This is a genomic window from Caldalkalibacillus mannanilyticus JCM 10596, assembly GCF_000615945.1.
Taxonomy (GTDB): Bacteria; Bacillota; Bacilli; order Caldalkalibacillales; family JCM-10596; genus Bacillus_AT; species Bacillus_AT mannanilyticus.
The window spans coordinates 1-85,336 of sequence record NZ_BAMO01000018.1; the positions used below are offsets into that span (position 1 = coordinate 1).

The window sequence follows — 85,336 nt, forward strand, 5'->3', positions numbered from 1 at the left end:
CTTCTTTTTTAGGTTCTTCCTTCTTAGGTTCCTCTTTCTTAGGCGTTTCTTCTTTAGATGTAGAAGAAAGGTTAATAGAATACTTCGCAAAGCCACTTTCTTGTACTTCGACAAAAGCAATATGATCTAGTTCTTTGGCATAGGATTCAGCCGCAGGTCCAGTTTCAAAAGTAACATTTACGTTTGCATTAATAGGGGCAAACGACCAGTTTCCATCTGCTGTAGGGTTGATCGTACCTAGCTCCTCGATATAGGAGATAATAGCTTGTCGGTTCTCATCTGGAGCTTCTAAAATTGTATTTTTTCCATTTGGATTAACAATTTGACTTGTAGAAGCACGGTAGTTATTTGTTGCAACAACAAATTTCATATCAGATGTAACAGGTTTTCCGTTGAATTTTAAATCTTTAATTCTTTTTGCCTTTTCATTAATGACTTTTCCACCACGATCATACTTCGCCGGCTGAGTTACGTCAATTTGGTAAGTAACGCCATCAATCACATCAAAGTTATACGTTGGGAAGTCATTATTGATTAATGGTTGCTCTGTTGTAACTTTTGGATCGATTTGATTAAATTGTCCCGCAGACCATTCTAACCATTCTCTCACTTCATCTCCGTTAATTAATAGAGCATAGACCGTGTTAGGATAGAGGTAAAGATCTGCTACGTTTTTAATAGCAATGGTACCAGCTTTAATATCAGTATAGTAGCTAGGGCCTCCACGTCCACCTGCTTTAAAAGGTGCACCAGCAGATAGAACTGGAATTCCTTCATATTCAGTTCCTTTAAGAGATTTTTCTACATACCATTTTTGAGCGTTGGTAACAATTTGAATCGAAGGATCATCTTGTACTAGAGCAAAGTAACTATTGATCGGAGCCGTTGTTTTTCCAACAGGTCCGCGAACATACTCCAAAGTACCCTCATGCTCTGCTTTTACCGCATCAACTATAGCTTGTTCTGTAGCAACTGTTGGCTTTTTATCGCTATCAACAATAGGGCGTAGAACGGATTGACTATCGACCACTTTCCACTTTCCATCTTTTTTCTCTAGCTTAAGGTCGATGTAGCCGATGTTATCTCCCCAAGAACCTGGCATTAAGGCAGCAACACCATTGATAGTTCCTTTTTTAAGATCGACTCCTTTAATTCCTTCATAATCTTTTCCTGGGAAAACTTTATGTTGGTGTCCAGTTAAGAGGGCATCAATTCCTTCTACTTCACTCAGATAGTAAGAAGCATTTTCCATTCCTTTTACTTTACCAGAAGCATCAATACCAGAGTGAGCAAGAGCTACGACAATATCTGCTCCTTCTTGTTTCATTTTAGGTACATACTTTTCAGCAGATTCAACGATATCTTTCGTAATAACCTTACCTACAAGATGCGCACGATCCCATTGCATGATTTGTGGGTTAACAAATCCAATGACTCCAACTTTTACAGGATGCTCACGACCATTTTCATCCTTAAATGTACGATCTAGGATAATATAAGGCTTGAAGTAATTGACATCATTGGTTGGATCATCGTCTTTATCGTCTATGTATACGTTTGCAGTAACGTACGGAAAGTTAGCTCCTTTTAGGGCAAGCTGAAGGAAATCTAAGCCATAGTTAAATTCATGGTTCCCTACTGTTGCTGCATCGTAATTTAATAGATTCATAGCTTTGTAGACAGGATGAATCTCACCTTCTTTAAGAGGTTTGATTTTCGCTACATAATCCCCCATAGGTTCCCTTGAATTAAGTCACCGTTGTCAAAAAGAAGACTGTTTTTAACTTCAGCGCGTGCTTGTTTAATAAGCCCAGCGGCTCTCGCCAATCCAAATGCATCTGTTGCTGAATCCTTATAATAATCATAATTCATAATGTGTGCGTGAATGTCCGTGGTCTCAAGGATACGCACAGTCATGGCTGAACCGGCTTCAGCTGAGATAGCTGGGGCAAAGAGTGAGAACATAAGTGAAACGGCAAGAAGTAAGGCAGTAATCTTTTGAATAGCTTGTCTTTTGTTCATACATGTTCCTCCTAAGTTATGTTATGGTAATTCATACTACATATTGATCATACAACAAATTCGGGTTTAGAACTACCCCTACACAAAATCTTAAAAATTGACGTTGACAATGGAAATTCAAGGGCACATCATGAAAGTATGTTAAAAGTATGATAAAGGAAAGGGAGTAAGGATTATGAAGGTGATTATATTAGATGATTGGGAGAAGCATGTGTGTAATCAGACGAGTATTTCTAGATTAAGAGAACATTTTGAAGTGGAAATCTACCATGATAAGCCAACTAAAGAAATCCTTCTTGAACGACTTCAAAAAGCAGATATCGTTATTCCTATTAGAGAGAGAACAAGATTTTCTAAGGAGCTTTTACAAGAGATGAGGAATGTGAAATATATTGCCCAGACTGGATCGGGTCTTGCGCATATAGATATGGATGAAGTGAATCGTTTGCAGATGATTGTATCAACCACTCCGGGTGGTTCTAACGCTGTAGTGGAACTTGTCGTTGCTTTTATGTTAGCTTATTCTAGAAAGATCATTCCTCTCCATCACAAAATGAAAGAAGGGATATGGCAGGAAACGATCGGTTTCAGTCTAGAGGATAAAACGATTGGAATTATTGGACTCGGAAAAATAGGAGCGGGTGTAGCTAGAATAGCTCAAGCATTTAATATGAAGGTTGTAGCTTGGGGACCCCGTTTGACAGAAGAAAGGGCAAAGGAACACGGAGTAGAATATTGTTCACTTGAACAGCTATTGAAGAGATCTGATTATCTTTCGTTACATGTTCGGCTTGTTCCTGAAACAACTCACTTATTGAAAGCAGACCATTTTGATATGATGAAAAAAGAAGCATGTCTAATCAACACATCTCGAGGCGAAGTGATTGATGAAGAAGCTCTGATTCAGGCTCTAAGGGAGAATAAAATAGGTGGGGCAGGGCTAGATGTGTTCACACAAGAGCCTATTTCTTCAGATCATCCTTCCTGCAATTAGACAATGTGATCCTATCGCCTCATATAGGGTGGAAAACAGATCGAATGCTGAACCGATTCATAGATACAGCAGTCGAGAATATTCTCTCTTATTACATTGAGCAACAACCGACTAGGATCGTAAATCCAATCGAAAAGTAGAAGAGATCAATTATTTTATAGAAAAGAGGAGGAATACATGCGAGTCCAGATATTAATTGCAGATGATGATCCACATATTCGTGAACTCCTTCGTTTGAACCTCATTACGGAAGGCTATCTGCCATTTGAAGCGGAAGATGGGGAGCAGGCATTACACATTTTAGAAAAGGAAGCTATCCACTTAGCCATTGTGGATGTGATGATGCCAGAGAAAAATGGCTGGGAGCTATGTCAGGAAATACGCAGCTATTATGATATTCCCGTGATTTTACTCACTGCCAAAGGAGCATTGGAAGATAAGGCGAAAGGGTTTAGTTCAGGTACGGATGATTATATTGTTAAACCATTTGAACCAGAGGAACTACTATTTAGAATAAAGGCTCTATTACGCAGGTATAGAATGGTGTCTGCTGAATTAATTCGCTTGCATCAGACACAGATTGATCGACGTAGCTATGAAGTGAAAATCAATCAAGAATCCATTTCCATTCCTTTGAAAGAATTTGAGCTACTCGCTCAATTGGCAAGTTATCCAGGGCGCATCTTTACAAGAGAGGAGCTAGTACAACTAGTGTGGGGTACAGATTATAAAGGGGATAATCGAACGGTGGATGTCCATATTAAGCGTGTAAGAGAACGATTTAAGCCCCTTACAGATGATTTTACCATCACAACAGTACGTGGACTTGGCTATAAGCTAGAGGTGACGGAGAAGTGAGAACACTCTACGTTCATATCGTTGCTACCTTTATCGTCATTACCCTTGTCAGCGGACTATGCGCCCTGATGCTGACAAATGTATATTACCTGAGTAAAATGAGAGATTACAATGAGCAGAAAACGTTAAGAATAGCGCAAGAGATCCGTGATTTGTATGAATCTTCCTCTGATTTTGATTTTGAAAATTATCTGTCGAGCATTGCCAACATGGGCTTTCAATTATATGCCATAGATGAGCACGGAGAAGGAAGCTATTACGGAGCCGCTTTTAAGCATACGGAATTGGAAGCAAAGCACATTGCTGAGGTATTAAAAGGGCAAACCTATCAAGGAATGCAAGGGGAGGATCGCTTCCTGAATGTGGCTGGTTTCTTTGAAAATAGTTTACGCAATAGTGTAGGGCTCCCCGTTGAGGTACTGGGGCAAAACTATGCCTTATTCATTCGCCCTAATTTAGAGCAGCAAATAGGGGAAGTGCGTATGATTCTTGCTATTCTGTTGGTCTGTTCTTTTTTATTCAGTGTCGTGCTTATTATTTTCCTTACTCGTTTTCTGGTCAGCCCGCTAAAGAAATTAACAGAGGCTACGAACAGAATCGTCGCTGGAGACTACAACAATATTCAACTTGAAGTGAAAAGAAAAGATGAAATCGGAAATTTAGCTCGACATTTTGATCAAATGGCGCAGAGCTTGAAAAGATTGGACCAAATGAGGCAGGAATTCGTCGCCAATGTTTCACACGAAATTCAATCTCCTTTAACCTCTATTCAAGGATTTGCTTATTCAATGCTGAAGAAAAAAGCAACACCAGAAGAGGAAACAAAATATTTGCAAACGATCTATGAAGAAAGCAAAAGATTATCTTCCTTAAGCAATCAGCTTCTTACTCTTGCTTCACTAGATAAAGAAACCAATGTATTGAAAAAGTCTGCTTTTCGCTTAGATGAACAAATTAGACAAGTCCTAATTACCCTCGAATGGCAATGGACTCAAAAAAATTTGACGGTGGAAGCAGATTTATCTGAAATTGTGGCGACTGCTGATCCCGAGCTCCTTTATCAGGTCTGGCTAAATCTTATGACAAATAGCATTAAGTTCTCCCAACCAGGAGCCACTTTACACATTGAATTAAAAGTGGAACAGGAAATTAAGGTCGTCATTAGAGATGAAGGAATAGGGATATCACAGGAGGAGATTCCTTTCATTTTCGATCGTTTCTACAAGGCTGATAAAGCGAGAAATCGTACCACAGCAGGAAGTGGTTTAGGCTTGGCTATTGTCAAAAAAATTATGGATCTTCATGAAGGGAGTATTGATGTTACAAGTGAGCTAGGGAAGGGAACGACCTTTACGCTTCGTTTCCCTTATTTGTAACCTGCTGTTCATATTGCGTTCATAATCCTGTCCTACAATCTTATTAGAGAGATTAAACAGGAGGTGAATGGCAAGAATGAATCGTCTATTGCATCAACTAGCAGGATTCGTTAGTAGCCAAACAGGGAGTAGAATGATTGTCATCACATGGATTTTAATGATTGTAATTGGGACCATGATATCGCCTGGAGCCAAGGAATTTACCATCACAAGTCAGGAATCGAGTATTCATGAAGATACCCTTTCTGCCCAGGCACAAGCATTGTTAGATGAACATTTTCCAGCAGAGGGCGGATTAGTTGCCTTACTTGTCTTTCACGGACAACAACCCATAACCACTGAGGAACGAGCCAAGATTGAAGCCATTAGCGAATGGCTTTTCTCAGAAGAAAAACCTGCACATGTTGAGCGTTCTATGCCTTTTCATTTGTTTCCGACAGAAGTGCAGGAGCAACTGTTTTCAGAGGATCGAACGACGACGTTATTAAATGTGGTATTAGAAAAAGGGCTAGAATCAAATGAAGTTCAGCAAACGCTAGAGCAAATAAGAGAGTACGCTTTAAGCATGGAGCTAGACGGAATGCAATTTGAAATAACTGGACCTGCTGGAATTGTGGCAGATACTCTTAATATCTTTTCCAATGCAGATTTGGTGCTCTTGTTCTCTACCATTGGTCTGATTCTTGTTCTATTAATGGTCATTTATCGCTCACCATTGCTTGCCATTATTCCATTGGTCATTGCCGGAATGGTCTATCAAGCAGTTGATCGTTTAATAGGATTAGCGGCTCAAAACGGTTGGATCATTGTGGATAAGCAAGCCCTTTCGATTATGATGATTCTGCTTTTTGCCGTTTTAACGGATTATTGTTTATTCGTTTTATCTCGTTATCGTGAAGAATTGAAGAGAATGGGTTCAAAATATGACGCGATGAGAGTGGCTATGTCCCAAGTGGCAGAACCCATCTTGTATAGCGGAGGAACGGTATTGGTGGCGGTGATGGTCTTGTTTTTTGCTGTCTTCCAGCCGTATCATTATTTCGCTCCAGCCTTTTCCATCGCCATGGTTATTATTCTTTTGGGTGGATTGACCTTGATTCCAGCCGTGTTTACACTAGCGGGGCGCAAGGCATTCTGGCCTTTTATTCCGAAGCTAGGAGATGTGGAAAAACAAAGCAATCGCATCTGGACAAGAATCGCAACGCTCGTGACGAAAAAGCCTGCCCTTCTATCAGGGCTCCTTATTGTGATGCTAAGTATAGCTTCATGGAATATGTTGAATGTACAGTATTCATTCAATCTGATGAAATCATTTCCAGAAGAACTTTCATCTCGTCAAGGCTTTTCGATCCTAGAGGAGCATTTTCCCAAAGGAAGGCTGGCTCCAGTGACGGTGCTTCTTACCTCCGAAGAGAGAATGGAACTGACACCGACCATGGTTGAAGGTCTAGAAAACTTAGTCACAGCTATCTCGAATAGAGAAGGAATTCAGGCAGTTACTCCAACGATTACATCAGATTTCAGCAAGGCAGATGTTCCGTTACCTAGAGACTTTTTAGCGCAGGAACTTCAGGCAATCAAGCTGCAAATTACGCTGGAAGAGCATCCATATGATCAATCCGCTTTAGAAGTAGTGGAAAGACTTAGAAACGAGAGCGACAGGCTGCTAGAAGAAAGTGGGCTTGATCCTAAGCAATTTTCACTACACTATGCAGGTCAAACGGCACAACAGCTAGATGTGCGAGAACTAAATCAACGGGATCTATGGATCGTCTTTCCCCTTGTCAGCCTTCTAATTTTTATTATGCTTACCTTTCAGGCTCGCTCGATACGCATCTCTTTCATGATGATGATGACCATGCTTCTTTCGTATACGGCTGCACTCGGACTAAGCTGGTTTATATTCCATACATTTTTGGGCTTGGAGGCAATGAGTTATCGCTTACCTTTGTACACGTTTGTTTTCCTTGTTGCCTTGGGTGTGGACTATAATATTATGCTGGTCTCTAGAATAATGGAGGAAGCTAGACGTGTTTCTTGGGTCGAGGCAATCCATCGAGGTGTTTCCAAAACAGGCGGGGTGATTACCTCCGCAGGGATCATATTAGCTGCCACATTTTCTGTCTTAATTACTCAACCGTTACAGGAGCTCTTCCTCTTCGGTTTTGTGATGGCTATAGGAATCATGATGGATGTGTTTTTGATTCGTGGGATGCTGCTGCCTGCCATTCTCATGTTCTACAAGAAAAGAGTCGTCTTTCAAAAGAAGAGTCAACATTTCTAATTCTATAACTCTACTCAACCTATATTGATAATTGAAGCCATTTCATCTTTCTTATTAGAAGGGAAATGGCTTTTTTACTGAATAAGAAAGTTTAAATTTTTGTATAATCTATAACAAAAATTTAAACTTTCTGGCAGCATGAAAAGGAGGATAGGTATTCCCCTGTCCCTCAGTTGGAAGGATAAAACCCGAAGAAAAAGCTGGAAAAAAAATTATATTTTTTTGACATTTTATGATTGTAATTTTCATTTAGTAGTTTTATAATAGAAAAAAGTAAAGCGCTTTATATTCTGAATGCTCTGTTATGAATACGCTTTATTTTATTCAACCATAAAATTAAGTAGGTTTAATTTGACGATGAAAGGTTGATTTTTAATGTCCAAAAAAATACGATTTGCAGTCCTTGGTTTAGGGAGATTGGGGTATTGGCATGCTGAGAACCTCTCCCAGAGAGTAAAAGATGCTGAGTTGGTAGCGGTAGTTGATCCAATGGAGGGAAGAGCCGAACAAGTGGCACGCGAGCTAGGGGTGGCTAAATGGTCCAAAAACCCTGTAGAAATCATGGAAGATCCCAATATTGATGCTATAGCGATTGTTACACCAACCTCCACACATGCAGAGATGATTACATTAGCCGCCAATCATCAGAAACATATCTTTACAGAAAAGCCGATTACACAGACTTTGCAAGAGGCAGATAAGGTGATTGAGGCAATTCGACAGAACAAGGTTTTATGTCAAGTGGGCTTTATGAGAAGATTTGATCCATCTTATGTAGAGGCAAAAAGAAGGATAGAGGCTGGGGATATTGGTCAACCGCTATACTTCAAAGGAATGACACGAGATGGGGGAACGCCTCCACCGGAGTTTATTAAGCATAGCGGAGGGTTATACCTAGATTTCTCCATTCACGATTATGATACAGCCCGCTTTTTCATGGGTGCCGAAGTTACATCCGTTACAGCGCTTGGCAGTGTGGTTCATAATCAGTATGTTGCTGAGTTTAACGATGTGGATCAGGCTTTAACCTACCTAACCTTTGACTCTGGAGCTGCCGCAGATATAGAGGCAAGCAGAAATGCCTATTATGGGTATGATATCAGAGCAGAAATCATTGGAACAGAAGGTGCCATTCATGTTGGGGGTTCCATGCAGCATCATGATGTGAAGATTCTTAAAAATAACGGGGCTACATATAATATCATCCCTGACTTCCCCACCAGTTTTAAATGCCTATCTCTATGAAATGGTGTCTTTTGTTGAGAGTCTACGAAATAATGAAAGACCAAAAGTAGATGAAGTGGATGGCAAGCTAGCTCTTGAGATTGCAGTGGCAGCCACTCAATCCTATCAGACAGGTAAGACCATTCGTTTAGACGGTCATACAAGCAATAGTAAACTAGCGTAATAGGTAGTATTATTTTTTGAATATAGTACTTTCTCTTTAAAAAAAACCTTTTTTCTGCTAAAATTATTAAGCGCTTAATATTCTGAAAATGAAGCGGAGCGTTTTGGGAAAAATTATGGTATTCTTTATATGTACGTCATTGTATCTATAAAGAAAGAGAGAAAGAAGGCGAGAAGTATGAAACCAACTATCTATGACGTAGCCAATAAAGCAGGTGTTTCAATCGCTACTGTTTCAAAAGTCATGAATAATTTGCAAGTTGGCAAGAAAAGCAAAGAAAAAGTGTTAAAAGTGATGCAAGAATTAAATTACAAGCCAAGTGTCCTTGCCTCCGCATTAACAGGAAAAAGGACTTCAACCATAGGATTTTTGTTACCTGACCTTGCCAATCCGTTTGTTGCAGGAATGGCACGTAGAGTAGAGGATCGTGCGCATGAATTAGGATATAATATCGTGATTTGCAGCACCGATCTAGATAAGGAAAAAGAAGCATTTTACGTGTCTCTCTTAAATCAAAAAAGTGTCGATGGCTTTGTATTGGCAGGGGCTTTCAAAAATACCGATGTGATTGCTGAACTGCTTGAAGATCAAATTCCAGTTGTTCTGCTAACAGAATCTTACCCCTTTCTTTCAGTAAACAGTGTGAAAGTAGATGATTTTTTAGGGGGATATGAGGTAGCAGCTTATCTAGCTTCTCTTGGTCATCAAAAAATCGCAGTCATTGCAGAAGATGTCACAAGTAGCCAAGAACGTATAGAGGGCTATAAGAAGGCACTTCAAGATAAAGGCTTAAGGTGATCGAAGAGCTGATTAAGATTAGTGATTCTAGTTCAGAAGATGTGGAACGAATCACAGCAGAATTACTCGACCTCCCTGAACCGCCGACCGCTATTTTTGCTTTAAATGATCTGATGGCGATTAGTGCGATGCATACCGCACGGGAGAAAGGACGTAGTATCCCTGAAGAACTGTCCATTGTCGGCTTTGACAATACATTACTTTCAAGAAGTACAGATCCTCCTCTTACCACGGTGGAGCAACCTATCCAAGATATGTGTACGAAGGTGGTGGATTTACTCATTGCTGAAATTGAAGGAAAAAGCAAAGATAAGCAGCGAGTTGTCTTTTTGCCTCAGCTTATTGTTCGAAAATCAACCTGTCAGTGTTCCTGATCCCAGTGATCGAAATCGGTAACTGGGTCAGGGGATAAAAAATATTCAAAAAATTAAGCGCTTAAGTAAAGGAGAGGACAAACTATGTCAAAAGTGAAAATTGGGATTTTAGGCGCAGGAGGAATTGCTAGAGTACACACCAATATCTTAAAGAGGGATGAACGGGTAGAGATTATTGGAATAGCAGATATATCGGAAGAAAGAGCCGCTTCATTGGCACAAGAAGCGGGACAGGCAACGGCTGTCAAAACATTGGAGGAATTATTTGACTTAGGAGTGGATGCCGTCTATGTCACGACACCGAATACGTTACATGTAGAGCCCGTCTTAAAATGTTTAGATAACAATGTTCATGTTTTCTCAGAAAAGCCAATGGCAACCTCCTTAGCGGAAGCAGCTCAAATCAGAGAAGCAGCAGCTAGATCATCAGCCATCTACAACTTAGGAATGAACCGACGCTATGCTTTTGTCTATAAAAAAGTAAAAGAAGTTATTGATTCTGGTGAGTTAAGCCCTTTCCTAGCTCATATTAAAATGAATCGTGGTGAGCTATTAAATCCTGCTTGGACCTCTCACCCAGAAATTACGGGTGGTTATCTCTATGAAACTCCTTTTCATTTGATGGATATGTGCAGATATTTATTTGGAGAAGTAGAAACGGTTTATTGCGAAGGAAGACAGAATATTTCAACATCTGAAATTGATACCTTTGCTATTATGCTTACCTTTACTTCTGGGACGATTGCGAACTTTGTTACGTATGCCCATGCTGGTTGGAGCTTTCCTTTTGAAAGCTTAGAGGTGTATGGTAAATACTCTACTATTGCAACACAGGAGTTAGAAAAAGTTATGTATTCACCGGGCTTAAATCAGCCAAGTCAGCTTAGTGATTTCTTCCAGTTATCTACGGAGGACAAATGGGGTTATGTTGAAGAGGACCGCTTGTTTATAGATGCCATCCTAGAAGGCACAAAACCTCCTGTAGATGCGGAAGATGGATTTAGATCTATCCAATTGCTAGAGGCTATTTATGAAAGCGCTAAAACTGGAAAACATATTGATTTTCGCGAGAAAGTATAAAGCGCTTTCTTTCTAAGAATATAAGCGAAAAGGGTGAAAAATATGAAATCCAAAAGACAAATCAGGGTGGGAATGGTGGGCTACAGATTAATGGGTAGAGCTCACTCCCATGCTTATCGTGACGTTCCTTTTTATTTCGATACAGAGTGTACACCCGTGATGCAAGCTATTGCGGGTCGAAATGAGGAAGGAGTGAAGAAAGCCGCTGAAAAACTAGGCTGGGCTTCCTATGAAACTGACTGGCGCCGCCTCATTGAAAGAGAGGATATCGATTTAATTGATATTGTGACCCCTAATGATACTCATGCGGAGATCGCGATTGCAGCGGCTGAAGCTGGAAAGCATGTTTTTTGTGAAAAACCACTTGCTTTAGATCTAGAGCAAGCAAAACGAATGCTAGAAGCTGTCAACAAAGCAGGCGTGACTCATATGATCTGTCATAACTATCGATTTTCCCCTGCTGTGCAATTTGCCAAAAAATTAATAGAGGAAGGGCGCTTGGTAGAATCTATCATATTCGTGCTACCTTCTTGCAGGATTGGTTGATGGACCCTAACTTCCCGCTGATTTGGAGACTTCAGAAGGATATTTCAGGAGGAGGAACCCTAGGGGATCTTGGCGCTCATATTATAGATATAGCACGATTTTTAGTTGGCGAATTTAAAGAAGTAGTAGGAACCATGGAAACCTTTATTAAGAAGCGTCCATTAGGCACGATGAGCGATAACTTGAAAGGGCAGATAGAAAGCACTACATACGGAGAAGTCAATGTCGATGATGCCACCTTATTTATCGCTCGTTTTGAAAATGGTGCTCTAGGAAGCTTTGAATCTTCACGTTTTAGTAAAGGAAACAGAGCAGGGAACCGCTTTGAAATTAATGGAGAGAAAGGCTCAATTCGCTGGGATATGGAGAACTTGAATAATCTACAGGTATATCTTGGGGATGATGAACCAGGTCTTCAGGGATTTAGAACCATTAATTGTACTGAAGAGGAGCATCCATTTGCTCAAGTTTACTGGCCAGCAGGGCATATTCTTGGTTACGAACATACTTTTACCAATATTATTACCGAGTTAATGAACGGCATTGCCAAAGGAACGAGTCCTTACCCTAACTTCGAGGATGGAGTAAGAAATCAGGCTGTCTTAGAAGCTGTGGAGGAATCCGTTCGAAATCGAAAATGGGTGAGCTTAGGAGAAAAAATACTGTGATGCTTGTATATTCTGTGACCTGAAAAGAGAGAAAAGGGTCCGATTCTTGGTTGGCCAGTTCTTCTAAGAACTTTCCAATATATAAACAAGTAATAGGGAGGTTTTAACGATGTTTAGCAAAAAGAAAATGGTTTTCCTACTGTCTTGCCTGCTTGTTATTTCTATGTTTCTTGTAGGTTGTGGTGCTTCTGATAGCACTTCCCAAAGCTCATCCTCGGGTGAGCAAGGAGAAGGGGCAAGTCAATCAGCAGGAGATAAAATCGTCATTGGAGCAGCACTTCCTGATTTTGATGATAAATGGTTGGGTTACTTACAAGATGGAATGAGAGAGTATGAAGCAACACTTGAAGGAGTAGAAGTGATTTATGTTGATGCGATGAATGATGCGAATAAGCAGCTATCGCAAATCGAAAACTTTATTTCGCAAAAAGTGGATGCGATCGTGATGGTTCCTGTTGATACCGTTTCTGCAGAAAATATGGTGGACAAAGCAAACCAAGCAGATATTCCGATCATTGTAGTTAATAGACAATATGAAGGAGTCGATCAAGCAAGTGCCTATGTTGGTTCAGAGTCTATTACTGCGGGGATTATGGAAATGGAAGAAGTAGCTAGAATGCTAGATGGAAAAGGAAATATTGCCATCATGAATGGACAGATGGGACACGAAGCTCAAATTAAAAGAACAGAAGGAAATAAAGAAATCATGGCTAAACATTCTGATATGCACATTGTCCTTGAAGGAACTGGGGAGTGGGATCGTGCCAAAGGGATGACCTTAATGGAAAACTGGTTGCAGTCAGGTAAGGAAATTGATGCTGTTGTTGCCAACAATGACGAGATGGCTATTGGAGCAATTATGGCACTAGAAGCTGCTGGAAAGCTGGATGATGTCATTGTTGCAGGAGTAGATGCTACTCCAGATGCTCTTGAATTTGTGAAGAGCGGTAAATTATCTGTTACGGTTTTCCAAGACGCTGCTGGGCAAGGTAGAGGAGGAATTGAAACCGCTTTAAAAATTGTGAGAGGCGAAAGCGTGGACAAATTCGTCTGGATTCCCTACGAGCTAGTGACCATTGAAAATGTAGAAGAATACATCAAAAAATGGCAATAGTTCAAAGGTTCCGTAAGTTGAGGGACAAGGAACACCTGGAGTACAGGTGTTCCTTGTCAAAATATACCCTATCGAAAAAGAGGTGATAGGCATGAGCAATGACTATATCCTGCAAATGGAGAATATTACAAAAGAATTCCCCGGAGTGAAAGCGCTTGATCAAGTACAGCTACATGTACGGAAAGGAACCGTTCATGCTTTAATGGGAGAAAATGGAGCTGGAAAATCAACCCTAATGAAAATTCTAATCGGGATTTATACACCTGATCAAGGAGTTGTTCGCTTCGATGGTGAGGAGCTGAAGCTGGCAAATATTAAAAATGCTCTTGATAAAGGAATCTCAATGATTCATCAGGAGTTAAGCCCTATCCCTTATATGACGGTGGCAGAAAATATCTTTTTAGGCAGAGAGCCAAGTTATGGCTTTACAGGTTGGGTAAAAAGCAAAGAGTTAGAAGAGAAAACCAAGAAACTTTTTGAAAGGCTTGAAATTAAAATTGATCCAAGAGAGAAAATGTGCAATCTAAGCATTGCCAATACTCAGATGGTAGAAATAGCAAAGGCAATTTCGTACCAATCTAAGCTCATCATTATGGATGAACCCACCTCTGCGATCACAGAAAAAGAAGTGAATCATCTGTTTAAAATCATTCGTGGTCTAAAAAAAGAAGGGGTATCCATTATTTATATTACTCATAAAATGGATGAGCTTGCTCAAATTACAGATGAACTAACCGTTCTACGAGATGGAAAGTATGTAGGCACAAGAGTAAGCGAACAGACGACCAAAGAACAATTAATCGAAATGATGGTAGGAAGAGAATTAACGCAAGTGTTTAATAAAAAAACGGCAGAGATTAAAGAAATCGCACTAACGGTAAACAGTGTAACCAAGAAAGGCTGGTTCGAAGATGTCAGCTTTCATGTACGCAAAGGTGAAATTGTTGGATTTGCGGGTTTGATGGGTTCTGGACGAACAGAAGTAATGGAGAGTATATTTGGAGTTCACTCCTATGAATCTGGAGAAATATATATTCATGGTCAAAAGAAGGTCATTCGTTCACCGCAGGATGCTATCCAAAGCGGGATGGGACTATTGACAGAGGATCGAAAATTAACGGGCTTATTCTTGCCTCTTTCCGTTCAGGACAACATGATACCGGTTAACATAGATCAATATCTGAATAAAGGCTTCCTAAATAGAAAGAAGATTCAAGCAGAATGCGAAAAGCAAAGTGAAAGATTAGCGATCAAAACACCTAGCCTGCAACAAGCCGTCCGTTTGCTAAGCGGAGGAAACCAGCAAAAAGCTTTAATTGCGCGATGGTTACTACGTGACCCGGATATATTGATCTTAGATGAACCTACCAGAGGAATTGATGTGGGAGCGAAATCTGAAATCTATAATTTAATCTTTGATTTAGCTCAAAAAGGCAAAGCATTATAGTCATTTCTTCAGAACTTCCAGAGATTTTAGGATTGAGTGATCGAGTGATCGTGATGCATCAAGGAAGAAAGATGGGAGAGTTAAATAGATCAGAAGCAACACAAGAAAGAATATTACAATTGGCGACAGGCGATGTAGCCGTCCATTAGATGAATGAAAGCTGGGGGGAGTTTACTGATGAATAGCGAAGTAACGGTTGTTAATGAACAAGAGAAAACGGAGAGTTCTAAGCGCGACTATTGGAAAGAAAAAGCAGGACAGATTTTAAGCAAGTATGGAATGTTATTTATTCTCATCGCATTAGTAGCCTAATGGCCGCTTTATCACCTACTTTCTTCACCTCAGGTAATCTACTAAACATCGTAAGACAAATGTCTATTGTAGGAATTGTGGCGATTGGAGTCACGATGATAATTATAACAACGGGCATCGACCTATCCTCTGGTTCTGTTATTGCTCTAACTTCCGTCATTGTAGCCAGTGTGGCTCAGGTAGATAGTTATCCTGTCTTATTTGCCGTTGCGATTGGACTTGGAATTGGACTCTTGTGTGGATTGATTAATGGAAGCATTATTGCCAAAGGAAAAATTGCTCCTTTTATTGTGACACTGGGGATGATGACGGCAGCACGTGGAGCAGCTCTGCTTTATAGCGGAGGAAAACCAATTGGGGGGTTATCCGAATCCTTTAAATTTATTGGTCAAGGCTCCTTATTTGGTATTCCTGTTCCTATTATTATCTTTGCAGCAGTTGCTGTCATTTCTTATATTCTTTTAAATAAAACGAAATTTGGTAAGTACGTCTATGCCATAGGGGGAAATGAGCAGGCGGCGATCATTGCAGGGGTCAATGTAACCAAATATAAAATCTTAATCTATGGATATGCGGGTTTACTTTCCGGTTTAGCAGGAATCATCCTCACTTCTCGCATTGCCTCAGGTCAGCCAACAGCAGGGGTTATGTATGAGCTTGATGCGATTGCAGCAGCGGTTATTGGAGGAACGAGCCTTGCTGGTGGAATCGGGACGATAGGTGGAACAGTGATCGGGGCTCTAATAATCGGAGTCATGAATAATGGTTTAGATTTATTAAATGTTTCCTCTTATTGGCAGCAAATATTGAAGGGGGCGATCATTACTGTAGCTGTATTGATCGATTCTAGGAAAAATAAAAAATCGTAAAAATAAAAAATGATAAAAAGAAAGATGATAGGAGAGTTTCTATGAAAGTGGCATATAATCAAGCAACGACGATGAAATACTCTACGTTAGCGAAAGACCTGGAATATTGTGAAAAACATGGCTATGAGCTTATTGAAATCAGAATAGATAAACTGAAAGAATATTTAGAGGAGCATACTGTGGAGGATCTGAAGAGCTACTTTGAACGGAGCAGAATAAAGCCTTATGCTTTTAATGCTCTTGAATTTATCAGCTTTCGAGCTGAATCTGATTTCAAGCAAATTGTCGAGGACCTTGAGTGGCTATGTAGAATTGGAGAAGAAATCAATTGTAAGAAGATCATTGCCGTTCCTACGTTTGATGTAGGGGAGTATACCCAAGCACAGATTAAGGCAGAAACAGCACGAGCTTTACACGAATTAGCAGAGCTTGCAGAGCCATACGGAGTAAAGCTTGCTCTGGAGTTTGTAGGATATCCTAATTGTTCAGTAAACACTTTGGGTCAAGCCTACGATATTGTTCAAGAAGTAAATAGACCGAGTGTGGGACTGGTCCTAGATTGCTTCCATTTTCATGCGATGAATTCATCTCTAGAAGATTTAAAGAGAATGGACGCCAAGCACATTTTTGTTTTTCATATTGATGATTGTGAAGACCTCCCTGTGGGAGCTCTGCGAGATCATCAGCGAGTATGGCCGGGAGAAGGAGCGATTGATTTAGATAGAATTCTAGCGACCTTAAAAGAGATTGGCTATGGAGAAATGGTTTCCATTGAGCTATTTAGACTGAATACTGGGAATGGGAGATTGAAAAAACGATTAGGATAGGAAAGGAAACAACGGAAAGAGTCATTTCAAAGTACTTTGAGGTTGAATAATTTTTTTTAAGAAGACGTTAAGCGCTTAACGTTATGAAAAAGGTGGGGAGAAAGAATGCAAACCTACAGCTTAACAACGGCACAAGCTTTAGTAAGATTTCTAAATCAGCAATATATTGAATTTGAGGGAAAAGAAGAAAAGTTTGTTCAAGGGATTTTCACCATTTTCGGTCATGGAAATGTGTTGGGATTAGGGCAAGCCTTAGAAGAAGACCCTGGTGATCTTCAAGTCTATCAGGGAAGAAATGAACAGGGAATGGCACAAGCAGCTGTTGCCTTTGCCAAACAGAAGCATCGCAGACAAATCATTGCTTGTACCTCCTCTGTGGGACCAGGCGCAGCTAATATGGTGACAGCCGCAGCGACAGCGACAGCGAATCATATCCCTTTGTTGCTCCTTCCTGGAGATACGTTTTCCTCGAGACAGCCAGATCCGGTTCTTCAGCAAGTGGAACATTTTCATGATTTAACCATGACGACGAATGATGCGTTTCGAGCGGTCAGTAAATACTGGGATCGTGTTTACCGCCCAGAGCAAATCATGAGTGCCCTGATCAATGCCATGAGAGTGTTAACAGATCCCGCAGATACTGGCGCAGTTACCCTTTGTCTTCCTCAGGATGTTCAAGGAGAGAAATATGATTTTCCAGCCTCCTTTTTTAAGAAAAGAGTTCATCGAATAGAGCGTCGGTTGCCGACAAAAGAAGCATTACAGGAAGCGGTAGAATTGATTCAGAGGAAAAAGAAGCCCCTGATCATCTGTGGAGGCGGAGTTCGATATTCGGAAGCAGCTCAGGTACTAGAACACTTTTCTGAGCAATTTGTAATCCCTTTTGGTGAAACGCAAGCAGGAAAAAGCGCCGTTCTTAGTTCTCATCCGCTGAATTTAGGCGGAATTGGAGTGACTGGTAATCTAGCGGCAAACAAACTAGCCAAGGAAGCAGATTTAATTATTGGGATAGGGACGAGATATTCTGATTTTACAACGGCTTCTAAGCAGCTTTTCCAGCATCCTGATGTGGAGTTTTTAACAATAAATGTGTCAGAGTTTCATGCAGGAAAACTAGATGCCGTCAAAGTGGTGGCAGATGCCAAAGCATCTCTGGAGCAATTAACGGTCGAACTCCAGAAAATCAAGTATCGCTCCGCTTATCGTCAAGAAATTGAACAGGCGAAGATGGAATGGAGTCAGGAGCTTAATCGCCTGCATCAGACGAGATATACCTCTGAGGGATTTGTTCCTGAAGTAGCAGGGCATTTGGACGAAGTGATGGCTGAATTCGTCGAAACCTATCAATCCTCCCTGACTCAGACGGAAGTACTGGGTCACCTGAATCACCTCGTTGCCGATGATGCGATTATCGTTGGAGCAGCGGGGAGTTTACCAGGAGATTTACAGCGAGTCTGGCAATCCAGAAAACCGAATACCTATCATATGGAATATGGCTATTCGTGCATGGGCTATGAAATTGCAGGGGCTTTAGGGGTGAAGATCGCTGAACCTGAAAAAGAGGTCTATGCCATGGTGGGGGATGGAAGCTATCTCATGATGCACTCTGAGTTAGTAACAAGTCTACAAGAAGGAAAGAAAATCAACGTCATTCTCTTTGACAATGCTGCTTTTGGCTGTATCAATAACTTGCAAATGGGAAATGGCATGGGAAGCTTTGGGACAGAATTTCGTTATCGGAATCCAGTCAGTGGAAACTTAGATGGTGCTTTAATGAAGATTGATTTTGCGGCAAATGCAGCAGGCTACGGAGTAAAAACATATGCTGTACGTACCATTCAAGAGCTTTATAAAGCAGTAGAAGATGCTAAGCAACAAACGGTTTCTACTTTGCTAGATATTAAGATTCTGCCCAAAACAATGACCAATGGCTATGAAGCATGGTGGCATGTAGGAGTAGCAGCGGTGTCATCTAACCCTAAAGTACAAGAAGCCTATCAAAATAAAGAACATCATTTAAAAACGGCAAGAAAATATTAATGAAACCTTCGAGGTGAAAAGAGATGACAATGAACCTGAATCAAAAGAATCATTTTAGAATTGGTATTGCTCCGATCAGTTGGGTCAATGATGACATTCCTGGCTTAGGAGATCATCATACGCAGGATCAAGTATTATCCGAGATGGCAGAACTAGGTTATATAGCGACTGAAATGGGACGGCTGTTTATGCAGGACCCGCCAGCTTTAAAAAATAAGCTGGGAGAGTATGGGGTCCAGCTTGCCAGTAAATTTGTCAGTACTCTGTTCTCGGATGCTTCTCGTCATGAAGAAGAGCTGTCATCCTTTCTTACATGGATACAGTACTTAAAAGAAATGGGCTGCGAGTATGTGATCGCTTGTGAAATGGGAGGATCTATGCATTGGGACCCGCGAAAGCCTGCAGAGGAGATGAGTATTCAAGCGTTAACAGATGCTGAATGGGAGGCTTTAGTGGAAGGTCTTCATCGCGCAGCAAGATTATGTCAGGAGCATGGGATGGAGCTAGTCTATCATTATCATGCGGGAACAGTAATAGAACAAAGGGCTGAAATTGATCGCTTAATGGAAATGACGGATTCATCGTTGGTCCACCTGCTTTATGATACAGGGCATGCTTTATATGGGAATTATGATCCCTTAGAGCTGTTAAATAAGTATATAGATCGGATCAAATATGTTCATCTTAAAGATGTTCGAGCTGGGGTCTTAGATACGGTGAGGAAAGAAAAGATCGATTTCAGGTCAGCCGTTGTCAGAGGCATGTTTACCGTTCCAGGAGATGGCTGCATTGATTTTGTTCCAATCTTCGAAAAGCTCATTGCTAGTGACTACAATGGCTGGATTATTGTGGAGGCAGAGCAAGACCCCGCAGTAGCCAATCCCTATCAGTACTCAAAGATGGCTAAGGAGTATATTGATTCGACGGTTTCTTCTATTAAAAAACGAAAGAGTGAAACTACGAGTCAATTGATTGTTCCTAGTCAGGAAGCGAATGAAGAAGGGGCAGTCCTTCGTATTACTCCTGAGTCAGCAGGCTGGAAATATGTTGGGTTTGAAGTGTATTCTCTGAAAAAAGGGCAGAGCTTAAGGCAAGAGCTGGGAGATATAGAGGCATGTCTTGTTTTGTTAACAGGAAGGGCTGACATTACGACTAAGGCTGAGAAGTGGCTGGATATTGGTCAGAGAATGAATGTTTTTGAGAAAATTCCTCCCTATTCCGTTTATGTTTCGGCGCATGATGAATATACGGTTGAAGCAACTACGGACCTTGAACTGGCGGTGTGTACAGCTCCAGGAAAGGGAACCTATCCTTCCAGATTAATTTCTCCAGATGAGGTAGGAGTAGAAATCAGAGGAGCTGGCAATATTGAGCGTCAGATTCATAATATTCTTCCAGAACAAAAGAAAGCAGACAGCCTGCTTGTTGTAGAGGTGTTTACACCTGAGGGGAACTGGTCCAGCTATCCTCCTCACAAGCATGATCAACAGAACTTACCTCATGAATCTTATCTAGAAGAAACCTATTTTCATAAGGTGAATCCAGCCCATGGCTTTGCGATTCAAAGAGTCTATACGGATGATCGTTCGCTGGATGAAACACTGATCATTAAGGATGGGGATGCAGCTTTGGTTCCCAAAGGATATCATCCTGTTTCAGCTCCCCCAGCTATGAGGTCTACTATTTGAATGTGATGGCAGGACCTGTACGCACATGGAAGTTTCATAATGATCCAGACCATGAATGGGTGATGGAAAACAAACTGGCACTCAAAAAGGATTAGTGGAAGGATGGATGGAAGGATGAAAAATAATCTAGCAATTGATCATAGCAAGCCAATGGATTTTGTAGCAATGGGCCGGCTATGTATTGATCTAAATGCGAATGAAATCAATCGTCCGATGGAAGAAACGCTGACCTTTACTAAATATGTTGGAGGATCTCCTGCAAATATAGCTATTGGTCTGGCTAGATTGGGCAAAAAAACAGGGTTTATTGGGCGTATTGCCAATGATCAAATGGGGCGTTTTATAGAGAATTATTTGAAGCAAAATGGAATGGATACGGAGCATGTGATGACAGATCGGTCAGGAAGTGTCACGGGTCTTGCCTTTACAGAGATTAAGAGTCCAACAGATTGCAGTATCCTAATGTATCGGGACAATGTTGCAGATCTTAAGCTTGAACCGAGAGACGTAGATGAAGACTATATCAAACAGAGCAAGGTTTTATTGATTTCAGGTACAGCATTAGCTCAAAGCCCTTCAAGAGAAGCTATTTTTATGGCTCTGGATTACGCAAGAAAGCATGGGGTCACGGTCTTTTTTGATATAGATTATCGCCCCTATACATGGAAGAATCCTGAAGAAACCGCGATCTACTATAATCTTGCCGCTGAGAAATGCGATGTGATTATAGGGACACGAGAAGAGTTTAATATGATGGAACAATTTGATCATAACAACAATCATAATGATGAAATAACAGCAAGAAAATGGTTTGATTACCAAGCTAAAATAGTTGTGATTAAACATGGAAAAGACGGATCTATTGCCTATACCAAAGAAGGTGAGAGCTACAAAGGAGTCACATTCCCAGCTAATGTGATCAAAACATTTGGCGCAGGAGATTCTTATGCAGCGGGATTTATCTATGGGCTGATGCAGGGCTGGGACATTCCTCAATCGATGGAATACGGGGCAGCGGCAGCTTCCATTGTCATTTCTAGTCATAGCTGTTCAGATGCGATGCCGACAACAGAGCAAATTGATTCATATATACAGAAATGCAAAGCCGGAAAATTGTAAGGGAAAGAGGGGATTGATGATGTCGACTCAAACAAATCTAGTCACATTAAGAAACTATATTGGTGGCAAGTGGGTAGAATCTACTTCTGGAAAGGTTGAAGCCGTTCCCAACCCTGCAACAGGAGAAATCCTGGCGCAGGTACCACTTTCTAATAAGGAAGATCTGGAACAGGCTGTAGCTGTAGCGAACGAAGCCTTCAAATCATGGAGCAAGGTGGCAGTGCCACGTAGAGCGCGAATTCTCTTTAAATATCAGCAATTACTGATCGAACATTGGGAAGAGCTAGCAAGGCTTGTTACTCAGGAAAATGGAAAAAGCTATACCGAGGCATATGGAGAGGTACAACGAGGAATTGAGTGTGTTGAGTTTGCGGCAGGAGCTCCTAGCCTGATGATGGGACGCCACCTCCCAGATATCGCCACAAATGTAGAGTCTGCGATGTATCGTTATCCCATTGGAGTGGTAGGAGGAATTGCCCCATTTAATTTTCCTATGATGGTGCCATGCTGGATGTTTCCCTTGGCGATTGCTTGCGGAAATACCTTTGTTCTCAAGCCATCAGAGCGTACACCCTTGTTAGCCAATCGTTTGGCAGAATTATTTACAGAAGCTGGTTTACCGGAAGGGGTCTTTAATATTGTGCATGGGGCACATGATGTGGTGAATGGATTACTTGAACATTCTACTGTCAAGGCGATCTCCTTTGTTGGTTCACAACCTGTAGCGGAATATGTGTATAAGACAGGGACAGCGCATGGCAAAAGAGTACAGGCATTGGCTGGGGCAAAAAATCACTCCATTATTATGCCAGATGCTGATTTGGACTTAGCTGTAAAAGAAGTGACCAGTGCGGCTTTTGGTTCCGCAGGAGAAAGGTGTATGGCAGCGGCAGTGGCTGTGGTGGTGGGAGATGTAGCAGAACCATTTTTAGAGAAGCTAGTCGATGTTGCCAATGCCATGAAGATAGGGAATGGCATGGATGAAGGTGTCTTTTTAGGTCCTGTCATTCGTGATTCTCACAAGGAAAGAACATTAAAGTACATTGAGCTCGGAGAACAAGAGGGAGCGAAGCTGCTTCGGGATGGTCGTAAGGATGAAGCAACGGAAGGACAAGGCTATTTTATTGGTCCCACTGTATTCGACCATGTGACCACTGAGATGACGATCTGGAAGGATGAGATTTTTGCACCTGTCCTTTCCGTTGTCCGTGTCAATACGCTAGATGAGGCGATCGAGTTAACCAATGAGTCTCCCTTTGCCAACGGAGCGTGCATCTATACTCAGAATGGGAGCCATGTCCGAAAGTTTCGAGAGGAGATCCATGCTGGAATGCTTGGAGTCAATCTTGGAGTGCCAGCTCCCATGGCTTTCTTCCCATTCTCGGGATGGAAGAATTCATTTTATGGAGACTTACATGCGAATGGACCCGATGGAGTAGAGTTCTACACCAGAAAGAAAATGGTTACGGCGAGATGGTAAGGATATCAAAATAGAAGAGAGAAGCTTGGAGCTATCCCATAAGGATAGCTCCAAGCTATATCGAGAGGAGGAGGAGATGTCATGAATGTAGTTTCAATGAAAGAAATGCTGCAAAAAGCAATGGAAGGTCACTATGCGGTTGGTCACTTTAACTTAAACAATTTAGAGTTTACCCAAGCGATTTTAGAAGCGGCGGAAGAGGAGCGCTCTCCTGTTATATTGGCGGTAAGTCCAGGCTACATCAAGCATTTAGGAGGGTTTGGGCTCGCAGCAGCTATGGTCAAAGCTCTGCTTCTTGAATATAGAATCTCCGTACCTGTAGCTTTGCATTTAGATCACGGTGCCTCGTTTGGGCAGTGTATTCAAGCGATTTCGGCTGGCTTCACCTCAGTGATGATTGATGCTTCTCATGATCTATTAGAGCAAAATATAGCTCAAACCAAGCGTGTTGTCGAGGTGGCGCATGCCTTAGGAGTGTCTGTTGAAGCCGAGCTAGGGCGTATTGGTGGTCAGGAGGATGACTTGGTTGTTGATGAAGCAGATGCTCTATATGCGATTCCAGAAGAATGTGAACGTTTGGTTCAAGAAACGGGAGTCGATTGTTTAGCCCCTGCGTTGGGTTCTGTGCATGGGCCTTATAGAGGAGAGCCTCGCCTTGGTTTTGCCCAAATGGAGCAGATTCATAGAATAACCGGAATTCCGTTGGTATTACACGGTGGAACAGGTATTCCGCTAACAGATATTCAGAAAGCCATTTCGCTTGGAACAGCTAAAATTAATGTCAATACAGAAAATCAACTTGCCTGTACCAAAGCGATTCGTGAAGTACTTAGCACGGATGACCAGCTATATGATCCAAGAAAATATCTAGGAGCAGCCAGAGTAGCCATAAAAGAAACGGTTAAGCAGAAAATGCGTGAATTTGGATCTTCAGGAAAAGGAGAAAACTAGTTTAAGCCTGAAGGGAGCAAAAAAAGATGAAGCCTACTATTTATGATGTGGCGAAAGAGGCTGGGGTCTCTATAGCAACTGTATCTAAGGTTCTTAATAGAGTCGGCAGAATTAGTGATGAAACGATCAAAAGAGTAGAACGGGTGATGAAAGAGCTACAGTATCAACCCAGTGTAGTTGCTTCTGCTTTAACAGGGAAACAAACGTACACAATCGGAATGCTCTTGCCTGATCTGGCAAATCCTTATTTTGCAGAGGTGGCTAGACATGTGGAGGACCGAGCTAATCAACTGGGCTATAGTGTGATTATTTGCAGTACAGACAACAATGTAGAAAAGGAGTCTAACTATATTTCTCTGCTCAATCAGAAAAGTGTGGATGGCTTGATTATTGCCACTGGAATTCAACATGAACAAACCTCCCAACACATTATGAAACAACAAATACCTGTGGCTTTATTTGCTCGAGATTTCCCCTCTCTTGTAGTAGATGCTGTATTGCTAGATGATTTTTTAGGAGGCTATCAAGCAACAAAGCATTTAATAGACTTGGGACATGAAAGGATCGCTATGATCGCAGAGAACGAAGAGTATTTAAGTGCTCAAGAGCGAATTAGAGGATATTGTCAAGCGATGGAAGATGCAGGTTTAAGTGAATACACAAGAAGAAAAACAGTATACAGCTTTACTATTGAAGGAGCTAAACAAAATGTCATCCAATTACTAGACTCGCTTGATCCGCCAACGGCTATTTTTACGACCAACGATATCTTAGCGATTGGAGCCATTCAAGCAGCCTATGAGTGTCGGATTTCAATCCCTGATGAGCTGTCTATCGTTGGATTTGATGACACGATCTTATCAAGAATTGTCACGCCTCCCTTAACAAGCGTTCGTCAGCCTATTCAAGAAATGGGGATACAAGTGATGGATCTTTTAGTTCAAGAAATTGAACAAAAAAAGAGAGGGAGAAGAAAGATTGTCCTCTTGCCTGAACTGATTATTAGAAAGTCAACAGGTAAACCAACAAGAAGATCAAGAGCAATAAAGGAAGGATAGATGAAGTGAGTATTAAATACAATGCTGGGGATTGAAGCAGGATTTTACTTTGTAGGGCTACTTGCTTGTATAGCAGCATTATATAGTATGTTTCTTAGAAAACACGAAGTCCTGAGAACGAGAGGTGGTTAGAAGATGCTAAAGAAGGTAAAAGGGCTCAAACTTCAGAGAGGAAAAATAAAAAGGCTTTCAATTAGCAAGAAATTATGGGTTAGCTTTCTTGGGATAGGTTTTCTCTTTTTTTTAACCGTAGGAATCTTTTATTATCAGTTAAGCCAAATTAATCAATCAAACACGGAGCTACTAAACCATCGAATTGCCGTTTTGGACAGTGCTGATCATATTAAATTATTGGCAGTGCAACAGATTAATAGCTTAAATACGTTTCTTATATCAGGGAATCAAAATCATGTACAAGAGCTAGAAGCTTCAAACCATCAATTAACAGAAATCATTCACCAAATTCGAGAGCTGCCCCTCAGTGATCAGGAGCAAGTATATGTAAGAAAGATAGAATTATTAAATAAGGGCTTTCTTGATTCTGCCAAGAGTACAATTCCTTATCAAGACAGCGAAGCGAAAGTGAAACTAATCTCTTCTGTTGCGGATATGTCTAGCAAAATGTCTAGGGAAATTGTGGTTGAATCTCAATTATTGGGGGATTACAGTCAAGCATTGATGGAGGAAGAAATAGCAAAGAACAAGAAGCTTTTTGTAAACATCATGCTGATTATTATCGTTCTGTCTGTGCTGTTTTTACTTCTTCTTTTCATCATTGGTTGGGCTGTTTCAAAAATGATTGTTACACCTGTTGTAATGGTTTCTGCTGCTGTTCAAGAAATAGCGGCAGGAAATCTAACCCTTGAAAATATTAAAGTGAAGAATCATGATGAGATTGGAGATTTGGCAGATTCCTTTAACCTGATGACAACCAATTTGCGTTGTTTAATTCAAGAAGTAGGATTTCATGCTGAGCAGGTGGCTGCTGCATCAGAAGAGTTAACGGCAAGTGCAGAGGAAACGAGTAAGACAACGGAGCAAATTGTAGGTACAATTCAAGGTGTTTCTACAGGTGTAGATCATCAGGTTCAGAATATAGATTTAGCTTCGCAAACGGTCATTGAGATGTCTCGTGCGGTGCATCAAATCGCTGATAATGCAAAAGAGGTTTCTCATACTGCAATCCAAGCTTCGCATAAGTCATCAGAAGGGAGAGGAGCGATCGATACGTTAGTTCAACAAATGACTTTAATAAATAAATCCGTGATTGGGCTTGATGAAGTCATTAAGGCTTAGGAGAGCATTCGAAAGAAATTAATCAGATCATTGATGCCATTTCAGGAATTTCTGCTCAGACCAATCTCCTTGCCTTAAATGCAGCGATCGAAGCAGCTAGAGCGGGGGAAGCAGGAAAAGGATTTGCTGTCGTAGCCGATGAAGTTCGCAAGCTAGCCGAACAAACGGCTCAATCTGCTCAAAAAATCTCTATCTTAATTGGAACCGTTCAAGAGGAAACAGGGAAGGCTGTTCAATCTATGGAGGTCGCGAATCAAGAAGTAGTGTCTGGAATCGGCTTGGTTAACGTAGCTGGAGAATCCTTCGAACATATTCATCAAACGGTAAGTGAGGTAACCACTCAAATCCAAGGTGTTACATTGGCTGTACAACAAGTGGCTGCGGGTACTGAGAAAATGGTACAAACAATGGAAGCCGTGAATCAAATATCAGGATCCACGGCAGGAGGTATGGTTGAGGTTTCAGCTGCCACAGAGGAGCAACGAGCAGCGATGGATGAAGTATCATCTTCTGCTTATTCGTTAGCCCAAATGGCAGAAAAGCTACAGCTATTGATTGGAAAATTCAGAGTATAATGACCTAGGATTAAAAATTGATTTTTCTGGTTGCCCATTGATTTATAAGTGGTAAATCATGTGTAATCATAATGACACCATGACCTTGTTGAGCATAATCGGCACAATAGGACATCAATTGGTTGGCTGCTTTGTAATCAAGTCCAGCTGTTGGTTCATCAAGCACGATGAGATCAGGCTGGAGGATGAGTACAGAGGTAAGATTTAATAGTTGCTTTTCGGCTACACTTAATTGCAGAGGGTGGCGATGACGCTGGGCGTATAGCCCTGTCTTTCTAAGCCACTCTTCTCCTTGACGAATGATGTGCTCTATTGTGTGAAGCTGTTTTTGCTTAGAAGCATGAACACCTTTTAGATGAATATCTTTTAGATGATGAAGAGGGATTCCATGTTGGACGAACAATCCAAAGATACATTCTTCTAAGACCGTATCAGCGACAAATTGATGCTCAGGGTTTTGAAAGACATACCCAACTGTTTGTGAAAGCCCTTCTATAGAATATTCATTGATCTCTCGCCCGTGCAGACGGATGCTGCCCTTCGGGGAGGGAAGAAAACCAGCAAGAAGCTTTCCAAACGTTGTTTTTCCAGAGCCATTCGGACCTAACAGGGCTAAGAAATCATACTCGTATAACTGAAGCTGTAGGTTTTCTAGGACTACATGTCCTTCATCCCGTTGCTTGGTGCGATATTCAAAGCATAGGTTCTGTACTTCTAGAAGGGGAGAAGAGGAAGATGATGCAGAAGGGAGACTCCTTTTTCCTTGCTCCTTTCTCTCTCTTTCTACCATAAAGCTGTGATGATCAGGTGGAAAACAGCCTAGATCTTTTAACATATCGATAACTGGGGGACGAAGGAGGTTTCCTTGCTCCACTAGGATCTGTTTTCCTTGATCAAGGACGATGAGCTGATCGAAAGGCACTTCATCATCGAATCTGGCAGAAGCCGTGATGATAGTATGACCTTGTTTATACAGCGCATGGAGAGTGGCTAAAAAGTGTTTCCTAGCATTGGAATCTAGATTCACCATGGCATCATCGAAGATAAAAATCTTTGGTTGCATAGTGAACACAGAAGCAATGGCGACTCGTTGCTTTTGCCCTCCAGACAACTGATTGATTCTGCGATTCTTATACTCTAGCAAATCAATACTTATCAGAGCTTGATCGATACGTTTTTCAATTTCCTCTGTAGGGACCAACAGATTTTCAGGACCAAAGGCGAGTTCATCTGCAACATATTCTAGGAGGAAGCTCATATCTGGATCTTGAAAGATGATCCCTACTTGTCCTGCGAGGTGCTGTGTAGCCTTCTCCAATAAATTTTCCCCTTGAAAATGTGCTGTTCCCTCTATGATTCCTCCCCATGTTTGAAGCACACCGCTGAGCAATCGGCATAGAGTGGTTTTTCCCGCACCGCCAGGACCGACAATCCAGATCCATTCTCCTTTCCTAATGGAAAAGCTCATTTCTTGAAGAGCCGATCTTCCCTCATTTTGATAGTGATAGGTTACTTTATCTAGCTGGAAAAGTAGCGTTTCACTCATTGTACTTAGCGACTCTCTGGCTTTCCAGCAGCAAAGAGCTTAAGCAACCCTGTTGCAGCCAGTCGATCTCCAATCCATTTACTAAATACCCCGCATAATATCATCCCGCTGAGACAGCGTACAAGTAAAGCTGCGAATAAAATAGATAAATCCCATTTAAGATAGCCAAACATATAGGCTGCGAAGACAAACCATAGAGGTACTGCACATAGACTAGCTATCATCATAGTCGAATATCCCCATTTTTTATAGCGAAACAGGGCAAAGACACCTTCAATGGCAACTGCATAGCAGAGAGCCGCCGTTAGAGCCGCAGGTACACCATAGGCGTTTCCCATGAGAATCTGGACAGTGGCACCGAGTAAATAAGTAATCAGTGCACTTCCCGGCTTACGAATGATGTAAATGGCTAGCATCCCATATAACATATAAATTCCGACAATGGTAGAGGTGGCTATAGGTCCTCCTAATGTGGTTAAGAGTTTATTAACATAAGCCAAATAAGTGGTTAGCACACCATTAGCTACAGCTAAAAGAGCCATTAAGACAATATCCATAGTAGTAAAAGTATTGCGTTTCATTGTTGTTACCTCACTTTCATTTAAGTAGCGTATCTTGTTTCTAAGAGGGGACCCAAAATAAGAAAAATAGGGTCAAAAAAACACTAGATAGAGATAAGGCGAGTCCAGCAGGAGAAATCGTGATCCAGCGTCGATATGTACGTTCAGGATGTAGTCCAAACCCTTTTCCTTCCATCATGATCGCGGTTGTTTCTGCCCGACGTACTGCACTGACAAAGACTGAAAAAATAAATCTTTTAGCCCATGCTAGCTTTGCTTTTATTCCCTGTGATTGCCCTAAGCCACGTCTTCTTTGGGCGTTTCTGATCTGTTCCGCTTCGCTTTCTAAGAGAGGAAGGAAACGAAGAGCAAGAGAAATGGCAAAGGCAAAACGATAAGGAATGTGTAGTTTTTGAGCTAGAACAAGGACAACATCCTGCGGGTCAGTGGTTTTGATATAAAGCAGAGAAGCGAGAAAAAGAATCAGGAGCCTACATGTAATCGCCAGTGCAAAATCAAGTGCTTCTGCTGTTAGGAACCATGCTCCAATCGTCCATAGCACCGTTTCTCCAGGAAGAAAAATCAGCTGTAAAACAAAATAAGGGAGTCCAAACCAAAAAGGGATGCGGAGCCCCTTCCAAATGGAGCGTAGATTCATGTTGGCAAGCCCTATGCCTGCCCCCACGATACATAGAAAAAGAATCGATTGGATGAGAGCACTCTCGTACCAGAGGGATAGGATCGAAACACAGAGTAGCCAGATGAATTTAGATAAGGGATCAAGACGGTGAAAGCATGAGTTTCCTGGCTGATATTGAAAAATCATAAACGCTACATCCTTACATTCAAAATAGGGTCGATATCAGTTTCAGATAAAATGAAGGAACTGTCAACCTAAAAATTATTTCCGTTGACAATAGAGTACTAGATTGAGTATAAAAGAAGGAAAAATGCGAAAAATGTCGAATAATATAATATTTAGATCTTAAGCTATTAAAAAATTTGAGGAAGAGATGATGAACCTGAATCCAAATCCCTCCATATTGCTGCTTGTTGCCCTTATTACTGGACTCTTTATTATGGCATTCTATCATTTTTGTTTATTTCTCTTTCGTCGAACAGATCATTCGAATCTTTTTTTTAGTATCTTATGTCTACTCATAGGACTTATCAGCTTATTTACTCATGAAAATAAAGGAACAGTAACAGCTTCAGGGATCTATATAGAAACATGGTTTACTAGCCAGCTCGGATTTCTTATTCATTATAGCTATATTAATCTTCTCATTTTTTTGTGTTTATACTGTTACTTGCTTTTTATGTATTCGCTATTCCCAGAAGATGTATCCCGTCAAGGATTAAAGCTCCTTGGCATTCTATTATTAGGTGTTTTTGTCTTCCTATGCTTCTATCGCTTAGATCCATTTACCTCGTATTATCATTGGATAGTTGATGATGGACTAATTAGTCTCCTTACCCTTATTATTTCCGCCTATATTATTGTGATCTATGTGAAAGTGATTATGCGTAAACGAGACATTGCTCTTTTTGCGATGAGCGGCTTTGCTTTTTTACTCATTGTTACGATTCATGATATTGTCCTTACTTTTGGTTTGAGCCCTTTCAGAAGTATGTTAGTTTATGGGATGTTTGCTTGTACCATGATTCAGTCTTTAGCCATTTCGTATAGGTTTTCTCGAGCCTTTCAGAAGGTTGAAGATTTGTCCGTTCGTCTGTTATCTTTAGACAAGCTAAAGGATGAGTTTTTAGCCAATACCTCTCATGAATTAAGAACGCCTTTGCATGGTATTATTGGCATGTCTGAATCGTTAATGGATGGAGCCGCAGGAAAGCTGCCGGACAAAGCTGTAAACCAGCTTCAAATGGTCGTAAATAGTGGAAAGAGACTGGAGAATTTAATCGATGATATTCTCGATTTCTCTAAACTAAAGAATCAAGATATTGTCCTTAGAGAGCAAATGGTGGATATTAAGCAGCTGACATCTGTGATTATGACCATCTCGAAAACGTTACTTGCTGAAAAACAACTGACGTTAGTGAATCAGATTCCTGACCATCTAGCCTTAGTTAAGGGAGATGAAAATAGGATTCAACAAATCATGTATAATTTAATAGGAAATTCAATCAAGTATACAGAAAAGGGAACCATTCGCGTCACAGCTTTAGAGCAGGGAGAGTACGTTCAACTGAATGTGTCGGATACTGGGATTGGGATTCCCAAGGAAAAATTTCACTCTATTTTTCGTTCTTTTGAACAAGTAGATGCCTCCACTTCTAGAGAGTATGGAGGGGCTGGTTTAGGTCTGAGTATTACGAAGCAGTTGATCGAATTGCAAGGTGGTGAGATTTGGTTAGAATCTGAGGAAGGGAAGGGATCCACCTTTTCTTTTACATTACCACTTGCTGTCCTAACAGATGAAGAAGCAAATCCAGTTCAATATACAGCGCTAGAAACAGCGAATAGATCTATTTCAAGAGGAGAGGAGATACCTTCTGCGAAGGGAGAAGGGTATCGTATCCTTGTGGTCGACGATGAAGAGGTTAATCGTCAAATTTTGATCAATCATTTGACCAATGAACATTACACTGTTGTCACAGCAGAGAACGGAATACAAGCACTCAGCATCATTGAAGAACAGCCTGATTTTGATCTAGTCTTGATGGATGTTATGATGCCGAAGATGCAGGGCTATGAATTATGCAGGAGATTAAGAAAAGCGTATACCTTATATGAACTTCCTATATTATTGTTAACCGCCAAACAATTCCCTCAAGATATTGGAACCGGTTTTCAATCGGGAGCCAATGATTACGTAAGCAAGCCCTTTGACAAGGTAGAACTTCTTGCCCGGACCAGAACATTAATTTCTCTCAAGCATGCTGTACAATCAGCCATTCAACATGCGCAGCATCTTGAGTCAGAGATTCAACAACGAAAGATAGCAGAAAAAATTCAAAAGGTTGGAAGTACTCTTAGTGCTACCTTAGATATTCCAAAGATTATTGAGCTGCTTGTGAGCGGACTAACAGATTCTATTGCCTTTGATCATGCCTATGTTTTTTTGCAGCAGAAATCAAAATTACCTCTTTCCTCCTTCTACAAGGAACTTCCACTAGGGGATGGGAAGGTTGCCCAGAAGATGATAGAGATTATTCAAATTCATGAGAATAAACCAATAAATCAGAGGGTGTTGGCTGAGTATGGGCTGTTAGATTCGTATGCTTTCCTCCATAGGGTGAGAGGCATTCTTGTAGTTCCCTTCGTTTTCCAGGAACGATTGATTGGGTTTATCCTTCTGTCGAATCAAAGGGCTAGCTATACAGATAAAGAAATAAACATTGTTCATGCTTTTGCTACTCAGACAGGGATTGCTCTACAAAATGCCTATTTGTTTGAGGAAATCAAGAATTTAGCAACCAAAGATGGCTTAACTGGTTTGTTGAATCGACGTTATTTCTACGAAGAAGCTAACAAAATATTTGATCAATATAAAGAAACGAAGAAACAGGTTTTTGCTATGATGTTAGATATCGATAAATTTAAAGCGGTTAATGATACGTATGGACATCTTATAGGGGATCAAGTTCTTTGCGCTGTTGCCGAGGTCATGACAGAAGTCATGTCAGGTACTGGTTTGATTGCTAGATACGGAGGAGAGGAGTTTGTCATTCTGATTGATTCACTTTCTGAACAAGAGCTGAGAAATCGTGCGGAGGAGCTTCGCTTGAGCATAGAGCAGCTTACGATTACTTCAGAGCTTGGGCAAGATGTTCGTTGTACGATCAGTATTGGTATTTCTTCTAACCAAGGCATTGCCAGCCTGCACCAGCTCCTAGATAGAGCAGATCAAATGCTGTATGAAGCAAAAAGCAGGGGGAGAAATCGAGTCGTGTATGATCGTGAATCCTCATAACAAAAGCTCCTCTCACATCAGAACTTCTTGTGAGGGGAGCTTTTGTATTAGGGAGCTATATCGTGATACGAACGCGAACTAAACAGACATCATCATTTACAGCTGCTATTTCTCGCCGTCTTGCTAACAAGTGGGCGAAGAAGGGGGTATTATCTAGGTGCTGAATTTCTAAAATCGCTTCTTCCAAATCAGCGATACCTGCTTTAATCGATTGCTTAGGTACTTCAACTAGTCCATCTGTATATAAAAAAAGCTGGACTGAATCAGTGAAATGGAGAATCTCCTTTTGGACTTCAATACCGTGCCGAGCTCCGACAGGGATTGTTGTTCTAGACAAGTGGGATACTTGTGAGTCTGGATGAAAGACGAGGGCAGGAGGATGCCCTGCATTCACATACTCAATGGTTTTCTCATTCGTATCAATAATCAAGTATAGGGCAGTTAAATAGGCCCTTCCTTTCGTAGTTTGATACAGACGAAAAATATGATTATTCATTTCAGCAATGACCTCTCTAGGGTCCAAGCCTTTTTTGATCATGCCATCTAAGAGTGAACGTAGCGACATACTAATTAAAGCGGAAGAGATCCCATGTCCGGCAACATCCATGATAAAAATTCCATATTTGTTGGCGTCAATCTGACCGCAATAATACATATCGCCAGATAAACCTGCTGAGGGTTCATAGAAAGCATCAATATCAATTTGCTCATTTTTGATAGGAGGGGTTAATACACTTGTTTGAATCGATTTAGCCAAATCAATTTCGTGTAATAATCTTTGTTCTCTTTCTTTTTGTTGATTGATCAAATATTTCAAATTTAATGTAAGATAGATTCGCGCTAGGAGTTCCTCCTTTTTAAAAGGGCGTGTGACATAATCAAGCGCACCAGCATTAAAGGCATACTCTATATCATCATCCTTAGCCGTGATCATAATAACAGGAACATCCATATATTTTTCATTTTTTTTGAGTCGTTCACATGCCTCAATTCCGCTCATTTCAGGCATAATATTATCCATTAGAATGAGGTCAATAGGAATTGTACGTTCCTTACTATGGCTGGATTCAAGTAACTGAAAAACCTCGATGGCTGAAGATAATACTGTAAGATTTTCATACCCTTCAGCTTTCAAGATTTTCTCCATAACCACTCGGTTAAAAACGGAATCGTCTACGATCAGAATATTCATTTTTTTGATATGTCGGCAATTGTGTTTGAATCTGATGTCTCTCATAGAACGGCACCAAGCTTTCAAATTGACATAATTGTATGTAAATTTTACACAATCTAATCTCAAATAACAAGAGGATTATTTATTATCCTAATATTGGAATAAACATATGAGAATTGAACTAGTTTAAGTAATAGAATAGTATAAATTTTTTGTCTTTTGTTATATAATAATCTTAACTAGCCATAATTAGTCATGGGAATTTGAATGTTAAAAGATCATAGATATGAAAACGTCACCGAAAGATGAGGGAGAGCCATGGAATTTTGCATAGAATGCCCGAATAATCCAAGTTGTGAAAAATGTCTATGTTTAATTGAGGGAGGGTTACTTCGAAAAAAAGTATATCCTCCAAAAAATGTTACCTTATTTGATAAAGCAAATGGTACCCGTTATTTAGGTAGACTTATTGCCATTAGTCGGTTAGGAATGATCGTGGAAACATCAGCCCCCATTCAGCCTTATTCGATCGAATTGGACGAAAACACTACGATTATGATTTCCCCTATACACAAGAAAAATGTAAGCGGTTTAATCGGTTTTGATATCATCAAGGTTCAACGTGGAACGGAAAATACCGATAAATTATCTAAGGAAGAATATGAGTTATTATTCTCTAGTCAGCACGAATTAATCAATAAATTAACCGATCATCTCGATGATAAAGTGAAAGACTCAGTAAAAGAGATGCTGCAGACACAGTTTATAAAATCAGAGTTATTAGACAGACTGATCGTGGGATCTGCCTTTAAATACGAAAAAGGTCGGATTCGATTATTGAGTGGAGAAAAAGATCCGCTTATTCAAGAAGAGGATTTACGCCATTTAATGAGTGAAGCCTTCAAAAAAAATGCCCCCTCTCGAGAAGTAGTAGTCAGTCCAGATGAACAAAAATACTTAGATATACACGCCATTCCATTGTCCTTTAATACAGGCGGCTTCTTAACCCTAGATATTTCAGACATTGTGGCAAAAGAAAAGGCGCTAAGGCAGGAACAATGGGAGAGCTACAGGGATGTCATCTTTTCTCTTACCCAGAGCAAAATAGAATTAGTACAAAATGAAGAAGTTGCTCACATCCTTCAGTATTATAAGAAGGATTCAGAAATGACTATTGAAGGTGCTGATAGGCTTGGGGAAATAAGAAAATGGATGAAAGAAAAAGTGGAATTGTGCGGGATCACCTCCAGTTTTAAAATCGTTTTAGCAGTGACTGAAGCGGCTACCAATGCCATTAAACATGCCAAGGATAGCAAGGTGGAATATTGGACCAATGGAAATGAAGTGTTAGTCCTAATCAGAGATCAGGGGCAGGGGATTCAGACCAAAATCCTTCCCAAGGCAACCCTTATTAAAGGATTTTCGACCAAAAGCTCATTAGGTCAAGGATTTCACATCATGACACAATATAGTGACAAGCTCTATATCAAAAGTGACCGAGCAGGAACTATTGTAGGGATGGTCTTCAATCAGCAAAACCGTGCCATGTGATAGGGAGGTGAGATAATGGAACATATATCTACAGGGAAAACCATTGAACAGGCTGTAGAGAATGGATTTAAGGCAACAAAGTGGGACAAGAGTGAGGTGACAATTGAGGTAATTGATACAGGAAAATCTGGCTTTTTCAACAAAAGCCCAGCGATTGTTAAACTTAAAAAAGGGACTGTTGCAGAGCATAAGGAGCAAGAAGAAAAAACAGAGCAGGAAGAAGTAAAAGAGAAAATAGACCTAGAATCTGCGCTCCTAGAGGTCATTAGTGACTTATCACCTGAAGATCTACTTGATCCCAATCTGCTAAGAGAAAAAGAGCAAGAACCTATGGAGCTATCTGATGTTCAAACCGCTTTATATAAGCATATTGAAAATTTTATTGAAGTTCAGGTTTCGGACAATCTGTTGGAGGCAAGGATCTATTTTCAAGACGATCAAGTGAATGAATTTCTGGATAAGAAGGAGCGTACATTACCCTTCACAGCTAGGCAGGTTGTTTCGTTTTTACATTCACACAAAATATTTTATGGAATCAAAGAAAAAGAGATTGAAAAATGGTTGAATAAAGAAATCGATATTCGAAAGCAGCATGTGGTGGCAAGAGGGACTGAACCAGAAAATGGGAAACCTACTCAAATCCAAAAGTTGTATGAGGATGAGCAAAAGCAAAAGGAAGCAGTAGCAGGGGAAGGCGAGGAAAGAATTAATTGGTTTGGCTTAAGGGAGATTGCCAGTGTTAACAGTGGGCAAAAAATATTACGTATTCACCCTCCCACCCCAGGCAAGGTAGGAAGAGATGTACATGGTAATCCAATTAAAGCAAAAGATGGTGTCAAGGTTGAAGTGAAATTAGGTAGAGGAGTTGAACTAAGCCCAGATGGCAGGTATGTGATTGCGACTATAGATGGCATTCCACACTATCGAGACTTTTCTATTTTAATTAATCCTCTCTATGTTGTGCGGGGAGATTTAACCATTGCCCAAGGAAGTATTAACTTTAATGGAGATGTTTTAATCACTGGGAGCGTAGCAGAGAATTTAACGGTCGAAGCAACGGGAAATATTGAAATTCAAGGATCTGTTACCTATGGTCATGTACGGGCAGGAAGAAATGTCACAATCGGAAAGAATATCATCACAAGTACCGTAGTGGCAGGAGGAAATACTTCTTTTTACCAAATGGTCAATGAAAATGTGAAGAGCATCATAAGCAAGTTGACATTGATTATTCGAGCCTATGAGCAACTGAAAAAATCGGCGGCATTTGGCACGGAGGACTTGGCGAATCGAGGTATTGGCAAGCTGATTAAGCTCCTGAATGAAACAAGACTGAAGGGATTTGAGAACGAAATTAAACACTTCCACTTCGAGTATCTTCAGGGAACCGACAAGACGGAATCACTTGACTCATGGGTCAGGCTGTTAGTTCAAAAATTAACAGGCTTCGGTCCTTTACAAATTCAATCCATCGAGGAAGTCATGCAGCTTTTTGAAGAAGGTCAAAACATAGAAAGTGAACTCCAGGAATACTTAAATAATGCTTCTGATGTGTATGCGTATTATATTCATAATTCCAATGTACATGCCAGCGGAAATGTCTTTGTGAAAGGTCTAGGAGTCTATAATTCCTCCCTTACTTCAGGAGAAAGAATAGAGGTTTTTGGAAAGCATGGGATTGTTCGCGGAGGAACATTGAGGGCGGCCAATCATATCGTAGTCAAAGAGCTAGGTGGTCCTGCCAATGTGAAGACAGAAGCCTTTGTTCGTTTAGAGGAGGGAGAAATCAAGGTCGATAAAATCTATGCAGAGGTAGTGATAGGGATTAATAAAGCACGCTATAAAGTTTTTCAAGAAGGACGAGCGGCTACCTTCCATTATAATAAAGAAAATCAAAATATAGAGGCAATTATTCTAAAGGCAGAGGTGTAACAGGATGAATATTACAATAAAAAATGTTAAAGGAGTTCAAGTTGTACAGCTAAAGGGAGAAATCGATATGGGAAGTGTGGACCTCTTAAATGAGGCGTAGAGAAGCTCCTAGCCGAAACTATCTCACAGGGAATTATTTTTGATATGAACGAATTAATATTTGTGGATTCTACAGGAGTAGGGGCATTGCTCAACATATGTAATCAGTTAAGTGCTTTAAGCACTCCGTTTTACTTTGTCAATCTCACGTCAGATGTTTCTGAAGTATTCGATATCCTTGGATTGTCAATGGCGATCGGAGAGGAACATTTCAACTTTCATTCAACAGAAGAAGCCCTCTCGCATTTAGTGATGCTAAACAATGAAAAGAACTAAAACATAGAAGCACTTTAATCCTCTTAAGCCCTTATTTTAGGGCTTTTTTTTACTGAATAAGACCAAGCCAAGGAGAGATCATTCAACAAATATATAAGATAAAGAAAACAAGAGATATCAAGAGAAATTAGAAGAAAAGTACGGATGATTTTCGCTTTCAGGGGACTTTGGATTCAGACCAAACTATGCTATCATAGCTTCTATTGGCTTGTTCGGTTTTTTGTCACAAATGAATAAAGGGAGAGGTGCAACATTGGATTTACAGAAATGGAAACATGAATGGTTTGGCAATGTGAGAGGAGATGTTTTGGCTGGGATTGTTGTGGCACTAGCATTAATTCCAGAGGCACTAGCCTTCTCTATTATTGCTGGAGTGGACCCTATGGTAGGGTTGTACGCTTCTTTTTGTATTGCTGTCGTTATCGCTTTTATTGGAGGTAGACCGGGTATGATTTCTGCCGCCACTGGAGCTATGGCTCTCGTGATGGTGACTTTAGTCAAAGAGCATGGTTTGCAGTACTTATTGGCGGCAACTGTACTGACTGGTATTATTCAAGTGATATTTGGTTATTTAAAGGTTGCCCGTTACATGAAATTTATTCCTAGAGCTGTTATGGTAGGGTTTGTGAATGCCTTAGCCATTCTCATCTTTATGGCTCAGTTGGAACAGTTTGTAGGCGCTACATGGGTGATGTATGCATTGGTTGTGGCAACATTATTTATTATCTATGTTTTCCCAAGATTGACTAGAGCCGTACCTTCTCCACTAGTAGCGATTATTGTGATTACAGCTATCGTGATTTTTTCAGGGATTAATGTGAGTACAGTAGGCGGTATGGGGACTCTTACTCAGGCTTTACCTGTATTCCTTATTCCGTCGATTCCATTAAGTATGGAAACCCTGTTGATTATCTTACCTTACTCGTTAGCTTTAGCGGTTGTAGGTATCCTAGAATCCCTATTAACGGCAACGATTGTGGATGATATGACAGATACCGAAAGTGATAAAAACCAAGAAGTAAAAGCACAAGGTGTTGCTAATTTTATTACTGGCTTCTTTGGAGGAATGGCTGGCTGTGCCATGATTGGACAATCTGTCATTAATGTCAAGTCAGGCGGGCGAGGAAGACTCTCTTCATTTGTAGCGGGCGCTTTTCTCATGTTTTTGATCCTAGTCTTAGGTAAGCTTGTTGTTCAGATACCTATGGCTGCTTTAGTAGGGGTAATGATCATGGTATCAATAGGAACCTTTGATTGGGGTTCTTTGAAGGCTTTGCGTATTGCTCCCATCACAGACTCGATGGTTATGATTGTAACTGTCTTAACGGTAGTTCTGACACATAATCTGGCGATTGGTGTTTTTGCTGGAGTTATGTTAAGTGCGATTTTCTTTGCAGCCAAAATTTCGAAGGTGTATGTAAGCAGTGAATACGGTAAAGAGAAAACGCAACGAATATATAAGGTCAGAGGACAAATTTTCTTTGCTTCCGTTACAGATCTAATCAACCTATTTGATTACAAGGAGAATGTAGAGCACGTTCATATTGACTTTTCAGCGGCTCATATTTGGGATGATTCAGCAGTAGCTGCCATTGATAAAATCGTCTTTAAATATCGAGAAAATGGAGTTCAGGTACATCTTGTCGGTTTTAATGAAGCGAGTCAAACCCTTGTCGATCAGCTGGCGATTCATCATAGATCAGGAGCTAAAGTGTCTGGTCATTAATCTAGTTTTGAAAAACGACATTAGGTGTGCTAAAATTAAATTAACAAAAAGAAAATGCTTTCATTTTTATGTCCAGTTTACTTCAATCTAAATAGCTGATATAGGAGGTTGTTTCAATGATATTTGAATCCACTTATAGACGTAAAGCTTTAGATAAATGGGAAAGTGAACAAACTGAACTAAAAGAAGAACTGAAAGCAGGCTTTGAACAGAGTAAAAAAGTAACAAAAAATCCCTTAACCCTTGCCATCACTGCTTTTTTAGCTTGGTTTTTTCAGCAGTAGGCAATGATTTAGTGCATCACCATGTGGAGCGGAGATTATTAATAATGAATATCAAGTATAAATAACAAATAGATAAGAGGGCTTGTTTACGCGATTGTAAGCAAGGCTTTTTATTTTTTTTGGAGAAAAAAGGTTGCAAAAAAGCTGAATAAATGATATTTAATGGTATGCTGTATATAATTTAGAAGAGAACACCAAAGTTTGCTTATAGGAGGAAAGAGTACATGAATTTGATTGATTTTTTGTGGGCGTATATTTTAGTTTTTGTTCTAGCCGCTATCCCATTTTTTGAGGTGGCTACAATTATTCCGATTGCCATATTGGCAGGATTACAGACGGGGCTGGTTCTTCTGTTCGCTTTGTTAGGAAATTTACTGACTGTGGTATTAGTCATCATCTTTGTAGATAAGATTAAACAGTGGAGAGAAAAGAGAGCACGAAAGAAGATGAAAGAAGAATCACCACAGCAAATGATAGAAGGAGAAGGGGGAGAGGAAGGACAAACAGAAGCTGTTGACCTTGAATCGAAACGTTCAAAAAGAGCAAGATCTGTCTGGAAGAAGTATGGATTACCAGGATTAGCCCTTCTAGGTCCTCTGCTCATTGGGAGTCATCTGGCTGCCTTCCTCAGCTTAGTATTTGGCGGCAGCAAAAAAGCAACGACTTATTGGATGACAGGCAGTTTAGTGCTATGGAGTTTGCTTTTAGCGATATTTACCCACTTTGGTTTTGATTATTTTGGTGATAGAGAATCAGGCGGGTTCTTAATCCGTTTGTTTGAACAACAAGTAGACTAAACCTGTGGTCTAAAGAAAATAAACAGTGAATTGTTAGAAGATGTAAGTTTTTCTTCTGAAATTAGTGTATAATGTTGAATATTGACATTTAGAATAATAAAGGAGCTGTAAAAATGCGTGAACTATTTTCAAAGCCTATGCGTGTAACCGAGATATTAGATTCTATTTTTAGAATTTATAAAGGACACTTTACTAAGATTTTTGTGACCATGTTGATTATCTTTGGTCCTCTTACTCTACTATCTAGCTTTATAACTTATGGATTCAGCCAACATTCTATCATTCCTGATCTAAATACTTTTACATCAGGTGAATCGTTTTTAGAAGGGTTAAGTGGTTTAGAGAATGGGATGCTGGAAGGGATCACACCAGCAAGGCTGGCAATGCTTTTTATCCTGATGCCTATTCTATTTTTAATCGCCTTTCCAGTAGGAGTAGCTATGATGGTTCATATGGTAGGAGCCATTAGAAACGGAGAAGATTTTACCTTTGGCGAAGTATTCCAGAAATCCATTCGCCGTCTAGGGGCTCTGATTGGAAGCTCTATCTTATACGGTCTGATGGTCATTGGGGTGTACTTGGCTATTATTCTTGTCTTTGTCCTCCTTTCTTTCATTGTTGGAGCGGGATTATTTGGTATGTTTGAAGGCTCCGTTATGGCAGGAATACTTGGAGCTATACTTTTGGTAATTTTAGGTATTGTCTTTTTGTTTATTCTTCCCCTGCTTCTTCTGATGCGCTGGTCCTTCTATATCCCAATTGTGGCTGTTGAGAACCAAGGGATTGGAATTGGGCGAAGCTGGCATTTGACGAAGGGAAATGTCTGGAGATTGTTAGGGATTTTTATTGTTATCTATATCATCACATCTATTTTCCAAGGAGTTGCATCACTTATTTTTACTTTGCTTCTTCAGATGACCATTGTTGGGCAGATTGTACAGGTATTGATCGATCTCCTAATCCTTCCGATTAGCTTGATCGCTTATGCTGTCCTTTATTATGATCTCCGAGTTCGAAATGAAGGCTCTGATCTAGATGAAGCTTTGGCAAGAAGCTATTCTGCTCATGGAGAAACACCTGATTATTCTAAAGATGGAGAATGAATGAACCATGAATGAATCAACCACGCTGGATCAGGATAGAGAAATACTCAGAGAGATCCTATCGCGAGATGAGTTTAAAGCTTATCACGAAACGGAAGGTACGAATTTTTTGATGCAACTCATTTATGACGTGCTCAAATGGTTTACGAAGACCTTCTTCAACTCCAATATGGATCCGATCAATACTACCTTTCTTTCGATCATTGCTTATGTGATCGTTGCTCTAATCATTGTCGCCTTTATTGGAACGATTTATTGGTTTGTTAAACAAATGGTACGTCATAAAAGCTTACAAAATAAGTGGCAGTTAACTAACGCCGAGCTTTCTTTACACTTCACAGACTATATAGAGAAAGCTAGGGAAGCGGAACAAAAGGGAGATTATAGAGGAGGATTACGATTCCTCTTTCTCTCCTTTCTCTTTTTTCTACATAGTAAGAAATGGATACAAGTAGAGAAGTGGAAAACAAACTGGGAATATGTCGATGAATTAAACAGGAATCGACCTGCTTATGTGGATTTATTTAAAGAAAAAGCACGCTTGTTTGAGCGTGTCTGGTATGGACAAGAAATTCCCACACAGGACGTGTTCTTGACATTTTTAACGGAATTAGAGGAATGGATAGAAAGGGATGAGGCAGATGAAAAGGCTCAATAAGTGGCAAATCGGTTTAGCCATTTCACTTCTTCTCTTTTGTGTATTTGGCTACTTTTTGCTAAAACCAACCGCACCTGCCTTTCGACCCTTCCTATCGTTTTCCCCTGCAATAGATGGAACCAAAGGACTCACCATGTACCTAAAGGAAAAGAACCACCCTGTTAAGGAGTGGAGGCAGTCATGGAGATTTCTACCGCAGAAAGAGGATCAGCTCTTACTTCTAATAGAACCTTATTCTTTAGAAGGTATGGAGGTAGAAACCATTAAGGAATGGGTGGCTCTTGGAAATGATTTGATTGTTTTTCATAGTAGTCCCGTGCTGTGGGAAGAGGCACAATTTGAAACAGAGGAACAGCAAAAATGGTCTAGTATAATAGAAGGAGAAAAGCTGGAACCAACGAAAATCAAGCATTCTGAGAATATGGATTTGACCGTCTTAGCACCACCTTCCAGACGACTTCAGCTTGCAGAAGACCGGACGCCACTTCTTGTGGATGACAGAGGGGCAATGGCTTTCTCACGTTCAATTGGTGAAGGAACGATGCACTTCTTTCTTGTACCGGAGTGGATTACGAATGAACATATTCTCACTCACTCACATTTTGACGTGATTTGGCCCTTCTTTCAAAAAGAGTGGTCGGTTATTTGGGTAGATGAGTACCATCATGGCTATCAGTCGAAGCCGGGATTACTTGCAGTATACCCAGACTGGCTTATTTTCGCTTGTGTCCAGTTGATACTCGGTATTTTAGTCTGGCTTTGGTGGAAGGGAAAGCGATTTGGTAGAATACTAGTCTTGCGTGAATGGAACGTGAGAAGAGGAGATGAAACCTTATTAGCTACCGCGAATTGGTATGGAGTGAAGAAGCTGACAAAGGATGCCCTGCTGCATCAAGAAAGATATCTGTATTATTTATTGCATCAAAAATGGGGAATTCAAGCCTCAAGCTCAATGGATCAGATTTTAACAATGGCTGAGCGAAAATGGGAGAAGCAGCAGGTAGACGAACTTCATCGCGTGCTACGGATGCTAGAGGAGCGCAAGCAGTCGGTTAGCTATGCAACAAAGCCATTTTTGCAGGACAGTGTATCAATATCTAAAGTAATTCAACGTTTGGAGAAGGAGTGAGAGAGATGGAAAGAGTGTTAACCAAAATGGACTCCATCATTTTTAGTCAACAACAAAATATAAGGCTGATGCTGGCATCTTTCCTAGCCGGTGGGCATGTCTTACTGGAGGGGGTACCAGGCTTAGGGAAAACTAAAATGGTGAAAACCATGGCGACATTATTGGGCGGACAATACAAGCGTATTCAGTTTACACCAGACATGATGCCGAGTGATGTGACAGGAAATATGATTTTTAATATGAAGGAAAATCGATTTGAAACGATTAAAGGTCCTGTATTTACAAACTGGCTGCTAGCGGATGAGATCAACCGAACCCCACCCAAAACTCAAGCGGCACTGTTAGAGGCAATGGAAGAGCGGCAGGTCACCATCCATGGCGAAACCTATCCGCTGCCAGATCCTTTTTTCGTTATTGCCACTCAAAATCCGGTTGAGTATGAGGGGACCTATCGTTTACCTGAGGCTCAATTAGATCGTTTCTTTTTTAAGATTATTATTGACTATCCCACACTAGAGGGAGAGAAAGCCATCCTTTCATCTTATACACCTTATTACGAGAAAGCAGAAAGCAAGCTAGAGGAGATCTTTAGCATTGATGATTTACGAAGCAAGCGTCAAGAGCTGGAAAAGGTTGTGGTAGAGGACTCCATCATCGACTACATCACCTCTATTATTAGAAGGACGAGAGAATCCAATCGAATTCAATTGGGTGCGAGCCACGTGCCAGTATTGCTCTCTTAATGGCAAGTAAGGCATGGGCTTTACTTGAAGGGCGCGATTATGTCACCCCTGATGATGTGAAGGTGATCTCTTTACCTGTTTTGCGACATCGTATTATTGTCACACCTCAAGTAGAACTGGAGGGAGGATCAAGTGACCAAATCATCAAAGAAACGTTGGCCTCTATTCCAGTTCCTCGTTAATAAGATTGAAAATTTTATTGTTCCTACCAAGCGTCTTATTATCTTGCTGCTTGGTGGAATGATTTTCATCTCGATCGGCGCTTTTTTTGAAGGAGGTCTTTATTTATTAGTAGTGTTTAACGGTCTTATTCTTCTTCTAAGCTGTATTGATCTCTATATGCTGCCAAAGCAGAAGCAGCTTCGCATAAATAGGCATTTTCCTGAAAAGGTAGATGTAGGGGAAGAAATTGAGGCGGCAATTGAAATCATCAATGAATCGGGTCAGCCTCTTTCTTTTTCCGTGACGGATGATTTCCCAATCGAATTTGAGCATCCGGGAATAGTAGAAGGAAGTTTGACCAAGCCATCGACGTACGTTCAATATCAGGTACGTGCCAAAGAAAGAGGACAATTTCAGCTCAATTACCTGTATTTTCGTTATTGGGGTGGATTGGGACTATGGATGAAACAATCAAAAATAGAACAAACGCATGAAGTGAAAGTTTATCCAGACCTTTCATCTGTCAGAGGATATCTTGCTTCAACGCAGGAAGAACTGATTTTAGAGGGCAAGAAAGTGAATAGGAGAATAAGAACAGGGTCTGAATTTAATTCTATTCGGGAATATGTGCCTGATGATGACCCTCGCTTTATTAACTGGACAGCTTCTGCACGACAGCATAAACTGATGACGAACGTTTTCAGCCTGAAAAAGGGAAAAGTGTCACCATTCTTCTAGATTGCGGAAGGATGATGGGAGTTGAATTAGAAAACCAAACCAAATTAGATCGAACGATCGAAGCTGCTTGTATTCTGGCAACAGTGGCATTACGCCAAGGAGATCAAGTGTCACTTATTGCTTTTTCTGATCAGATAAAAGCCTATGTTCCCTTTGGGAAAGGAATGTCCCATCTTAACCTTATTTTAGAATCGATCTATTCTCTCAGTAGTGATTTTGTAGAGTCAAATTATCAAATTACCTTTGAAATGCTTCAAAGGCATCATAAAAAAAGAAGCTTTATGGTATTGTTTTCGGATATGGAAAACTATCTATTTGAAAAGCATTTGGCTCCAACGTTGAGCAGATTTAGAAGACAGCATCTTCTTTTGTTATTGTCCTTAAGGGACCCCGTCCTATATCAATGGACCCAGAAGCACATTGAGAGTTCACAAGATGCTTACATTAAAAGTCTAGCTTATAAATTTTCAATGGATCGCCATGAGTACACAACAAAAATGGCTAGCAATGGCATCCGTGTGCTCGATGTCCCTGCTAACCAATTGGCTTTATCAACATTAAATAGTTACTTAGAAGCGAAAGCGCGCGACATTTTATGATCTCGCAATGATTTATAATGTTGTGACAGACCGTATAAATAGTACATCACAAGGAAGAGAAGAGTACTGATAGCAAAAGCATACTTTGCTTCTAAAGAAAGCTGTGATGGGGTAATATATCCCTCAATGATTCCCGCAATGACAAACAGAGGAATCGTTCCAAGCAAAAGCTGGAGGGATTCGAGCGCCGAGATACGTAATTGCTTGAATCGAGGATAGGAACCAGGTACGAACATCCTGTACCCCATATAAAGTCCAGCTCCACCCGCGATAAAAATAACCGTTAATTCAATGATTCCATGTGGCAGAATATAGGCCCAAAAAATATAGCTTTTTCCTGCTTGGTGAAAGACGGCGGCTAAGGCTCCGACAATTAATCCATTATAAAGCATCGCGTAAATCGTAAAGAGCCCGAAAGTGATTCCCCCGACAAAAGCCATAATCGCTACTTTGATGTTATTAAGCATAATAGCGGAAGACATTAAGGGATTACTAATCTGGTCATGTCCTTCACCTACGCGGTGAGGGTCTACATTTTCGGCAATTTGAGCAGGTAAGATCACATACACATTTAAGGGGTCTTGTTGAACCGCAATATATCCTGACAAGGCTCCAATGAAAAAAAGAAGAAAAGCAAAGAGAATAAAAAGATGTCTTTTTCTGATTAAAGTAATGAAATATTCTTTGAAGAAGTAAGCTAGCTGATGCTTACTTTTAAACTGTTCTTTATATAAAATATGATGTGCTTGAGTGATAAGTTCATTCAAATAGATCGTAATCTCATCCGTTGGAAAATAGGTTTGTGCATAGGAAACATGGGTAGAGATTTGCTTGTAGAGAGAAGTAAGCAGGTCAATATCCTCTGCGCTTATTTCCTTCTGTTTCTTTTGAAATTTATGTATGAGGGTTTCTAACTGAGACCAAGTTTCCTTGTTCTCCTTGATAAAAAAAGATAGTTTCAATAGTGCCCTTCCTTTCTATTAATGAAATTCTACATTACACACGAAGGAGTGATGATTTCATGACTCAACATTGGCAAAATAAAACAAGCGTTGTCACCCCTGAACATGTACAGCTCCAATTTAAAACAGCAGGGATTGGGAGTAGAGTTGCCGCACATGTGATTGATGTACTCATTATTGCAGTGATTAGTATTGTCGCCTATATTGCTCTTCTTGTTACAATTTTAACATATGATGGAGCAGAATGGATACAAGGATATATCATTTCGATCGTTCTTATTGCTCTAGCAATACTTCTAGTCGGATATTTTATCATCATGGAATATGCCAATGGAGGACAGACCGTAGGGAAAAAAGTAATGGGAATCCGCGTGATTCAAGAAAACGGTCAGGCATTGACATTCCTTTCCTCTGTCTTACGTAACTTCTTTCGCATTATTGATATGCTGCCAAGCTTTTATTTCTTAGGTGGCTTAGTTTCTTTTTTTCATTCCAAGGAAAAAAGAATAGGAGATATGATAGCTGGAACCATTGTTGTTTTGGATGAGGGGAAAATCCGTCAAAAGGACAAGGAACAAAAAGAGAAGCTTTTACAGAAAAGGGCAGCTACGATCCCCACTGAATGGTGTCTGACCGAATATCAAAAGCAGCATATAAAAATAGAGGATTGGAAATTGCTGAATAGTTTTATCGAGAGACTGTCTACCTTAACCAAGGAGAAAGAAGAAGAGTATAGCAAGACGATCGCTGCACATTTTATCAAAGTTCTTGATTTAGAGTATTCTTCCAAAACAATGGAAGCATCGACTTCCTTTCTATTAGCTCTGTATCAACAATTAAAAGATGAATGGGAAGTATAACAGAAATAGAACAGCCAGATCCTCTAATGGGAGGAGCTGCTGTTCTAATTAATGATTTCTGTATTTACTTACTACTGAGTAGACCTACTGCTTCGAGAGTACATTAAGGGCTTGATTTGCTTTTCGAAGCCGATTAATGTCTAAGCGGATCAACATAGAAATGAGGAAAGCGACGACAAATAGCATAGCAAAAATAGTCAGTGTTGCTGTATAGCTATTTGTGGTTTCTCTGATCCATGAAGCAAGTAATGGTCCTGCTAAACCAGCAGAAGCCCAGGCTGTCAAGATATATCCATGGATCGCTCCTAATTGCTTTGTTCCAAATAGATCACCAATATAAGCAGGAATGGAAGAGAAACCTCCACCATAACAGCTCATGATTAAGAAAATAGCGATTTGAAAAGCGATGGCAGTGGTTAAGGATGGGAGTAACATAAAGGCTGCGATCTGAATCAGGAAGAAGATGGTATAGACATTGGGTCTGCCGATATAATCAGAAATCGTAGCCCATCCGATCCTTCCTAATCCATTAAATAATCCCATCAAACCTACCATGCTGGCTGCTGCAATAGTAGACATTCCAGCAATTTCTTGTGCCATTGGAGAGGCAACAGAGATGATGGCAATACCACAAGTAACATTTATAAATAACATAATCCATAATGCCCAAAAACGTTTTGTTTTGACCGCTTCATTCGCAGTAAGCTGAGATAAATCTTCTTTGACTTGTACTGTATAAGGTGAGTTTTCCTTACTTGTGGCAGCAGCTGGTGCCCATCCCTCTGGAGGAGCTTCTAGATAGCTTGCTGCTAAAATCATCACACAGAAATAGACGGCTCCTGCAATGAAGAAGGTGAGCGATAAACCGAGTTGATCTATCAATCTAGCAAGAATAGGACTACTAATCAGAGAAGCAAAGCCAAATCCCATAATGGCTAGTCCAGTCGCTAACCCTCGTCGATCGGGGAACCATTTCACCAAGGAAGAAACTGGAGTGATATAACCGATCCCCAGCCCAATTCCTCCAAATACACCATAAAACAGATAAAGCAGAAGTAAGGATTCAGCCATAATAGCCAAACCAGATCCTGCAATTCCGAGACCGAAGAAAGTAGCAGCGATGATACCTGATCTTCTAGGTCCATATTTCTCTACAAAATGCCCCATAAAGGACGCTGATAACCCTAAGAAAAGAATGGCGATACTAAAGGTCAGTGAAACTTCTTTCAGGCTCCATGAAAATTGATTCATTAAAGGCTTGGTAAATACACTCCAAGCGTAGACAGAGCCTATAGAGATGTGTACACCAACAGCAGCAAGAGCGATGAACCAACGATTTTTTATTTTTTTCATACGTAATCTCCTCTGTTTATAGACGTAGGAATCAAGTAGGAGAGATTTGAGAAGATAACAGCTTTGATACTCGAAGAACTTCCTCATCAGATGGAGGAACGACATGATCTAAGGTATAAGTGAGTCCTAATTCTTTCCATTTGTAGACGCCCATTTGGTGATAGGGCAGGACCTCCACTTTTTTTACATTAGATAGAGATTGAATAAATCGAGCTAAGTCATTCAGATCTTTCTCATCGTCAGTGATGCCGGGTACCAATACGTGTCTGATCCACACATCGACTTTCTTTTCCGAAAGGGTACGAGCAAATTGCAGGATTTTTTGATTGGCTACTCCCGTTAATTGACGGTGCTTATCCTCATCCATTAGTTTAATATCTAATAATACGAGATCTGTATAGTGTAATAATTCATCTACGCCCTTGATCTGTTCTATGTTTCCTGTTAAACAGCCTGCTGAAGTATCAAGAGCTGTATGAATTCCTCGTTTCTTACATTCTTTAAAGAAATGCGTAATAAACTCAAGCTGAAGAAGTGGTTCTCCTCCACTAACCGTAACTCCTCCTCCAGAAAACTTCATATAAGGGGCGTATCGTTCAATACGATTCATGAGTTCCTCTACGGATATTTCCTGACCACCTTGAAAGTCCCAGGTATCTGGATTGTGACAATATCTGCAACGTAGTAGGCATCCTTGCATGAAAATGACAAATCTGATCCCTGGACCATCGACAGTCCCACATGTTTCTATAGAATGAATACGCCCTTTCATAGTGAATCTCTCCTTTGATCTATCTAGTAACCGTTACACCTTTTCGTGGAACGTTCGCGAAATGACATCTAATTGTTGTTCTTTTGTTAGCTTGATAAAGTTAACGGCATATCCAGAAACACGAACGGTTAGCTGAGGATACTTCTCAGGATGGTTCATAGCATCTTCCAGTGTTTCTCTGTTAAAGACATTCACATTAATATGGTGCCCTGTTTTACTGATATAACCGTCAAGAATAGCACTTAAATTTTGGTTTCGTGTTTCTTCTTCTCTTCCTAATGCTTTAGGAACGATAGAGAAGGTGCACGAAATACCATCTAATGAATCTTCATAAGGAATTTTCGAGATGGAGTTCAAAGAGGCGATGGCACCGTTACGATCACGTCCATGAAGCGGATTCGCTCCTGGGGCGAATGGAGCACCAGCTCTTCTTCCATCAGGTGTATTTCCTGTTTTCTTACCGTAAACTACATTGGATGTAATGGTCAATACAGATAGTGTAGGAATCGCGTTTCGATACGTTTTGTGATTTCTTAGCTTTTCCATAAAGGAAGTAACTAGGTAAGTTGCAATTTCATCAACACGGTCATCGTCATTCCCAAATTGAGGATATTCTCCTTCTACTTGATAATCGACAGCTAAACCGTTCGCATCTCGTATGACTCTAACCTTAGAGTGTTTAATGGCACTTAGTGAGTCTGCTGCAACGGAAAGACCCGCAATTCCGCAAGCCATTGTTCGAACAATCTCCTTATCGTGTAATGCCATTTCAATACGCTCGTAGGAGTATTTATCATGCATATAATGGATCACATTTAATGTATTGATATACAAGCCGGCTAACCAATCCATGACCTTCTCGTATCTTTCCATCACATCATCATAATCCAAATATTCATTTGTGATTGGTTCAAATTTAGGACCTACTTGCATTTTTTGTTCTTCATCAATTCCACCGTTGATGGCATAAAGCAAGGCTTTCGCTAGGTTGCTCGTGCACCAAAGAATTGCATTTGCTTTCCAATTTTCATTGCAGATACACAACAAGCAATCCCATAGTCATCGCCAAATTCAGGTCTCATAATGTCATCATTTTCATATTGAATGGAACTTGTATTAATCGACATTTGAGCACAATAGATCTTAAATTTCTCTGGAAGCTCAGTAGACCAAAGAACAGTTAAGTTTGGTTCTGGAGCTGGACCAAGATTATCTAATGTATGCAGAAAGCGGAAAGAATTCTTAGTGACTAGCGGTCTGCCATCCATCGTCATTCCACCGATTGATTCTGTAACCCAAGTAGGGTCTCCACTAAATAATTCGTTATACTCTGGAGTTCTCAGGAATTTAACCAATCGAAGCTTCATAATAAAATGATCGATAAGCTCCTGTGCTTCTTGTTCTGTCAGCTTGTTTGCTTTTAGATCTCTTTCGATATAAATATCTAAGAAAGTAGACACACGCCCTAAGCTCATGGCTGCTCCATTTTGTTCTTTGATAGCAGCAAGGTAAGCAAAATATAGCCACTGAATAGCTTGAACTGCATCCTGCGCTGGATTGGAGATATCGAATCCATAGCTGGCAGCCATTTGTTTTAATTCCTGTAAGGATCTAATTTGTTCTGTTAGTTCTTCGCGATCACGGATCACTTCATCTAACATTTGCTCGTTATTTAATCCTTCTAAATCTTTCTTTTTCTGTTCAATTAAGAAGTTGACACCATATAGTGCCACGCGTCTATAATCGCCGATAATTCTTCCACGACCATAGGCATCAGGTAAGCCCGTAATAATTCCTGCTTTTCTCGCTACTTTCATTTCAGGAGTATAGACATCGAAAACTCCTTGATTGTGAGTTTTGCGATAATCAGTGAAGATTCTTTCCACTTCAGAGTCGAGAGTAAATCCATAAGCTGAACAAGCATCTTTTGCCATGCGAATACCGCCGAAGGCTGAACTGACCTTCTAAGTGGGGCGTCTGTTTGAAGACCCACAACTGTTTCTAAGGCTTCATCTATATATCCAGGTGCATGAGAAGTAATGGTAGATACAGTCTTGGTGTCAACATCAAGCACTCCACCATTTTTTCTTTCCTGCTCAAGTAGTTCTAAACACTTATCCCATAATTGATTGGTTTTGGAGGTAGGACTCCAAGAAGGAGGAATCTCCTTCATAAGGGGTCCAGTTAAGTTGAATGAAATTACGTACATTGATTTCATCCATCCATTTACCTGTTTTAAATCCTTTCCATTGATTCATCTTTTCTCACTCCTTTTATTCTTTTCCTTTCACTCCGTTGTAAGCATTGCGGTAGATTTGAGCAAGCTCAGTGACAAGTGGCATTTTCGGATTAGCTGGAGTACATTGATCTTCAAAAGCACGATCTGCCAGAAGGTCTACTTTTGCTTCAAATTCTTTTTGATCAATACCACATTCTGCAATGCTCATAGGAATATTTAATTCTGTAGCCAAGCCGATGATAGCATTGATTAAGCTCTCTACACCTTCTTCAACTGTTTTCGCAGGAAGGCCTAATGCTTTAGCAATTTCAGCATATTTTTGATCTGCTACAAAGTATTCATATTTAGGGAATGCAGCAAATTTTGTCGGCTTTTGAGCGTTAAATCGGATGACGTGTGGCATTAAGATTGTGTTTGCTCTACCGTGTGCAATATGGAACTCTGCTCCTAATTTGTGTGCTAAGCTGTGATTTATTCCTAAGAAGGCATTAGCAAATGCCATTCCAGCTATCGTAGAAGCATTGTGCATTTTTTCTCTTGCCTTTTCATTCTGACCATTATGATAAGCTTGAGGTAGGTATTCAAAGACAAGCTGGATTGCTTTGATGGCAAGCCCGTCAGTGTAATCATTTGCCATATTTGATACATACGCTTCAATCGCATGGGTTAAAACGTCCATTCCCGTATCAGCAGTGACTGTTTTCGGAAGAGTAAGCACATAATCTGGGTCCACGATTGCGACGTGTGGAGTTAGCTCGTAATCGGCTAATGGATATTTCGTACCGCTCTCTTTGTCTGTAATAACAGAGAAGGAAGTCACTTCAGATCCTGTTCCAGAAGTGGTTGGGATCGCAATAAATTTAGTCTTTTCACCAAGCTTTGGATATTTGTAGATACGTTTGCGAATATCTAAGAACTTTTGCTTAATTCCTTGGAAGTCAACATCTGGATATTCGTAAAATAACCACATTCCTTTAGCAGCATCCATTGGTGATCCTCCACCTAGTGCAATAATAGCATCCGGCTGGAATTTCATCATTTTCTCTGTCCCTCTCATGACAGTTTCGAAGGATGGATCTGGCTCTACATCAGAGAATACTTCGACTTGAACAAGATCAGATCTTTTACGCAGGTAGTATAATACGCGATCAACATAACCAAAGCGAACCATGTCTTGATCTGTAACGATGAACACTCTGCTGATATTAGGCATTTTTTCTAAGTATTTCGTAGCACCTTTTTCAAAATAGATTTTTGGTGGAACTTTAAACCATTGCATATTATTTGTCCTTTTCGCTAATCGTTTGACATTAATAAGATTGACCGCTGATACGTTTGACGTTGTAGAGTTGGAACCAAATGTTCCGCAGCCTAAAGTCAGTGAAGGCATGTATGCATTGTAGATATCACCGATGGCTCCTTGAGAAGATGGTGAATTTACAATTAAACGACCTGTTTTAAGGCGACGTCCAAATTCGTGAATGACTTCTTCATTTGTAGAATGAATAACAGCTGAGTGACCCATTCCACCGAATTCGACCATTTCTTCTGCTCGACGAATTCCTTCCTCTGTACTATTTACTTTAAAGAAGGCAAGGACAGGACTTAATTTTTCACGAGATAGTGGATTTTCTGGACCTACTGCGTTTAATTCAGCAATCAGGATTTTTGTTCCTTCGGGTACTTGTACATCTGCCATTTCAGCGATTTTAGCTGCTGGAAGTCCAACGATTTTTCCGTTTACGGCACAAGTTGTAGGATTAATGACAAGTCCTTCTACTTTTTTAATTTCTGCTTTTGAAAGGAAATGACAATTATTTTCCTTCATATAATCCTTTACTTCTTGATAAATTTCTTTATCTACGATCACAGCTTGTTCTGAGGCACAAATCATTCCGTTGTCGAAAGTCTTAGAAAGAATAAGATCTGTTACGGCGCGCTTCACATTGGCTGTTTTCTCAATGTAGCATGGTACGTTACCAGGACCTACGCCAAGGGCAGGCTTACCTGTACTGTAAGCCGATTTAACCATTCCAGAACCACCTGTTGCCAAGACAATAGCAATTCCAGGATGATTCATTAAGAGCTGGGTTGCTTCAATAGAGGGACTAGCGATCCATTGAATACAATGTTCAGGTGCTCCAGCTTTAACGGCAGCATCTCTCAGTGTTTGAGCAGCTTCTACGCTACTTTTTTGAGCAGAAGGGTGAAAGGCAAAAATGATTGGGTTTCTTGTTTTTAAGCTGATTAAGGCTTTGAACATCGTCGTTGAGGTTGGGTTGGTCACTGGAGTTACACCTGCTACAATTCCCACAGGCTCGGCAATTTCAGTGATTCCTTCATATTTGTTTTCACCAATAATACCAACTGTTTTGTTGTACTTAATATTGTGATAAATGTACTCAGTAGCGAAGATGTTTTTGATAATCTTATCCTCATATACTCCTCGACCTGTTTCCTCATGTGCCAGTTTGGCTAATTCCATATGGCGACCTAATCCGGCTAGTGCAGCTTGTTTAACAATTTCATCGATTTTTTCTTGATCTAACTTCATATACTCTGCACTTGCCTTTTGCGCGTTCTCCACCAATTGGTCAATTGTCCGTGATAGAGTGTTCTCTTCCGTATTTTGCTTTTGTTGTATGGCCATCTCTCATTCCTCCTAAGCTTTCTATATATTTCTTTCACCTTAACTATACTAATAGTGTGACAGGGCTAATGTGATTTGCGTCACTAAAAAACAGGATAATGTTACTAATTTGTGAACTGTTTCACAAATTCATGTTGTTACATAGATCATTGAAGTCCTTTTTGTTTCTTTGTTACACTGAAATGTATTCAGTTATTTTTTGAACTCATCCTAAGTGTTCCCCCTTCCTTTTTAGAGTATGTTCTTATGAACCATATGGGATTAATTGTGTTCTCTGGATTTGGATTAAAACCATCTAGATCAATGTGATCAATATACAGAATTCGAAATTATCCAAAATCTTTTTTGTCTTTTCTAATCATCTTTAGCAATTAGGAAATAAAATAGAAAATAAAAACAAGTGTGGTTGTTTGGGGACAATGATTTTTACTGTAGTTCATTTTTTCCATCATAGGTCAAATGCCACACACATACTGTGATGTAAATCACTATGTCCGAAACTTATTTTTGCGCACAAAAAAAGCTGCCATTATGCTTTAATGGCAACTTGATAATCTTGTAATGTTTTAATCGAATAAATAAAGGTTACATCTATCTTATGTTCTAAAAACTGAGAACTGCTAATCCCTTGCCAATGAATCTGACTGAGTATTTCTAGAGGGTTCTGATAATTTCTTTTTAACATGGTTTCAATGGCTTGTAGACAAGACTTGTCATACACAGCATGGTAGGGATTTACCTTATTTTTAATCATGGGGATGACAGCGTCGAATTCTTTCTCTTGTTTTACATCATATAAGAACTGAGCCGCTCGTGAACAAATAAAAGGCATATCTGAATTGACCATCCACAAATGATTGTATGTTGATAACGAAAACGCAGCATGCATCCCGCTTAAAGCTCCTTTTCCTATAGAAGAGGAGGTGATAATCCGAATTTTTTTATCTAGAATAGGAAGGTAGACCATGGGTTGGTTCGTAACTAAGATAATTTCTTCACAAATTTTAGACATCTCTTTAATTTGGCGTTCAATGAGTAATTCTCCTTCAAAGGGGAGAAAGCCATTTACCGGGAAATCTATATTTTGAGCGCGATCCCAATCTAAGATCACTCCTGTAAGCATTTTGAATCACCTCCTTAGCTCAACTATAAAGGGCTTCCAAATAGAATTCTGTAATTTACATCACAGAAAATAGGAAAAAATGCTCTCATAAGTGTGATTTTTGTCACACCTTTTCTTCGTGGAATCTGATATTATAGTTACAAAGAGCAAAAGGAGGTATTTTATAATGAAAGATACCCAAACGACAATGCAATGTCCGTACCTTGTGAAAAACACCTCTTCTTTTTCACAAGATAACTTTAATAAATTAGAAACGATTATGTATGAGTTGAAATCTCCTGCAAATATGCATTTATTTCGAGAGGGAGATGTAACAGATAAGTTATATTATGTGAAGCAAGGTCAGATTAAGATCACCAAACCTACTGAAGATGGCAGAAACCTGGTCTTATATCTGTTCAAAGAAGGAGATATGTTTGGAGAAATCTCAAGCTTTGGAGAGTTGAGATATTCTTTTAATGCAGAAACCATGACTGATTGTGTTCTTGGGGTGATTCAGCAAAGGGATTTAGAGATCCTGTTATGGCAGCATGGTGATTTAGCTGTGGAGTTTATGAAATGGATGGGCTTGATGCACCGTATTACGCAGTCAAAGTTTCGTGATTTGATGCTTTACGGAAAAACAGGAGCTCTTTGTTCTACTTTGATTCGTTTGACGAATACATGTGGCAAAGACATAGGCACTGGAATCAAAATCGATCGAAGAATCACGAATAACGAGTTAGGAGATATGATTGGTGCAACTCGTGAAAGTGTTAACCGTATGCTGAGAGATTTGGCTAAGCAGGATATTATTACAAATGAATTGGGGTATATTACTGTACATGACTTAGAGTACCTAAGAGAAATCTGTCATTGTGAAAATTGTCCGAGAGATATCTGTCGTGTATAGAGTACCATACAAATATGCATATGAAATATGATAAAAATCACCTTAGGGAATGGAAATGTGAACCTATGGTGTTTTTTATTTTGTTCATATTTGAAAGGGCTGTCAAACTTTTTCAATCTTGTTCAACGAATAGGGGTTTGGTAGAATGAATGGAAGTTAGTATTTTGATTTTTTAAAAAACGTGATAGATGGAGGATCTAGGTAATGACACAATCGAATTCAGTGGTGTGTATTGGTGAATTATTAATTGATTTTTTTTGTACGGATATCAATGTGAGCTTGAAAGAAGGGGCTAATTTCCTCAAGCAGGCTGGCGGGGCTCCCGCTAATGTATCGGCGGCTATTGCGAAACTGGGTGGAAAAGCTGCCTTTGTTGGTAAAGTAGGAAGTGATCCCTTTGGTGAATTCTTAATCGAAACCATCGAACAGGCTCAGGTGGATACAAGTATGATTCTGAAAGATCCGAGTATCATGACGACTATGGCTTATGTGTCGCTTCAATCTAATGGAGAACGTGATTTTGTTTTTTCAAGGGGAGCGGATGAAAAACTATCCTTGGAAGAACTCGACATAGATAAAATCCAACAAGCGAAAATCCTTCATTTTGGTTCTGCCACGGCATTGTTAGGTGGTGAATCGGTTAAGACGTATTTTTCTTTAATGCAGCTAGCCAAGGAAAACAATCAGATGATTTCTTTCGATCCTAACTACAGAGACGCACTGTGGGCTACAAGAGAGAAGGAGTTTATCGAGTTAGCCAAGCAGGGAATAGCTCTAGCGGATTTTGTCAAAGTGAGTGAAGAGGAACTCTCTATCATTACGGGAGAACAAGACCTGAAGAAGGGTGTTCAGACATTGCATCAATTAGGGGGGAAAGTGATTACCGTTACTCTCGGTTCTAAGGGAACCTTCTTATCTAACGGAACGGAATCAACGACTGTGGGGAGTGTAGCGATTAAATCGATCGATTCAACGGGTGCAGGAGATGCCTTCGTCGGAGCTACCTTATACCAATTTGCACAAGAACAAGATCTTCCAGCGATATTCAAAGATTTTAGCCGCCTAGAACAGGTGATTCAATTTTCTAACAAAGTGGGCGCATTAGTTTGTACCAAGATGGGAGCAATCGCAGCTCTTCCATCTCATGAAGAAATTAAGGCACTGTAAACCGACCTAAAATCAATCATTCAAAAGGGAGGGCAGGAGTAATGAAGTATTTTATCCTTACTGGTACTTCGCGTGGCCTTGGGGAAGCGATGGCGAAACAATTATTGAAAGAAGATCATCATCTGATTTGTATCTCCAGAACGCTTAATCAATCGTTAATGCAACTAGCCGATCAAAGGGGAGTAGCCCTCAATTACTATCCGTTTGATTTATCTCAAGTGGAGCAGCTTGAGGAGTTTATGAAGGATGTTTTTCGTACAATTCCTATGGAGGAGATTGAAGCAATAACATTGATTAATAATGCGGGAATATTAACACCCGTTAAGCCGATTGAATATTGTAAATCGGAAGAAATTATTCAAAATATGAATATTAACCTTATTGCTCCGATGATTTTAACCTCTGCTTTTGTTTCTCATTTTCTTCACCTACCTGTAGAAAAACGAGTCGTTACTATTTCTTCAGGAGCTGGAAAGAAACCATACTTTGGCTGGAGCTCGTATTGTTCAGCAAAAGCAGGGGTAGATTTATTTACAAGATGTGTAGGAACAGAACAAGAGCAACAGCCATATCCAGTAAAAATGTTATCCATTGCTCCTGGCGTAGTTGATACGCAGATGCAGGTAGAGATACGTTCAACACAGAAAGAACATTTTCGAGATGTTGATCGCTTTATTGCCCTAAAAGAGGAGGGGCAATTACTGAGCGCTGATCAATCAGCCGAGCTTGTGTTGAAAGTGATGAATGAGGAGCAGGGGCAGGGGATGATTGTAGATATTCGCAGCAAGTAGTGAAGAAGCCAGCAAGCACGCTCGTGTGGCATGGAGCTGTTCCAAGGAGGCTATGATGTTCAAACACGTTATTTTTGACTTTGATGGTACCATTGCAGACTCAATCGATTTATCTTTAGTGATTTATAATGAGCTTGCTCAGAAATACCACTATAGAACCATCACGATTGAAGAACTGCGAGAAATGAATAACCTTCCTATAAAAGAAAGACTAAAAAAATAGGAATTCCATTATACAGGATACCGCAACTCATCCTTGAAACGATGGGACTATATAAAAAGAATATCCATTTATTAAAAACCTTTGATGGAATCAAGGAGGTACTCATCAAGTTAAAGAAAGAAGGCTATGTACTCTCGATTATTTCATCAAACTCAGTAGAAAATATTCAATCTTTTTTAACGAAACATAATCTCGATTATTTCGATCATATTGTGTCAGAAAAGAATCTATTTGGTAAACATAAATCAATGCACAGGTATTGTAGACAACACAAGCTGCGCCCTAATGATATCTTGTATATTGGAGATGAGATTCGGGATATTGAAGCCTGTAGACAAATACCGATCAAAATTATTTCAGTTGCTTGGGGCTTTGATTCACTGGAATTACTAAAGAGCAGAAGACCCGATTATTTGGCTAATCGACCAAGTGATGTGTTATCCATCATTAAGAGTATTTCGTAAGCATAATCAGGAAGCAAAAGCAGGGGATGAGAAATCCTTTGCTTTTGCTTTTTTTCATATGTTCACACTCAAGGGCGATCTTGTCTACGTCTTAGGTACTACTTCAAAATCGCGCTGAGGTTCGTTATGGAGTTCAAAAGAAATCGGTAAGATAAGGATATAAGAAAGGAGGTCATTCAAATGAAAAAATTTGGTCTATTTATTGTTGGAGCGATTGCAACCATCGTTGCCTTAGCAAATCTTGGTCCCATGATTGGACTGGGCATCACATTAATTCTTCTGTATTTTGTGGCAAAAGAGTTTCTCAAGACAGAAAGCGGAGTAAAGAAGGTGATGTGGGCAATCATCGGGTGCATTATTTTCGCCTTCACTGCTTCTAACATTCCGGCAGTGGTCGGTGTAGCTGCTGTCTATGTCCTCTATGTAGTTTACCGCAAGTGGAATCAAATCGAAGAAAAGCCCGTTGTTGAAGAAGAAAATGATCCATTTACTAATTTTGAGAAGCAATGGTCAGAACTAAAACAACTCTAGAAATGAACGGAACATAATTTTTATACAAGAAGAAAAAAATGAAGTAAAGGGGAGAAGAAAAATGAGTATATTTTCAAGAATAAAAAATGCGATATCAGCCGATTTTCACGAGGTATTAGATCAAAAAGAGCAGAAAAATCCAATTGCCCTGCTTAATCACTATCTTAGACAAAGCGAGCAGGAAGTAGAAAAAGTACGCAAGCTTGTAGAACGTCAATATAGATTGAAGGAAGAATTTACACGCGAGCATCGTAAGGCGCAAGAATTAGCTGAAAGAAGAGCAAAACAAGCAGAAGTGGCATCTAAAGCGGGTGAAATGGAGCTTCATCATTATATTGTGGAGGAACAAGCGCAGCAGGAGCAACGTGCAGCCCGCTTGAAGGATTCTCTACAACAAGCCTCTCAACAGCTTACTGCGCTTGAGAGAAAGTATGATGAAATGAAAAACAAATTAAAGGATATGTATATCAAACGTATGGAGCTAATGGGAAGAGAAAATATTGCTCGTGCTCAGCACCGTATGAACCAGGTTCTTGATACTGTTGATGAAACCAATCATTTCTCTAAATTCGAGGAAATTGAAAATTATTTAGAAAGAGTGGAACATCAAGTGAACTCTTCCTATTATCGCAATACCATCGATTCCCGAATTGCTCAATTAGAAAAAGAGATTCAAAAAGGAGAAAGTCATTCTCTTTCCTAGTCCAAACATGATATTCTAATAGGAGGCGTAGTTAACTGCGCCTTTTTAGCACTAACAAAATTGTATCTTTCTTTTGTGAATCGATGAGGATAGATGCGCTCATATAAGTAGTGGATATGATCACCGAGAGGAGGGAGACCATGTTAAATAGGTTCAAAACGGAAGATTTTAATGGACTTGTTCTACTGGGTATTGTCTTATTATTAATTGAATTATCTTTTTTTAATGGTCAACCTATCGTTTTTCTTATTTTTTCATTTTTTAGCATTACCTATGGCTATAGGAGGATGACGAAGACAAGAGGAAAAATTCTTTTTTGGTTTGGGATCGTTATTGTCGCTATTACGATCTTGAATATGGTTACCTTTAAGATTTTTCTGATTATCTTTCTTATTTATTTACTAAAGCAGTTTAGAAAATCTAAACAGCACCCGTCCTTTATTGAACCTGAAGTCATGCAATCAGAGAAGATAAGAAACGAACCTATTGTAAGACGTGAGCCTCTCTTCACCAATAAATTACTTGGAGTCCAAAGAACACCAGATCATGTTTACGAATGGAATGATATATCGATTCAAGGTGGAATTGGAGATACCATCATTGACCTGAGCTATACGGTCTTACCCAAAGGAGAATCGGTGATTAGTATCCGACATATGATCGGCAGAATACAAATATTAGTTCCTTACGAAGTGGAGGTAAGTGTTCATCATTCCACTATTTTTGGTAAGACAACCGTTCTTCAATATGAGGATAACCAGTATTTCAACCAGACATTCCATATACAAACCCCTGAGTATGACCAAGCGGAACAGAAGATAAAAATAATGACGTCCATCCTATCTGGAGACCTTGAGGTGAAGAGAATATGAGTACCGTTCAGCGTCAATTACTCATGAGTTTGGCTCTAGCCCTCTTCGTAGCACTTATGGTCAGCATCCTTATTTTTATGGCATTTCCCTTGGAGGATTGGTCGATCCTATGGGAAAAAGAGCTCTTCAATTTTCCCTTTTTATTGGTGATCCCCGCGTTCCTGATCCTTATTACGGCAGGGTTTGGCATTGGGTTTGGATGGTATTGGAAAGCTCAATTTCAGCAAATATCAGAGGCTCTTTTTGAATTAGAGCAAGGACGATTTAGTGGACGTTTTGATAATCCGAGTGGCGAAGAGATGATCTTGATCGAGTCTCGTATGGAAAAAATCCACAGACAAATCATAGAACAAACAAAGCTATCCCAAAGGCTGGCTAATGAAAAAGCAGAGGATCTGGAAAAACGAATACAAGAAATGATTTCTCAAGAGAGGAACCGGTTGGCTCGTGAATTACATGATTCGGTGAGTCAGCAGCTTTTTGCTGCTTCCATGCTTATGTCGGCAGTGAATGAAGCCAAAGAGCCCTCCAATGATTCCAATGATGTAGAAGCGAAACAGCTTAAACTGGTTGAGCAAACCATTCAGCAATCCCAGCTTGAAATGCGAGCTCTGTTACTCCATCTTCGGCCTGTTGCTTTAAAAGGAAAAACCCTTCAGGAGGGGATGCAGGAGCTATTAATTGAGTTGGTGCAAAAAGTGCCACTTAAAATACAGTGGAAAATTGAAGAATTCGAAATGGATAAGGGGATCGAGGATCATCTTTTTCGAATTCTTCAAGAATCTCTATCCAATACACTGCGTCATGCCAAAGCAAATTCAATCGAAGTTCTTTTGGTTCAGCGTGATGGTTTTATTATCCTGCGCGTTGTGGATGATGGAGTTGGCTTTGATGTAGAGGAGTCGAAAACCGGTTCATATGGTCTACAGAACATGCATGAAAGAGCCTTAGAGGTAGGAGGAAATCTGAAGCTCGTGAGTGTCAAGGAAAAAGGAACCCGCCTAGAGGTTAAGGTTCCCATGATTGAATTAAAGGGTGATAATGAATGATAAAAGTACTATTTGTAGACGATCACGAAATGGTTCGTATAGGTGTTACCTCCTATTTATCCGCCCAGCCAGATATTGAGGTGATAGGTGAGGCGGAAAATGGAAAGCAGGCTGTTGATTTAGCCCTTCAGCTCCGTCCTGATATTATTTTAATGGATTTGGTGATGCCTGAGATGGACGGAATTGAAGCTACCAAACAAATTATGGAGAGCTGGTCAGAAGCCAAAATCATCATTGTGACAAGCTACTTGGATGATGAGAAGGTCTATCCTGCTCTAGAAGCAGGGGCAACAAGCTATATGCTAAAAACCTCCAAGGCTAGTGAGATTGCTGATGCTGTAAGGTCGACATACCGCGGGCAATCCGTGCTAGAACCTGAAGTGACTGGAAAAATGATGTCCAAGATGCGTAAGCCCAAAGAAACGTTGCCTCATGAACAATTAACCAGTCGTGAGCTAGAAATTTTATTATTAATGGCAGAAGGAAAGAGTAATCAGGAAATCTCCGATGAGCTATTTATCGCTCTACGAACCGTAAAAACGCATGTAAGTAATATTCTCGGAAAGCTCGATGCCCATGATCGAACCCAAGCTGTGATATATGCCTTTAAGCATTCCCTTATTGACAAATAGGACAAATAGTGTAGATTAGTAATTGTCAAGACATCAGAAAAGAGGGATGATATGAGTATAAAAATTGTGACAGATTCAACGGTTGATTTACCAAATGAGATCCTGGAGGAATACAATATCGAAGTGGTTTCACTCTCGCTGACTATCGATGGTGAATCGTATCTAGACCGGATTGATATCACACCCTCAGAGTTTATAAATAAACTAAAAGTAGCTAAGGACGTACCCAAAAGTTCTCAGCCTGCTATTGGTTCCTTTGTTGATGTGTATGATCGTTTAGGGCAAGATGGAAGTCAAATCATCTCCATTCACATGACTGCTGGGATGAGTGGTACATACGCCTCAGCACACAGTGCAGCAGAGATCACGAGCTCAGATGTGACAGTAGTGGATTCCAAATTTATTTCAGTGGCTTTAAGCTTTCAAGTCCTTGAAGCGGCAAAAATGGCTCAAAGAGGTGAAAGCCTTGAAGCCATTCTTCATAAATTAGAGAAAATCAGAGAAAACTCCTCTCTCTATATAATGGTGGATACACTAGAGTATTTAGTCAAAGGAGGTCGAATCGGTCGAGGCAAGGCTTTTCTTGGCACACTTTTAAGTATTAAGCCGATTGCCTCCTTAGCTGATGGGGTCTATACTCCTATTACGAAAGTGAGAACCTATGCACAAATGATCAAGTTTCTTCTCCAAACCTTTGCAGAGGAAACAAAAGGAAAAACAATCAAAGGGATCGGAATTGCTCAAATCGAAGCAGAGGATCTAGCCCGTCAACTGAAAGAGGAATTAGCAAAGATGAGTGGCTTCACAGATATTTCTATTATTGATACCACTCCGGTTATCAGCACTCATACGGGACCTGGAGCACTTGCTTTGATGTATTATGCAGAATAGCATTTTCTAACTTGAGGAAATTCATGTTCCAAAATGAACTTGTCCAAAAATTGTAACAAGATAAAATCGAATCCCTGCCGATATAAAAGTATACACACTTTTAAATAGGAAGAAATGTATCAAGGCAGGAGGTCGTTTTTCTTGGAAATCAATAGACGGAAATACAAGCTTAGAAGAGATCTAAAGAAAAAGATAAAGCAACAGCCCTCTGAAGAAGTTGTACAAGGTCTATACGCTCAACTATTTTTAGAGCATTGTCTCTTACACTTTAAAAAACAACAACTAGAGAAAAAAATGGACGAGGCACTAGATCGTGTTGATAAAGAGGCGTTTATGGCATTATCTAATGAATATAAGCTGATGTATCATCAAACCAATTAGGGTTAACGCTTATAGAACAAGACTATAAATTTCATATCTACTTAAAATGGTAATAGAATCCCTGCGATCATAAGGGCATACATTTTGTATGCCTAAGAGAATTGCAGGGATTATTCTGTTATAATAGGAGTAAAAAAACCGAGGTGTTTTACATGAATATTGCCCTTCTTCAAGTAGCTACGCTCTTAGGACAGCCGCAGAAAAATAGAGTGCGATTAGAGTCGTTGATCCATGAGATCATGGCACAAAAGGTCGATGTGCTGATGTTTCCAGAAACATGGAATGTTGGATTTTTTCCTGAGAATATTGAAGAAGTCACTCAATCAGTGGAACAAAACGAATGCTTGGAATGGATGAAAGCTACAGCGAAAAAGCATCAGGTTCATATTGTAGGCGGTTCAATCGCGCTAGAAGATCAAGGGAAATTGTATAATAGAGCCTATGTGATCAATAGGGAGGGGCAGATTGTCTACGCTTATGACAAAGCGCACCTTTTCTCACCAGGAAAAGAGCCTGATTTTTTTACTCCTGGAGCGGAGAATCACTTGTTTGAACTAGATGGAGTGAAGTGCGGGATTCAAATTTGTTATGACCTGAGGTTTCCTGAGCTAGCTAGAAAACAGGCTGTTTCTGGTGCGCAAGTGATTTTTATTCCTGCCCAATGGCCCCATCCTAGAAGTAAACATTGGGTTACATTAAACCAAGCCAGAGCGATTGAAAACCAAGTATTTATTGTTGCTAATAATGGATGCGGCAAGGCTGGAAATGTGGTTTCTTGTGGTCACTCTACTGTTGTGGACCCGTGGGGAGAACAGCTTTTAGTTGCAGGGGAAGAAGAGGGAGTCCATCTTGTTTCTTTACAGCTCGAAAAAGTGAATGAGGTGCGCTCCAAAATCCCTGTATTTCAAGATCGCCTCCCTTCTCTCTACCAGTAAATCATCAGCTATAGGTAGCATGTTATCTTTCGTAGGTCATTAGACTTCCCAGTCCAGTGACCTATGTTTTGGTATCAATTGCCGGTAGCCCTTGCCAATCATTCTTGTTATGATAGAGTCAGCAGAGAGGAAACTAGAAAAAATTTCTATACGATATTCTTGTCCCATAGAATAACAGCTTAGAATATACAGGAGGGGATCATATGAATACACCTTTATTCATGCAAAGACTACGCTTATTGATGGTCATCATCATGATACTGCCACTGTTTACACTCTCTGTGAATGTCCAAGCTCAATCGCAATCCGTAGGAAATAACATGGCACAGCAAGCTATCGAATTAATAGGAACCCCCTATAAATTAGGAGGGACAAGCCCTCAATCTGGTTTTGACACATCTGGCTTTATTCAATATCTGCATCAACAAGTAGGAATCACCGTTCCGAGAAAATTAGCAGATCAAGTGAAAAATGGGTCAACCGTGCTAAAGAAAAATCTTGCAGCAGGAGATGTTGTTTTCTTTAAAGATTCATCTGGCAAGGTTTCCTTTGCTTCGATTTATGTAGGGAATAATCAAGTGCTTGCCTCTACTCCTTCAACAAAGGGAGTGGCTTACCGATCACTAACAACGAAATGGGCGACCGACCATTATCTTGGAGCAAAAAGATACCATAAATTAACGGAAAATTCAGAACAAAAACCGCAAGCTCCACAGCAAATGGAGAATTCTTCAACAGTGGATTCTATCCTTCAATTAGCTCGCTCATTAGAAGGTGCTAACTATGTTTTTGGAGGAACGACTCCAGCTGGCTTTGATACATCAGGGTATATTCAATATGTCCTGAAAGAGCATCAAATCACTATTCCTAGAACGGTGAGGAATCAATGGCAGACGGGCGTTTCCATTCAGCAACATGATTTGCAACCGGGCGACCTTATTTTCTTTGATGCCAATCGAAAATTTGAAACACCAACAAATATTGGGCTGTTTTTAGGGAATAATAAAGTCATCTTAACCGCATCTCAATTTGGCAAGGTTGTTGAAAAAGACCTGAAGGAATTACAGCGTTATTACATGGGAGCCAAACGTCTAACGGAAATCAACACGATTCCAGTTGTGACCTCTCCAGCACCTGTAACTCCTCCGCCAGTAAGCTCTGAACCAGCAACACCAGTTGTTGAAACTTCTCTTGGCGATCAGATCATCTTATCAGGAGAAAACTATTTAGGAACCCCTTATAAGCTAGGGGCAAAATCAGGCTCAGGCTATTTTGATTGCTCTCTATTCGTCCAAACTGTCTTTCGAGAGAACGGGATCTCGTTGCCACGTAGCTCCAGACAGCAGTCCCAAGTAGGAACATTGGTGAAATGGGGCGAATGGGAAAAAGGAGATCTCCTCTTCTTCTGGACCAGAGCCTCTGGACAAGGGACAGTAGGTCATGTAGCCATCTATGCAGGGGACGGAAAGATCCTTCACACATGGGGATCAAAAGGGGTTGCTTATAGTAACATTGAAAGTAATACTTGGAAGTCCACTTATATGGGGGCTAAGAGGGTGATTAAGTAGGTTATCATGTTATATTAGATGCTTACTCCTAACTCGTTTTGTTTTTCAGATTGTGAAAAACAAAACGAGTTTTTATATGTACATTTACTGGAGATCATTTTCTAGCGTTGTGATCAATTGATCTAGTTCATTTAAGTACGATAAAATATCTGCTTCAGAGTTTTGATCCAAGACATGATTAAAATAAACAAATAGATTATATAGAGTTAGCTCCTGTTGAGATGCTGGTCCAATCTTCATTCCTAAATAATAGAGCTGAGAAACGGTATCTTCTGTCATGACTATTTGTTTGTTCATAGAGTCGTTTTCTAGGATAACACTGCTGTTTAGTAACGATACTAGATTATCGATCCTATACAATGTGTTTTTTAATTCTACAAAAACATCTTCAGAGTAAACCGTTTCTATAGTTTTAAAAGCAATAGGCTCAAGGTCTGCGTATATGTCTTTATTTACCTGACTCAAATGATACCCTTTAATAAAATAATATAGTCCCTGTAGGTTATCATCATAGAGTGCTTTTGTTTCTATAAGAAATCTAGAATGACTTTGAAGCTTTTCAAAAAAATGATATTGAATATCTTGTTCCAAAGGTTCAATGGTTTTACTGGGTGTTGAATCACAACTAGAAGTAATCATTAGTATAAAAAAAATTAAAAATACAGATTTTAGTTTCATAATGTTCACTCCAAATTTTATAGAAATAGTAGATATCATTTGATATCTACTATTTTAGCGTTGGTAATTTACTTTATCCATCCCCCAGGAGAATAATAAGGTCCTTGCCCAGTAACATTCTTTTCCCATGTTACATTAAAGCCTCCTCCTTTATCTTTTACCGATACACTGCCACCAACACCAGTTATATCTGTAGAAGTATAGGAATGATTATATTGAAGCTGTATACGAGCGTTTGGATCGATTGTCACTTTACCCAAATTTACTGAAATAGTACCTCTGATAACTCTTCCACTTGTTGATCCTTCTTTAATCCAAAAGGCAACACCTTTTTCATCTAGCGGTGTAGCTAGCTGTACAGGACCACTAGTACTCCCACCTGTAGACCAATAGGCTTCCAAGTTTCCTCTCGAGTTATATCCTCTTAAAGTTAAATTAGTACCAGGTGACAAAGTCATTTTACTTGCATCGTTAGGGTATACACCTATAACATCATATGGATCCCCGCCCATAAGATATTGCCAATTCCATCCACCTGTGTAATTATACTTTTGTGAATCATTATCGTAAAAAATAGTGTCGCTCCATGTAAGGCGTTTTGGATCAACTTCTTGGAGTGCTAGATCCCCATCTTCGATTTCTTGAAATGTACCATCTTCTTTTACAGAAACTGTCTTTTTGTTATATGAAACAATTGAAATTTCAGGGTGTTTTTCTATTAACTTTTCCAATGATTTTTCAAAGTCTTGGGTCTTATCGAACTCAGCATGAAAAATCTCTAATTTTTCATCAAATGAAATCTTCTTTTTTGAAGCTGCATTAGCTGAAAAAGAGTTGAGGGCAAGGGCGAAAACAATAGTTACTATAGCTAGAGTTAATAGTGATTTTTTGTACAAAAATTCCATCTCCATTCATTAGTATAATATAAATTTTCCATTTGTAAAACTAAAAAATGTCACCTCCTGTATTAAGGGTAAGTAAAAGGGATATTTTACCTATGTTTAATTATACATTATTGTATAAATTATGCAACTGGTTTTTGTTGAAAACTGTTGAACTAGTAAGTTTTTGTTACAATATTACTTTTTATAAATTTTGATAGTTTTCGATTATATTATTTAGATATAGTAATTTAATAATCGAGATGAAAAAGGAAAATCTATTTAGGGAGTATTAAGATTTTTATTGTACATTGAATAGGGGAAAAATTATTTTTCGTATTTACATCCATCTTAATGATTGTGGAAAATTGATTTAATGGTTAAGAAATTAGATGGAGAGAAAGCCCTTCACTCTCCATCATCTTTTTTTTTCTCTACAAAACATCTTCTTTTCGCCAATTTCCTCCTCCAAGCCAGAAGGTAGGCTTTCCAGTAGGACCGTCGAAAAGATGGAAGGCGACTAATCCATTGTGGAAACATACCTTCATACTTGGAATATTATCGAGTGCGACCCGTCCGTATACCTTTCCAAGTTCTTTGATCGAATACTCTACCATTTTTCGAGCGATGTCTTGATTGCGGTACTTCTCGTGAACTGCCATAAAGGATTCATCAATGCCGTAATTCGAAATGATCAAGACACCTACAATCATTTTTTCGTTGACAACACAATGGATTAGAGAACCGGGCTTTTCTAGTTGTTCTTTGGTTACTCGGCGTATCCATTGGATTCCCTCCTTGGTAATCCTTTTGTCCCCGTGTTGTCGAAAAAACTTGACTAGCTTTTCTCTTCCTTTGTCAAATTGACTATACGATAAATTGCGCGATTGCATGATGTTTACGCCCCTCATTTTTATTCTGTTCAAAGGTTAGATACTGGGAGTAATGGATCAGATTATCTAGTGATTTTTTGCGGATTTCAGGTTCGTCGAATTTCATCGGTTTCGAATTTGCTTCAAAGAACCACAGCTTCCCCTGTGAATCAACTCCAATATCCATTGACATTTCACCTAATAAAGTAAAATGACGCTCTAACTCCGTAGCGATATTCACAGCTAATTCTTTCATCTTGGTTTCGATGCGAGTCCCTTGTTCCTTAGAAAAGCTGCGTCCTAGCACTTGGTCTGCAGATTCTACTCTTCCTCCCCTTGGAACATGTGTGGTGATGCGATTCTGACCGGCAACGCGTATCCCTATTCCTGTCACTTGCCATTTCCCTTTTTCATTCTTTTGGACCAGAACACGTGCATCGAAGGGAGAGTTGTCGTAGGTGGCAAGATCAATCGCCTGTTGCACAATATATGGAGAGGAAATGGCACGTTTTAGAATGGTACTCCACAAGGAATCAATAGTTCGAAAAGATTGAGCACTTTGCTTTTGCGCTCCATAGAAAAGAAAGGCTTTATTGGCTGCATCCCTTTCCACCTTGATAATGCCTGCTCCAGCTTTGCCATGAGTGGGCTTGAGATACACACTTGAATATTCCTTTAGCATGGCAAGCAAATCTTGTTTTGAAAAGAGTGATTTTGTTTTTGGAAGATGAGGTCTGACTGTATGTGAACCTTCAAGGAGTTGAAAGAGTACTTTTTTATTGAAGAAAGTAGGGTTGAATAACGATAAATTAGGTACCTTTTGAAGCTGGGCGAGACATTCTGCCGCATTTGTTTTTCTTTCATGATCTCTGCGGGGGATTCGGTTATAGACCACGTTAGGAAAAGGAAAGGTGTGTTTTTTCCATCTTCTTTGTCCAGATAGATACATGTATCCAGAAATGGTTTCCTCTTTCCAATTAATCGACTCGGGAGTGAAAACAAACACGATACCTCCATTTTTTTCGCCTGTTCGAATGATATCGATAAAATTGGAAATCATTCCTCCAATGGGGGTGTGCTTTCCTCTTGAAGTCAGGATTCCGATTAGAGGTCCAACGCTTGTTTTGTTATTGGAAATTTGAAACAGGGCATTTGTCGAGTATTTTTGATTCGTAGAATTGGAAATGTTTTTCCCTCTAACTCGAATCATTAGAGGAACCTTCTTGGCTCCCCAATAGATCGTCTGAATCTTCGGCGGTCCATACTGATTATTTGAATTTATATACCAAGAATCTTGAACGAAATCATAGTTGAGCTTTCGTTTGACGATTCTGTTCATGTTATCAATTCCTTTGTCGTGAAATTAGAAAGGTAAAGGGCGAAATCTAAAATCATTCTACGAGATAATGGTTCCTTTTCTCTTAAGCTAGGGTGAGCAAAAATATGTCTTCCTGGCTGAGAATTGGCTTCAAACATCCACGGGTGACCCTCTTGATCAATCCCGATATCAAATCCTATATCGCCTACGTATTCAGGTAAATGATTTTCGATTGATTCAGAGAGAGTTAGAACAGCCTCTTCCAATTTGTTTTTGACGATAGGCTGCCTTTCTTTAGAGAAGAAACGTGCAATGACATCATCGAAGGAAAAAACTTCTCCTCCTGTCCGAATATGAGTGGTTACACTGCCTTTACCCGCCATTTTGGCTGCCACAGCGGTCATCTTCCATCGGCCATATCGATCGCGATTTGTATGCACACGAAGATCAATGGCTCGATCGTCTAATTGGATCAGCTGAATCCCTTGTTGAGCGATATATCCCTTTAGAGACTTGGATTCGAAGATATGTTTCAGAGCGGCAGTTAAGCTCGAAAAACGTTTCAAATAATTGGTTCGCTTGCGGTTATAGCGACAGAAGATTCCATTGGGTCTGTAATACATTTTGACAATACCAAGCCCCATATATCCTTCGACTGGCTTTAGGTAAATCATCTTGTATTTTAGTAATAAATCCTTGAGCTGTTCTTTCGAAGGTCCTAGAATGGTTTCTGGGAGATAGGTTCTTGCTTTGGAATCATGAACGATACGCTGATAGATATCCCATTTATTAAAGCAAAATGGATTAAAGATTTTGGTTCCTTCTCGTTGCATGATCTCTTTTGCTTGAATCACATGCTTCATCTTCTCTCCGATTCGAAAGACGCGATTATAGATAACATCGGGGAAAGGAACGGTATGTCTTTCCCAAGTGCTTTGTCCATTATTCATTTTTAGAAAATAGCCATTAATTCTCTTTCTTGAAAAAGAAATATCCTTGGGACCAAATAAGAAATAGGAGGCACTCACTTCTTTTTGAGAAGCGAGATATCGTTTGTAAAATCCTGTTCGCTTGCCAGCAGGGGCGTTTAAATCGGGATAGACAAGTGTTGTGAATATCCCAACTAATGGACCAATCTTAAGCGAATCCCTGCTTAAGGCAAAATGAACTTGATGAACAAAAGGAATCGAGAGCTGCTCCCACAGATTAGAGGAGAGTTTAATGCTTTTTTTCCCCTTGACGGGAACGACCTGGACTTTGGCTTTTTCACGCCCGTACTTGATCGTAATCCAATCGTCCTTGATGATGTCTTTAATAATATCTTGACTGATAAATACCTTATTGCTTGATTGGGTATGTTCAGTAATAAACCCTGTCAGTAATTTTTTCATACGAGTATACGACCTCCAAACTGCGAGATAACGTGCTCAGCATACTTAGCAGGAGCTAGCAAGGATTTAATGTATGCTTCTTTGTTTTTGGAGACATAAAATGATTTTCGACCCGGTTTTGAATTCGCTTCTAAAATCCACACCTGACCTTCTTGATCCACACCAATATCTAAACCAAGTTCAATTAAAGCTCCATGTTTCTCTTCGATGGCTGTTGGAATATGAGCCACAATGGTTTCAATTTGCTTATTAATCGATTCAACTTGTTCTTCGGTAAAATGCTCCTCTAAAAAGGAAGAAACCTCTACAGCCGTACCACCTCCATCTAAATTAGAGGTAATCCCGTTCTTTTGTCCTAAGCGAACCGCTCTTCCTGTTTCTTCCCATTCACCATGTTCATTTTTCTGAATTAAAATGCGAATATCAAAGGGTTCGTCTGTTAGTAGCGTTGAAAGACTTAAATAGGGTTGGATGACATACCTTCTACGTCCTATAAAGGTATTTAGCCATCTTTGACACTTTTCGTAGGAGTCAAACATCTTAGAAAAGGGCTGATTGGTGGGAGAACGTCCCTTCACATAGAATTTAGCTTTGAAGTACGAGATTTTTACAACACCTTTTCCATTACTTCCTGAAGCAGGTTTAAAGATCAAGGACTGATATTCTTTCATTTTTGATTGCCAAGAGCTATAGGCTGTGTATTCAACCGTTTCAGGGAGAAATGCGGAGATGATTGGATGGTTTTTGAGCATATTATAGACCTTCCATTTTCCTGGTAGCCCTCTCGCCAAAATAATAGGATTTTCTTCTAACTGAAGTTTTTTGATCTTGGCATGATATTCCTTCACTTGGCTCATATTGCGATAAGCGATCCGATCATATAAAACCGAAGGAATGGGATAGGCTCCTTTTTCCCACTCCTTACTCTGGGTATTGTACTGATAGCCTAGCACCTTTCTCTCTTTCCAGAGAATAGAAGGGGGAGAAAACACCGTGACGACCATTCCTTTTTTTTGACAATAGACCGATATAACTTTAAAAAATAGCTGATCAGAAAAGGGGGGATTCAGCTTAGAATTAAATCTAACTAATATTCCTAAATGAGTTCGTTTCATTTTCTAAAGACACCTCAATTTGTAGAAATATTTGATAAAAAGAGGGTGTAATCTAGTAAACGATGAACAGAGGGGCGACCTTTGTTACTAACGGATGCTAGGGTATCCTCTGTCTTAGATGGTTTTGAATTTATTTCAAGAAGATAGATCTTTCCCAAATTTGTTAAAGCAAGATCAACTCCCAATTCTCCAAATTGACCGGTCTTTTTCGCCTCCAGTTCTTCACACACTTTCTTGGCCACAGCGAGAAGGCGTAACCTTGTTGTTTTGGGATCGGGGACCATGCACTTTGTCAAAACAGCCGTGACTTTCCCAAGCTCTCCACCTCTGGCAATATTGGATACAAAGCGGTTTGCTGGTCCTATCCTGGCTACCATTGAAGTAACAGCCCATTCACCTTTCGTATTCTTCTGCATCAAGGCTCTGAAATCGACAGCTCTTTCCTGATAATGCAAAATAGGAATTCCTTGTTGAATAATGTATTTACTAGGTTTGATTCTTTTTATTAAATAACTATACAAGCTGCTTAATTTGTCGAAATGTTTATGAATTTGACCGTTGAGTGTAGTATACTGGGATTGAATTCCATAGGCGGTTCGTTTTAAACGATAGATTCCTCGCCCTAACGCACCATGAATAGGTTTAATGAACAAAGTAGGATGTTGTTCAATCATTTGTTTGAGAGTAAGGGGACCTTCAAATAGCTGGGTATGAGGAAGAAAAGGTGAGATTGCTTTACTGTCCACTAGTGTCGTATGGACATTCCATTTGTCTAGGAATGTTTGATTGAATAGATGAATTTTTTTTCTAGCGAGCTGTTGTTTAAAGGTGATGAAGGCATTGGTATTTTCCATTTTTCTTGATCCCACTCGATTGTAAATGACCTGTGGGCAGGGGAATTCTTCCTTGATCCATTTGTTGTTGAGATAGATCCAGCCAGATACACTGTCTACATTCTCTTTTAACATCTCCTTCAACGTAACTACAAAAGCTAGAATATGACGCTGCTGGGCTACTCTTATCAGTTCGCTGCAGAAACCATTCAGTCTTCCAAAGGGTGGATAGGTTTTAGAAACCTGAGTAACAAGAATGGCGAAGATGGGGGCAATTCTAATCTCTCTTAATTCTGGATGGTAACTTATATAGAGTCGACATTGATCCGGAATAAGTAAGGTTTTTGCTGTTTGTGTATCGACTTGGATTGTGGATACACTTGTTTGGATGGGTTTACAGACCACTTGCTGTGTTCGGTTTGAAAATCTGAATTGAAGAGGGTATGCAGTTGGGATTTTAAGTTTCTTCAAGACACTATTGGAAATACTAAGGATTGAAAGTGAAGATGATGATTCTTTTAACGTATGAGAAATCGTTACTTTTATCTGACTCATCTTGTTCTTCCCCTCTTAGACAAAAATAGATAATATAGATTATGTGTTTGAAGCATACAAGGTGATTTATTGAGCAAAGGATGGGCTGAAGATGGAAATAATCAAGATTATTTTTTTTAGTATGTTTATTGGGGCTGCGATTGGAGGACTAACGAACTCGATTGCGATCTATATGCTGTTTAGACCATATAAAGCATATAAGCTGGGAAAATGGAATCTTCCTTTTACCCCTGGATTGATTCCTAAAAGGCATGAGGAAATGGCTGAACAGCTTGGGAACCTTGTGGAGCAGCATCTTTTCACACTGGACTCATTACAGCAGAAGCTTATGGACCCCTCTTTTCAGCATGAAATTCAAGAATGGGTTCAAGAGAAGGCGGCTCATTGGCTAACCTCTGAACAGACGCTAAACGAGGTATTAAGCAAGCTTCAAGAAGGAAGTGAGCTTTCGCCAGATGAGCAGGTCAATGCCTTTCTAATAGCTCAGGTGGAGAGAAAAATAGAGGATTGGTGGGAGGAGAGCAAAGAAAAGCCTGTAAGGGAGCTTCTCCCCATTCCAGAGCACACGATACACGAATACATGAATCAAGCGACAGATGTGCTTCTAAAAAAAGGACGAGATTTTCTTTTTTCTGATCAGGGAGAACAGTTCTTAATTCAACTGATTCAAACGGGAATGGAGAAGCAAGGACCTTTGGGAAGTGTCTTAGGGATATTTCTGACAAAAGAAAAGATGGTGGAAAAAGCAAGACCTGCTCTTGTCTACTGGCTGGATCAGCCTGAAACAAAAGATAAAATAAAGCTGCAACTGGAGAATATGACAGAAGATGTGCTGCAATGGAGTCTGGAAAGATGGATAGATGAAGAAAAGAAAGAGGCGATGATGAATTTCTTGAAGGAAACGTTGCAGCGTAAGGCGGCAGTGAAGGATTGGTTCGAAAAGCCACTATCCGTTCTTCTCCAGCCTTGGAAAGAGAAAATTCTTCTGACGGTTCCTTCTCTGGTGAATCGATTAGGAACATGGATCTACGCGGAAAGTCCAACGATGTTTGCCCAGCTTGGTATAGCCACTATGGTCAGAGAAAGGGTCCTTGCGTTTCCTCTTCCAAAGCTGGAGCAAATGGTTCGAGAACTAGCTTCCAAAGAGTTAAAAATGATTACATGGTTAGGGGCGTTATTAGGAGGAATGATTGGAATCATTCAAGCTATTATTATCTCTTTTTTCTTAGTGGGCTAATGGATCGATGTTTCTAATATACATGAACAAAAAGAGTCTTTGAGAAAGGGGAGGGTGATGTGTCCATCTATTATTTTGCCTATGGTTCATGTATGGATGAAGACGATTTTAGAAGAACGGTAGGTGAATTTACAACCTTGGGCTTAGCTACTTGATTCATTATCGTCTAGGATTTACGTTGTACGGGAAAAGCAGAGGGGGCGGCGTAGCTGATATTATTCCCTCAAGACAGGAAATGGTTCAAGGAGTACTCTATCGTTTTGAACCTCAATGGCTGGCGGCACTTGATTTGCGAGAAGGTGTACCAGAGCAGCTGTATGAACGGATCGAAGTGGAAGTAATGTACAAAGGCAGGAGAGTGCGTGCCTATACCTATCAGGTCATTCAGAAGGAGGTAAACGAAATAGCTCCTACGCCAGCTTACCTGCAATTAATGGTGAATGGTCTTAAGAGATTTGCTACGAGGGACTATTTGTTTCGTTTTATGTCTAAAATAAAACAACAATTTAATCTAGAAATCAGGTAATATGAAGATAGGGATTTGATTTAAACAGAAGGATGTGACCAGATATGACCCAAGATATGAATAGAAGAAAATACGAACGATTTGATACAGATATTCCGATTGGAGTGGAAGTTCATCAGTGGAAGGGAGAGGGTGCCTTTCAGGGTCAGCATAAGCTGGAGGGACATCTCTATGATGTTTCTGAAGGTGGGTTGAAAATCCGCACAGGAATTCCGCTAGCTCTCGATATGTTTTTGAAAATTCATCTTCCGCAAGATGCGGGGATTCCTACCCTCATAGGTCGCATTATTCGTTGTGAGGTGTTAGAGCAGGATTATCAATATGGCTGTCTCGTGACGGGAATGTCCCTTCTTGATCAAAGACATTTAGAAACTTATATGGATAATAGAAGAAAAAGTGTAAAATAGGCGACCCACTGGGTCGCCTTCTTTCATAAAGCTATATAGAGTATTCCTTCCATCTGCGGTCAACAAGCTCCACAATATCCTCACGTGGGAAGAGCTCAGCGGGATACATGGGCTTCATTCGCGCATCGATAATAACAGGACCTCGATAGGCTATTTTATTGCGAATAATCTCAGCGTCTGCGTAGATATCACTGGCTGGATCGAAGCGAGTGAAGGTGGTCCATAAGAAAGCAGCTTGTGTTTGGGCAATCGCTACATCATCCACTACGAACACGACGGGCCACTCGGCTAATTGCTTTTGACAGTTTTGCACTAAATGAAGAGGCAATTCAGGATCTGCCTCATAGGATTGACCAGACACAACTAAGCAGCCACCACAGTAAACAGCAGTTTGCTGGATGCGATCCATATGCCCTCCTTGGTAGGTGCGGACTAATGGACGAACTGGCTCCCCTAATCCCGTCATGATTGCCTTACTTCCTTTGTTGATTTTTCCTCTTGCCGTATAGTCTAAAGTATCCATTGATGTATCATTAATGATCAATAAATCTCGTTCAGGGCGGAATCTTTCTAGGATGTTTTCAAAGAACTGAGCAAAGTTAGAGAGGTCTACATCCACGTCGCTGACCATCAAGAACTTAGTCAGAGTGAGCTGTCCTTCTCCCATGATACGGAAGGCATGTGCCATGGCTTCTTTGTAGTAGCTTTCGCGGACAATAGCTCCTGCCAACGCATGAACCCTGTTTCAGCATAAGCCCAAAGGCTTTTCACTCCAGGCATCACCACTGGAAAGAGTGGAGAAAGGAGTCGTTGCAGATATTCTCCAATATAATAATCTTCCTGCTTAGGCTTTCCTACCACTGTGGCAGGGAAAATCGCATCTTTTCGATGCCAGACACGTTCAACATTGAAGACAGGAAAATCATGCTTTAAGGAGTAATAGCCATAATGATCACCAAAAGGACCCTCAGGTTTTCGTATATGAGGCGGAACATGTCCACTAAAGGCAAATTCAGCTTCTGCTACAAGGGAATGTGGAGATTCAGAAGGCTTGGTTAGACCCAGCTTCTCTCCCATTAAGAGGGAGGTGAAGACCAATTCAGGGACCATTTCTGGTAAAGGAGAAATGGCTGAGATAATGAGAGCAGGAGGTCCTCCTAAGTACAAGGTGACTGGCAGGTTTTGATTCGCCTGTTCTGCCTCGTAATGATGAAAGCCTCCTCCTTTATGAATTTGCCAATGCATTCCTGTTTGGTTTTTCTCGTGAATCTGAATACGATACATCCCCAGATTATGCTCCTTCGTGGAAGGAGATTCCGTATAAACAAGGGGAAGAGTAATAAAGGGACCGCCGTCCTCCTGCCAGCTTGTCAGAGCAGGAAGTTTCGTCATGTCAAAATCCGTATGATAGTTCTCGAGCACAGGAGCATGTCCAACTTGCTTGGTTCCTGTTTTCATAATATCGAGAAGCAATTTTCTTTCCTCCCACAGTACTTTGGGCTTGGGAGGCATTAATTTATGAACGGCTTGTACAAGTCCTTGAATCAGATTTTCTGGCTTTGGACCAAATGCCATGTCTACACGTCTTTCTGTTCCAAAGAGATTGGTTACAATGGGAAAGGGACTTCCTTTGACATTAGTAAAAAGCAAGGCAGGTCCTTCCTCTTCGATAACTCGGCGATGAATTTCTGCTATCTCTAAATAAGGATCGACTTCGGTATTAATTTCAATGATTTCTTTTTCTTGACGAAGAGCTTGGATAAAGCTTCGTAAACTAGTATGCATAACTCACCTCAAAAGGATATCATTTTTATCTCCATATATAGTGTATAATAATAAAGTAAAAACGCAAGGAAAAGAAGGAGAGTTTCATGAAACCTATCTATAAATTACTGACTCAATTATCTTCAAGGAAATCCATTTCTAAAATTACAGGAAAAATGGCCAAATCAAAAGCAAGCAAAGCTTTTATTCCTCATTTTGCGAAGACCTATCAAATAAATGTAGAAGAAGCAGAGAAACAGCTCCACGAATATCCGACCTTAAATCATTTTTTTACTCGCCGTCTTAAAGCGGGAGCACGCGTGATTGATTCTAGTGCAGACAGCCTGGTAAGTCCAGTTGATGCCCTTATCACTGGAATGGGGGAGATCAAGGATGGCACCATTCTCAATGTGAAGGGTCAAACCTATACGATTTCTGAAATGCTAGGAGATTCTACTGAGGAGTCATATTATCGCAATGGTCAATTTATTGTACTTTACCTAAGCCCAACAGACTACCATCGTATCCATTCACCGATATCAGGACAAATTCTTAAACATGTACATAAGCAGGGGAAGTATTATCCCGTCAATGATTTTGGACTTAAGCATATGACCAGAGTGTTAAGTCGTAATGAACGACTCATTACGTATCTATCTAATTCTGTAACACGTGTGGCAGTCGTTAAGGTAGGTGCTCTTAATGTTGCCAGTATTCAATTAAATCCAGACTTAAAGGCTGAACATGTGGAAAAGGGAGAGGAACTCGCCTATTTTGAATTTGGCTCCACAGTGGTTCTTTTAATCAAGGAAGGGACCTTTCAATTCGAGCCAACCCTAAGTGAAGGAAAAAGAGTACGCATGGGAGAAAAAATTGGCTCACTCCTGTCAAACGAATAATAGACATAGACTCACATAAAAGAAATGTGGGTCTTTTTTCATTTTCTGGGCAAGATAAACCAAGAAAGATTGTATTGGTGAAAGGGGAATGAAAAATGGATGTGACACTCTTGCTTGAATATGCGTGGGTCTTGCTCATTCTCATCGCATTAGAAGGAATTCTTGCAGCAGATAATGCTTTAGTTATGGCTGTCATGGTCAAGCATCTTCCTGATGAACAAAGGAAAAAAGCGCTGTTTTACGGTTTAGCAGGCGCTTTTGTGTTCCGCTTTGCTTCCCTATTTCTGATCTCATTCCTGGTAGATGTGTGGCAGGTGCAGGCAATAGGTGCTCTTTATTTGATTTTCTTATCCTTAAATCATGTTCTACGTCATTTCGGTCAAAAAAAGGAAAAGAAAGAAAAGGAAGTGCAGCAAGGCTCAGGTTTCTGGATGACCGTATTAAAGGTAGAAATTGCCGATATCGCTTTTGCTGTGGATTCTATTTTGGCTGCCGTAGCCCTTGCTGTTACCTTGCCTTCCACCCCTCTTCCATCCATTGGAGGAATGGATGGAGGACAGTTCTTGATTATTTTTGCCGGTGGTTTTATCGGGCTTATTATTATTCGCTTCGCTGCTACTTATTTTGTTAATCTTCTGCATCGCAAGCCAGGATTAGAAACAGCTGCGTATCTAGTTGTAGGCTGGGTCGGTGTTAAATTAGCCGTCTATACACTTTCTCACCCAGATTTGCAGTATCTGCCTTATGGCTTTGTTAAAACGGCGGGCTGGAAGATCACGTTTTGGGTTGTTCTGATTGGGATTTTTGTCGGAGGGTGGTTCTTATCCAAAGAAAACGAGCAGAGTGATCCTGAAGAACTAAACCGTCTAAAGAAGGAAGTTGACAAAGCAGAAGAAACATTTGAAAAATAAAAGAGAATACGTTAACGTTAAGGAGGAGGGAGTTTTACCGATCGTTAGAACGAGATAAAAAGTGTTCTTTAGGGAGAGAAAAGCATGAATATTCAAAGTCTATTTACCATACAAAAGAAATTAGATCAAAAAATTTTAGAAACCCATCAATTGCACGAACAAGATTTAGTACCAGCTAAAATCTTGGCTTTACAGGTGGAACTGGGAGAACTTGCTAATGAAACGCGCTGCTTTAAATTTTGGAGTTTAAAATCTGCTTCCTCCAAGGAAGTCATCCTAGAGGAGTATGTAGATATTCTTCATTTTGCTTTATCCATTGGATTAGATAAGGGATACGACCAACAATTGCTATTAGAAAGTGTTGAGGATCATGGTTTCTCCTCTCAGATTGAGGCATTTTCTCAGGTTTATGCTTCTACTGTACGTTTTGCTCAGGAGGAGAGCTATAGGAACTATAAGGATGTGTTTCAGGGGCTTATTCAGCTTGGAGCTCTTTTAGGCTTCTCACAGCAGGAAATAGAAGAGGCATATCTGGAGAAAAACAGAATCAATCATACCCGACAAGAAGAAGGATACTAATCGAAGCTAAAGAATGCCACATGAATGTGGTATTTTTTTTTACCCTTTTTTCATATTTCTCTGTTCACTCTCCACTGTAATGATAGAGTAATGACGCAATGATTAGAATAGATGTACAGATCAAGAATGTTCTAAGAGGTTGCTAGAAAGGAGGATTTTGCTCGTTTCATTATTCATTTGGAGGAGGAGATGTTTGAATGGGGAACAAGGGTTTCAGATTAGTATGTTCATTGCTTTTGTTGGTAGGTTTGATCATGATATTTTTTCAGGGAAATGGATATGCGGCTCCTGCTAGACCGGATTCTCAACTCTTGAAGCAACCAACAGGAGAAGCGTTCTATGGGACTCAACATGGAGATGAGTGGTTTAATTGGACGACAGCAGATTCTGGTGATGTGATTATTCAGGATGAAAAAGGGTATTGGAACTTTGCAAAGCTAGAATCAGGGACGCTGAAACCAACTGGCGAGTTGTATGTTGAGGATAAAAAAAGTTCGTCAGCTGTTCAGCACGATACATTAGTGGTGTGGATGAAAGAAAACCAAATTGTGAATAAACGCAAGAAGAGTCTGACAGAGGAAGCCCATGAATACTTTAGACAACAAATCAATCAAGGAGCTCCCTTAGAATTGCCGGACGATTCGTGGTTAAACATGAATATAGATCATGCTAAACACAACACTTCGTCAGAAAATGAGATGCGCCAGAACAACGTACATCATGAGGAGGATCATGGACATCATCATATGCTACCACAAATGACTCAAGAAGATTTGATGAATCAAATGAAAGCCACCCTGCCTGAATTAAAGGAAGAAAGCTTATTACAAGAACTGGATGAACCTTCTCTGCATCGTGTTACAGGGACGAAAAGACTTCTCGTTCTATTAGTTGAGTTTAATGATATCAGGATGCAATATTCAGATCGCATGTGGTATGACAGATTTTTCTCTAACACGGAGGGGTCAGTCAAGCATTATTATCAAGAAGTAAGTGGCGGAAAATTAAATCTTGCTCCAGCAGCGGAATTTGCAGGAACCTATCATGATGGGATTGTCAAAGTGAAATTAAATTATAACCATCCGAATACAAGGGGCTGGACGGGATACGCCAATCAACAAATGGTTCTTGACGCTTTAGCTGCCGCTGATCCTTATGTTGATTTTGCCAGCTATGATAAGAATAAGGATGGGCGTATCGATATCGCAGACGATTTTTATTTGGTTACTGTGATCGCAGGCTATGAAGCTGCGTTTTCCAGTGCGACTCCATCGGTCTGGGGTCATCAATGGGTGGCTCCTACCTCTCGATTAGACGGGGTAGATGTATCAGGAAGATATGTTCAACAAGGGGAGGTGCACGAAGACCATCAAGCGACGATCGGGATTTTAGTGCATGAGCTGGGACATCACTTTGGTCTGCCAGATTTATATGATACTGATGGAAGCTCTGCTGGAGTAGGGATACATAGTGTCATGGCAGGAGGAAGCTGGGCTCGTTATGGAGATGGTTATTCAGGTTCATCTCCTACTCATCCAGATGCATGGTCTAAGGTTCACTTAGGCTGGGTAACTCCATACGTCATTCAGCGAGAGGGATATTCTTATGTGACTTTAAACGCTGCTTTAAATAATTATAATGTATTAAAAATTACCACGGACAATCCCTCAGAATATTTCCTATTTGAGAATCGGCAATTTAATGGTTACGATAGAGGTCTTCAATCTGCTGTTATAGGCAGAGGAGGAATTGCTGCTTGGCACATTGATGAAAGCAAGGCAACCAATGCGGATGATCATCATCGAAAGGTGGATCTTATTGAATCGAATGAAGGAATCCTGGGATATAGTCAGTTGGATAAGAACATCAATTTTGATCTTGATCATTATTATTATCCTGGTCATGTGAATCTATTAAACAACAGTTCAAATCCGAACACGCACCAGTATAATAGGAAGATTTCAGGAGCAGGATTTCTTGTACATTCTGAGAGTGGAAATTCAATGACTGTCTTTGCCTTTAAGGATCGGGCAAGACCATCGACCCCTACAAATTTATATGTATCGAACAATTCCGGTAGCTCTATCTCTCTTCAATGGACCGCTTCTTACGATAGTTCGGGAATCCAGTACTATGCGATTTATCGTGATGGTCAACAGATTGGGTATAGCTCTTCTACTTCTTATACAGATCACGATGTAACAGCAGGAGTACGATATCGTTACACGGTTCAGGCAGTGGATTGGCCAGGGAACTACTCTCTTCATAGTAATACAGTAACGTATACTCCATAACAGGGGTGCTTAGTTTCTGAATTTGAAAAGCAGTGATAGAGTAAGACTGTTATAAGGATAGAGTAAGATTTTAAAAGACGTCATTTTTAAAATGACGTCTTTTACATTTTGGTAGAGTATAGAATTTTGGTTGTATTTACAAAAGCTAGTAAAAATACTTTGAAATAAATAGAAAATTATGTTAAATTTGTTCCAGTGATTTATTAGGAGGTGGTAAGAATGTCATTTGTAGTTCGTCATCAGACAAAAATGTACTACGAGTATTGTTCTTATCTGTCAGAGGCGGATGTACTAGTCATGGTACATGGATTAGGCTTAGATCATACGGAATGGGATGATATGGTCAAACTTCTCAGTCACAAATATAGAATCCTGCGTTATGACATTCGTGGACATGGTAAAAGTGATATTGGGGATCAGCCTATTACTCTCGATTTATTGCGAGAGGATCTGTTTTATTTAGTAGACAGCCTCCAGATTCAATCCTTTCATTTCATAGGGAGTAGCTTAGGTGGAAAGATCGGAATTCACGCCGCACATTCCTCTTCGGATCGAATTCAATCCTTGATCCTAAATACGGTTCCAAGTCATGTTCCACATACTCTGGCACAGCAGATAAAAGATTCTTTTGAGAATATCATCGAGCGGAATTCTATGGAATTTCTGTCCCATTCCCTATCTCAACGACTCTGTTATCCTCCTTCGGAGCAAAAAGTGAACAAATTATCGCAGATGCTTGTCCAAGCTGATCCAGAAACCTATCAGACCTGCTTAGATATCCTTCTATTTCAATCCATCCCTCTCCATGCTTTTCTGCATTCACAAATTCCTACACTATTTCTTTGGGGGGAGCACGATCCATTTGTTCCTAAAATGCTTGGAAGTGTATATGCCGATTCCTTACCCAATTGCCGGCGGTTGATTGTCCCTAATTCTTCTCAAATGATCTTTCTAGATCAGCCTGACATTTTATACTCTTGGATTAATGAATTTATTGAAGCGAATGAGCCAATTAAACCTTTGTACTCGCAAGATCCGTTATTAGAAGGGATCAATCTAAAATTAAGACATATTGCTGAAACCTACAAAAACTCGCTACACTCTATTGATGAATTGAAAGTAGAACTGATTAATTCCTTTCGTGTATTTATTAATGGTCAGGAAGTGATCGGAAATTGGAATCAACGTTATGCTAAACGTTTGCTCATCTACCTTTTATTCCACCGAACAGTGACACGAGAGCAACTATATGAAACCTTTTGGCCGCATGTTGATTTGGAAAGTGCTAGAAATCGCTTTCGTGTCTGCCTTGTTCATCTTAAGAAATTAGTACGCTCGTCTGAATTTCATCATACATCATCTCTGCTCAAGGTGGATCGAGAGCATATATCTTTAATGGGGCATATTGATTGTGATTATTTTGATTTAAAAAAACAGCTTGATGAAGCAAATAGGATGACAGACCCGTCTACAAAGAAGATCTTTTATCAACAGATTCTGCAACGAATCTCAGGAAAGCTCTTTCCTGGTCTATATGATGACTGGTTTCTTGAATTACGCGAACAGATAGAGGAGCAAATAAAAGCGATGATTTTTAGCTTAGTCACCCTATTAGAAAAAGGGGAGAGAATGCAAAGGCCATTCAAGTGTTAACAAAGGGAGTTCAGATTCTAACGGATTCAGAGGAATTATATGAACGACTCATTGCCCTATGCCAGAAATCTGAAAGGCTAGATTTGGTTATAGAGTGGAATAAGAAGAAAAAAGAATTAGAAAATCATTAAATGCCTTCCTCAATAATTATTGACATGGAATAATTCTG

69 protein-coding genes and 10 pseudogenes are annotated in these 85,336 nt (G+C 40.0%); 58 read left to right on the forward strand and 21 right to left on the reverse strand.

The features are described 5' to 3' along the window. A pseudogene (locus tag JCM10596_RS25060) lies at positions 1 to 2,022 on the reverse strand (bifunctional 2',3'-cyclic-nucleotide 2'-phosphodiesterase/3'-nucleotidase); the annotation flags it as partial. Between the two features lie 175 nt (positions 2,023 to 2,197). Here JCM10596_RS25060 and JCM10596_RS25065 point away from each other — a divergent pair. From JCM10596_RS25065 to JCM10596_RS29760, 22 genes and pseudogenes are all read left to right on the forward strand, one after another. Next, the gene (locus JCM10596_RS25065) at positions 2,198 to 3,016 is read left to right on the forward strand and encodes an NAD(P)-dependent oxidoreductase (RefSeq protein WP_234410483.1); all 819 of its coding nucleotides are present in this window, start codon (positions 2,198 to 2,200) and stop codon (positions 3,014 to 3,016) included. A gap of 177 nt (positions 3,017 to 3,193) precedes the next feature. Next, positions 3,194 to 3,874, forward strand: coding sequence for a response regulator transcription factor (locus JCM10596_RS11130; protein WP_025027203.1), 681 nt, complete (start codon positions 3,194 to 3,196; stop codon positions 3,872 to 3,874). Beyond that, a complete protein-coding gene (locus JCM10596_RS11135; protein WP_025027204.1) occupies positions 3,871 to 5,250 on the forward strand; it encodes a sensor histidine kinase in 1,380 nt (459 codons plus the stop codon). The genes JCM10596_RS11130 and JCM10596_RS11135 overlap by 4 nt, the downstream gene beginning before the upstream one ends. Before the next feature lie 76 nt (positions 5,251 to 5,326). Beyond that, on the forward strand, positions 5,327 to 7,534 hold the full coding sequence (locus JCM10596_RS11140; protein ID WP_025027205.1) for an MMPL family transporter: 2,208 nt from the start codon (positions 5,327 to 5,329) through the stop codon (positions 7,532 to 7,534). Positions 7,535 to 7,909: 375 nt separating this feature from the next. Further along, a pseudogene (locus JCM10596_RS25070) lies at positions 7,910 to 8,942 on the forward strand (Gfo/Idh/MocA family oxidoreductase). A gap of 177 nt (positions 8,943 to 9,119) precedes the next feature. Continuing rightward, positions 9,120 to 9,740: a LacI family DNA-binding transcriptional regulator gene (locus JCM10596_RS31320; RefSeq protein WP_369345624.1), complete on the forward strand. Its 621-nt coding sequence runs from the start codon at positions 9,120 to 9,122 to the stop codon at positions 9,738 to 9,740. Further along, complete coding sequence (locus JCM10596_RS31325) at positions 9,737 to 10,114, forward strand: LacI family DNA-binding transcriptional regulator (RefSeq protein WP_369345625.1); 378 nt, start codon at positions 9,737 to 9,739, stop codon at positions 10,112 to 10,114. Before JCM10596_RS31320 ends, JCM10596_RS31325 begins: the two co-directional genes overlap by 4 nt. Positions 10,115 to 10,198: 84 nt before the next feature. After that, positions 10,199 to 11,194 carry a Gfo/Idh/MocA family protein gene (locus JCM10596_RS11155; protein WP_025027206.1) on the forward strand — a complete coding sequence of 332 codons (996 nt, stop codon included), beginning with the start codon at positions 10,199 to 10,201 and terminating at the stop codon, positions 11,192 to 11,194. 42 nt (positions 11,195 to 11,236) lie between these two features. Next, positions 11,237 to 12,408, forward strand: a pseudogene (locus JCM10596_RS25080) (Gfo/Idh/MocA family protein). Positions 12,409 to 12,517: 109 nt separating this feature from the next. Beyond that, the gene (locus JCM10596_RS11165; RefSeq protein ID WP_025027207.1) at positions 12,518 to 13,522 is read left to right on the forward strand and encodes a sugar ABC transporter substrate-binding protein; all 1,005 of its coding nucleotides are present in this window, start codon (positions 12,518 to 12,520) and stop codon (positions 13,520 to 13,522) included. A 91-nt stretch (positions 13,523 to 13,613) separates the two neighbouring features. Then, positions 13,614 to 15,118 (forward strand): annotated as a pseudogene (locus JCM10596_RS25085) (sugar ABC transporter ATP-binding protein). Between the two features lie 28 nt (positions 15,119 to 15,146). Next, positions 15,147 to 15,281 carry a hypothetical protein gene (locus JCM10596_RS30800; protein ID WP_267879692.1) on the forward strand — a complete coding sequence of 45 codons (135 nt, stop codon included), beginning with the start codon at positions 15,147 to 15,149 and terminating at the stop codon, positions 15,279 to 15,281. After that, positions 15,281 to 16,150: an ABC transporter permease gene (locus tag JCM10596_RS25090; protein ID WP_148302573.1), complete on the forward strand. Its 870-nt coding sequence runs from the start codon at positions 15,281 to 15,283 to the stop codon at positions 16,148 to 16,150. The genes JCM10596_RS30800 and JCM10596_RS25090 overlap by 1 nt, the downstream gene beginning before the upstream one ends. Positions 16,151 to 16,191: 41 nt before the next feature. Continuing rightward, a pseudogene (locus JCM10596_RS25095) lies at positions 16,192 to 17,027 on the forward strand (sugar phosphate isomerase/epimerase family protein). 55 nt (positions 17,028 to 17,082) lie between these two features. Next, entirely contained in the window at positions 17,083 to 19,017 is a 1,935-nt protein-coding gene (gene iolD, locus JCM10596_RS11185; RefSeq protein ID WP_025027208.1) for a 3D-(3,5/4)-trihydroxycyclohexane-1,2-dione acylhydrolase (decyclizing), read from the forward strand. A 29-nt stretch (positions 19,018 to 19,046) separates the two neighbouring features. Beyond that, positions 19,047 to 20,800, forward strand: a pseudogene (gene iolE / locus JCM10596_RS31330) (myo-inosose-2 dehydratase). Between the two features lie 19 nt (positions 20,801 to 20,819). Then, a complete protein-coding gene (gene iolC / locus JCM10596_RS11200; protein WP_025027209.1) occupies positions 20,820 to 21,824 on the forward strand; it encodes a 5-dehydro-2-deoxygluconokinase in 1,005 nt (334 codons plus the stop codon). A 19-nt stretch (positions 21,825 to 21,843) separates the two neighbouring features. Further along, positions 21,844 to 23,304: a CoA-acylating methylmalonate-semialdehyde dehydrogenase gene (locus tag JCM10596_RS11205; RefSeq protein ID WP_025027210.1), complete on the forward strand. Its 1,461-nt coding sequence runs from the start codon at positions 21,844 to 21,846 to the stop codon at positions 23,302 to 23,304. An 81-nt stretch (positions 23,305 to 23,385) separates the two neighbouring features. After that, positions 23,386 to 24,255 carry a class II fructose-1,6-bisphosphate aldolase gene (gene fba, locus JCM10596_RS11210; RefSeq protein ID WP_025027211.1) on the forward strand — a complete coding sequence of 290 codons (870 nt, stop codon included), beginning with the start codon at positions 23,386 to 23,388 and terminating at the stop codon, positions 24,253 to 24,255. Between the two features lie 26 nt (positions 24,256 to 24,281). After that, positions 24,282 to 25,313 (forward strand): LacI family DNA-binding transcriptional regulator, encoded by a 1,032-nt coding sequence (locus JCM10596_RS11215; RefSeq protein WP_025027212.1) that lies wholly within the window; start codon positions 24,282 to 24,284, stop codon positions 25,311 to 25,313. A gap of 135 nt (positions 25,314 to 25,448) precedes the next feature. After that, complete coding sequence (locus tag JCM10596_RS25110; protein WP_148302574.1) at positions 25,449 to 26,609, forward strand: methyl-accepting chemotaxis protein; 1,161 nt, start codon at positions 25,449 to 25,451, stop codon at positions 26,607 to 26,609. A 47-nt stretch (positions 26,610 to 26,656) separates the two neighbouring features. Then, entirely contained in the window at positions 26,657 to 27,184 is a 528-nt protein-coding gene (locus JCM10596_RS29760) for a methyl-accepting chemotaxis protein (RefSeq protein WP_234410484.1), read from the forward strand. A 10-nt stretch (positions 27,185 to 27,194) separates the two neighbouring features. Here the strand turns inward: JCM10596_RS29760 and JCM10596_RS11225 are convergent, their stop codons facing one another. From JCM10596_RS11225 to JCM10596_RS11235, 3 genes are read right to left on the reverse strand one after another with little or no spacing between them, the layout of a single operon-like run. After that, positions 27,195 to 28,730 (reverse strand): ABC transporter ATP-binding protein, encoded by a 1,536-nt coding sequence (locus JCM10596_RS11225; RefSeq protein ID WP_025027213.1) that lies wholly within the window; start codon positions 28,728 to 28,730, stop codon positions 27,195 to 27,197. Between the two features lie 5 nt (positions 28,731 to 28,735). Next, the gene (locus JCM10596_RS11230; RefSeq protein WP_025027214.1) at positions 28,736 to 29,311 is read right to left on the reverse strand and encodes an ECF transporter S component; all 576 of its coding nucleotides are present in this window, start codon (positions 29,309 to 29,311) and stop codon (positions 28,736 to 28,738) included. A gap of 40 nt (positions 29,312 to 29,351) precedes the next feature. Beyond that, positions 29,352 to 30,116 carry an energy-coupling factor transporter transmembrane component T family protein gene (locus tag JCM10596_RS11235; protein WP_025027215.1) on the reverse strand — a complete coding sequence of 255 codons (765 nt, stop codon included), beginning with the start codon at positions 30,114 to 30,116 and terminating at the stop codon, positions 29,352 to 29,354. 190 nt (positions 30,117 to 30,306) lie between these two features. On the opposite strand from JCM10596_RS11235, the gene JCM10596_RS27810 reads away from it, so the two are divergent. After that, positions 30,307 to 33,225: a diguanylate cyclase gene (locus JCM10596_RS27810; protein WP_025027216.1), complete on the forward strand. Its 2,919-nt coding sequence runs from the start codon at positions 30,307 to 30,309 to the stop codon at positions 33,223 to 33,225. A 55-nt stretch (positions 33,226 to 33,280) separates the two neighbouring features. On the opposite strand, the gene JCM10596_RS11245 is transcribed toward JCM10596_RS27810, so the two are convergent. Beyond that, the gene (locus JCM10596_RS11245) at positions 33,281 to 34,462 is read right to left on the reverse strand and encodes a fused response regulator/phosphatase (protein ID WP_081792010.1); all 1,182 of its coding nucleotides are present in this window, start codon (positions 34,460 to 34,462) and stop codon (positions 33,281 to 33,283) included. A gap of 255 nt (positions 34,463 to 34,717) precedes the next feature. Between JCM10596_RS11245 and JCM10596_RS11250 the strand changes: the two genes are divergently transcribed. From JCM10596_RS11250 to JCM10596_RS30245, 12 genes and pseudogenes are all read left to right on the forward strand, one after another. Then, positions 34,718 to 35,950, forward strand: coding sequence for an ATP-binding protein (locus JCM10596_RS11250; RefSeq protein ID WP_025027218.1), 1,233 nt, complete (start codon positions 34,718 to 34,720; stop codon positions 35,948 to 35,950). A 15-nt stretch (positions 35,951 to 35,965) separates the two neighbouring features. Then, positions 35,966 to 37,882 (forward strand): flagellar assembly protein A, encoded by a 1,917-nt coding sequence (locus tag JCM10596_RS11255; RefSeq protein WP_025027219.1) that lies wholly within the window; start codon positions 35,966 to 35,968, stop codon positions 37,880 to 37,882. 114 nt (positions 37,883 to 37,996) lie between these two features. Continuing rightward, positions 37,997 to 38,257: pseudogene (locus tag JCM10596_RS11265) on the forward strand (STAS domain-containing protein); the annotation flags it as partial. 229 nt (positions 38,258 to 38,486) lie between these two features. Further along, complete coding sequence (locus JCM10596_RS11270; protein WP_051541276.1) at positions 38,487 to 39,983, forward strand: SulP family inorganic anion transporter; 1,497 nt, start codon at positions 38,487 to 38,489, stop codon at positions 39,981 to 39,983. Between the two features lie 116 nt (positions 39,984 to 40,099). Beyond that, complete coding sequence (locus tag JCM10596_RS29530) at positions 40,100 to 40,267, forward strand: hypothetical protein (protein WP_159102346.1); 168 nt, start codon at positions 40,100 to 40,102, stop codon at positions 40,265 to 40,267. A 224-nt stretch (positions 40,268 to 40,491) separates the two neighbouring features. After that, complete coding sequence (locus JCM10596_RS11280) at positions 40,492 to 41,064, forward strand: small multi-drug export protein (RefSeq protein WP_051541277.1); 573 nt, start codon at positions 40,492 to 40,494, stop codon at positions 41,062 to 41,064. Between the two features lie 113 nt (positions 41,065 to 41,177). Then, positions 41,178 to 42,167, forward strand: a complete 990-nt coding sequence (locus tag JCM10596_RS11285; protein WP_025027223.1) for a hypothetical protein — start codon at positions 41,178 to 41,180, stop codon at positions 42,165 to 42,167. Between the two features lie 7 nt (positions 42,168 to 42,174). Beyond that, the gene (locus tag JCM10596_RS11290) at positions 42,175 to 42,825 is read left to right on the forward strand and encodes a DUF4129 domain-containing protein (RefSeq protein ID WP_025027224.1); all 651 of its coding nucleotides are present in this window, start codon (positions 42,175 to 42,177) and stop codon (positions 42,823 to 42,825) included. Continuing rightward, the gene (locus JCM10596_RS11295; RefSeq protein WP_025027225.1) at positions 42,809 to 43,954 is read left to right on the forward strand and encodes a DUF4350 domain-containing protein; all 1,146 of its coding nucleotides are present in this window, start codon (positions 42,809 to 42,811) and stop codon (positions 43,952 to 43,954) included. Before JCM10596_RS11290 ends, JCM10596_RS11295 begins: the two co-directional genes overlap by 17 nt. A gap of 5 nt (positions 43,955 to 43,959) precedes the next feature. After that, positions 43,960 to 44,879: pseudogene (locus tag JCM10596_RS25120) on the forward strand (AAA family ATPase). Beyond that, positions 44,830 to 45,597, forward strand: a complete 768-nt coding sequence (locus JCM10596_RS31660) for a DUF58 domain-containing protein (protein WP_439644827.1) — start codon at positions 44,830 to 44,832, stop codon at positions 45,595 to 45,597. Before JCM10596_RS25120 ends, JCM10596_RS31660 begins: the two are co-directional and overlap by 50 nt. Before the next feature lie 11 nt (positions 45,598 to 45,608). Then, the gene (locus tag JCM10596_RS30245) at positions 45,609 to 46,196 is read left to right on the forward strand and encodes a DUF58 domain-containing protein (RefSeq protein ID WP_439644828.1); all 588 of its coding nucleotides are present in this window, start codon (positions 45,609 to 45,611) and stop codon (positions 46,194 to 46,196) included. On the opposite strand, the gene JCM10596_RS11310 is transcribed toward JCM10596_RS30245, so the two are convergent. Beyond that, positions 46,163 to 47,158, reverse strand: a complete 996-nt coding sequence (locus JCM10596_RS11310) for a stage II sporulation protein M (RefSeq protein WP_025027226.1) — start codon at positions 47,156 to 47,158, stop codon at positions 46,163 to 46,165. The genes JCM10596_RS30245 and JCM10596_RS11310 overlap by 34 nt on opposite strands. A 59-nt stretch (positions 47,159 to 47,217) precedes the next feature. Here JCM10596_RS11310 and JCM10596_RS11315 point away from each other — a divergent pair, with 59 nt between their 5' ends. Beyond that, positions 47,218 to 48,018, forward strand: coding sequence for an RDD family protein (locus tag JCM10596_RS11315; RefSeq protein WP_025027227.1), 801 nt, complete (start codon positions 47,218 to 47,220; stop codon positions 48,016 to 48,018). Between the two features lie 84 nt (positions 48,019 to 48,102). Here the strand turns inward: JCM10596_RS11315 and JCM10596_RS11320 are convergent, their stop codons facing one another. From JCM10596_RS11320 to mobA, 7 genes and pseudogenes are all read right to left on the reverse strand, one after another. Next, positions 48,103 to 49,371 carry an L-lactate MFS transporter gene (locus JCM10596_RS11320; protein WP_025027228.1) on the reverse strand — a complete coding sequence of 423 codons (1,269 nt, stop codon included), beginning with the start codon at positions 49,369 to 49,371 and terminating at the stop codon, positions 48,103 to 48,105. Between the two features lie 31 nt (positions 49,372 to 49,402). Then, positions 49,403 to 50,143, reverse strand: a complete 741-nt coding sequence (gene pflA, locus JCM10596_RS11325) for a pyruvate formate-lyase-activating protein (protein ID WP_025027229.1) — start codon at positions 50,141 to 50,143, stop codon at positions 49,403 to 49,405. A gap of 33 nt (positions 50,144 to 50,176) precedes the next feature. Further along, positions 50,177 to 50,689, reverse strand: a complete 513-nt coding sequence (locus JCM10596_RS31335) for a glycine radical domain-containing protein (RefSeq protein WP_369345626.1) — start codon at positions 50,687 to 50,689, stop codon at positions 50,177 to 50,179. Beyond that, positions 50,663 to 52,316: pseudogene (locus tag JCM10596_RS25130) on the reverse strand (pyruvate formate lyase family protein); the annotation flags it as partial. The gene JCM10596_RS31335 and the pseudogene JCM10596_RS25130, both read right to left, overlap by 27 nt. Beyond that, the gene (locus JCM10596_RS31340; RefSeq protein WP_369345627.1) at positions 52,258 to 52,401 is read right to left on the reverse strand and encodes a hypothetical protein; all 144 of its coding nucleotides are present in this window, start codon (positions 52,399 to 52,401) and stop codon (positions 52,258 to 52,260) included. The gene JCM10596_RS31340 and the pseudogene JCM10596_RS25130, both read right to left, overlap by 59 nt. A 15-nt stretch (positions 52,402 to 52,416) precedes the next feature. Then, positions 52,417 to 55,032 carry a bifunctional acetaldehyde-CoA/alcohol dehydrogenase gene (gene adhE / locus JCM10596_RS11335; protein WP_025027230.1) on the reverse strand — a complete coding sequence of 872 codons (2,616 nt, stop codon included), beginning with the start codon at positions 55,030 to 55,032 and terminating at the stop codon, positions 52,417 to 52,419. Between the two features lie 529 nt (positions 55,033 to 55,561). Further along, positions 55,562 to 56,155, reverse strand: a complete 594-nt coding sequence (gene mobA, locus JCM10596_RS11340; protein WP_025027231.1) for a molybdenum cofactor guanylyltransferase — start codon at positions 56,153 to 56,155, stop codon at positions 55,562 to 55,564. 166 nt (positions 56,156 to 56,321) lie between these two features. Here mobA and JCM10596_RS11345 point away from each other — a divergent pair, with 166 nt between their 5' ends. From JCM10596_RS11345 to JCM10596_RS31030, 14 genes are all read left to right on the forward strand, one after another. Further along, positions 56,322 to 57,047: a Crp/Fnr family transcriptional regulator gene (locus tag JCM10596_RS11345; protein ID WP_025027232.1), complete on the forward strand. Its 726-nt coding sequence runs from the start codon at positions 56,322 to 56,324 to the stop codon at positions 57,045 to 57,047. Positions 57,048 to 57,251: 204 nt separating this feature from the next. Beyond that, entirely contained in the window at positions 57,252 to 58,214 is a 963-nt protein-coding gene (locus JCM10596_RS11350) for a carbohydrate kinase family protein (protein ID WP_025027233.1), read from the forward strand. 41 nt (positions 58,215 to 58,255) lie between these two features. Further along, positions 58,256 to 59,005, forward strand: coding sequence for a (S)-benzoin forming benzil reductase (locus tag JCM10596_RS11355; RefSeq protein ID WP_025027234.1), 750 nt, complete (start codon positions 58,256 to 58,258; stop codon positions 59,003 to 59,005). A 55-nt stretch (positions 59,006 to 59,060) separates the two neighbouring features. Then, positions 59,061 to 59,228, forward strand: a complete 168-nt coding sequence (locus JCM10596_RS30805) for an HAD hydrolase-like protein (RefSeq protein ID WP_159102347.1) — start codon at positions 59,061 to 59,063, stop codon at positions 59,226 to 59,228. A 41-nt stretch (positions 59,229 to 59,269) separates the two neighbouring features. Then, a complete protein-coding gene (locus JCM10596_RS25135) occupies positions 59,270 to 59,692 on the forward strand; it encodes an HAD-IA family hydrolase (RefSeq protein ID WP_051541278.1) in 423 nt (140 codons plus the stop codon). A gap of 180 nt (positions 59,693 to 59,872) precedes the next feature. Next, positions 59,873 to 60,223, forward strand: a complete 351-nt coding sequence (locus tag JCM10596_RS11365) for a lmo0954 family membrane protein (RefSeq protein ID WP_025027235.1) — start codon at positions 59,873 to 59,875, stop codon at positions 60,221 to 60,223. A gap of 61 nt (positions 60,224 to 60,284) precedes the next feature. Beyond that, complete coding sequence (locus JCM10596_RS11370; RefSeq protein WP_025027236.1) at positions 60,285 to 60,926, forward strand: PspA/IM30 family protein; 642 nt, start codon at positions 60,285 to 60,287, stop codon at positions 60,924 to 60,926. 140 nt (positions 60,927 to 61,066) lie between these two features. Continuing rightward, a complete protein-coding gene (gene liaF / locus JCM10596_RS11375; RefSeq protein ID WP_025027237.1) occupies positions 61,067 to 61,798 on the forward strand; it encodes a cell wall-active antibiotics response protein LiaF in 732 nt (243 codons plus the stop codon). Further along, complete coding sequence (locus tag JCM10596_RS11380) at positions 61,795 to 62,847, forward strand: sensor histidine kinase (RefSeq protein WP_025027238.1); 1,053 nt, start codon at positions 61,795 to 61,797, stop codon at positions 62,845 to 62,847. The genes liaF and JCM10596_RS11380 overlap by 4 nt, the downstream gene beginning before the upstream one ends. Further along, positions 62,844 to 63,479: a response regulator transcription factor gene (locus JCM10596_RS11385; RefSeq protein ID WP_025027239.1), complete on the forward strand. Its 636-nt coding sequence runs from the start codon at positions 62,844 to 62,846 to the stop codon at positions 63,477 to 63,479. The genes JCM10596_RS11380 and JCM10596_RS11385 overlap by 4 nt, the downstream gene beginning before the upstream one ends. 51 nt (positions 63,480 to 63,530) lie before the next feature. Beyond that, positions 63,531 to 64,370 (forward strand): DegV family protein, encoded by an 840-nt coding sequence (locus JCM10596_RS11390; protein WP_025027240.1) that lies wholly within the window; start codon positions 63,531 to 63,533, stop codon positions 64,368 to 64,370. 141 nt (positions 64,371 to 64,511) lie between these two features. Next, positions 64,512 to 64,751: an IDEAL domain-containing protein gene (locus JCM10596_RS11395; RefSeq protein ID WP_025027241.1), complete on the forward strand. Its 240-nt coding sequence runs from the start codon at positions 64,512 to 64,514 to the stop codon at positions 64,749 to 64,751. A 152-nt stretch (positions 64,752 to 64,903) separates the two neighbouring features. Continuing rightward, complete coding sequence (locus JCM10596_RS11400; RefSeq protein ID WP_025027242.1) at positions 64,904 to 65,686, forward strand: carbon-nitrogen family hydrolase; 783 nt, start codon at positions 64,904 to 64,906, stop codon at positions 65,684 to 65,686. A 203-nt stretch (positions 65,687 to 65,889) separates the two neighbouring features. Further along, positions 65,890 to 67,254 (forward strand): NlpC/P60 family protein, encoded by a 1,365-nt coding sequence (locus JCM10596_RS31030; RefSeq protein ID WP_025027243.1) that lies wholly within the window; start codon positions 65,890 to 65,892, stop codon positions 67,252 to 67,254. Positions 67,255 to 67,338: 84 nt separating this feature from the next. Here JCM10596_RS31030 and JCM10596_RS11410 read toward each other — a convergent pair whose 3' ends face one another. The 7 genes from JCM10596_RS11410 to JCM10596_RS25145 all read right to left on the reverse strand — a co-directional run bounded on the left by JCM10596_RS11410 (position 67,339) and on the right by JCM10596_RS25145 (position 74,897). Continuing rightward, the gene (locus JCM10596_RS11410) at positions 67,339 to 67,932 is read right to left on the reverse strand and encodes a hypothetical protein (protein WP_025027244.1); all 594 of its coding nucleotides are present in this window, start codon (positions 67,930 to 67,932) and stop codon (positions 67,339 to 67,341) included. A 68-nt stretch (positions 67,933 to 68,000) separates the two neighbouring features. Further along, on the reverse strand, positions 68,001 to 68,828 hold the full coding sequence (locus JCM10596_RS11415) for a hypothetical protein (RefSeq protein WP_025027245.1): 828 nt from the start codon (positions 68,826 to 68,828) through the stop codon (positions 68,001 to 68,003). Between the two features lie 419 nt (positions 68,829 to 69,247). Continuing rightward, positions 69,248 to 69,706 (reverse strand): GNAT family N-acetyltransferase, encoded by a 459-nt coding sequence (locus JCM10596_RS11420; protein ID WP_025027246.1) that lies wholly within the window; start codon positions 69,704 to 69,706, stop codon positions 69,248 to 69,250. Further along, positions 69,681 to 71,024, reverse strand: coding sequence for a YheC/YheD family endospore coat-associated protein (locus JCM10596_RS25140; protein WP_025027247.1), 1,344 nt, complete (start codon positions 71,022 to 71,024; stop codon positions 69,681 to 69,683). Before JCM10596_RS25140 ends, JCM10596_RS11420 begins: the two co-directional genes overlap by 26 nt. Further along, positions 71,021 to 72,394: a YheC/YheD family endospore coat-associated protein gene (locus JCM10596_RS11430; RefSeq protein WP_025027248.1), complete on the reverse strand. Its 1,374-nt coding sequence runs from the start codon at positions 72,392 to 72,394 to the stop codon at positions 71,021 to 71,023. Before JCM10596_RS11430 ends, JCM10596_RS25140 begins: the two co-directional genes overlap by 4 nt. Then, the gene (locus tag JCM10596_RS11435) at positions 72,391 to 73,509 is read right to left on the reverse strand and encodes a YheC/YheD family endospore coat-associated protein (protein WP_025027249.1); all 1,119 of its coding nucleotides are present in this window, start codon (positions 73,507 to 73,509) and stop codon (positions 72,391 to 72,393) included. Before JCM10596_RS11435 ends, JCM10596_RS11430 begins: the two co-directional genes overlap by 4 nt. A 14-nt stretch (positions 73,510 to 73,523) precedes the next feature. Next, positions 73,524 to 74,897: a YheC/YheD family endospore coat-associated protein gene (locus JCM10596_RS25145; RefSeq protein WP_025027250.1), complete on the reverse strand. Its 1,374-nt coding sequence runs from the start codon at positions 74,895 to 74,897 to the stop codon at positions 73,524 to 73,526. Positions 74,898 to 74,988: 91 nt separating this feature from the next. Between JCM10596_RS25145 and JCM10596_RS11445 the strand changes: the two genes are divergently transcribed. The 3 genes from JCM10596_RS11445 to JCM10596_RS11455 all read left to right on the forward strand — a co-directional run bounded on the left by JCM10596_RS11445 (position 74,989) and on the right by JCM10596_RS11455 (position 77,067). Further along, positions 74,989 to 76,134 carry a DUF445 domain-containing protein gene (locus JCM10596_RS11445; protein WP_025027251.1) on the forward strand — a complete coding sequence of 382 codons (1,146 nt, stop codon included), beginning with the start codon at positions 74,989 to 74,991 and terminating at the stop codon, positions 76,132 to 76,134. 151 nt (positions 76,135 to 76,285) lie between these two features. Next, complete coding sequence (locus JCM10596_RS25150; RefSeq protein ID WP_051541279.1) at positions 76,286 to 76,660, forward strand: gamma-glutamylcyclotransferase; 375 nt, start codon at positions 76,286 to 76,288, stop codon at positions 76,658 to 76,660. A 44-nt stretch (positions 76,661 to 76,704) separates the two neighbouring features. Beyond that, on the forward strand, positions 76,705 to 77,067 hold the full coding sequence (locus tag JCM10596_RS11455; RefSeq protein WP_025027252.1) for a PilZ domain-containing protein: 363 nt from the start codon (positions 76,705 to 76,707) through the stop codon (positions 77,065 to 77,067). Positions 77,068 to 77,098: 31 nt separating this feature from the next. Here JCM10596_RS11455 and JCM10596_RS25155 read toward each other — a convergent pair. Then, a pseudogene (locus JCM10596_RS25155) lies at positions 77,099 to 78,852 on the reverse strand (UbiD family decarboxylase). Positions 78,853 to 78,938: 86 nt separating this feature from the next. On the opposite strand from JCM10596_RS25155, the gene asd reads away from it, so the two are divergent. The 5 genes from asd to JCM10596_RS27820 all read left to right on the forward strand — a co-directional run bounded on the left by asd (position 78,939) and on the right by JCM10596_RS27820 (position 85,167). Continuing rightward, a complete protein-coding gene (gene asd / locus JCM10596_RS11465; protein ID WP_025027253.1) occupies positions 78,939 to 79,730 on the forward strand; it encodes an archaetidylserine decarboxylase in 792 nt (263 codons plus the stop codon). 95 nt (positions 79,731 to 79,825) lie between these two features. After that, the gene (locus JCM10596_RS11470; RefSeq protein ID WP_025027254.1) at positions 79,826 to 80,641 is read left to right on the forward strand and encodes a TerC family protein; all 816 of its coding nucleotides are present in this window, start codon (positions 79,826 to 79,828) and stop codon (positions 80,639 to 80,641) included. Positions 80,642 to 80,725: 84 nt separating this feature from the next. Then, positions 80,726 to 81,220, forward strand: coding sequence for a dUTP diphosphatase (locus tag JCM10596_RS11475; RefSeq protein WP_025027255.1), 495 nt, complete (start codon positions 80,726 to 80,728; stop codon positions 81,218 to 81,220). A 197-nt stretch (positions 81,221 to 81,417) separates the two neighbouring features. Then, positions 81,418 to 83,514 (forward strand): M6 family metalloprotease domain-containing protein, encoded by a 2,097-nt coding sequence (locus tag JCM10596_RS27815; RefSeq protein ID WP_025027256.1) that lies wholly within the window; start codon positions 81,418 to 81,420, stop codon positions 83,512 to 83,514. A gap of 219 nt (positions 83,515 to 83,733) precedes the next feature. Beyond that, the gene (locus JCM10596_RS27820) at positions 83,734 to 85,167 is read left to right on the forward strand and encodes an alpha/beta hydrolase (RefSeq protein ID WP_025027257.1); all 1,434 of its coding nucleotides are present in this window, start codon (positions 83,734 to 83,736) and stop codon (positions 85,165 to 85,167) included. The last annotated feature ends 169 nt before the right edge of the window (positions 85,168 to 85,336 follow it).

Coding starts and splice junctions, on each gene's coding strand:
- JCM10596_RS11140 (WP_025027205.1), top strand. CDS start 5,327: ATGAATCGTCTATTGCATCAACTAGCAGGATTCGTTAGTAGCCAAACA.
- JCM10596_RS11365 (WP_025027235.1), top strand. CDS start 59,873: ATGAAAAAATTTGGTCTATTTATTGTTGGAGCGATTGCAACCATCGTT.
- JCM10596_RS11250 (WP_025027218.1), top strand. CDS start 34,718: ATGGAATTTTGCATAGAATGCCCGAATAATCCAAGTTGTGAAAAATGT.
- JCM10596_RS11130 (WP_025027203.1), top strand. CDS start 3,194: ATGCGAGTCCAGATATTAATTGCAGATGATGATCCACATATTCGTGAA.
- adhE (WP_025027230.1), bottom strand. CDS start 55,032: ATGGCCATACAACAAAAGCAAAATACGGAAGAGAACACTCTATCACGG.
- JCM10596_RS31030 (WP_025027243.1), top strand. CDS start 65,890: ATGAATACACCTTTATTCATGCAAAGACTACGCTTATTGATGGTCATC.
- JCM10596_RS11235 (WP_025027215.1), bottom strand. CDS start 30,116: ATGATTTTTCAATATCAGCCAGGAAACTCATGCTTTCACCGTCTTGAT.
- JCM10596_RS11385 (WP_025027239.1), top strand. CDS start 62,844: ATGATAAAAGTACTATTTGTAGACGATCACGAAATGGTTCGTATAGGT.
- JCM10596_RS11245 (WP_081792010.1), bottom strand. CDS start 34,462: ATGAGAGACATCAGATTCAAACACAATTGCCGACATATCAAAAAAATG.
- JCM10596_RS11255 (WP_025027219.1), top strand. CDS start 35,966: ATGGAACATATATCTACAGGGAAAACCATTGAACAGGCTGTAGAGAAT.
- JCM10596_RS27810 (WP_025027216.1), top strand. CDS start 30,307: ATGAACCTGAATCCAAATCCCTCCATATTGCTGCTTGTTGCCCTTATT.
- mobA (WP_025027231.1), bottom strand. CDS start 56,155: ATGCTTACAGGAGTGATCTTAGATTGGGATCGCGCTCAAAATATAGAT.
- JCM10596_RS30800 (WP_267879692.1), top strand. CDS start 15,147: ATGAATAGCGAAGTAACGGTTGTTAATGAACAAGAGAAAACGGAGAGT.
- JCM10596_RS11295 (WP_025027225.1), top strand. CDS start 42,809: ATGAAAAGGCTCAATAAGTGGCAAATCGGTTTAGCCATTTCACTTCTT.
- JCM10596_RS11355 (WP_025027234.1), top strand. CDS start 58,256: ATGAAGTATTTTATCCTTACTGGTACTTCGCGTGGCCTTGGGGAAGCG.
- JCM10596_RS11315 (WP_025027227.1), top strand. CDS start 47,218: ATGACTCAACATTGGCAAAATAAAACAAGCGTTGTCACCCCTGAACAT.
- JCM10596_RS11455 (WP_025027252.1), top strand. CDS start 76,705: ATGACCCAAGATATGAATAGAAGAAAATACGAACGATTTGATACAGAT.
- liaF (WP_025027237.1), top strand. CDS start 61,067: ATGTTAAATAGGTTCAAAACGGAAGATTTTAATGGACTTGTTCTACTG.
- JCM10596_RS11155 (WP_025027206.1), top strand. CDS start 10,199: ATGTCAAAAGTGAAAATTGGGATTTTAGGCGCAGGAGGAATTGCTAGA.
- iolC (WP_025027209.1), top strand. CDS start 20,820: ATGAAAAATAATCTAGCAATTGATCATAGCAAGCCAATGGATTTTGTA.
- JCM10596_RS31335 (WP_369345626.1), bottom strand. CDS start 50,689: ATGGAAAAGCTAAGAAATCACAAAACGTATCGAAACGCGATTCCTACA.
- JCM10596_RS30245 (WP_439644828.1), top strand. CDS start 45,609: ATGATGGGAGTTGAATTAGAAAACCAAACCAAATTAGATCGAACGATC.
- JCM10596_RS25140 (WP_025027247.1), bottom strand. CDS start 71,024: ATGAACAGAATCGTCAAACGAAAGCTCAACTATGATTTCGTTCAAGAT.
- JCM10596_RS31320 (WP_369345624.1), top strand. CDS start 9,120: ATGAAACCAACTATCTATGACGTAGCCAATAAAGCAGGTGTTTCAATC.
- JCM10596_RS11430 (WP_025027248.1), bottom strand. CDS start 72,394: ATGAAAAAATTACTGACAGGGTTTATTACTGAACATACCCAATCAAGC.
- JCM10596_RS11215 (WP_025027212.1), top strand. CDS start 24,282: ATGAAGCCTACTATTTATGATGTGGCGAAAGAGGCTGGGGTCTCTATA.
- JCM10596_RS11345 (WP_025027232.1), top strand. CDS start 56,322: ATGAAAGATACCCAAACGACAATGCAATGTCCGTACCTTGTGAAAAAC.
- JCM10596_RS11165 (WP_025027207.1), top strand. CDS start 12,518: ATGTTTAGCAAAAAGAAAATGGTTTTCCTACTGTCTTGCCTGCTTGTT.
- JCM10596_RS11350 (WP_025027233.1), top strand. CDS start 57,252: ATGACACAATCGAATTCAGTGGTGTGTATTGGTGAATTATTAATTGAT.
- JCM10596_RS11285 (WP_025027223.1), top strand. CDS start 41,178: ATGCGTGAACTATTTTCAAAGCCTATGCGTGTAACCGAGATATTAGAT.
- JCM10596_RS11470 (WP_025027254.1), top strand. CDS start 79,826: ATGGATGTGACACTCTTGCTTGAATATGCGTGGGTCTTGCTCATTCTC.
- JCM10596_RS11400 (WP_025027242.1), top strand. CDS start 64,904: ATGAATATTGCCCTTCTTCAAGTAGCTACGCTCTTAGGACAGCCGCAG.
- JCM10596_RS27820 (WP_025027257.1), top strand. CDS start 83,734: ATGTCATTTGTAGTTCGTCATCAGACAAAAATGTACTACGAGTATTGT.
- JCM10596_RS11445 (WP_025027251.1), top strand. CDS start 74,989: ATGGAAATAATCAAGATTATTTTTTTTAGTATGTTTATTGGGGCTGCG.
- JCM10596_RS11320 (WP_025027228.1), bottom strand. CDS start 49,371: ATGAAAAAAATAAAAAATCGTTGGTTCATCGCTCTTGCTGCTGTTGGT.
- JCM10596_RS25145 (WP_025027250.1), bottom strand. CDS start 74,897: ATGAGTCAGATAAAAGTAACGATTTCTCATACGTTAAAAGAATCATCA.
- JCM10596_RS30805 (WP_159102347.1), top strand. CDS start 59,061: ATGTTCAAACACGTTATTTTTGACTTTGATGGTACCATTGCAGACTCA.
- JCM10596_RS11225 (WP_025027213.1), bottom strand. CDS start 28,730: ATGAGTGAAACGCTACTTTTCCAGCTAGATAAAGTAACCTATCACTAT.
- JCM10596_RS31340 (WP_369345627.1), bottom strand. CDS start 52,401: ATGAATCAATGGAAAGGATTTAAAACAGGTAAATGGATGGATGAAATC.
- JCM10596_RS11290 (WP_025027224.1), top strand. CDS start 42,175: ATGAATGAATCAACCACGCTGGATCAGGATAGAGAAATACTCAGAGAG.
- asd (WP_025027253.1), top strand. CDS start 78,939: ATGAAACCTATCTATAAATTACTGACTCAATTATCTTCAAGGAAATCC.
- pflA (WP_025027229.1), bottom strand. CDS start 50,143: ATGAAAGGGCGTATTCATTCTATAGAAACATGTGGGACTGTCGATGGT.
- fba (WP_025027211.1), top strand. CDS start 23,386: ATGAATGTAGTTTCAATGAAAGAAATGCTGCAAAAAGCAATGGAAGGT.
- JCM10596_RS11390 (WP_025027240.1), top strand. CDS start 63,531: ATGAGTATAAAAATTGTGACAGATTCAACGGTTGATTTACCAAATGAG.
- JCM10596_RS27815 (WP_025027256.1), top strand. CDS start 81,418: ATGGGGAACAAGGGTTTCAGATTAGTATGTTCATTGCTTTTGTTGGTA.
- JCM10596_RS11420 (WP_025027246.1), bottom strand. CDS start 69,706: ATGCAATCGCGCAATTTATCGTATAGTCAATTTGACAAAGGAAGAGAA.
- JCM10596_RS25065 (WP_234410483.1), top strand. CDS start 2,198: ATGAAGGTGATTATATTAGATGATTGGGAGAAGCATGTGTGTAATCAG.
- JCM10596_RS29530 (WP_159102346.1), top strand. CDS start 40,100: ATGATATTTGAATCCACTTATAGACGTAAAGCTTTAGATAAATGGGAA.
- JCM10596_RS11205 (WP_025027210.1), top strand. CDS start 21,844: ATGTCGACTCAAACAAATCTAGTCACATTAAGAAACTATATTGGTGGC.
- JCM10596_RS11370 (WP_025027236.1), top strand. CDS start 60,285: ATGAGTATATTTTCAAGAATAAAAAATGCGATATCAGCCGATTTTCAC.
- JCM10596_RS11270 (WP_051541276.1), top strand. CDS start 38,487: ATGAATAAAGGGAGAGGTGCAACATTGGATTTACAGAAATGGAAACAT.
- iolD (WP_025027208.1), top strand. CDS start 17,083: ATGCAAACCTACAGCTTAACAACGGCACAAGCTTTAGTAAGATTTCTA.
- JCM10596_RS25110 (WP_148302574.1), top strand. CDS start 25,449: ATGCTAAAGAAGGTAAAAGGGCTCAAACTTCAGAGAGGAAAAATAAAA.
- JCM10596_RS11280 (WP_051541277.1), top strand. CDS start 40,492: ATGAATTTGATTGATTTTTTGTGGGCGTATATTTTAGTTTTTGTTCTA.
- JCM10596_RS11435 (WP_025027249.1), bottom strand. CDS start 73,509: ATGAAACGAACTCATTTAGGAATATTAGTTAGATTTAATTCTAAGCTG.
- JCM10596_RS25135 (WP_051541278.1), top strand. CDS start 59,270: ATGGGACTATATAAAAAGAATATCCATTTATTAAAAACCTTTGATGGA.
- JCM10596_RS25090 (WP_148302573.1), top strand. CDS start 15,281: ATGGCCGCTTTATCACCTACTTTCTTCACCTCAGGTAATCTACTAAAC.
- JCM10596_RS11230 (WP_025027214.1), bottom strand. CDS start 29,311: ATGAAACGCAATACTTTTACTACTATGGATATTGTCTTAATGGCTCTT.
- JCM10596_RS11410 (WP_025027244.1), bottom strand. CDS start 67,932: ATGAAACTAAAATCTGTATTTTTAATTTTTTTTATACTAATGATTACT.
- JCM10596_RS11380 (WP_025027238.1), top strand. CDS start 61,795: ATGAGTACCGTTCAGCGTCAATTACTCATGAGTTTGGCTCTAGCCCTC.
- JCM10596_RS11475 (WP_025027255.1), top strand. CDS start 80,726: ATGAATATTCAAAGTCTATTTACCATACAAAAGAAATTAGATCAAAAA.